At 31.7% G+C, this 88,723-nt stretch carries 83 protein-coding genes, 1 tRNA gene and 1 pseudogene (1 of these 85 running past the window's edge); 36 read left to right on the top strand and 49 right to left on the bottom strand.

The genetic code is table 11. The features are described from left to right. On the bottom strand, positions 1 to 1,177 hold the 5' portion of the coding sequence (locus tag BM024_RS07405; protein ID WP_090678831.1) for an FUSC family protein. 1,076 nt of this gene lie to the left of the window's left edge; 1,177 of the gene's 2,253 nt are visible here — the first part of the coding sequence; its start codon is at positions 1,175 to 1,177; the stop codon falls past the left edge of the window. 156 nt (positions 1,178 to 1,333) lie between these two features. Here BM024_RS07405 and def point away from each other — a divergent pair, with 156 nt between their 5' ends. From def to BM024_RS07425, 4 genes are all read left to right on the top strand, one after another. After that, positions 1,334 to 1,921, top strand: coding sequence for a peptide deformylase (gene def / locus BM024_RS07410; protein WP_090678832.1), 588 nt, complete (start codon positions 1,334 to 1,336; stop codon positions 1,919 to 1,921). A gap of 58 nt (positions 1,922 to 1,979) precedes the next feature. Beyond that, positions 1,980 to 2,402, top strand: a complete 423-nt coding sequence (locus tag BM024_RS07415) for a DUF5606 family protein (RefSeq protein WP_090678833.1) — start codon at positions 1,980 to 1,982, stop codon at positions 2,400 to 2,402. 45 nt (positions 2,403 to 2,447) lie between these two features. Continuing rightward, complete coding sequence (gene mazG, locus BM024_RS07420) at positions 2,448 to 3,224, top strand: nucleoside triphosphate pyrophosphohydrolase (protein WP_090678834.1); 777 nt, start codon at positions 2,448 to 2,450, stop codon at positions 3,222 to 3,224. Positions 3,225 to 3,300: 76 nt separating this feature from the next. Next, on the top strand, positions 3,301 to 5,355 hold the full coding sequence (locus BM024_RS07425) for a S8/S53 family peptidase (protein WP_090678835.1): 2,055 nt from the start codon (positions 3,301 to 3,303) through the stop codon (positions 5,353 to 5,355). A 203-nt stretch (positions 5,356 to 5,558) separates the two neighbouring features. On the opposite strand, the gene BM024_RS07430 is transcribed toward BM024_RS07425, so the two are convergent. The 3 genes from BM024_RS07430 to BM024_RS07440 all read right to left on the bottom strand — a co-directional run bounded on the left by BM024_RS07430 (position 5,559) and on the right by BM024_RS07440 (position 7,931). Continuing rightward, positions 5,559 to 6,401 carry an OmpA/MotB family protein gene (locus BM024_RS07430; protein WP_090678836.1) on the bottom strand — a complete coding sequence of 281 codons (843 nt, stop codon included), beginning with the start codon at positions 6,399 to 6,401 and terminating at the stop codon, positions 5,559 to 5,561. 80 nt (positions 6,402 to 6,481) lie between these two features. Further along, a complete protein-coding gene (locus BM024_RS07435; protein WP_090678837.1) occupies positions 6,482 to 7,492 on the bottom strand; it encodes a glycosyltransferase family 2 protein in 1,011 nt (336 codons plus the stop codon). Next, the gene (locus BM024_RS07440; protein WP_090678838.1) at positions 7,482 to 7,931 is read right to left on the bottom strand and encodes a type I restriction enzyme HsdR N-terminal domain-containing protein; all 450 of its coding nucleotides are present in this window, start codon (positions 7,929 to 7,931) and stop codon (positions 7,482 to 7,484) included. The genes BM024_RS07435 and BM024_RS07440 overlap by 11 nt, the downstream gene beginning before the upstream one ends. Before the next feature lie 55 nt (positions 7,932 to 7,986). On the opposite strand from BM024_RS07440, the gene holA reads away from it, so the two are divergent. Further along, positions 7,987 to 8,991, top strand: a complete 1,005-nt coding sequence (holA, locus tag BM024_RS07445) for a DNA polymerase III subunit delta (protein ID WP_090678839.1) — start codon at positions 7,987 to 7,989, stop codon at positions 8,989 to 8,991. A 159-nt stretch (positions 8,992 to 9,150) separates the two neighbouring features. Here holA and BM024_RS07450 read toward each other — a convergent pair whose 3' ends face one another. Then, the gene (locus BM024_RS07450) at positions 9,151 to 9,363 is read right to left on the bottom strand and encodes a hypothetical protein (protein ID WP_090678840.1); all 213 of its coding nucleotides are present in this window, start codon (positions 9,361 to 9,363) and stop codon (positions 9,151 to 9,153) included. 240 nt (positions 9,364 to 9,603) lie between these two features. Between BM024_RS07450 and ettA the strand changes: the two genes are divergently transcribed. After that, on the top strand, positions 9,604 to 11,292 hold the full coding sequence (gene ettA, locus BM024_RS07455) for an energy-dependent translational throttle protein EttA (protein ID WP_090678841.1): 1,689 nt from the start codon (positions 9,604 to 9,606) through the stop codon (positions 11,290 to 11,292). Between the two features lie 131 nt (positions 11,293 to 11,423). On the opposite strand, the gene gltS is transcribed toward ettA, so the two are convergent. Next, a complete protein-coding gene (gene gltS / locus BM024_RS07460) occupies positions 11,424 to 12,641 on the bottom strand; it encodes a sodium/glutamate symporter (RefSeq protein WP_090678842.1) in 1,218 nt (405 codons plus the stop codon). 262 nt (positions 12,642 to 12,903) lie between these two features. On the opposite strand from gltS, the gene guaA reads away from it, so the two are divergent. From guaA to acs, 9 genes are all read left to right on the top strand, one after another. After that, positions 12,904 to 14,430: a glutamine-hydrolyzing GMP synthase gene (guaA, locus tag BM024_RS07465; protein WP_090678843.1), complete on the top strand. Its 1,527-nt coding sequence runs from the start codon at positions 12,904 to 12,906 to the stop codon at positions 14,428 to 14,430. A 67-nt stretch (positions 14,431 to 14,497) separates the two neighbouring features. Further along, positions 14,498 to 16,480 carry a LysM peptidoglycan-binding domain-containing protein gene (locus tag BM024_RS07470; RefSeq protein ID WP_090678844.1) on the top strand — a complete coding sequence of 661 codons (1,983 nt, stop codon included), beginning with the start codon at positions 14,498 to 14,500 and terminating at the stop codon, positions 16,478 to 16,480. Next, positions 16,481 to 16,882: an OsmC family protein gene (locus tag BM024_RS07475; protein WP_090678845.1), complete on the top strand. Its 402-nt coding sequence runs from the start codon at positions 16,481 to 16,483 to the stop codon at positions 16,880 to 16,882. Between the two features lie 8 nt (positions 16,883 to 16,890). Continuing rightward, the gene (locus tag BM024_RS07480; RefSeq protein WP_090678981.1) at positions 16,891 to 17,118 is read left to right on the top strand and encodes a DUF3820 family protein; all 228 of its coding nucleotides are present in this window, start codon (positions 16,891 to 16,893) and stop codon (positions 17,116 to 17,118) included. 103 nt (positions 17,119 to 17,221) lie between these two features. Next, a complete protein-coding gene (locus BM024_RS07485) occupies positions 17,222 to 18,832 on the top strand; it encodes a CTP synthase (RefSeq protein WP_090678846.1) in 1,611 nt (536 codons plus the stop codon). A gap of 69 nt (positions 18,833 to 18,901) precedes the next feature. Further along, entirely contained in the window at positions 18,902 to 20,815 is a 1,914-nt protein-coding gene (gene yidC, locus BM024_RS07490) for a membrane protein insertase YidC (RefSeq protein ID WP_090678847.1), read from the top strand. Positions 20,816 to 21,134: 319 nt separating this feature from the next. After that, the gene (gene mnmA, locus BM024_RS07495; RefSeq protein WP_090678848.1) at positions 21,135 to 22,343 is read left to right on the top strand and encodes a tRNA 2-thiouridine(34) synthase MnmA; all 1,209 of its coding nucleotides are present in this window, start codon (positions 21,135 to 21,137) and stop codon (positions 22,341 to 22,343) included. A 4-nt stretch (positions 22,344 to 22,347) separates the two neighbouring features. Then, complete coding sequence (locus BM024_RS07500; RefSeq protein WP_090678849.1) at positions 22,348 to 23,289, top strand: NAD(P)H-dependent flavin oxidoreductase; 942 nt, start codon at positions 22,348 to 22,350, stop codon at positions 23,287 to 23,289. Positions 23,290 to 23,395: 106 nt separating this feature from the next. Next, on the top strand, positions 23,396 to 25,303 hold the full coding sequence (gene acs / locus BM024_RS07505) for an acetate--CoA ligase (RefSeq protein ID WP_090678850.1): 1,908 nt from the start codon (positions 23,396 to 23,398) through the stop codon (positions 25,301 to 25,303). 49 nt (positions 25,304 to 25,352) lie between these two features. On the opposite strand, the gene BM024_RS07510 is transcribed toward acs, so the two are convergent. Then, positions 25,353 to 26,228 (bottom strand): DMT family transporter, encoded by an 876-nt coding sequence (locus BM024_RS07510; RefSeq protein ID WP_090678851.1) that lies wholly within the window; start codon positions 26,226 to 26,228, stop codon positions 25,353 to 25,355. 188 nt (positions 26,229 to 26,416) lie between these two features. Between BM024_RS07510 and BM024_RS07515 the strand changes: the two genes are divergently transcribed. From BM024_RS07515 to BM024_RS07535, 5 genes are all read left to right on the top strand, one after another. Then, positions 26,417 to 26,782: a hypothetical protein gene (locus BM024_RS07515; RefSeq protein WP_090678852.1), complete on the top strand. Its 366-nt coding sequence runs from the start codon at positions 26,417 to 26,419 to the stop codon at positions 26,780 to 26,782. Between the two features lie 86 nt (positions 26,783 to 26,868). Beyond that, positions 26,869 to 27,147, top strand: a complete 279-nt coding sequence (locus BM024_RS07520; RefSeq protein WP_090678853.1) for a DUF3817 domain-containing protein — start codon at positions 26,869 to 26,871, stop codon at positions 27,145 to 27,147. Positions 27,148 to 27,375: 228 nt separating this feature from the next. Then, positions 27,376 to 28,617 (top strand): OmpA family protein, encoded by a 1,242-nt coding sequence (locus tag BM024_RS07525; RefSeq protein ID WP_090678855.1) that lies wholly within the window; start codon positions 27,376 to 27,378, stop codon positions 28,615 to 28,617. Between the two features lie 79 nt (positions 28,618 to 28,696). Beyond that, positions 28,697 to 30,676 (top strand): excinuclease ABC subunit UvrB, encoded by a 1,980-nt coding sequence (uvrB, locus tag BM024_RS07530; protein WP_090678856.1) that lies wholly within the window; start codon positions 28,697 to 28,699, stop codon positions 30,674 to 30,676. A gap of 36 nt (positions 30,677 to 30,712) precedes the next feature. Continuing rightward, a complete protein-coding gene (locus BM024_RS07535) occupies positions 30,713 to 31,144 on the top strand; it encodes a DUF1456 family protein (RefSeq protein ID WP_090678857.1) in 432 nt (143 codons plus the stop codon). A 78-nt stretch (positions 31,145 to 31,222) separates the two neighbouring features. On the opposite strand, the gene sucC is transcribed toward BM024_RS07535, so the two are convergent. From sucC to BM024_RS07550, 3 genes are all read right to left on the bottom strand, one after another. After that, the gene (sucC, locus tag BM024_RS07540) at positions 31,223 to 32,416 is read right to left on the bottom strand and encodes an ADP-forming succinate--CoA ligase subunit beta (protein WP_090678859.1); all 1,194 of its coding nucleotides are present in this window, start codon (positions 32,414 to 32,416) and stop codon (positions 31,223 to 31,225) included. Between the two features lie 140 nt (positions 32,417 to 32,556). Then, positions 32,557 to 33,177, bottom strand: a complete 621-nt coding sequence (locus tag BM024_RS07545) for an L-threonylcarbamoyladenylate synthase (protein WP_090678860.1) — start codon at positions 33,175 to 33,177, stop codon at positions 32,557 to 32,559. Positions 33,178 to 33,207: 30 nt separating this feature from the next. After that, positions 33,208 to 35,529 (bottom strand): ATP-dependent helicase, encoded by a 2,322-nt coding sequence (locus tag BM024_RS07550; protein WP_090678862.1) that lies wholly within the window; start codon positions 35,527 to 35,529, stop codon positions 33,208 to 33,210. 125 nt (positions 35,530 to 35,654) lie between these two features. Between BM024_RS07550 and BM024_RS07555 the strand changes: the two genes are divergently transcribed. The 3 genes from BM024_RS07555 to BM024_RS07565 all read left to right on the top strand — a co-directional run bounded on the left by BM024_RS07555 (position 35,655) and on the right by BM024_RS07565 (position 37,846). Further along, on the top strand, positions 35,655 to 36,179 hold the full coding sequence (locus BM024_RS07555) for a DUF7935 family protein (protein WP_090678864.1): 525 nt from the start codon (positions 35,655 to 35,657) through the stop codon (positions 36,177 to 36,179). A gap of 71 nt (positions 36,180 to 36,250) precedes the next feature. Next, positions 36,251 to 37,033 carry a copper resistance protein NlpE N-terminal domain-containing protein gene (locus BM024_RS07560; RefSeq protein ID WP_177190182.1) on the top strand — a complete coding sequence of 261 codons (783 nt, stop codon included), beginning with the start codon at positions 36,251 to 36,253 and terminating at the stop codon, positions 37,031 to 37,033. A 6-nt stretch (positions 37,034 to 37,039) separates the two neighbouring features. Continuing rightward, positions 37,040 to 37,846: a DUF4197 domain-containing protein gene (locus tag BM024_RS07565; RefSeq protein ID WP_090678868.1), complete on the top strand. Its 807-nt coding sequence runs from the start codon at positions 37,040 to 37,042 to the stop codon at positions 37,844 to 37,846. A 179-nt stretch (positions 37,847 to 38,025) separates the two neighbouring features. Here BM024_RS07565 and BM024_RS07570 read toward each other — a convergent pair whose 3' ends face one another. The 7 genes from BM024_RS07570 to ytxJ all read right to left on the bottom strand — a co-directional run bounded on the left by BM024_RS07570 (position 38,026) and on the right by ytxJ (position 45,540). After that, a complete protein-coding gene (locus tag BM024_RS07570; protein WP_090678870.1) occupies positions 38,026 to 38,823 on the bottom strand; it encodes an ABC transporter substrate-binding protein in 798 nt (265 codons plus the stop codon). Positions 38,824 to 38,825: 2 nt separating this feature from the next. Then, a complete protein-coding gene (pyrF, locus tag BM024_RS07575; RefSeq protein ID WP_090678872.1) occupies positions 38,826 to 39,641 on the bottom strand; it encodes an orotidine-5'-phosphate decarboxylase in 816 nt (271 codons plus the stop codon). Between the two features lie 74 nt (positions 39,642 to 39,715). Next, on the bottom strand, positions 39,716 to 40,789 hold the full coding sequence (prfA, locus tag BM024_RS07580) for a peptide chain release factor 1 (protein ID WP_090678874.1): 1,074 nt from the start codon (positions 40,787 to 40,789) through the stop codon (positions 39,716 to 39,718). A gap of 90 nt (positions 40,790 to 40,879) precedes the next feature. Then, positions 40,880 to 41,491: a YceI family protein gene (locus BM024_RS07585; RefSeq protein WP_090678875.1), complete on the bottom strand. Its 612-nt coding sequence runs from the start codon at positions 41,489 to 41,491 to the stop codon at positions 40,880 to 40,882. Between the two features lie 87 nt (positions 41,492 to 41,578). Further along, positions 41,579 to 43,045 (bottom strand): aminoacyl-histidine dipeptidase, encoded by a 1,467-nt coding sequence (locus BM024_RS07590; RefSeq protein ID WP_090678878.1) that lies wholly within the window; start codon positions 43,043 to 43,045, stop codon positions 41,579 to 41,581. A 177-nt stretch (positions 43,046 to 43,222) separates the two neighbouring features. After that, positions 43,223 to 45,007 (bottom strand): hypothetical protein, encoded by a 1,785-nt coding sequence (locus BM024_RS07595; protein ID WP_090678880.1) that lies wholly within the window; start codon positions 45,005 to 45,007, stop codon positions 43,223 to 43,225. A gap of 197 nt (positions 45,008 to 45,204) precedes the next feature. Further along, positions 45,205 to 45,540: a bacillithiol system redox-active protein YtxJ gene (ytxJ, locus tag BM024_RS07600; protein WP_090678882.1), complete on the bottom strand. Its 336-nt coding sequence runs from the start codon at positions 45,538 to 45,540 to the stop codon at positions 45,205 to 45,207. A gap of 141 nt (positions 45,541 to 45,681) precedes the next feature. Between ytxJ and clpB the strand changes: the two genes are divergently transcribed. Continuing rightward, complete coding sequence (gene clpB, locus BM024_RS07605; RefSeq protein ID WP_090678884.1) at positions 45,682 to 48,270, top strand: ATP-dependent chaperone ClpB; 2,589 nt, start codon at positions 45,682 to 45,684, stop codon at positions 48,268 to 48,270. A gap of 102 nt (positions 48,271 to 48,372) precedes the next feature. On the opposite strand, the gene BM024_RS07610 is transcribed toward clpB, so the two are convergent. The 3 genes from BM024_RS07610 to BM024_RS07620 form a co-directional block, all read right to left on the bottom strand. Then, complete coding sequence (locus BM024_RS07610; protein ID WP_090678886.1) at positions 48,373 to 49,377, bottom strand: OmpA family protein; 1,005 nt, start codon at positions 49,375 to 49,377, stop codon at positions 48,373 to 48,375. A gap of 193 nt (positions 49,378 to 49,570) precedes the next feature. Then, a complete protein-coding gene (locus tag BM024_RS07615; protein ID WP_090678888.1) occupies positions 49,571 to 50,182 on the bottom strand; it encodes a hypothetical protein in 612 nt (203 codons plus the stop codon). A gap of 158 nt (positions 50,183 to 50,340) precedes the next feature. Beyond that, positions 50,341 to 51,321 (bottom strand): deoxyhypusine synthase family protein, encoded by a 981-nt coding sequence (locus BM024_RS07620; RefSeq protein WP_090678892.1) that lies wholly within the window; start codon positions 51,319 to 51,321, stop codon positions 50,341 to 50,343. A gap of 1,247 nt (positions 51,322 to 52,568) precedes the next feature. On the opposite strand from BM024_RS07620, the gene BM024_RS07625 reads away from it, so the two are divergent. Beyond that, positions 52,569 to 52,766 (top strand): PLDc N-terminal domain-containing protein, encoded by a 198-nt coding sequence (locus BM024_RS07625; RefSeq protein WP_090678895.1) that lies wholly within the window; start codon positions 52,569 to 52,571, stop codon positions 52,764 to 52,766. Between the two features lie 150 nt (positions 52,767 to 52,916). After that, complete coding sequence (locus tag BM024_RS07630) at positions 52,917 to 53,135, top strand: putative signal transducing protein (protein ID WP_090678898.1); 219 nt, start codon at positions 52,917 to 52,919, stop codon at positions 53,133 to 53,135. A 67-nt stretch (positions 53,136 to 53,202) separates the two neighbouring features. Here the strand turns inward: BM024_RS07630 and BM024_RS07635 are convergent, their stop codons facing one another. Together BM024_RS07635 and BM024_RS07640 are read right to left on the bottom strand one after the other, a co-directional pair. Next, the gene (locus BM024_RS07635; RefSeq protein ID WP_090678899.1) at positions 53,203 to 53,610 is read right to left on the bottom strand and encodes a DoxX family protein; all 408 of its coding nucleotides are present in this window, start codon (positions 53,608 to 53,610) and stop codon (positions 53,203 to 53,205) included. 100 nt (positions 53,611 to 53,710) lie between these two features. Then, positions 53,711 to 54,421 (bottom strand): SDR family oxidoreductase, encoded by a 711-nt coding sequence (locus BM024_RS07640; protein WP_090678901.1) that lies wholly within the window; start codon positions 54,419 to 54,421, stop codon positions 53,711 to 53,713. 246 nt (positions 54,422 to 54,667) lie between these two features. Between BM024_RS07640 and BM024_RS07645 the strand changes: the two genes are divergently transcribed. After that, positions 54,668 to 56,860 carry a S9 family peptidase gene (locus BM024_RS07645; protein WP_090678903.1) on the top strand — a complete coding sequence of 731 codons (2,193 nt, stop codon included), beginning with the start codon at positions 54,668 to 54,670 and terminating at the stop codon, positions 56,858 to 56,860. 72 nt (positions 56,861 to 56,932) lie between these two features. Here BM024_RS07645 and fsa read toward each other — a convergent pair whose 3' ends face one another. Further along, complete coding sequence (gene fsa, locus BM024_RS07650) at positions 56,933 to 57,589, bottom strand: fructose-6-phosphate aldolase (protein WP_090678905.1); 657 nt, start codon at positions 57,587 to 57,589, stop codon at positions 56,933 to 56,935. A gap of 120 nt (positions 57,590 to 57,709) precedes the next feature. Then, the gene (locus BM024_RS07655; RefSeq protein WP_090678906.1) at positions 57,710 to 58,519 is read right to left on the bottom strand and encodes an SDR family oxidoreductase; all 810 of its coding nucleotides are present in this window, start codon (positions 58,517 to 58,519) and stop codon (positions 57,710 to 57,712) included. Between the two features lie 103 nt (positions 58,520 to 58,622). On the opposite strand from BM024_RS07655, the gene BM024_RS07660 reads away from it, so the two are divergent. After that, positions 58,623 to 59,642, top strand: a complete 1,020-nt coding sequence (locus tag BM024_RS07660) for a M28 family metallopeptidase (RefSeq protein WP_090678908.1) — start codon at positions 58,623 to 58,625, stop codon at positions 59,640 to 59,642. Positions 59,643 to 59,961: 319 nt separating this feature from the next. On the opposite strand, the gene BM024_RS07670 is transcribed toward BM024_RS07660, so the two are convergent. Then, complete coding sequence (locus BM024_RS07670) at positions 59,962 to 60,630, bottom strand: lipocalin-like domain-containing protein (RefSeq protein WP_090678912.1); 669 nt, start codon at positions 60,628 to 60,630, stop codon at positions 59,962 to 59,964. A 187-nt stretch (positions 60,631 to 60,817) separates the two neighbouring features. Between BM024_RS07670 and BM024_RS07675 the strand changes: the two genes are divergently transcribed. Continuing rightward, the gene (locus tag BM024_RS07675) at positions 60,818 to 61,438 is read left to right on the top strand and encodes a hypothetical protein (RefSeq protein WP_090678915.1); all 621 of its coding nucleotides are present in this window, start codon (positions 60,818 to 60,820) and stop codon (positions 61,436 to 61,438) included. An 81-nt stretch (positions 61,439 to 61,519) separates the two neighbouring features. Here BM024_RS07675 and BM024_RS07680 read toward each other — a convergent pair whose 3' ends face one another. The 5 genes and pseudogenes from BM024_RS07680 to aroB all read right to left on the bottom strand — a co-directional run bounded on the left by BM024_RS07680 (position 61,520) and on the right by aroB (position 66,757). After that, positions 61,520 to 62,203, bottom strand: a complete 684-nt coding sequence (locus BM024_RS07680; RefSeq protein WP_090678918.1) for a TetR/AcrR family transcriptional regulator — start codon at positions 62,201 to 62,203, stop codon at positions 61,520 to 61,522. 375 nt (positions 62,204 to 62,578) lie between these two features. After that, a pseudogene (locus tag BM024_RS07685) lies at positions 62,579 to 62,872 on the bottom strand (hypothetical protein); the annotation flags it as partial. A 92-nt stretch (positions 62,873 to 62,964) separates the two neighbouring features. Next, positions 62,965 to 63,939, bottom strand: a complete 975-nt coding sequence (locus BM024_RS07690; RefSeq protein ID WP_090678924.1) for a deoxyhypusine synthase family protein — start codon at positions 63,937 to 63,939, stop codon at positions 62,965 to 62,967. 49 nt (positions 63,940 to 63,988) lie between these two features. Then, positions 63,989 to 65,386, bottom strand: coding sequence for a type III PLP-dependent enzyme domain-containing protein (locus BM024_RS07695; protein WP_090678926.1), 1,398 nt, complete (start codon positions 65,384 to 65,386; stop codon positions 63,989 to 63,991). 303 nt (positions 65,387 to 65,689) lie between these two features. Next, positions 65,690 to 66,757 carry a 3-dehydroquinate synthase gene (aroB, locus tag BM024_RS07700; RefSeq protein ID WP_090678929.1) on the bottom strand — a complete coding sequence of 356 codons (1,068 nt, stop codon included), beginning with the start codon at positions 66,755 to 66,757 and terminating at the stop codon, positions 65,690 to 65,692. An 87-nt stretch (positions 66,758 to 66,844) separates the two neighbouring features. Here aroB and BM024_RS07705 point away from each other — a divergent pair, with 87 nt between their 5' ends. Further along, the gene (locus BM024_RS07705) at positions 66,845 to 68,017 is read left to right on the top strand and encodes a proline dehydrogenase family protein (RefSeq protein WP_090678931.1); all 1,173 of its coding nucleotides are present in this window, start codon (positions 66,845 to 66,847) and stop codon (positions 68,015 to 68,017) included. A gap of 54 nt (positions 68,018 to 68,071) precedes the next feature. Here BM024_RS07705 and BM024_RS07710 read toward each other — a convergent pair whose 3' ends face one another. The 7 genes from BM024_RS07710 to BM024_RS07740 all read right to left on the bottom strand — a co-directional run bounded on the left by BM024_RS07710 (position 68,072) and on the right by BM024_RS07740 (position 76,312). After that, positions 68,072 to 68,767: a uracil-DNA glycosylase gene (locus tag BM024_RS07710; RefSeq protein WP_090678933.1), complete on the bottom strand. Its 696-nt coding sequence runs from the start codon at positions 68,765 to 68,767 to the stop codon at positions 68,072 to 68,074. 14 nt (positions 68,768 to 68,781) lie between these two features. Then, positions 68,782 to 69,846, bottom strand: coding sequence for a chorismate synthase (gene aroC, locus BM024_RS07715; protein ID WP_090678935.1), 1,065 nt, complete (start codon positions 69,844 to 69,846; stop codon positions 68,782 to 68,784). Positions 69,847 to 69,949: 103 nt separating this feature from the next. Beyond that, positions 69,950 to 71,461, bottom strand: a complete 1,512-nt coding sequence (locus tag BM024_RS07720) for a malate:quinone oxidoreductase (protein WP_090678938.1) — start codon at positions 71,459 to 71,461, stop codon at positions 69,950 to 69,952. Between the two features lie 61 nt (positions 71,462 to 71,522). After that, on the bottom strand, positions 71,523 to 71,933 hold the full coding sequence (gene ruvX, locus BM024_RS07725; RefSeq protein ID WP_090678940.1) for a Holliday junction resolvase RuvX: 411 nt from the start codon (positions 71,931 to 71,933) through the stop codon (positions 71,523 to 71,525). A 1-nt stretch (position 71,934) separates the two neighbouring features. Beyond that, complete coding sequence (locus BM024_RS07730) at positions 71,935 to 73,107, bottom strand: AIR synthase related protein (RefSeq protein ID WP_090678943.1); 1,173 nt, start codon at positions 73,105 to 73,107, stop codon at positions 71,935 to 71,937. Between the two features lie 148 nt (positions 73,108 to 73,255). Then, positions 73,256 to 74,380 (bottom strand): cysteine desulfurase family protein, encoded by a 1,125-nt coding sequence (locus BM024_RS07735; protein ID WP_090678944.1) that lies wholly within the window; start codon positions 74,378 to 74,380, stop codon positions 73,256 to 73,258. A 156-nt stretch (positions 74,381 to 74,536) separates the two neighbouring features. Next, positions 74,537 to 76,312: an MFS transporter gene (locus BM024_RS07740; protein ID WP_090678946.1), complete on the bottom strand. Its 1,776-nt coding sequence runs from the start codon at positions 76,310 to 76,312 to the stop codon at positions 74,537 to 74,539. Positions 76,313 to 76,427: 115 nt separating this feature from the next. Between BM024_RS07740 and BM024_RS07745 the strand changes: the two genes are divergently transcribed. Beyond that, complete coding sequence (locus BM024_RS07745; RefSeq protein WP_090678948.1) at positions 76,428 to 77,450, top strand: hypothetical protein; 1,023 nt, start codon at positions 76,428 to 76,430, stop codon at positions 77,448 to 77,450. 32 nt (positions 77,451 to 77,482) lie between these two features. Here BM024_RS07745 and BM024_RS07750 read toward each other — a convergent pair whose 3' ends face one another. The 7 genes from BM024_RS07750 to pyrR all read right to left on the bottom strand — a co-directional run bounded on the left by BM024_RS07750 (position 77,483) and on the right by pyrR (position 81,877). Then, a complete protein-coding gene (locus BM024_RS07750; protein ID WP_090678951.1) occupies positions 77,483 to 78,049 on the bottom strand; it encodes a Smr/MutS family protein in 567 nt (188 codons plus the stop codon). Beyond that, the gene (locus BM024_RS07755; RefSeq protein WP_090678953.1) at positions 78,033 to 78,269 is read right to left on the bottom strand and encodes a hypothetical protein; all 237 of its coding nucleotides are present in this window, start codon (positions 78,267 to 78,269) and stop codon (positions 78,033 to 78,035) included. The genes BM024_RS07750 and BM024_RS07755 overlap by 17 nt, the downstream gene beginning before the upstream one ends. A gap of 72 nt (positions 78,270 to 78,341) precedes the next feature. Further along, positions 78,342 to 78,974 carry a pyridoxamine 5'-phosphate oxidase gene (pdxH, locus tag BM024_RS07760; protein ID WP_090678956.1) on the bottom strand — a complete coding sequence of 211 codons (633 nt, stop codon included), beginning with the start codon at positions 78,972 to 78,974 and terminating at the stop codon, positions 78,342 to 78,344. A gap of 14 nt (positions 78,975 to 78,988) precedes the next feature. Further along, positions 78,989 to 79,894: a ribonuclease Z gene (locus BM024_RS07765; RefSeq protein ID WP_090678958.1), complete on the bottom strand. Its 906-nt coding sequence runs from the start codon at positions 79,892 to 79,894 to the stop codon at positions 78,989 to 78,991. A 109-nt stretch (positions 79,895 to 80,003) separates the two neighbouring features. Further along, a complete protein-coding gene (locus BM024_RS07770; RefSeq protein ID WP_090678960.1) occupies positions 80,004 to 80,339 on the bottom strand; it encodes a ribonuclease Z in 336 nt (111 codons plus the stop codon). A 29-nt stretch (positions 80,340 to 80,368) separates the two neighbouring features. Then, complete coding sequence (locus BM024_RS07775) at positions 80,369 to 81,295, bottom strand: aspartate carbamoyltransferase catalytic subunit (protein WP_090678962.1); 927 nt, start codon at positions 81,293 to 81,295, stop codon at positions 80,369 to 80,371. 24 nt (positions 81,296 to 81,319) lie between these two features. Further along, complete coding sequence (gene pyrR, locus BM024_RS07780; protein ID WP_090678964.1) at positions 81,320 to 81,877, bottom strand: bifunctional pyr operon transcriptional regulator/uracil phosphoribosyltransferase PyrR; 558 nt, start codon at positions 81,875 to 81,877, stop codon at positions 81,320 to 81,322. Positions 81,878 to 82,032: 155 nt separating this feature from the next. On the opposite strand from pyrR, the gene BM024_RS13710 reads away from it, so the two are divergent. Further along, complete coding sequence (locus BM024_RS13710) at positions 82,033 to 82,707, top strand: DUF4377 domain-containing protein (protein ID WP_177190183.1); 675 nt, start codon at positions 82,033 to 82,035, stop codon at positions 82,705 to 82,707. An 85-nt stretch (positions 82,708 to 82,792) separates the two neighbouring features. Here the strand turns inward: BM024_RS13710 and BM024_RS07790 are convergent, their stop codons facing one another. After that, positions 82,793 to 83,407, bottom strand: a complete 615-nt coding sequence (locus BM024_RS07790) for a DUF417 family protein (RefSeq protein ID WP_090678967.1) — start codon at positions 83,405 to 83,407, stop codon at positions 82,793 to 82,795. 72 nt (positions 83,408 to 83,479) lie between these two features. Further along, entirely contained in the window at positions 83,480 to 84,307 is an 828-nt protein-coding gene (locus tag BM024_RS07795) for a helix-turn-helix domain-containing protein (protein ID WP_245753874.1), read from the bottom strand. A gap of 286 nt (positions 84,308 to 84,593) precedes the next feature. On the opposite strand from BM024_RS07795, the gene BM024_RS07800 reads away from it, so the two are divergent. The 3 genes from BM024_RS07800 (at position 84,594) to BM024_RS13790 (ending at position 85,687) form a co-directional block, all read left to right on the top strand. Beyond that, positions 84,594 to 85,133, top strand: a complete 540-nt coding sequence (locus BM024_RS07800; protein ID WP_090678969.1) for an NADPH-dependent FMN reductase — start codon at positions 84,594 to 84,596, stop codon at positions 85,131 to 85,133. A gap of 62 nt (positions 85,134 to 85,195) precedes the next feature. Beyond that, positions 85,196 to 85,268: transfer RNA gene (locus BM024_RS07805), tRNA-Ala, on the top strand. Between the two features lie 197 nt (positions 85,269 to 85,465). After that, positions 85,466 to 85,687, top strand: a complete 222-nt coding sequence (locus tag BM024_RS13790) for a hypothetical protein (RefSeq protein WP_090678970.1) — start codon at positions 85,466 to 85,468, stop codon at positions 85,685 to 85,687. Positions 85,688 to 85,816: 129 nt separating this feature from the next. Here the strand turns inward: BM024_RS13790 and BM024_RS07815 are convergent, their stop codons facing one another. From BM024_RS07815 to BM024_RS07825, 3 genes are read right to left on the bottom strand one after another with little or no spacing between them, the layout of a single operon-like run. Beyond that, positions 85,817 to 86,008, bottom strand: coding sequence for a cold-shock protein (locus BM024_RS07815; RefSeq protein WP_090678972.1), 192 nt, complete (start codon positions 86,006 to 86,008; stop codon positions 85,817 to 85,819). Between the two features lie 20 nt (positions 86,009 to 86,028). After that, positions 86,029 to 86,454, bottom strand: coding sequence for a cold-shock protein (locus tag BM024_RS07820; protein ID WP_090678973.1), 426 nt, complete (start codon positions 86,452 to 86,454; stop codon positions 86,029 to 86,031). A 30-nt stretch (positions 86,455 to 86,484) separates the two neighbouring features. Beyond that, the gene (locus tag BM024_RS07825) at positions 86,485 to 87,597 is read right to left on the bottom strand and encodes a DEAD/DEAH box helicase (RefSeq protein WP_090678976.1); all 1,113 of its coding nucleotides are present in this window, start codon (positions 87,595 to 87,597) and stop codon (positions 86,485 to 86,487) included. Positions 87,598 to 88,435: 838 nt separating this feature from the next. Here BM024_RS07825 and BM024_RS07830 point away from each other — a divergent pair. Continuing rightward, on the top strand, positions 88,436 to 88,723 hold a 288-nt coding region (locus BM024_RS07830), incomplete at its 3' end, for a hypothetical protein (RefSeq protein WP_394333274.1).

Here is an 88,723-nt window from a genome sequence, read left to right on the forward strand (position 1 = left end):
AGATAATAGATGAAAAATTAAAGTTTTCCTTTAATGTTGACCACCTATAGTGTTGTGGTGTAAGGAATTTCTCTAAGTCTTTGAATTGTTCTTCAATATTAGCATCAAAAACTTTATCTAGTAAAACACGTTCTAAACCTTTAATTTTCTCTATTTGACTTTCGGCATAATGTATAACATTCGAAAATTGTAAAACGGCTTCAATTCTAGTTGGTGCATTTGTTGTTTGTTCGAAATCTTTTAATTTGCTTTTAAGTTCTTCTAATGCTTTAGTCAAGTTTGAGGGAGTACGATACTTATCACCCATATTAAGGGTAGTACCGATATTATAAATGGTTTCTGAAAATTGAAATGCAAGTTGCTGATAACATTGTATAATATCTTCATGACCTTTAAATAATTCATGTAATCTTTGGTGATCAAAGTTTGTTGAAACTGCCATTTCTTGAATTTCAACTAATTCAGAAAAGGCTACTAGTAATTTTCTATTATTAGCGGAGTTTCCAGTGTTAGCTTTGTTCTTTATTAGATATTCCCTAAGATTTTGATGAATCTCATTTAATTTGATCTGAATGTTTAATTGTTTTTCAACGATTTTTTGTGTGTTTGCATTTTTAGACCATAATTCAGCTCTATATTTCAAATATTTTGAAGTTAGTTCTAAACAATCAGAGGTTTGTAAAATGGCATATCTTCTAGGTCTTATTAATTGAAAGATAACAGAGACTAATGTATATAACAAACCACCTAGTAGCAGCATTAAACAATGTGTTAATATTCCTTCTTCATCATAATTATGTGCAAATGCTAAACAGACAGCTAGCAATCCTGTAAATGAAAGCATATTTGCTCTATGTCCATATACTGCAATCATGCTCAAGGAGAAGATAATTCCAATAAAAATGGGATAGAATGTCCAATGTCCAAGGGTAATTGAAAGTAAAAACGTTATAAAAGGTATTGCAATTGCTCCAGTTAATAACCCTACTATTTTGTCTTTAAAACTACTTGGAATGTCTACAGGAGAGGTTAATAAAGCTCCCATGGCAATTGTAAAAGCCAATGTAAATTCTTTATAAGGCAATAGTATTAAAAAAGGTATTACTGATGATATTGTAATCTTTAACGAATCGGATAGATGCGAATTGTCGGTGAATTTTCTTGCTTGTTTTAGCATTCTTAGATTTAAAAAGTATAGACTATTTTACACAGCAATATACAGCAATTTAAATACCAAATAAAATCAAAAACTATATTTATTTCTCTTTTTTTAGTAGTTTTGCTCCGATTTCCATTATTTGTATGGAAGTGAATTATTTAAAAAGAAGGAATTATGATTTTACCGATAGTAGGCTATGGGGACGCAGTTTTAAGAAAAGTAGGAGAAGACATTTCTAATGACTACCCGAATTTGAATGAGGTTATAAAGAATATGTTTGAAACTATGGATAATGCTAGTGGTGTTGGTTTAGCGGCACCTCAAGTTGGATTACCAATTAGATTATTTGTAGTCGATGGAAAACCTTTTGCAGACTATGATGACATTAGTAAAGAAGAGGCAGAATTTTTAAATACATTTAGACAAGTATTTATCAATGCTGTTATAATAAAAGAAGAGGGTGAAGAATGGGCTTTTAACGAAGGGTGTTTGAGTATTCCAGATGTTAATGAGGATGTTTACAGAAAAGAGCGTATCACTATAGAGTATTTAGATGAAAACTTTTCTAAAAAAGTTGAGCAGTTTGATGGGTTAGCCGCAAGGGTTATTCAACATGAATATGACCACATTGAGGGAATTCTATTTACTGATAAGATTTCTAGTTTAAAAAAGAAGTTAAACGCAAGACGTTTGAATAATATTTTGGAGGGAAAAATTGCACCTCATTATAAAATGAAGTTTGCTAATAAAAAAGGCAGATAATTAATTGGAATTTAATTGCAAATTTAGATATTTGCTATTCTTATAAAAAAAAGTAAAAATGAGTTTAGATAAAGTTTTATCGATTTCAGGGAAACCAGGGTTATATGAATTGAAAGTTCAAACTAGAACTGGTTTTATTGCAGAATCAATGGTAGATGGTAAAAGAAGTACTATAGGATTAAAACACAATGTAAGTTTGTTGTCTGAGATTTCTATGTATACATATGGAGGAGAAGTTAAACTTTTTGATGTATTCAAATCTATTGCTACTAAAGAGAATAATGGTCAAGCGATCTCTCATAAAGAAGATAATTCAGTTTTAGTTGAATATTTCAGAGAAATCATGCCTGAGTTTGATGAAGAGCGAGTGTATGTGTCAGACATTAAGAAAGTTTTGACTTGGTACAATATCCTACAAAATAAAGGAATGTTCACTGAAGATACTTTTAAGGAAGTTGAAGTTTCTGAAGAAGCAAAATAAAAATAAAAAGCCCGCTAGACGGGCTTTTTTTATATAGATATATTTATGAATACAAGAGAAGAACAATTAAAGTCCTTAGATAGATTGCTTACAATCATGGATGAGCTAAGAGAAAAATGTCCATGGGATAAAAAGCAAACTTTTGAATCGCTTAAGCATTTGACTATAGAAGAAGTATATGAATTAGGAGATGCTATTTCAGAAAATGATTGCAATGAAGTAAAAAAAGAGTTAGGAGATTTATTGCTACATATTTTTTTCTATTCAAAAATAGGTAGTGAGACTTATAATTTTGACATTGGTGATGTGGCAAATGCTATTTCAGATAAACTTATTTTTAGACATCCTCATATTTACGGTGATACAGAAGTTTCAAGTGTTGATGAAGTATTAAACAACTGGGAGAAATTAAAACTGAAAGAGGGAAATACATCAGTGTTAGGAGGAGTTCCAAAATCATTACCAGCCATGATTAAATCATTTCGAATTCAAGATAAAGCTAAAGGAGTGGGATTTGATTGGGCTTCAAAAAAGGAGGTTTGGGAGAAAGTAGAAGAGGAGATAGGAGAATTTAAGGCGGAAGAAGAGTCGGGAGATCTTGATAAAATGGAGCAGGAGTTCGGAGATGTCTTGTTTTCCATGATAAATTACGCAAGATTTTTAGGAATTAATCCAGAGACAGCTTTAGAGAGAACTAACAAGAAATTTATTAATAGGTTTCAGTTTATTGAAGAAAAAGCCAAAGAAAATGAAAAATTAATTCATAATTTAAGTTTAAATGAGATGGAGTTCTTTTGGAATTTGTCAAAAGATAAGTTTTAGTCTCTGTTAATTTTTGTTGAAAGTTTTAGTTTTTCAGATATTGAGTTAACTTTACTCCTGAAAAAAAATATCTAAAATGACAATTCAGAAAAAAATAATGTTCCCTTTTATATTTGGGATATGTGCTTCTATGTTTGCACAAGATGCAAATGTTAGGCAAAAAATTACTAGGAATTACGATTTAGCTAACACCAATTCTCTTGTAGAAAAACTGACACTTAGCGCTAATTCTTCAAAAGAATTAGCCCTTAAAATAGCAAAGGAAAAAAACCTACCAATATCAGGAATTTCAAATGAAGGAAGGTTTTTTGAGCTACAAGGTGTCTTCCCAAATGGAGATCTTAAATATTTCACTACTTATAATGCTGGGAGTAGAGCTACGGCACGAGTTAATTCAATTTCAACGGGAGGGGAATTCAAACTTAATCTGAATGGTGAAAACATGATTATTGGTATTCTTGAGGGTACTGTAGCACTAGAAACACACCAAGAGTTTACAGATGATAATGGGGTTACTCGAGTGAAGAAAGGTGAAAATTTCCCTCCACTTCAAAATTTCCCTCAAAATCAATTGGAAAACTATTTGTTTCAAAAAGCTCATGCTACTCATACTACAGGAACATTAATTGCAAAAGGACTTAATCCTAAAGCAAAAGGAATAGCTCCAAAAGCAAGTGTAAATATGTTTAATTGGAATGGTGATGTAGCAAAAATGACTACACAAGCTAGTAAAGGTTTACTAGTCTCGAATCATTCTTATGGAATCAATATAGTAGTGCCTGATGGTAAAGGAGGATATGTATTGGTCGTAGCACCTGGGAATTTTGGATTGTATGAGGAAGAAGCAATTGCTTATGATAAATTAATATATAATCATAAATACTACCAGCCAGTCATGGCAGCAGGTAACGATAGAGGATGGGCTAAAGCAGCTAATCCTAGTAAAAAGGGTAATGATATGTTACTAGGTAAAACTGTAGCAAAAAACACTGTGGTAGTTGCAGCGGTAGAAGAAGTGTTAAATTATACTTCGGCTAGTGATGTGATTATGTCCGATTTTAGTAATTTTGGTCCAGCAGACGATTTTAGAATTAAGCCAGATATTTCTGCTAAAGGAGTAAAGGTGTTGTCTGCATTATATGAATTTCCAAAACCACCAAACTCAATTTATTCAGAACCTTTGAATAATCTTTATGTTGAAAATGAAGGAACATCTATGGCTGCTCCTGTAGTTACTGGTGTTTTTGCTCTATGGCAACAATGGGCTATAGAAAACTCTAAAGATGGTGTTCCATTTAAATCTGCAACATTAAGAGCTATGATGGCTCACACTGCAGATGAAGCAGGAAATACACCAGGTCCAGATCATATGTTTGGATGGGGATTGCTTAATGCTCAAAGAGGAGTAGAAGTAATGTTGAATTCTAAAATAGAAGGTGCTTCTGTTATAGAAGAAAATATTTTAAATAACAATGCCAAGTATGATAAAACAATATCGGTTAATGGAGAAGTTAGCAAAATCAATGTTACTATAGCGTGGACAGATCCAGCGGGGACTTTTCATATGAGTAATTTTGAAAGTGAAAATAACGTTATTCCAGCAATTGTTAATGATTTAGATGTGGTTGTAACAAAAGCCGGAGAGGAATTCTTACCATGGAAATTGAAAAAAGATTTTAATGATTTAAGAGCGATTAAAGAAAATAATGATGTTGATAATATTGAGAAAATAGAAATAGATAACGTTACTGCTGGTGAATATACAGTATCTGTATCACACAAAGGAAGCTTGACTTTCGATATGCAAGAATACAGTTTAATTGTTTCTCTAATTAAAGAAGACGGAACTTTATTATCTACAGATAATAATCAATTAACTACAGTAGATACTTTTAAAATTTGGCCAAATCCGGTGAATGAGGTTTTAAATATTACTATTCCAGAATCTAATGGTTTTGAAAAAGTATCTTACGCTATTTATGACATTACTGGTAAATTGTTATCTAGAGGTCATGAGCAAAATAATACTTCTATTGAAGTCCCTGTTTCTGAATTATCTAAAGGAGTTTACTTTATAGAAATTCAATCTAATGGATTAAAATCTTCTACACAGAAATTTATAAAGAACTAATTATAGGAGAACAATACTTTTTATACATTAAAGACCTTATTAAATTTTATTTAATAAGGTCTTTTTTTGTTCTATTCTACAGAAATCCTTTTTAAGTTTTCATTTTACTAACAAAAAATCTATTTGGCTTAATAAGATTAAAGCAATAAAAAAACGCGAACCAACTGGTTCGCGTTTTTTTATTTAGAGCGATAAGTAAAAGTCTATTTACCTTCGTTTGCAAGATTTTTCATTTCCTTTTCAATCATATCATAGAATTGATCAATTTTAGGAAGTATAACAATTCTTGTTCTTCTGTTTCTAGCTTTGTTTTCAACAGAAGTATTGTCAACTAAAGGAATATATTCACTTCTACCAGCAGCAATTAATTGCTTAGGATTAACACCTAAATCTTTTTGTAATAGACGAACAATTGAAGTTGCGCGCTTGACACTTAGATCCCAGTTGTCTTCCATCATTGAAGTTTTAATAGGCACATTATCAGTGTGTCCTTCAACCATACATTCGAAATCTGGTTTACTATTGATGATTTTCGCAACTTTAGCTAAGATTCCTTTTGCTTTGTCACTTACCTGATAACTACCTGATTTGAATAGTAATTTATCTGCAATGGAGATAAACACCACACCTTTTTCAACATTTACTTCAATGTCTGGATCATCAAAACCTACTTCTTTTTTAATGCTTTTTACTAAAGCTAAAGTAACTGAGTCTTTTTTAGTGATTGCATCTTGTAAACGAGAAATTTTTAAATCTTTTTCCTTTAAGCTTTCAAGAGATTTCTCTAAGTTATCAGCACCTTTAGAAGACAACATGGTTAAGTTACCCATATTGTCAATCAAGTCAGAGTTGTTCTTTTTAAGGAATTCAATTTGATTGGCTAAAGCATTCTTCTCAGCTAATGTAGAATTTAATTTAACTGTACAAGTGTTTAATAAATCTTGTACTTCTTTATTCTTAGATTCTAATGCTGCAATTTTTTTCTTAGTCCCACAAGAACTCAGTAAAATTGCTAAAACTGATAAACCTAAAACGACTTTTTTCATAATTAATGAATTGATTAAATGTGAATGCTAAATTATTAATTTTTATTTTATATCTCTATGTTAATTTTACTTGTTAATAGTTAAATTAAATCATCGAAATTTTTTCTTTTTTTTATAAAATACTGATTAATTATACTTGTATTGCGATAGTAATCAGCATGTTGTTTTGTTAATCTTTCGGGTTTTGAAATAAGTAGTCTTTTGTAAAATGCGAAATGAGCTCGTATTATAGCGAAACAATGAGTAGGTTGACCACTAAGTAACATTCTAACCCCTGCTATTCCATCTAAACAAAGTCTAGCAAATATCGTACTAAACAAAACTTTTTTCGGGAGATTTTTATATAGCATCAGGAGTGAATTTCTAAAATTCAAATATGTTTTCTGCGGAGATCCATATTTTAAGGTTGCTCCTCCTATATGGTAAACTGTTGAATTTCCACAATATTGAACTTTATAATTCTTGTTGAAAGCTCTCCAACAAAGATCTATTTCTTCCTGATGAGCAAAAAAAGTCTCATCGAAACCATTTAATTTCCAATATACGTCTTTTCGTATAAAAAAACAAGCTCCAGAGGCCCAGAAAATAGGTTTGCTATCATTGTATTGACCAGAATCAGTCTCAATCGTATCAAATATTCTACCTCTACAATATGGAAAACCATACTTATCTATAAATCCGCCTGCTGCTCCTGCATACTCAAATTTATTCCTATGCTTATAATCTAATATTTTGGGCTGAATTATTGATATTTCATTATTGTTTTCAAAGGTATCTAATATTGGTTCTAACCATTCTTCAGTAACTTCGATATCAGAATTTAATAAGCAATAATAGGGTTCTTCTATACTTTTTAAAGCAATATTATAACCTTTCGCATAACCATAATTTTCATCGTTGATGATTATTTTGATATCTGGGAATTTGTTTTTAATTATACTAATTGAATTATCTGTAGACGAATTGTCTGCTACATAAATAGTGGCTAAAGATGAATATTTAATAATAGTAGGTATAAATTTCTCAAGTAGTTCTTGACCGTTCCAATTTAATATTACTATTGCTATTTTAGCTAGAGGGTTAGAGTTCATCGTAATTAGGTAGTTTTTTTAAGAAAATGTAGTTCTGCTGTTCGTAATCCATTTTACATGGGTAGTGTTCTAATCCATTTGTTATAAAAAGCAGGTCTGCTTGTAGTTCTAAATTGTATCTCGCAATTTGATTGAAAGTCTCTTGGGTTATTTTAATTTGAGGAGCTTTACATTCAATTAGTAAATGAATTGATCCATTTGGCTTAAAAACAACAACATCATATCTTTTTACCAAATCGTTGATTTTAATTACTTTTTCAACATTTATTAAGGAAATTGGAAAGTTTTTTGAATATATCAAATCATGAACAACATGTTGACGGACCCATTCTTCGGGAGTCAGTAGAATAAACTTTTTGCGAACAACATCAAAAATAGCAAGTTTATTTTCACTATTTTTGAATCGAAATTTAAAATTGGGGAAATTCAATCTTTGCATAGATACAAATGTATTTCTTCTAAAGCTACCGAACAATTTAATGTAATAGAATATTTTGGATGAAGTAATCACAATTACCAAAAATATTAAAGCTGGAAACATATCTCCAGTTTATTTTTTTATGGGAGAAGAAGCATATTATATTGATAAGCTCTCGGAATTTATTGATGATACTATTTTAACTGAGGACGAAAAAAGTTTTAATCAGATGGTACTCTATGGAAGAGATGTTACCATGCAAGAAATACTCTCAAATGCCAAAAGATTTCCTCTAATGGCTGAAAAACAAGTTATTATTGTAAAGGAAGCTCAAGAGCTATCAAGGTCAATAGATCAATTAGAGTCTTATTTGGAAAATCCTCAACCTTCAACTGTATTAGTGTTTTGTTATAAGTACAAAACTTTAGATAAGCGAAAAAAGGTGTACAAATTATTGCAGAAAAACTCAGTTCTTTTTGAAAGTAAAAAACTTAGAGAATATCAAATTGAGCCTTGGTTAAAGAGAGTTATAGCTGGCAAAGGATATCAGATTGAGCCTAAAGCTTCAGCAATGCTAGTGGAGTTTCTAGGTACTGATTTAGCTAAAATTTCTAATGAAATTGATAAGTTAAGTATAATTCTACCAAAAAATAGTTTGATTACAGCAGATGTTATTGAGAAAAATATTGGAATTAGTAAGGATTTTAATAATTTCGAATTGATTAAAGCTATTGTCGATAGAAACTCTATAAGTGCTTATAAAATAGTTAAACATTTTTCTTTAAATCCAAAAAACAATCCTTTGGTTTTGACTTTAGGTTTGGTTTATTCTTATTTTTCAAAGCTTTTATTATATCATGGACTAAAGGATAAATCACCTAATAATGCAATTAAAGTATTAAAGGTGAGCCAATATGCTTTAAAAGATTATGACATAGGAAAGAAGAATTATCCCATGAGAAAGGTTAGTCAAATTATTTCCATACTAAAAGATGTTGATTTAAAAGCAAAAGGAGTAGGGGCTCAAAATATTAGTCAAGGCGATTTACTAAAAGAGATGTTAGTAAAGATATTTAATTAAAAAAATGAAGCAATAAACTTTAATGATTCTGTAGTGCTAAATAATTTGATGTATAGTTTTAATTATGTTTAAGCATTATTTACTCTCATTAAATGAGAAAAGGTTTTTATAGATAAGTACTATCTGCAAAACTTAAACGTTTTGCAGATAGTTTCAAATTTAAATTTTTTCGAAATTTATTGTATCACTATACAATCTAACTCCTCCATCTTTTAGAGTGATTAATAAATTATGATTGTCAGTCCAAGTGGCTGTTTCTACTGCTTCTCCAATTTGCATTTCTTCAGTAGGTCCGTTTTTAAAAATTAAAAGGACTTTATTTCCTTTAATTTGAATGCTTGTTTCTCGCTGTATAATTATTGTGAATTTCATAATATAATTTTTATTGTGAATTTATAGAAAAATGAGTTAATACGGCAATCAAATCTTGTTTTTTTATATAAAATCATATTCGAACTAGAATTAATGATTTTTACTTTTGCTTAGATTTTTATTTTAAATGATTGATGCTGCAATATTTAAAATGATAATTGCAAACACTTTATTGTATTTTGTAATTCATTAATTAAGCGTATTTTTGAGTTTTGTAATAGAATAAATTTTAATATAAATATGTCAGACGATAAGAAGGTTATCTTTTCGATGTCAAAGGTTAGTAAAACCTATTCATCGACCAATAAGCAAGTACTTAAAGATATCTATTTAAGTTTTTTTTATGGGGCTAAAATTGGAATTCTGGGGTTAAATGGATCGGGTAAATCTTCCCTATTAAAAATTATTGCAGGTGTTGATAAGAATTATCAAGGAGATGTAGTTTTTGCACCTGGATATACTGTAGGGTACCTTGAACAAGAACCTCAATTAGATGAGAGTAAAACAGTGATTGAAATTGTTCGTGAAGGAGCTGCTGAGATAGTTGCTGTTTTAGATGAGTTCAATCAAATCAATGATATGTTTGGTTTGCCAGAGGTTTATGAAGATGCTGATAAAATGCAAAAGTTGATGGATCGTCAAGCTGTATTGCAAGATAAAATCGATGCTGCAGACGGATGGGAACTAGATACAAAATTAAACATTGCAATGGATGCTTTACGTACTCCAGAGCCAGATACTCCAATTAGTGTGCTTTCTGGTGGAGAACGCAGAAGGGTAGCACTTTGTCGCTTGTTATTGCAACAACCAGATGTTTTGTTATTAGATGAGCCGACTAACCACTTAGATGCAGAGTCTGTTCTTTGGTTAGAACAACATTTACAGCAATATCAAGGAACTGTTATTGCAGTTACCCACGATCGATATTTCTTAGATAATGTTGCTGGATGGATATTAGAGTTAGATAGAGGAGAAGGGATTCCATGGAAAGGAAATTACTCATCTTGGTTAGATCAAAAGTCTAAACGTATGGCTTTAGAAGAGAAAGTTGCTTCTAAACGTAGAAAGAACTTAGAGCGTGAATTGGATTGGGTAAGACAAGGAGCAAAAGGGCGTCAAACAAAACAAAAGGCAAGGCTTCAGAATTACGATAAGATGCTGAATGAAGATCAGAAACAATTGGATGAAAATTTAGAAATTTACATTCCTAATGGTCCGCGTTTAGGAACTAATGTAATTGAAGCTAAAAATGTTTCTAAAGCATTTGGTGATAAATTACTTTATGAAGATTTGAATTTTAAATTGCCACAAGCTGGTATTGTTGGTATTATTGGACCAAATGGTGCCGGTAAATCAACAATATTTAGGATGATAATGGGAGAGGAGACTCCGGATAGTGGTTCTTTTGATATTGGAGAGACTGTAAAGATTTCTTATGTAGATCAATCTCATAAAGATATAGATCCAGAAAAATCAATTTGGGAAAACTTTTGTGATGGTCAAGAGTTGATTATGATGGGTGGAAGACAGGTGAACTCTAGAGCTTACTTAAGTAGATTTAACTTTGCAGGATCTGATCAAAACAAGAAAGTTTCTACATTATCAGGTGGAGAGCGTAATAGACTTCACTTAGCTATGACTTTGAAGGAAGAAGGTAACGTATTGTTATTAGATGAGCCTACAAATGATTTGGATGTGAATACTCTTCGTGCTTTGGAAGAAGGATTAGATAATTTTGCGGGTTGTGCTGTGATTATTTCGCATGACCGTTGGTTCTTAGACCGTGTGTGTACTCATATATTAGCTTTTGAAGGAGATTCTCAGGTATATGCTTTTGAGGGTTCATTCTCTGAATATGAAGAGAATCGTAAAAAACGTTTAGGAGATACAGCTCCAAAGAGAATTAAGTATAAAAAACTGGTTAGATAATTTAATCGAGTATATGAAATTAAAGGATTGCTTTTTTCGTTATTAAAAAGCAATCTTTTTGTATTGTTGTTTGCAACAAAAAAAGTCCCAATGTACATTGGGACTTTTTTTTGAATTATAATAATCATTGATTAAGAGAAAAATGTTATAAAGACATTTAAAATCAAAGCATTTAAAATATCAATAAAAAAAGCACCAACCATTGGGATAATTAAAAAAGCTTTTTGAGATGGTCCAAATCTGTTTGTTACGGCCTGAATATTTGCAACAGCAGTAGAAGTAGCTCCTAATCCGAAACCGCAGTGACCTGCACTTAAAACTATAGCATCATAGTCTTTCCCCATAAATCTATAGGTAACATTAGCAGCAAATAAGAGCATCATGACTACTTGGACAAGTAAAATTACTAATACTGGTAAAGCTAAATCTACAATTAACCAGAGTTTTAATGACATTAAAGCACAAGCTAAAAATATTGATAATCCAACATTACCTAAAATATCAATTGGCTCATTGTGTATTTTTCTTTTAAACAGATAGGTTGCTCCGTTCCTTATTATTACTCCCACAAACAAACACCAAACAAAAGTAGGTAGTTTGAAGCTATATTGTGAGTTCCAGTCTGATAACCATTGACCTATTACAAGACAAATAGCTAACATGCTAATTGTACCTAGGATAGATTTATATGAAACAGTTTCTTCCAATACTCCTTTTTTAGTAGATGGAGTTTCTTGTTCTTCTGCTTGAATGTTATTTTGAGTTGCTTCACTTATTTCTTTATAATTATTCTTTTTCAATAAGCGATAAGCCAGTGGTCCCCCAATAGTTCCTCCAAATATAAGTCCAAAAGTAGCACAGGCCATTCCTATTTCTTTTGCACCTGGTAATGGGTTATTTCCAGCCATAAAATCATCTGCCCATGCTCCTGCAGTACCATGACCTCCAGTTAAGGTTATAGAACCCGCCATTAATCCTAATCTAGGGTCTAAATCCATAATTTTAGCCATAGCTAATCCTACAAAGTCTTGGCAAACTATAAAAACAGCTGCAATAAGTAGGAATATGATTAATGATTTTCCGCCTTTTGCTAAATCCGAAAAATCTGCATTTAATCCTATGGAAGAAAAGAATATAAACATCATCCCTTGTTGAAGGCCAGCATTGAAAGAGAATTCTATTTTAAAAACAGCATGTGCTATCCAACATAAAACTGCTATTAAAAAGCCACCAACTACAGGTTCTGGAATATTGTATTTTTTAAAAAAGCTTATATTATTAACTAAAAAAGCTCCTAAAACCAGTACTAGACAAGCTAGTGCAAGAGTTTCAAATAGGTCAAAATTCATGTATATAAATGTGTTTTATATGAAAAGTAGTAAATGTATTTAGGCAAATATAAAAAAAGCTTTATTAAGATATGAGACATTTTAGATACTTGTCTAATATATCATATATTTGCAGTTGCGTTTTTTTGCTATTTTATATAGTTGAAGTCGCATTATATATAGGAATCACATTAAAAACAATGAGGTGTTGATTTTGTGATTAAATCTTTTAAAAATATTGATATCTACTTTTAGGATCAATTAGAAATACATATTTTTGCATATGCAACACAACGTACTTATTTTAGATTTTGGCTCGCAATACACTCAGTTAATTGCGAGAAGAGTTCGAGAATTGAATATATTCTGCGAAATACTACCTTTTAATGATTTGCCTTCTGATTTGACAGAATACAAAGCTGTAATTCTTTCAGGAAGTCCATATTCTGTTCGTTCAGAAGAGGCTTTACATCCAGATTTGGGCGCAATTAAAGGAAAAATGCCTTTATTAGCTGTTTGTTATGGCGCTCAATATTTAGCTCATTTCTTTGGAGGTGAAGTAGCTCCATCTGATACAAGGGAATATGGAAGAGCAAATTTGAATATGGTTCAAAAAGATCCATTGTTTGAATCTATTCCTGAAAACAGTCAAGTTTGGATGAGTCATAGTGACACAATTAAAGTACTTCCAACGAATGGTGTTCTTTTGGCAAGTACTAAAGATGTTAAAAACGCCGCTTACAAAATTGATGGTGAATTAACATATGCTATTCAATTTCACCCAGAAGTATATCATTCTACAGATGGAGCGCAATTATTAAAAAACTTTTTAGTTACTATAGCGGGTGTAGAACAAAGTTTTACCCCAAGTGCTTTTGTTGAAGAGACAATAGCTGATTTAAAATCAAAAATCGGAAATGAGAAAGTAGTTTTAGGACTTTCTGGTGGTGTTGACTCTACAGTAGCCGCTGTTTTATTACACAGAGCGATTGGAACTCAATTACATTGTATTTTTGTAAACAATGGTCTTTTAAGAAAAAATGAATTCCAAAATGTATTGAAGCAATATGAAGGAATGGGGCTTAATGTAAAAGGGGTGGATGCTTCTGACCGTTTTTTAGATGCTTTAAAAGGAATTGATGATCCTGAACAAAAAAGAAAAGCTATTGGACATTCTTTTATTGAGGTGTTTGATGACGAGTCAAAATTGATTACTGATGCTACTTGGTTAGGTCAGGGAACTATTTACCCTGATGTAATAGAATCTATTTCTGTTAAGGGGCCCTCTGCTACGATAAAGTCACATCATAATGTTGGAGGTTTGCCTGAATATATGAAATTGAAGATTGTAGAACCTTTGCGTATGCTTTTCAAAGATGAAGTTCGTAGAGTAGGTGCTTCAATGGGAATCGATCCTGAACTTTTAGGAAGACATCCTTTTCCAGGTCCTGGACTATCAATAAGAATCTTAGGGGATATTACAAAAGAAAAGGTAACTTTACTACAAGAAGTAGATGCTGTTTTTATAGATGGATTAAAAGAGTTTGGCTTGTATGACAAAGTTTGGCAAGCTGGTGCAATTTTACTTCCAATTAATAGCGTTGGTGTTATGGGGGATGAGCGTACTTATGAAAAAGTTGTTGCTTTAAGAGCAGTTGCATCTACAGATGGAATGACAGCAGATTGGGTACATTTACCATATGAGTTTCTAATGGAAATTTCAAATAGAATCATAAACAGAGTGAAAGGTGTAAATAGAGTAGTTTACGATATTAGTTCTAAACCACCTGCCACTATAGAATGGGAATAATTTTAATCGAACTAAGTCGTTACAATAGTGTTGTAGCGACTTATTCGCTTATATAAAGACTATAGTTATGAAAAAGAAAGTTATTGCATGTTTTACAGCCTTTATTGTAGCTAGTTCATGGGGAGTGTTTGCTCAGGAATCAGGCTATATTAAACACAGAGTTAATAGAGGAGAAACGGTAAGTAAAATTGCTAGGGAATACGGACTCTCAGTTACAGAATTAATAGAACATAATCCTGAAGCTAAAAATGGAATAAGAGAAAATGAATTTGTCTTGATTCCAAATAAAGAGCCACAACCTATTGTAAAGGACTCTAAGAAAGTTATGGAAACTCCTCCAATAAAAACTCATGTAGTTGAAGTAAAAGAGACTATTTATAGTTTGACTAGAAAGTTTAAAATATCAGTTCAAGATATTTATAAATGGAATCCTGGTTTAAAGGAAAATGGATTAAAAGTTGGTGAAACAATTTATATTTCTGAAGACCCTTCTATAACTGCACTTCAGGATAAATTTAAGGAAAAGAATGAATCCTCTAAAGAGTTTAATAAACTAGATTATATTTATAAAATTGTTGAGCCTAAAGAAACTCTTTATGGTATTGCTAATGAGTATAATACAACCGTTCAAAACTTAATAATTCTTAATCCTGAGTTAGGAAAAAGAGAACTCAAAATTGGAGAAAAGATTAAAGTACCTTCTGTTTTTAAGAAAGGTATAGGTAAGATGGAAGAGGATCAGATTAAAGATATTTTAAAAGGAGGTACTACGAAAATAAAGGTTGAACCTAAAGAGACTATATATAGTATTACTAAAGATTATGGTATTTCAGCTGAAGAGTTACTTAAACTAAATCCTGATTTAAGGTTTGGACTTAAAACAGGTATGGAATTAAATGTTCCAAAAACAGGCATAGAGTCTTATGATGCAAAAAAGAACTTAAATTATGAAACAGTATTTTCTAATAAGCATTCAGCAGTGATTTCAAATTTAGAAAAAAGTATTGTTAAGACTAACTCTAAAGAAATTGCTTTTCTCTTACCTTTTAATGTTGATAACCTTGGAAGCGATATAGAAAGAAAGCTCAAGACAGATTCATTTCTTAACATGACTTTGGATTTTTATGCAGGTTCATTGCTTGCTATAGAAGAGGCCAATAAACTTGGATTACCTTTGAATGTAAAAGTTTACGATTCAAATGAAAGTAAGAATAATTCATCTGTTGCGTCAATTGTATCTAAAGAGGAATTTCAGGATGTTGATGTTGTTATAGGTCCCTTTTTTCAGAATAACATAAACTTGCTTACTCAAAAATTAAAAAATACAGACATTGTAATGGTTTCGCCATTGTCTAATGAAAAAGCAATTACTGAAAGTAGTAATGTAATTCAAACAATGCCGCATTCTGATGTTTTAAAGAGTACTCTTCTTGATTATTTTATTTCACAAAAGTCAAACATTACTGTTATTGTAGATGATAAGAAAAGTTCCACTAAGAACTTTTTACAAAAAGAGTATCCTAACGTTAGAGTTTTAAATAGTAGTGCGGCAAAGACAATTGGGAATTACTTAGTTGCCAATACTAAGAATGTTTTTATACTTGATTCAAATAGTATAGAAACTGCATTAGAAACAACAAATCAACTTTTAAACAAAAAGGATTTATTTGATATTCAATTAGCTGCATTTGAAAAAAATGATGTGTTTGATTATAGTGAAATTACTATTGAAAAATTAGTTGCTTTAAAATTGACATATCCGTCTGTTACAAGAGAAAATGAAACTGAAGCAGGGTCGCTATTTGCAAAGAATTATAAAGCAAAGAATAATATTTATCCAAGTCGTTATGCTACTAGGGGGTATGATGTTACTATGGATGTTATTCTTCGAATGTTTCAAAAGGATGGTTTTCTGGCAAGCATGAATTCAAATTCTCAGCAGATTGAAAATAAATTTATTTATGTGACTAATTCTAATGGAGTAATTAGAAATACAGGGGTTTATTTATTACAATACGGTGAAGATTTAACTATTAATGTTATACAATAAATGTTATCAAAAGTCACATACTTAGGTGATCTGCGCACTAGTTCAGTTCACATTCAGTCAGGAGAAGTTATATTAACCGATGCTCCTATAGATAATCATGGTAAAGGTCAAGCTTTCTCTCCAACTGATATGGTAACTAATTCTACTGCTTCTTGCATGTTTACTATTATGGCAATCAAAGCTAATGAAATGGAGTTAAATCTTGAAGGTTCTACAGCTGAAGTTTTCAAGGAAATGAAGTCTAATCCTAGAATGATTTCTAAAATAACTATTCGATTCTCTATGAGTATTATTGTAGATCAAAAACAACAAATTATTTTAGAAAGAGTTGCACTAACTTGTCCAGTTTATTTAAGCTTACATCCTGATATTGTTAAGGATATTGATTTTCAATGGAAGTAAAACTTAATATGATTCAGGATCAGAAATATTTAGTTGAATTGGCGCATACTAAAATGCCTTTTGGTAAATATCAAGGTTACTACCTTGTTGATTTACCAGAGTATTATATTGTTTGGTATAACAATAAAGGATTTCCAAAAGGCAAATTAGGTGAACAATTACAACTTATTTATGAAATTAAAAGTAATGGTTTAGAACCATTAATACGAAATATCAGAAAAAACTTTCAGAAATAGTAAATCCATTTTTAAGGGTTTTAAAGATTTATATTAGAACTATCGGGCTTAAATTCGTACTTTTGCCCAGTTTTATTTTTAACTACACAACAATAACAACGTAATGAAACAAACGAAATATATTTTTGTAACTGGTGGTGTTACTTCTTCATTAGGGAAGGGGATTATTGCGGCTTCTTTAGCTAAATTATTGCAAGCTAGAGGGTATTCAACTACTATACAGAAGTTTGACCCTTATATTAATGTCGATCCAGGTACTTTAAATCCTTATGAACACGGAGAATGTTTTGTAACAAATGATGGTGCAGAGACTGACTTAGATTTAGGGCATTATGAACGATTTTTAAATGTACCTACATCTCAAGCAAACAATGTTACGACTGGTAGAGTATATCTTTCGGTTATTGAAAAGGAGAGGCGTGGAGAGTTTCTTGGAAAAACTGTACAAGTAGTTCCTCATATTACAAATGAGATTAAGGAACGTATGCAGTTATTAGGCAAAACTGGAGATTACGATATTGTTATTACTGAAATAGGTGGTACTGTAGGTGATATCGAATCTCTTCCTTATATTGAATCAGTACGTCAATTACTTTGGGAATTAGGTGAAAATAATGCAATAGTAATTCATTTAACCCTAGTACCATATCTTGCAGCGGCTGGTGAGTTAAAAACAAAGCCGACTCAACATTCTGTTAAGACATTAATGGAAAGTGGTATTAAAGCAGATATTCTAGTATGTCGTACCGAACATGAACTTTCTAGTGATATTCGTCAAAAATTAGCCGCATTTTGTAATGTAAAACCAGATGCCGTTATCCAATCTATTGATGCATCAACTATCTATGAAGTACCAAATTTAATGCTAGAAGAAGGTTTAGATAAGGTTACTTTAAGGAAACTTGATTTACCTGAAAAGATGTCTCCTGATTTGAAAAAATGGAATGATTTCTTACATAAATTGAAAAACCCAATACATGCTGTAAATGTTGGACTGGTTGGTAAATATGTAGAATTACAAGATTCTTATAAATCAATTTTAGAAGCATTAATACATGGTGGTGCTGAAAATGCTACTAAAGTTAATATCATAAGTATTCAATCGGATTCAATTAATTCAAAAAATGTTGCTTCAACTTTACAAAATTTAGATGCAATTCTTGTTGCTCCTGGTTTTGGTTCTAGAGGTATTGAAGGAAAAATTGAAACAGTTAAATATGCTAGAGAAAATAAAGTACCATTCTTTGGTATCTGCTTAGGAATGCAGATGGCTGCAATTGAATTTGCAAGAAATGTCTTGAAAATGGAGAATGCAAATACAACTGAAGTAAATGATAGTACTAAATTCCCGGTTATCACTTTTATGGAAGACCAACGTACTATTACTGATAAAGGAGGTACAATGCGATTAGGAGGATGGGACTGTGAGATTAGTTCAAATTCAAAAGCATTTGATGTTTATCAATCTAATTTAATTAATGAGAGACATAGACATAGATATGAATTTAATAATATTTATTTGAATGACTTTGAAAAAGCTGGTATGATAGCATCTGGAAAAAACCCAGAAACAGGTTTAGTAGAAATTTTCGAATTGAAAGAGCATCCATTCTTTGTTGGAGTTCAATTTCATCCTGAATACAAAAGTACCGTTGCTACACCACATCCACTTTTCGTTAGCTTTATAAAAGCAGCAGTAGAAAATAAAAAATAGGTGAGAAATAGGTCAGTTAATCTCTCATGGGGTTTTCAACAATTAATTGAAAAATTTACAATATAAGTAATGGAAGGAAAAAAACTAGATCGTAACAGTATTATTGGATTTGTAGTCATTGCTGGTCTATTAATTTGGATGATGTTAAACAACATTAACAAAGAAAAAGAATCAATGGCAAATGATTCTGAAAAGAGTCAAAAAGAACAAGTAGATACTGCACGAGCAAATACGATTGAAACTGCTATTGTTGATCATTTAGAAGGAAATGATTCAATTAGTGAAGTTAAATTGAAAGAATCGCTTGGAGCTTTTGCATACAGTGGTTTATTACCAAGTGCAGAAGGTGGGAATACAGAGCTAAAAAATGAAGTATTAACTCTTTCTATATCCAATAAAGGAGGAGTTATTGAGAGTTTAGTAGTTAATGATTTTAAAAGATTTTCAAGTAAATCTGACGAAATTGTTCAACTGATTAAAGATAGAAATGCTCAGTTTAATTTAGAGTTACACACAACTGATAATAGGGTTTTAAATACAAAAGATTTGTATTTTGAGCCAGAATTAATAAAAGAGGGTGAGAACCAAGTGTTGGCTATGCGCTTAAAAGCTTCGGCTAACCAATTTTTAGAATTTCGTTATGTAATCAAACCAAATGATTATATGTTGGATTTCTCAATTCGCTCACAAGGTTTAAGCAAAATAGTTGATTTGTCAAAAAATCCTCAACTAGATTGGGCAATGAAAACCTATCGCAATGAAATGAGTGTTTCATACGAAAATCGTTATACTCTCATTGCATATGAGTATGAAAATGGTAAAGATAACAGTCTTAGCCCTGCTAGTAAATTAGATGATAAATCGGTTAAAGATGTAAGTTATATTGCTTTCAAACAACATTTCTTTACATCAATTCTTTTAACTGATACTCCATTCACTACTGCTGAGTTGAAATCAGAGAACTTGATTAAAGATGAAGAAGTTGATACTGTTTTTACAAAACAGTTTACGGCTGTATTGCCACTTGAATATAAAAATGGGGAATTAAATTATGATATGAATTGGTATTTCGGACCTTCTGATTATAAAATTCTTAAATCATATGAAAGAAATCTTGATAAAGTTGTTCCATTAGGATGGGGGATTTTTGGATGGGTTAATAGATACTTGTTTATTCCAGCCTATTCGTTCATTAGTTCATTCTCTTTTATTACTCATGGTATAGCTATTATTATCTTTACAATCTTAGTTAGACTTGCAATGTCACCAATTACATATAAGTCTTATTTATCTCAAGCTAAGATGAAGGTAATTCGTCCTGAAATTAATGAGTTAAACGATAAGTTTAAGAATGATCCAATGAAGAAGCAACAGGAAACAATGAAATTGTATTCTAAAGCTGGCGTAAACCCAATGGCAGGATGTATTCCAGCCGTATTACAAATACCTATTTTCTACTCATTGTTTCAATTCTTTCCTTCAGCATTTGAGTTGAGACAGAAAAGTTTTTTATGGGCAGATGACTTATCATCTTATGATGCTGTAATACAACTTCCGTTTACTATACCTTTTTATGGTAACCATATTAGTTTGTTTCCACTATTAGCATCAATTGCCATTTTCTTTTATATGAAAATGACTACAGGTGATCAACAAATGGCAGCACCACAACAAGAGGGTATGCCTGATATGGGAAAATTAATGAAGATTATGATCTACATTTCTCCAGTGATGATGTTGTTCTTCTTTAATAACTATGCTTCAGGATTGAGTTTGTATTATTTTGTTTCAAATTTAATTACTATTGGAATTATGTATGTGATTAAAAATCATATTATAAAAGAAGGTAAGATTAAGGCTATTATAGAAGAAAATAAAACAAAACAAAAACCAAAAGGTAGATTCCAAAGGAAAATGCAAGAGATGATGGAACAAGCTCAAGAGCAACAACGCTTAAAAGAGCAACAAAAGAAGAAAAAATAATTAATTGAAACTCCTCCTAATCGAGGAGTTTTTTTTTCATATATAATAAAATCATTGTAATTCTTTTTAAAAATTCTCAATATTAAGATTAATTATAATTCTCTCAAGTACTACTTTTAAATTAGTAGAAATTTTAAAGAAAGTATTGATATAACAAGTAGTTAATGTGGTCTGTGAAATTGAGATATTCTCTAAATTAATATAGTAGTTTCATTCTTTCTATTCTATATTAATTTAATATTAAAGCTTTCTAAATAGCATCCATATAGAATTTTTAAAGTTGTATTTTTGCTTTTTTATTTTCATTAGCAAAATTATTATGAAAAGAGTTGTTGTAGGGCTTTCTGGGGGTGTTGATTCCAGTGTTGCCGCATACTTATTGAAAGAACAAGGTTATGAAGTTATCGGCTTATTTATGAAGAACTGGCATGATGACTCAGTTACTATATCCAACGAATGTCCTTGGTTAGAGGACAGCAATGATGCATTAATGGTTGCCGAAAAATTAGGTATTCCATTTCAAACAGTTGATTTAAGTGAACAATACAAGGATAGAATAGTCGATTACATGTTTAAAGAATATGAACATGGTCGTACGCCAAATCCCGATGTATTGTGCAATCGTGAGATTAAGTTTGATGTTTTTATGAAGATAGCCCTTGAATTAGGTGCTGACTTTGTTGCAACTGGACATTATTGTAGAAAAGAAGAGGAATTAATTTCGACTGAAGAAGAATCAGAAAAAACTATATATAAACTATTAGCTGGAGTTGACCCCGGTAAAGATCAATCTTATTTTTTATGTCAGCTTTCACAAGAACAATTAGCTAAATCTTTATTTCCAATTGGACATTTATTGAAATCCGAAGTAAGAGAAATTGCTTCTAATATGGGATTGATTACCGCAGGTAAGAAAGATTCACAAGGGCTTTGTTTTATAGGTAAAGTTAGACTTCCTGAATTCTTACAGCAACAATTGAAAGCTAAGGAAGGTTCTATCTATGAAATTCCAAGTACTCACGATATTTTCTCTTCTAAAAGATCTGTTTTTAATTCTATTGAAGAACAATTGAAAGAAGAGGCTCGTTCGCTTGTATATACCAAAGAAATGGGGAAAATGGTCGGGAAACATCAAGGCGCACATTATTTTACTATAGGTCAGAGAAAAGGACTAAATGTCGGAGGTACCGCTGAGCCACTTTTTATAATTAGCACTGATGTTAAAGATAATATCATTTATACAGGACAAGGTAATGAACATCCGGGTCTTTTTCAAAAAAGTTTATATGTTAAAAATGAAGAGGTTCATTGGATTCGCACTGATTTAGCTTTGAAAGTAGGTGAGCATATGCCTATATTAGCAAGAATTAGATATCGTCAACCTTTGCAACAAGCTACACTTTATCAGTTGAGTGATGGAATGTATGTTCAGTTTAATGAACCCCAATCCGCAATAACTGAAGGTCAGTTTGTTTCTTGGCATTTAGATGATGAACTAATTGGTTCAGGTGTAATTTCAAAACTTTAATTTAATGAATAATAGAATAACTTCACTCTTTGGTATTGAATTTCCAATTATCCAAGGTGGAATGATATGGAATAGTGGTTACAAATTAGCTAGTGCAGTTAGTAATGCTGGTGGGCTTGGTTTAATAGGAGCTGGATCTATGTATCCAGAGATTCTTAGAGAACATATTCAAAAATGTAAAAAAGCAACATCAAAACCATTTGGGGTAAATGTCCCTATGCTTTATCCTAACATACAGGAGATAATAGATATTATTATTGAAGAGAATGTAAAGATTGTGTTTACATCAGCAGGAAACCCTAAAACTTGGACTCCATTTTTACAGGAAAAGGGTATTACGGTTGTTCATGTTGTAAGTTCTTCAAAATTTGCTTTAAAAGCACAAGAAGCCGGTGTAGATGCAATAGTCGCTGAGGGATTTGAAGCAGGTGGGCATAATGGTAGAGAAGAAACAACAACTTTGACTTTGATTCCTATGGTTAAAGAAAAAATAAACATTCCCTTAATCGCTGCAGGAGGAATTGCAACTGGTAGGGGGATGTTAGCTGCTATGATTTTAGGAGCGGATGGGGTGCAAATGGGAACGCGATTTGCGGCTTCATTAGAAAGTTCAGCCCATATCAATTTTAAAAATTTACTACTTGAGACTGGAGAAGGAGATACTGTTTTAACATTAAAAGAATTAGCACCAGTTAGACTTATCAAAAATGAGTTTTATGATGGACTAATGGAATTATATAGAACTAATCCAACAGTTGAAGAGCTAAATACTTATTTAGGACGAGCTAGAGCAAAAAGAGGAATGTTTGAAGGAGATCTAAAAGATGGTGAGCTCGAAATAGGACAAATAATTGGCTTAATTAATAAAATAGACTCTGTAGATGAAATTATTAGAGTTATAGTCGAAGAGTTTAAAATAGCTCAAAAGGAATCCTTTTCTTTTTAATTTATTAATTTTATTTAATATAATATCATTAAAATGAAACCTAATATTTTGTTTAGGTTCATTTTAACCATTACATTTAGTACATAATTAAAAATCCTATTGTAAAATGAGCTACTATAAAATAGAGAATTTAGAACAATATTTTAAGCATTATAAGAAGTCTGTTCGAGAACCTCGTAAATTTTGGGGTAAAATAGCTGAAGAAAATTTTGTTTGGTATCAAGGCTGGGATAAAGTTTTTGATTTCAATATGGAAGAGTCTAAATTTGAATGGTTTTTGAATGGTAAATTAAATATTGTTAAAAACTGCATAGATAGGCATTTAGCGAAGAGAGGAGATAAAACAGCAATTATTTTCGAACCAAATAATCCCGACGAACCAGCTTTAGAAATTAGTTATAACGAGCTTTATAACCGAGTTTGTAAAATGGCTAATGTTCTTAAAGAGCAGGGAGTTAAGAAAGGGGATAGGGTATGCATATATTTACCAATGATTCCTGAATTAGCAATTAGTATGCTAGCCTGCGCTAGAATTGGTGCAGTACATAGTGTAATATTTGCAGGTTTTTCATCTTCAGCAGTTTCAAATCGTATCAACGATGCAGGATGTAATTGTGTTATTACATCTGATGGAGGATTTAGAGGATCTAGAGTAATAGAAATAAAATCAATTATTGACGAAGCATTAGAGTCATGTAATACCGTTGAGACTGTTTTAGTTGTTAATAGAACTAATTCTGTTGTAAATATGATGGAAGGCAGAGACAAGTGGTTAGAACCACTTTTGAATCAAGCAATACCAAATAATGTAGCACAAGTGATGGATGCAGAAGATCCATTATTTATTTTATATACTTCAGGATCTACTGGTCAACCTAAAGGTATGGTACATACAACCGCTGGATATATGGTGCAAACCGGATATACTTTTAAAAATGTTTTTGACTATCAAGAAAACGACATTTTTTGGTGTACTGCAGATATTGGATGGATTACTGGTCATTCTTACATACTTTACGGTCCATTATTAAACGGTGGAACTACAGTTCTCTTTGAAGGTGTTCCTTCATTTCCAAATCCTGGACGTTTTTGGGATGTAATTGACAAGTTTAAAGTAAATCAATTTTACACAGCACCAACAGCATTGCGCTCTTTGATGGCAGAAGATTATAAATTCGTAAATTCTCATGACCTATCAAGTTTGAGAGTCATAGGATCGGTAGGAGAACCAATAAATGAAGAAGCTTGGCATTGGTATAACGACCATGTTGGAAAGAAAAAATGTCCAATAGTGGATACGTGGTGGCAAACTGAAACAGGATGTATTTTAATCTCTCCATTGCCTTTCATTACTCCAACTAAGCCTACTTATGCAACTTTACCACTTCCAGGTATACAACCTGTATTGATGGACGATAAAAGAAATGAAATTTTAGACAATCAAGTAGACGGAAGTCTTTGTATAAAATTCCCGTGGCCTGCAATGGCTAGGACTATCTGGAATAACCATGATAGATATAAAGAAACATATTTTTCTCAGTTTCCTGGTAAGTATTTTACTGGAGATAGAGCTCTAAGAGATGAAGTTGGTTATTATAGAATTACAGGTAGAGAAGATGATGTTGTTATCGTTTCTGGACATAATTTAGGAACAGCTCCAATTGAAGATGCAATCAACGAACATCCAGCAATTGCAGAAAGTGCCGTAGTTGGATTTAAACATCCAATAAAAGGAAATGATTTATATGGATATATTACTTTAAAGATGCAGGGAGAGTATAGAGACCGTGAAAATCTGAAAAAAGAAATAAATGAGCATATTTCAAGTCATATAGGTCCAATTGCAAAGCTAGGTAAAATACAATTTGTAGAAAGTTTACCCAAAACGAGGTCAGGTAAAATTATGCGTAGAATTTTAAGATCCATTGCTAATGGAGAAACAAAAGAATTTGGTGATATATCAACTTTAATTAATCCAGAAGTTTTAGATAGTATAATAAAGAATAAAGAGTAAAAAAAAGCATCCAACCAGTTGGATGCTTTTTTTTTAAATATTATAGATCTTACAAATTGCAAAATTGAGAGATTAGGATAATTAAAACTGCAATGACTGATAGAAGAATACCAATGACATTTTTTAATTGAAGCTTTTCTTTAAATATGAAGTATCCGACTAAAGTACCTAATATAATCACTCCAAAATTCATACCTGCAAATACTGTAGTAGGACTATCACTAAACACTCTATGAGCTTTTAAATAAAAAAAGATATTTAAAAAATTAAATAAACCTAAAGGAATTCCAAATAGTAATGAAGTATAACTTAATTTTTTATTCTTAAATATTAAGTAAAAAAGATTGATAAAAATTGATACAATTGCTGCTCCAATGAAGATATAAAACATTGAGGTAGTGTATGGTATTGATGAATATAAAGCTAATTGCTTAAATAATATGTCAATTACACCAAATCCAATAAAGACTGAGATAGGAAATAACCAATCAGAATAGTCACTAATATTTTGTTTTGATTTATTCTTGTTACTTAGGATTAGGTATATAGAAATAAATCCAATTATGATTCCACAATACTTTAGTATGGATATTTTCTCATTAAAAATTGTAATAGCAGCGATTATTGGAAGAAATAATGATAAACGTTGAGCAATATCTGTCCGAATAATACCAACTTGCTGAACTGATTTAAAGAGAAAAAGAAAAATTGTAGGTAGTAGAACTATTAATGCGGCAATAGTTAGATATGGGATTTTTTTAGGACTGGAATAAGTATCAATATCAAATAATAGAAATGACAAGATTATAGAAACTAGATAATTGACAGTAATCATTTGAAAAATATCAGTATTATATTTTTTAGATATTTTTATTAGTATTCCTACAAAAACACTAAAGAAGACGCTTAAAATAAGATATAACATTATTTAATAAATTTAGAATGCAAAGTTACACAAAGAATAAGAAGTAGATTCAATATTTCTATTTTACATAATAAGCATTATAAGAAGAAGAATATGTAAAAAAACAGAGAATTAATTGACTTATAATCTTTCAAAAGCTTACTTTTGTAGCCTTAAATAAGAATTAATTTAATATAAACAATTTCATTGTGGAAAACCCTAATGCTCAAAAATTAATTAAGAAAGTTCAATCTGATTTAATTACTAATGGACTTATTGTAGAGGATATTGTAGCTGATTTAAAAAAACTGAGAGAATACGCTCTTTTAGAAGAAAAACCAGTTCTAGTTAAAGCCATACGATTAACGTATGAACATATTCAAAATAACAATGGATTCTTAATAGAAATTCCTTCTGATGAACCTGTTGAAGAAACAGAAGATAATTTGAATGTAGTAGAACCTACGAATGATTTAGAGAGTTTAAATTATATTCTATCCTTATTTAAGGACATTGAAAACAAACATAATTTAGCTGACTTAAAGGAATACAATTCTAAACTTCAGGATTTTTAATATTTCATAATGGCATCATATTGAGTTCGGTATTTTACCGGACTTTTTTATACTAAAAAGAATCTCATCATTTAAATATTTTAATTATGCTTAAATTTTTTAAAATTATTGCTTTTTTAGAAGGGGTTTCACTCCTACTCTTATTATTTGTAGCCATGCCTATGAAATATTTTTTCAGCAGACCAGAATTGGTAAGTTCTGTTGGAATGGCTCATGGTGTATTATTTATAGTCTATATAGTTTTAGCAACTGTATTGTTTATGGATAAAAGATGGGATTTAAAAACTTATGCTTTTATCTGCTTAGCTTCTATAATTCCATTTGGCACATTTATTGTAGAGAACAAGTTTCTAAAAGAAGCCTAATTTTTTAAGAAACATTAAATAGTCCAAATATTGTAAACCATTTGTAAATTTAAAGTTTCTTTTTCTAAGGGATTTATAATAAAAACTGATTTTCGTCTAGTTTTTTTTAATAAAACCAAAAACTAAGAAGTATCTTTTAGTAATTTACATTTTTTTATTATATTTGCAATAGTAACACAATGTCCTTTTTTATATATTTAAAGAGGAAGAACTTTAAAAAAAAGAAATATGAAAAAAATTGCATTACCATTAATCGCTACAGTATTAGCAATCGGTACAGCTACAGCACAAGATAAACCATATAATAAATGGTCTATTGATTTGAATGCTGGTATTACTAAACCAACTAATCCATTTTCTGATGGATATTATACAAAAGATTTCAATTTTATTCATGCTGATGGTGGGGTTCGTTATATGTTTAATAACAAATTCGGACTTAAAGCTGACTTTGGTTTCGACAAATTTGAAAACGATGATGACAGCAATACTTTTGAAACAAAATATTACAGAACTAGTTTACAAGGAGTTGTTAACTTAGGTAGAGTTCTTAATTTTGAAGAGTGGACTAAAGCTTTGAACTTACAAGCTCATGCTGGTGCAGGATATTCTTGGATGACAAATGAGAAATTTAGTGATAAAGACCAAATGGGTCACTTTATCTTAGGTTTAACAGGACAAGTTAAGTTATCAGAAAGAGTTGCTTTAAATGCTGACTTTACAATGATTAACAATGTTAGACAAGACAAAACTTGGGACGGTGCTTCAGATGTGAGTTCTAGAGGATTTGACGGAACTATGTATAATGCTACATTAGGTTTATCTTTCTACTTAGGTGGAAATGATAAGCATGCTGACTGGTATTTCGGAGACGCAGTAACTAATAAATTAGCTGAATTAGACAGTAGATTAACTGATGTTGAAAACAAAATGGTTGATTCAGATAATGATGGAGTTGCTGACTATTTAGATCAAGAGCCAAACACTCCTGCTGGAGCAATGGTTGATACTAAAGGTAGATCTATTGACAAAAACAACAACGGTATTCCTGATAGTTTCGAAACTTATTTAGAAGAGAAATACGGAAACTTAAATAAAGATGTTGTTATGAATGTTGATGACAGCGCTTTAGTTAAAGAATTAATTAACAAAGGATACGTTGCTGTTTATTTTGATTTTGACAAATCTCAACCTACAACAATTGATGGTATTAACTTTATCGTTACTTATTTAAGAAGTAATCCAGCAGCTTCTGTTGAAGTAATTGGATATGCAGATGCAGTTGGTAATGCTAACTACAATAAGCAATTATCTGAGAAACGTGCTAATAACGTTAAAGATATATTAGTTAAAACAGGTGTTTCTGCTTCTAAAATTTCAGTTACTGGAAATGGAGTTGATTCAACAATTGATAAAGGTTCTAATTCTGCACGTAAAGTAGCAAGAAGAGTTATTTTCAAAGTAAAATAAACTTTAGAAAATTACAATTTAAAAGCGCAAGTTTATCTTGCGCTTTTTTTCGTTTTATATAATTCTAAAAACAGATCTTATGGACTTTAAAGTAGTAGCTGATTATAAACCTACAGGAGATCAGCCCGAAGCTATTAAGAAATTAAGCCAAAGTTTATTGGATAATGAAAAATTCCAAACTCTATTGGGTGTTACAGGTTCAGGTAAAACTTTTACAGTTGCAAATGTTATTCAAGAGGTTCAAAAACCAACTTTAGTCCTAGCACATAATAAAACATTAGCAGCACAACTTTATTCTGAGTTTAAGAGCTTTTTTCCAAATAATGCGGTTGAATACTTTGTTTCATACTATGATTATTATCAACCAGAAGCTTTTTTACCAGTAACCGGGACTTATATAGAAAAAGATCTCGCTATCAATGAAGAACTTGAAAGAATGCGTTTGAGTACGACATCTTCTTTACTTTCAGGACGTAGAGATATATTAGTTGTCGCTTCTGTTTCTTGCTTGTATGGTATTGGAAATCCAGTCGAATTTCAAAAAAATGTTATTGCACTAGAGATTGACCAACAAATTAGTAGAACACAATTATTACATAGTTTAGTACAAAGTTTATATGCAAGAACGGAAGCTGATTTTACTCCTGGTACTTTCAGAATAAAAGGTGATACTGTAGATGTATTTCCTAGTTACTCCGAACAACCATTCAGAATTCATTTTTTTGGAGATGAAATTGAAGACATGGAGGTTTTTGATCCTGTCACTCTACAAGTTTTAGAAAAATATAAACAACTTACTATATATCCGGCAAATATGTTTGTTACCTCACCAGATGTTTTACAAGGTGCTATTTGGGAGATTCAACAAGATTTAGTAAAACAAGTAGATTATTTTAAAGAGATAGGAAAACATTTAGAAGCCAAAAGATTAGAGGAACGCACTAATTTTGATTTAGAAATGATACGGGAATTAGGATATTGCTCAGGGATTGAAAATTACTCTAGATATTTAGATGGACGTGCTCCTGGAACAAGACCCTTTTGTTTACTAGATTATTTTCCTAAAGATTATCTAATGGTAGTTGATGAGAGTCATGTAACTCTTTCACAAGTACATGCGATGTTTGGTGGAGACAGGTCAAGGAAAGAGAATCTAGTTGAATATGGCTTTAGATTACCGGCAGCTATGGATAACAGACCTTTAAAATTTGAAGAGTTTGAAGCTATGCAAAATCAAGTCATTTATGTTTCTGCTACTCCAGCGGATTATGAATTGGAAAAGTCAGAAGGTGTTGTGGTAGAACAATTAATTAGACCAACTGGATTACTTGATCCGGAAATTGAAGTTCGTCCTACCGAAAATCAAATAGATGATTTAATAGAAGAAATACACCTAAGAATTGAGAAGGATGAGAGAATATTGGTCACTACCTTAACAAAGAGAATGGCTGAAGAATTAGCAAAGTATTTTGCTAAAATTGGTATTAGATGTCGATATATTCATTCTGATATAGATACACTTGAACGTGTTGAGATCATGCAAGACTTACGTAAAGGCTTGTTCGATGTTTTAATCGGAGTCAATCTTTTAAGAGAAGGATTAGATTTACCAGAAGTTTCCTTAGTAGCTATACTAGATGCTGATAAAGAAGGTTTTTTAAGGAGCCACAGGTCGCTTACTCAAACAGTTGGTCGAGCGGCACGTAATGTTAATGGTAAAGCGATAATGTATGGAGATAAAATCACAAACAGTATGCAAAAAACTATTGATGAAACAGCATATAGAAGAGAAAAACAAATAAATTACAACACTACTCATAACTTAGTACCTACCGCACTTAATAAAAAAATATCGAGTGAGTTGGTAAAAGACAATTATGAAATTGAGCGAAAAGCTATGTTAGCAGCTGAAACTCTTGTAAAATACGATACTAAATCTGATATAGAAAAAGCTATTAGAGATAAACGTAAAGCGATGGAGTTAGCAGCTAAAGAGTTAGATTTTATAATGGCAGCAAAACTTAGAGATGAAATTAAAGCATTAAAAGAGAGGTTGTAATTTTTTATTTGGTACTTTTGATAAAAAATAAAAAACATGACAAATAACGATATATTTAAGAAGTTACGTGTAGCTCTTCAGCTGAGAGATGATCAAATAGTGGAAATACTAGAACTTGTTGACTTTAGAATTTCAAAAGGAGAAGTTGGAAATTTCTTCAGAGCTGAAGATCATCCGAAATATATGGAATGTGGAGATCAGATACTAAGGAATTTTTTAAACGGATTAGTTATTTATCTTCGTGGTACAAAAGAAAATCCTAAAAATCCAATGGATATTTTGGAAAGTAATAAAAAGGCAATAGAAAAAACCTCTAAGCCCAAACCTATTTCTTCTGAGAAAAAAACAACATATTCAGAAGTAAAGAAAACGAGTAAACCTAAGAGCTCAAAGCCTGCGGAAAAACGTAGTAAGCCTGAAAATCCATTTGCAGGAATTAAATTCAATAATGGGAAAAAGAAGAAATAGTTTTCTTTTATTTATATAACAAAAAAGCCTGAGTCTTAGACTCAGGCTTTTTTGTTATATATGTGATAATCTTCTTAATTAAGACAAAGCAGCTTTTACTTGATCAGCAGCTTCTTGGAACTCAACTGCAGAAAGAATTGGCATTCCAGATTTATCGATAAGATCTTTAGCTAATTCAGCATTAGTACCTTGAAGACGAACAATAATAGGAACATTGATATCATCTCCCATATTTGAGTAAGCATCAACTACACCTTGGGCAACACGGTCACAACGAACGATACCACCAAAGATATTAATTAAAATTGCTTTAACATTAGGATCTTTTAATATAATACGGAAAGCAGTTTCAACTCTTTTCGCATCTGCTGTTCCACCAACGTCTAAGAAGTTAGCAGGTTCAAAACCAGCATACTTAATAAGATCCATAGTAGCCATAGCTAAACCTGCACCATTAACCATACATCCAACTGTACCGTCTAAGTCAACATAGTTTAACCCAGCTTTATTAGCTTCAACTTCAATAGGTCTTTCTTCAGAAAAATCACGGAATTCAGCATATTCTTTTTGTCTGTATAAAGCGTTGTCGTCGATAGTAACTTTAGCATCAACAGCTAAAATCATATTATCCGAAGTTTTTAATACAGGGTTAATTTCAAACATAGAAGAATCACTTCCGATATATGCTCTATAAAGTGCATCTACGAACTTAACCATCTCTTTGAATGCATTACCAGATAATCCTAAATTAAAAGCAATTCTACGAGCTTGGAATCCTTGTAGTCCAACAGAAGGGTCGATTTCTTCTTTGAAAATTAAATGTGGAGTCTTTTCAGCAACTTCTTCAATATCCATTCCACCTTCAGTAGAATACATAATCATGTTACGTCCTTTAGCTCTATCTAATAAAACAGACATATAAAACTCAGAAGTTTCACTCTCACCTGGGTAGTAAACATCTTCAGCAACCAATACTCGATTTACTTTTTTACCTTCAGGCGGAGTTTGTGGAGTAATAAGATCCATTCCAATGATCTTTCCAGCTATTTCTTTAACTTCATCCAAGTTCTTAGCTAGTTTAACACCTCCACCTTTACCTCTACCACCAGCGTGGATTTGAGCTTTAATTACGAACCAACTTGTACCAGTTTCTTCTGTAAGTTGTTTTGCTTTTTCTACTGCTTCTTCTGCATTGTTAGCAACTAAACCACGTTGTACTCTTACTCCGTAGCTTGCTAATATTTGTTTACCTTGAAATTCGTGTAAATTCATAGTGTGATACGTTTAGCTTTTTTTATTATAAACAGCTACAAAAATAGCAATTCATAACTGAAAACCCTAATTATTTTAATCTTAAGTGCAAGTATGACATACTATCAAAGTCTTTTCAACCGTTTTTTTATTTCTTATACCTAAAATATATCTAAACTCCCCTTACCTTCTCTTAAAACCTCTGGCTCATCACCCGATAAATCAATAACTGTTGAAGCATAATTGTCTCCATAACCTCCATCAATGACTACATCTACCCTGTTCTGCCATTTTTCAAATATCAATTCCGGATCTGTAGTATATTCTAAAACTTCATCTTCATCATATATAGAGGTAGAAACAATTGGATTACCCAATTTCTTAACAATAGCTAATGCAATGGAGTTATCAGGTACACGAATACCTACAGTCTTTTTGTTTTTAAATTCTTTAGGTAAATTATTATTACCTGGTAATATAAAAGTATAAGGACCAGGAAGACATTTTTTTAAAATTTTAAAAGTAGAAGTATCAATCTGTTTTATATACCCTGATATATCACTAATGTCATGACAGACGAAGGAAAAATTTGCTTTATCTAACTTAATCCCTTTTATTTTTGCAATTTTCTCTAATGCCTTTGAATTAGTAATATCACAACCAAGACCATAAACTGTATCAGTAGGATATATTACCAACCCCCCATCTTTCAAGATTTTAACTATACGCTCAATCTCTTTTTCGTTAGGATTTTCAGGGTAAATTTTAATAAATTGTGCCATAGTAAATATCTTTAAAAATTACGTTATAAATTAAGGTAAAACTTCGAGTTTCGCAAATCTAAGAAGTAGTTTTTTTATGCCTCCAACTGTAAAGCGGATTTCAGCTTTCTTATCAGCTCCTGCTCCCTCTAAATTGAGAATTTCTCCTTTACCAAAGCGTTCATGCATTACTATCTGCCCCACTGAAAGACCGTAATCAGAAGTTGAATTACCTCCAGAAGTAGTAACAGCTTTCAATTTCCTAATATTAAGATTTGGAGTAGCATTATCTTTTAAATATGCTGGGGGTGTTCCAGCTACAGGTTTTTGAAGACGTAATTTAGATTTGTCTACATCACCGAAGATATCACTATTAATCTGTGGTTTATATTTATAGTTTGAATCAGGTGGGGTTAAATATTCTAAATATTGATCATCGATTTCCTCAATAAAACGAGAAGGTTCGCTGTCAACTAATTTTCCCCAACGATAGCGTGACTGTGCGTATGTTAAATAAGCTTGATGTTCGGCACGAGTTAAAGCAACATAAAACAACCTGCGTTCTTCTTCAAGTTCACTACGTGTGTTCATACTCATTGCACTAGGAAAAAGATCTTCTTCCATACCTACGCAAAATACCGTAGGAAATTCTAAACCTTTTGCTAAATGAATAGTCATAAGAGCTACTCTATCGTCATCTCCAGTATCGTTATCCAGATCTGTAGCTAAAGCCACATCTTCCAAAAATTCAGATAATGCACCTCTAGCACCATCAACCTGTTGCTGACCTTCGGTAAAGTCTTTAATACCATTTAAAAGTTCCTCTATATTTTCCATTCGGGCAATACCTTCTGGAGAAGCATCCTTTCTAAGTTCCTGAACCAAACCTGTTTTTTTGGTTACATGCTCAGTCATTTGATAGGCATCTTGAGTTTGATCTAATACTTGAAAACTTCTAATCATCGTAACAAAATCTGTCAATTTGTTACGTGTACCTGCAGTAATTTTTAAATCAATCTTATCAATATGTTCCATAATTTCAAAAATGGAACGCTTGTAATGATTTGCGGCAATTGTAAGTTTATCAAGTGTAGTGTTACCAATTCCCCTAGCAGGATAATTAATAACACGAACAAGAGCTTCCTCATCCTTTGGATTAATAATTAAACGTAAATAATATAAAACATCTTTTATTTCTTTCCTTTGATAGAATGATAGGCCTCCGTAAATCCTATATGGAATATCTCGTTTTCTCAAAGCATCTTCCATAGCCCTGGACTGAGCATTTGTACGATATAAAATTGCAAATTCACTATTCATTTTTTGGTTGTACATTTTCTCTTCAAAAATAGTACTCGCAACAAACCTACCCTCTTCACCATCTGTGAGTGAACGATGTACTTTTATTTTAGGACCAAAATCATTAGCAGTCCAAACAACTTTGTCTAACTTAACTTTATTCTTATCAATAATAGTATTAGCAGCTTCTACTATATTCTTAGTAGAACGATAATTTTGTTCTAAACGATATGTTTGTACATTTTCATAATCCTTTTGAAAATTCAAAATATTATTGATGTTTGCCCCACGGAAAGCATAAATACTTTGAGCATCATCTCCAACAACGCAAATATTTTGAAAGCGATCAGATAAAGCTCTAACAATTAAATACTGAGAGTGATTAGTATCCTGATACTCATCTACGAGAATATAACGAAATCTATCTTGATATTTCATTAGAACTTCTGGAAAACGCGTTAAGAGTTCGTTCGTTTTTAAAAGTAAATCATCAAAATCCATTGCTCCAGATTTAAAGCACCTTTCAACATAATTTTGATAGATTTCCCCCATACGCGGTTTTTTACTCATAGCATCAGCCTCCTGAAGTTCAGGATTCTCGAAGTAAGCTTTAACTGTTATTAAGCTATTTTTAAAATTAGATATTCTACTTAAAACCTGTTTAGGTTTATAAACATCTCTATCCAATTGCATCTCTTTAATAATTTGACTTATTAAACGAGCACTATCTTGAGAGTCATAAATAGTAAAGTTACTAGGATAGCCTAATTTGTCAGCTTCAGCACGAAGAATTTTAGCAAAAACAGAGTGAAAAGTCCCCATCCACAAGTTCTTAGCCTCAGAATTACCAACAATTTGAGCAATCCTACTCTTCATCTCCCTAGCAGCTTTGTTTGTAAAGGTTAGAGATAAAATATTAAAAGCATCCACCCCTTGATGCATTAAATAAGCAATACGAAGAGTCAACACACGAGTCTTCCCAGAGCCTGCTCCAGCAATAACAATCATAGGTCCATCTTTCTGTAACACAGGTGCTCTTTGAGCCTCATTCAACTGATTAATATAATTCTCCATCATAACTTTATCCAAAAAAGTCAAAATTACTATACTTAGTAGTTTATAACAAGCTTTTAGTCTTAATAAAAAGGATTTGATACTCTAAGATTTTATCCTTTATTTTACATTAAATTAAATCACCCATGAAACTAGATTTTATCCTGCAATTAGCTGCATATACAATACCAGCATTAGTAACAGCAGCTATTTCCTATATTTATTTTTCTGAGCTATTGAAAAGACAATCAAAAAAAGATGCTTTTTTACTACATCAAAAAGGACAGATAGATATATTGCCTATAAAATTACAAGCCTATGAAAGATTTACTATTTTATTAGAACGAATAGATTTAAGTAAAATAGTATTGCGAGTGGCTCCAATTTCGAATGATAAAACTGCTTATCAAGTATTGTTAATTCAACACATAGAACAAGAATTTGAATACAACTTATCACAACAAATATACATATCAAAAGAACTTTGGAATATACTTTCAAATATTAAAAACAGTATTATTTTACAAATACAATCAACAGCATCGATTAATACTATATCAGATGCTGATTCATTGAGAAAAAACTTAATAAACTATAAAGTTGATAGCACGACATCTGTAGAAGTTGGCCTACTAGCAATAAAAGAAGAGGTGAATTTCTATACAAAATAAAACTTTTTTTATAGATTTAGTACTATAAATAAAAAGCATCTCCAAATTTGAAAAAGAAAAAAGTAATGAAAATGAATTATAGAAACTTATTTGTAGCACCCTTTGTAGTATTATTGGGACTCACGTCATGCAAAAAAAATGATGAAAATAAAGTACCAATCGAAATTCAACCAGAAGTTTTAAACGCCTTATTTAATAATAAGTATCAAGGAGTTTTACCATGTGGTGATTGTTCAGGTATTGAAACTATTATTGCATTAAGGGCGGACAGTACATTAAGTAAATTAGTTTTTTATAAAGATAAAGACTCATATCCAAAAAACTTTGATGGAACATGGAAATTGAAAGACTCAGTCTTCGAAGTTAATTTTAATGGAGATAAAGAGTTTTATAAAATTAAATCAGACAGTCTAATTGCTCGCGTAGGATCCGATCTTAAGGAAGTGAAGGGTAAGTTAGCAGAGGACTATTTATTAGCTTTAAAACAGCCATTAAAGTGGGATGAAGTAGCAGGTACTTATATATCAGGTGACACTTTAAGTGAGTCATACAAAAAGTTTGAATTACAAGAAGTTAAGAAAAATGATTTTAGATTGATGTATACATCAATAACTGCTTCAGATACCTGTACATTTAAAGCACGAGGAATCATAGATAAAATGGCTGATGAAATAATTTTTCCTATGAAAACTATTGAAAAAGACTTAGAAGGAGATTTAAAAATATATTTTACAGAAGATTTTGCACATTTTAAATTGAATGACCTTGTTGATATTCCAGCACAACAATTCTGTGATAGTATTTCAATAAATTTAAATGGCAATTTTAAACAACAATCTAAATCAGAACAATAAACAATTATGAAGAAGAAATTTCTCAGAATAAGTTTAATTGCTTTTTTAAGCATTTCTACAACTCAAATTAGCCACGCCCAAAACTTAGAAGGTTTACTAAATTTAAATCAAGATAAAGCTACAACAGCTTTAAAAGAGGCTTTGGAAAATGGAATCAATAAACAAGTCGTTAAGCTGACAGCACAAGACGGTTTTTACAAAAATGAACTAGTTAAAATACTTTTACCAGAAGAAGCTCAAAAAATTGATAAAACGTTGAGAAGTGTAGGTATGGGGAAAATTGCTGACCAAGGTTTATTAGTTTTAAACAGAGCAGCAGAAGAAGCAGTTAAAGAAGCAACTCCAATTTTTATTGATGCAGTAAAAAATATTACATTTACAGATGCTAAAAACATTCTTTTAGATGGAGGTCATGCGGCAACCGATTATTTACAAGAAGCGACAAAAAAGAGTTTGTATTCTAAGTTTGCACCTGTAATTCAAAATTCTTTTGAAAAAGTTGGGGCGGACAAAGTATGGAATACAATATTTACATCATACAATTCATTGCCATTAGTAAGCCCAGTTAACCTTGATATAACTGATTATGCAACACAACAGACAATGGCTGGTGTGTTTAAAATGATAGCAGTAGAAGAAGAAAACATTAGATCTAACTTTGGTGGTTCTAGAAATACTGAAATTTTAAAAGATGTATTTGGTTCCTTAGATAAAACTAAAAAAGAAGAGAGTAAAAGTCCTTCACAAAATAATTTAGAAGAAAAAGGTGCCAAAGTAAAGGAAAAACTTAAAAGTTTAAATTTATTTAAATAGATAACACTTAATAACAGATATATAACAACAACTTAACTGCTTCTGATTTAAATAATTTCGATATTTGCAAAATAGTTAATGAATTTTAATTCATAAAAAGTTAGAGTTAGTTATTAAAAAAGCCGATTAGACCCGTAATCTAATCGGCTTTTTAATTTTAAATAAACTACAAGTTCCTCCTATAATCTACTGTGTATAATTTTAAAATACTCAAATGCTTTAACAACACGGGTTCCATACCATGAAAACATTTCCCCATCAACAAAAATTGTTTTTCCATGATGCGTATGTCTTCCTATCTCAAAAGCATGTTCTTCTTTAAAAGGATATGGTTCGGACGATAGAAAAACTAATTCTGGATCACCATCAAGTTTAATTCTGTTAATAATGATTTCTGGATAGCGCTCTTCCCTATTAGCATAAATATTGGAGAATTTATTTATTTTCAACAATTCATTGATAAAAGTATTATTTCCGGCAACCATAAAAGGATTCCTCCAAATAAAATAAGCAACATCATAAACAGGTTTGTCTTTTACAAAATTCATAAAATCCTTCTGAGCGAACTTAATTTTATCAATCCATTTCTTAGCATCTGTTCTTCTGTTAAACAATACCCCAAAATCATTTATCATTTGATTATTGTCATCTAGAGAGACAATATCAGTAACCCATATGGGACAAATCCCTTTTAGTTCTTCGAAGATTTCAAAAGTATTCTCTTCTTTATTAGCAATAATAATATCAGGTTGCAAAGCCTTTATTTTATCAATATGAACCTGTTTAGTCCCCCCTATTACTTCTTTGATTTCTTTTAAATAAAAAGGATGAACACAAAATTTAGTAACCCCTACAATTTGCTCTTCTAAGCCCAAATCACATAGTAATTCTGTCTGTGAGGGAACTAATGAAACTATTCTTTTGGGAGTGTTTTCAAAAATATGCTCCTGACCTATTTGGTCTATCAATTTAATCATTCTTATTTTTTTAAAATAGCAGCCATTTCATTTTGCAATTCTTTTGCTTTAAAACGTGCTTTATCGGCAAAGTCTATTCCGTTAGAAGCATATATAATACCTCTAGATGAATTAATTAACAGACCAACACTCTCATTCATCCCGTACTCACAAACGGCGCGCAAATCACCTCCTTGTGCACCAACACCAGGGACTAATAAAAAACTATTAGGTACTATCTTACGAATTTCAGCAAAATACTCAGCTTTAGTAGCTCCAACTACATACATTAAATTCTCGGAATTCCTCCATTGTTGGGATTTCTCTAAGACAACTTTGTATAATTCCTTACCATCCACAGATTGCGTTTGAAAATCAAATGCACCTTCATTAGAAGTAAGTGCAAGTAGAATGGTGTGCTTGTTTTTAAATTCAAGAAAAGGCTCTACGCTATCTTTACCCATATAAGGAGCAACAGTTACGCTATCAAATTGCAAGTCTTCAAAAAAAGCTTTGGCATACATAGTTGCTGTATTTCCAATATCTCCTCTTTTCGCATCAGCAATAGTATAAATTTCAGGATAATTCTCGTTCAAATATGCAATTGTCTTTTGAAGAGAAACCCACCCTTTAACCCCATGTGCCTCATAAAAAGCAATATTTGGCTTATAGGAAACAGCTAAATCATGAGTAGCGTCAATAATAGCTTTATTAAATTCAAAAATAGGGTCTTCAGTTTCTAATAAAAAACTTGGGATTTTTTCCAAATCTACATCTAAACCAATACAAAGAAAAGATTGCTTTTTACGGATTTGTTCTACTAATTGTTGTGTTGTCATGTATCTAATTAAGTATCTAAAAAAAACCACACAATACTAGGGCAAAGTGTGGTTTTAAGTTGATGTTTTATTTATTAAAAAACGTCGCTTTCTTGTAGTTTTTCAGTATTGCTAACCAATTGAAGTTCTTCGATTACTTTCTGAATATTTCCATTCATTACCCCATCAAGGTCATAAAGCGTTAAGCCAATTCTGTGATCTGTAACACGCCCTTGCGGATAGTTATAAGTACGAATCTTTGCAGAACGGTCACCACTACTAACTTGAGAATTTCGCTTTTTAGCATCTTCCTCTTGTTTTTTAGCTAATTCCATCTCATAAAGACGAGAACGCAAAACAGTTAATGCTTTATCCTTATTTTTATGTTGAGACTTTTCATCCTGACATTGAGCAACCAATCCAGTTGGTGTATGTGTCATACGAACAGCAGATTTAGTTGTGTTTACAGACTGACCTCCAGGACCAGAAGAACAGAAATAATCGATACGAACATCGTTCATGTCAATTTGTACATCAAACTCCTCAGCCTCTGGTAAAACCATTACTGTCGCAGCAGAAGTATGGACACGTCCTTGAGTTTCTGTTTGAGGAACACGTTGAACACGGTGAACACCAGCTTCAAATTTAAGAGTTCCGTAAACATCATCACCAGTTACTTCAAAAATAACCTCTTTAAATCCTCCAGAAGTCCCTTCATTAGCATCGACTAAAGAAGTTCTCCATCCTCTTGATTCACAGTACTTAGTGTACATTCTGTATAGATCTCCAGCAAAAATACTTGCTTCATCACCACCAGTACCTGCACGAATCTCAACCATTACGTTTTTAGCATCCTCAGGATCTTTAGGAATCAATAAAAACTTTATCTCTTCTTCTAGTTGTGGTAAACGTGATTTAGCTTCAGACAACTGCAATGCAGCCATCTCAACCATTTCAGCATCACTACCATCAGCAATTATTTCATTAGCCTCTTGAATGTTTCCTTTTAAGCTAATATACTCATCACGCTTTTCAACCAGCTGTTTTAAGTCTTTATATTCTTTATTTAATTGAACATAGCGCTTTTGATCAGCAATCACATCTGGTTGAATAATCAAATCAGAGATTTCGTCAAAGCGTTGTTTTATAATTTGTAATCTATCTAGCATCTTGTCAAAAGATAATATATTTCTAAGGTTGCAAAGGTATAAAAAAAAGAGGAACTGTTTATAAGTTCCTCTTTTAAATACTGCGAATTATTATTTTTCAATAGTAACCTCAAATTCTACATCCGTCCAGGATTTACCTTCATGTAAATCTTTACAGATTTCATGCAAGGATTGGAAAGCTGGTTCAGCATTAAAATCTGCTATAATATCTATACTTCCTTTAATTACAACGATATTACCATTTAATTCATAAGTAAGTTCCTTTGATTTCTCAATACCATTCATAAAGATAGAGGTAACTACCTTACCATCTTTGAATTCATGAAAAGTACCGTGAATATCTCCTGTCATTTTTTCAAAGAAATATCCACTTAATTTACTATCTCTTCCAGGGTCATTAGAATTAACACTAGTTGTTTTAATTTCAAATGTAGCTCCATTTAAAGCATCTGTAACTAATGCTGCATCAGGATGAGCATACGTTAAAGAAACTTCATCAAATGAACCTTTTACACCAACCTTTGCAGGAGTTTTAAAAGCTGTCCAAACAACTTTATGTTTAACAACCTCTTTCTCTACTTCTTTTGGAGCTTCTTGTTCCTCAGTAGTAATTGTAACATCTTCAATTGTTTTTGTTTCTTTTTGTCCGCATGATACTGCAAAAGCTCCTATTAAAGCTAATGCTAAAAACGTTTTTTTCATAATCTTTGAATTTATAGTTTTTGTAATCTAGTTGTAATTTAAAATTATCTAACAAATGAGTTCTATAGCTACCCTACCGTCATTTATTTAATTTTTTGAAGGTATATTTTTCAAAATCTCTAAAACAAAAGGCCAATATTTTTGAACTGATTTAATGCTAACGCGTTCAACAGGTGAATGCGCTCCTCTGATTGTTGGTCCAAAAGAAATCATATCCATATCTGGATAATTAGTCCCTAAAATACCACATTCTAAACCAGCGTGACAAGCTACAACACTTGGTTCAGATTTATTCTGTTCTTTATAAATAGCAACTAATACATCCAAAATTTCTGATTTAGGATTCGGACTCCAACCAGGATAAGACCCGCTAAATTCAACTTCACATCCCATTAATTCAAACGCTGATCTTAATGAATTAGCTAAATCAAACTTTGATGTTTCTACAGAAGAACGAGTCAAACATTTAATTGCTAATTTACCATCAGCTACTTCTACTTTTGCAATATTATTAGAAGTTTCAACCAAATCAGCAAAATCAGCACTCATTCTGTAAACACCATTATGTGCAGTGTACATAGCTCTTACAAAAAAGTATTGAGCCATAGGAGGCATTACATTTTTAGGTGTTTCATCAATTTTTTCAATTACAACTTCTAAATTAGGCTCAGTTGTTTGAAATTCATTTTTAATGTCATTGATAATTTGTTGCATATCAAATTCAAAAGCTTCATCGTAAATAGAAGCGATAATTACTTTAGCAACACTTTCTCTAGGAATAGCATTTCGCAAACTACCTCCATTAATAGAAGCGATTTGTAAACCAAAAGAATCATATCCATCAAATAATAGACGATTCATTATTTTATTAGCATTACCTAGACCTTTATGAATATCCATTCCTGAGTGTCCACCATTAAGTCCTTTTACAGTAATTTGGTATCCTATAGATCCCTCTGGTGTTAATTCTTCATCATACTCAGCAGTTGCTGTTACATCTACACCACCAGCACAACCTATATCAATTTCATCATCTTCCTCTGTATCCAAGTTTAATAAGATTTGCCCCTCTAGAACTCCACCTTTTAGTCCCATAGCCCCAGTCATTCCTGTTTCTTCATCTATGGTAAAAAGAGCTTCTAAAGCTGGGTGAGCAATATCCTTACTCTCAAGAATAGCCATTATAGTAGCAACTCCAATACCGTTATCAGCACCTAAAGTAGTTCCTCTAGCACGAACCCAATCCTCATCTACATACATATCAATCCCTTGAGTATCGAAATCAAAAATAGTATCGTTATTTTTTTGATGTACCATATCTAAGTGAGATTGTAAAACAACAATCTTGCGATTTTCCATCCCAGCAGTAGCAGGTTTTTTAATAATCACATTTCCAACTTCGTCTTTTATAGTTTCAAGTCCTAATTCTTGACCAAAGCGAATCATAAATTCAATAACACGTTCCTCTTTTTTAGATGGTCTCGGTACTGCATTTAAATCAGCAAATTTATTCCAAAGTGCCTTAGGCTCTAAGTTTCTAATTTCGTTGTTCATGTTTAAAAAGCTTCTAATAATTTAGTTGAACGTCAAAGTTAAACATAAAAAGAAGCAAAAATTAAAGAATTCTCTATAAATTTTGAACTAAAAGACCTTATACTTCCTTTTTTACAAACCTCACAAAACAGAAACAGCTTAGAATTTCACACTCTAAGCTGTTTGTATCTTTAAAAATTAATTGCTTAATTCCATTTTAATTCTTTCCAATTCCTTTAAAATCTTTGAATTGTCTTTTTGAAAATAGTTAGATGTGTTTTCAAACAAGTTTTTGTAATAATCAATACCGTTTAGAATATTGTTTTTTAATTTCTCCAATTTCTTCTTTGCAATAACACTAGAGTCTGCCGTAATTGCACTAAGTTCCTTTTTAAAGTGTTCTCGATACATTTCCAATTCTTTTATTAAAAAATTAGGACGGTTCTCGTGTTTCATAACATTCTCCTTACCATAGATATGTTGAATCATTTTTTCTAATGATACTTCTTTATCAAAATAAGCCATGTTTGGACCAGGACAAACTACAACTCCTTGTGCCTCTCCTTTGATTGGTAAGTTTTGCTCCATCAAAGAAGCATTAGCTAGACCAATACACAAACACGATTTTTCTGTAATAGATTCTATTTTAGAAATATAATCATCATCACTTAAAGTTGATTTTATATCTTTAAGAGCTTTGATTTCTTTCGTCTGATACTTCTTAGAAGCTGTACACCATCCTTCAATAGAATGTGTTTTGTCAAGAGCTAAGTATTTTCTAGGACATGAACTACCATACTTTTCATTTGCATTGCGAAGTTTATTGATAGCTTCATTGGTCGTTCCTCTAACAGTATTGAATGGAATGCCCAAAGGAGATATACTACTTAAATAGAGGTCTTTTTCCTTTGCGTCTGCTAAAAGCTTACGAGTTTGAACATCAACAGAAGTTGCCTCAGGAACCAATAAAAATGGACTACCCCACCCTACAGAATCTACTTCGTAGGTGTCTAATAAAAATTGATGTTCCTCAGCAGTACCTATTCCGCCTTGAACAGTGATTTTTAATTCTAATGGTTCTTCTGGAGTGTAACGTTGTTTTTCTTCTAGCGCATTACAAAGTAATTTATGAGTTGTTGCGATTAACTCTTGTCTTTGGTTTTTAAATTCAGCCATAATTGGGCCTAATAAAAATCCATCAGTAGCAAAAGCATGTCCACCACAATTTAAGCCAGATTCAACACGATATTCAGACACCCATATTCCTTTTTTAGCCAAGAAACTACCTTGAATAAGAGCAGATCTATAGTCACTCACCTTTAAAACAATTTTCTTATCTAAAGCTTTGTGCTGCTGTGGATAGAAAACATCAAAAGATTCAAAATAGCTAAATAATCTTGGATTCATACCTGCCGACAATATCAAAGAAGATTGAACCTTGCTTTCTGCAAATCCACGTAATGCAGCATGAGCATCACTATAAATAGATGGTAATACTTCTTTTCCGTTATATTGTTCTCTATCGACCTTGGTCATTATATTCACATCAATAGACCCCGGCTTAAAATAACTCTCAAGGACTTCTTTAAAACGTTCAAAACTTAAATTGTCTAAAACATATTGTTCAGCTTGTTCCTTAAGAATAGAACTATCAGGTAAAACATTTAAAAATTCAGTTACTCTTTTTTTACTGTCTAGAAGTTCTTTTTTAAAGTTAGAGAACTTTTCTTTTACTATAGTATCAACCGTATCTAGGTAAGCTGTAATTCGTTTGGCTCTGAAATCCTCTACTTTTCTACCGATCTCTTTATAAGGTAACTCAAATTTTTCACTATAAAGCTTATTCAATCTTTCAATTAGCTCATCATCCATTACAGAAATAACCGAGGAAATTCCAAGATGGGCAACTCTAATTGGACTATCAATCGTATAAGCTAAGCCCATTACTGGAATATGAAAAGTATGTATTGGGGTTGTTTTCATATATTTATTTGTTTTAATAAAACAACAAACATATAGAATCCCAAAACTAAAAAGCCTGACAAAAATCAGGTTTTAAAAAAATGTTTATTTTTTTATGCGATAAATATAAAGTGGTTATTTAAATAAATTATTTACTCCAAATCTAATTAATCTAACTGATAATCAACGTAATTAGATATTAAATAGTTAACTTTATACTATTCTAGAACGATTTTAGACGCAAGAGTACCATCAATATTTTCATGTGTAGAGCTATGAATAACTTTACTATTGGAAACGATCAATAATTGAGGGGATTGATGCTGTATTTCTAATTGTTGCGCAATATCATTGGATATAGAGCGATAGTTTATTAAATCGAGTAGATAAGATTTAGTGTTGTTTTGAGCGAATTCACTTTCAAAATTTCGTAGAGCCATTTTGCTAATAAAGCAGCGCGTACTGTGTTTAAAAATAACTATAGGAGATTCAGAAGAACTTTGGATTGCGTTTTGAAGTTGTTCTTCATTTTCTAAAGGAAGCCAATTTATCATGTTTTTCAGCAAAAATACATCATATATCAGACAAATTGTCGTTTTTTTAAGATTAAAATATTGTTAAAAATGCCAAATTGACGTATTTTTAACAATGGAATATAAATTGTAAATAGTCTAGTAACCAAAAATAAATTGAATATGAACACTAATAATTTTACAATCAAATCACAAGAGGCCTTACAGCAAGCACAGGTAATAGTGCAATCGTTGGGCCAACAACAAATTGAAAATGAGCATATTTTCAAGGGAATACTAGATGTAGATGAAAACGTAAGCCCATTCATACTTAAGAAGCTTAACGTGAATGTTGAACTTTTTAAACAAATGCTAGATGCTACTATTCAAAGTTTTCCTAAAGTTTCGGGAGCACAAATAGGATTGTCTCGTGAGGCAGCAACAGCTATTAGTGAAGCACAGGCTATTGCACAAAAAAACAATGATGAGTATGTATCTATAGAATACTTAATCTTAGCCATTTTTAAATCTAAAAGCAGAGTAGCACAAATATTAAAAGACCAAGGAGTTACTCAAAAAGACTTAGAGGTTGCTATTGATGAATTAAGAGGTGGTGAACGAGTTACATCAGCTTCAGCAGAAGAGACATACAATTCCTTAAACAAATATGCTAAGAACTTAAATCAATACGTAAAAGACGGAAAGCTTGACCCAGTTATAGGAAGAGATGAGGAAATACGAAGAGTATTGCAAATACTTTCTCGTAGAACTAAGAACAACCCAATGTTAGTTGGAGAACCTGGGGTCGGTAAAACAGCTATTGCAGAAGGATTAGCCCACCGTATAGTACAAGGAGATGTTCCTGAAAATCTTAAAGACAAGCTAGTTTTCTCTTTGGACATGGGAGCTTTAATAGCAGGTGCTAAATACAAGGGGGAATTTGAAGAACGTCTTAAATCAGTTGTGAAGGAAGTTACTAATGCTGAAGGTACAATTATACTTTTTATAGATGAAATACACACATTAGTTGGTGCTGGAGGTGGTGAAGGTGCTATGGACGCGGCTAATATATTAAAACCAGCTTTAGCAAGAGGAGAGCTTCGAGCTATAGGTGCAACAACTTTAGATGAGTATCAAAAATACTTTGAAAAGGACAAGGCATTAGAAAGACGTTTCCAAAAAGTGATGGTTGACGAACCGGACACAGAAAGTGCCATCTCAATACTTCGAGGAATCAAAGAGAAATATGAAACACACCATAAAGTTCGAATCAAAGACGATGCAATCATTGCGGCAGTTGAACTTTCTCAAAGATATATTACAAACAGATATCTTCCAGATAAGGCAATTGACTTAATGGATGAGGCAGCTGCTAAATTGCGAATGGAAATAAATTCTAAACCAGAGGAACTTGATGTTTTAGATAGAAAAATCATGCAACTTGAGATTGAAATAGAGGCAATCAAAAGAGAAAATGATGAACAAAAACTGAAAGCATTGGGATTAGAATTAGCAAATATAAAAGAAGACAGAAATGCCATCTTTAGTAAATGGAATGCTGAAAAAGAAGTAGTAGACAAAGTACAGAGTATCAAACAAGAGATTGAAGACTATAAACTAGAAGCAGAACGAGCAGAACGCGATGGAGATTATGGGAAAGTTGCAGAGCTTCGCTATGGTAAAATTAAAGATTCGCAAGAAGAATTAGAAAAACTTCAATTACAATTAGCAGAAAAACAAGAAGGAACTTCTTTAATCAAAGAAGAGGTTACTAGCGAAGATATTGCGGAGATTGTAGCAAGATGGACTGGTGTACCTGTAACTAAAATGTTGCAAAGTGAACGAGAAAAACTGCTTCATTTAGAAGATGAATTACACCATCGAGTTGTAGGACAAGAAGAAGCAATCGAAGCGATCAGTGATGCGGTTCGAAGAAGTAGAGCTGGATTACAAGATCCTAAAAAACCAATTGGTTCATTCTTGTTCTTAGGAACTACTGGAGTTGGTAAAACAGAATTGGCAAAAGCATTAGCAACTTATATGTTTGATGATGAAAATGCGATGACTCGTATCGATATGAGTGAATATTCTGAACGTCACAGTGTGAGTAGATTGGTTGGTGCACCTCCAGGATATGTAGGTTATGATGAAGGAGGACAGTTGACAGAGGCAGTTCGTAGAAAACCATACTCTGTAGTGCTTTTGGATGAAATTGAGAAAGCACATCCTGATACTTTTAATATCCTTTTACAAGTATTGGATGAAGGACGATTAACGGATAACAAAGGTCGATTAGCTGATTTTAAAAACACTATTATCATTATGACTTCGAATATGGGAAGCGCTATCATACAGGAGAAATTTGACGAAGCTGATGGTGATATAGAAAAAGCATCAGAATCAGCAAAAGACGAGGTATTACAAGTGTTAAAACAAACTGTAAGACCGGAATTCATAAACCGTATAGATGAGATTGTGATGTTCACTCCGTTGTCTAAAAAGAACATATTAGATATTGTAGATATTCAATTAAATGGCATCATTAAAATGTTGCGAACTCAAAACATCATTATGGATGCTACTGAAGAAGCAAAACAGTATCTAGCAGAAAAAGGATTTGATCCACATTATGGAGCAAGACCAGTGAAACGAGTTATTCAAAAAGAGGTGCTGAACAAACTTTCTAAAGAAATACTATCTGGAAATGTAACAGCAGAAAGTATCATACTTTTGGATTGTTTTGATAATGAGTTGGTTTTTAGAAACAAATAATTATTATTACTCTTGAAAGAAGTTTCTAGATGAAAAGTATTGATACTCAAAAGAAAATGGCTACACAATTTTGTGTAGCCATTTTCTTTTGAGCATTACCGTTTAACTAATTTTTATGAGCTCAACACGTCTATTCTTTGCTTTATTTTCTTCGCTATCGTTAGCCACTAAAGGTCTTTCAGCTCCAAAACCTTTAGCTACAAGTCTTGTTTTTTCAATACCCTTAGAAATTAATTCACTCATCACTGATTCTGCTCTATCAGTTGAAAGATTCTTGTTGTGAGCTGCATCTCCACTATTATCAGTATGTCCTTCAATAACTATTTTTAAACTAGGATCACTCTTCAGAACTTTTGTAATTTCATCAACAGCTTCCCTTCCTTCAAATGTCAAATTGGATTTGTCAATCTCAAAATTAATATATAGAATAGATTTCCCCTTCTCAGAGAGATCTTTTAGAATCTCATCAGAAGATAACTTAGTAATAGTTTGTTTTAAAGGTTCTTCTAAAAGAATATTTAATTTTCCTGAAGCATTATTTGCAGAATATTGAATATAAATATTACCTTTTGTTTTTGACCGAATTACATAAAATTTTATTTTTTCCCCAAAATATCCAATATCACCCTCATCACCTTTATTAGGATCTTGTTTGTTATACCTCTCGTATTCTTCTTTGGATATTTCTCCATCGAAAACCTTTACAGCTCCGATAGAAACAAGATAATCTTCAAGACTTTTTTCAAAATAGCGTTGTGAAAACTCTTCGTTCTGGTCAGCACTTACATTTATTTTATACAGTTTTCCTTCTACAGCTGTCATAACACCATCAATTGGAAAAAAACAAACGTCAAACTTCTTTTGTAAGGGCTTGTTTTGAGCTACTAGCCCCTTGGGTAAATTAAAGTATGGAAAATCACCTAAATCAGCCTCAGAAAATGAAATACTATCTATATTAAATTGTCTGATAGTATTATTGACAGGATTAGGCAGATCATCTTGATAAGTTTGCTCCATCTTATTTTCTGGAGTTTCCAGTTGTTTCGGAGTTTGATTACACGCTAGAGCCATTATAGATCCAACAAGTACTAGAATTGTTTTTTTCATCTTAAATAGTTATTGTAAATACAATCCTAAAATTCTTTATAAAAGTTTTTAAAACCAAATTATTTTATAATAAAAAATCAAGTTAATATTAAAACAGATTGAATCTATGATTTATCCCCTAATAAAAAAGGTGCGTGTTTCAAACACGCACCTTTATATTTAAAATCAATAAAATGATATTACTTAATCAAAATTATTTTTTAATTAATCCCGAAATACCCTTGAGTAAATCATTGTCAACAGTAATATATCCTGGGTAGTAAATGTCCTTTCCTGCAATTCTTACAGAAGGTTTAATTTTTAAAACGATTAGACCGTTTCCTTTACGTGTAAGTATATCGCTTAATAGTTTTTCAGCTCCCTTTTTCTCATCCGTAACACCAAATAGATTTGCCTTAAATGCTAGAGGAACCACTTTACTTTGTCCATTAGCTAGACTCAGGCTTTCATTTACACTACCTTCAAAGAAGGGTTTACCTTGTATTTCTAATAAATATTTAAAAGGTCCCATTGGAACAGCTTCTCCTGTTGGATTACTCACTTTCATATTTACAACAGCTTCTAGGGATAAATCTTTTCTCAACAACCCTAAAGCAACACTGGATAAAGATGATAATGACAAACCTTCAAAATTATTTCCGATAGCCATACCCCCTGCTTTCAAATCATGGACTGATTCTACTTCATAAGTGTACTTTTTTAGCATATCTGCTTGCGCCTTTGGATTCAATGAACTACATGCTGTTAACAACAGTGAAGCAAAAGCTATAAAAGATACAATCTTAATTTGTTTCCATTTATTCATGATGTCAATTTTTTATAATGCAAATATAACTGATTGTAAATTCTTTCAATAAAAATAGCTTTATGAAGTAATCAAAATACGATAAAAAAACAACGAAACTAACTTGAATAAAAGTTTAGAACTTCACTGATTCTAATAAAAAATCAAAACATCCTAAATTAATAACCTAAAACCCATGAAAAAATCAAAGGTGCTACTATTGTTGCATCAGATTCAATCACATAACTAGGGGTATCTACGTCTAATTTGCCCCAGGTAATTTTTTCATTGGGAATACACCCAGAATAAGATCCGTAGGAAGTTGTTGAATCAGTTATCTGGCAATAATAACGCCATTTAAGTATGTTTACTTTCTCTAAATCTTGTTCTAACATAGGTGCAACACACATAGCAAAATCACCTGCAATCCCACCCCCTATTTGAAAAAATCCAATACCTTGACCAATAGCATTTCTTTCATAGAAATCAGCCAACCAAACCATATACTCTATACCGCTTTTCACAGTCGAAGCATGAAGCTCTTTTTTAATTACATAGGAAGCAAAAATATTTCCCATTGTAGAATCTTCCCATCCTGGAACAACAATAGGTAAATTACATTCAGCAGCAGCCAACATCCAAGAGTTTTTTGGGTCAATTTCATATTCATCTTCTAATAAACCACTCAACAGTAGCTTATACATATATTCATGTGGAAAATAGCGTTCATTCAAGCTTTCTGCATCTTTCCATATTTTCTCGATGTGACATTGAATTTTTCTAAAGGCTTCCTCTTCTGGAATACAAGTGTCAGTAACACGATTGAATTTTTTACTGAGTAATTCTAATTCATCTTGAGGTGTTAAATCACGATAATTTGGAATTCTTTTATAATGTGAATGAGCTACAAGATTCATAATATCTTCTTCTAGATTAGCACCAGTACAACTGATAATGTCAACTTTTCCTTTGCGAATCATTTCTGCTAAAGAAATTCCTAATTCAGCTGTACTCATTGCACCAGCGAGGGAAATCAACATTTTACCCCCCGATAACAAATGAGCTTCATACCCTTTAGCAGCATCCACTAGAGTAGCCGCATTAAAATGCAAGTAATTTTTTTCGATAAATTGAGAAACTTTTCCTTTTTTCTGTTCCATGTAAATTTGCTTTTATTGTATCTATTTCAAATTAAAAATCTGTTTCTTAAAAAGTCATTAAATAGTTTCAATATTAACATAGAAAAATTTTATGAGTTCCTAAAAAACAGAAAGTAAAACTATTGAGATTAAATAAGAGCAAAATTATCCTATGATAATTAGTTCCTGAATTTTAAAAAAAGAAAAAAAGTAGTAAATATTGTGTTTATTCTAAAAAAACAATCCGTATAACCTTTTTCTCCACCTATGTATAAAATTTCTTTTATCGGTTTATTCATAACTGCATTTCATTCAAATCGTTTAGGCAAATCTGGATTCGCAAGAAAAAGAGGAAACTAAAACTTATATAAATCAGCATGAAAAGACTTGCAAAACATTATGACATTGAACTATAACTTTGACAAAAGTGCCATCTCAAGGATTTGTCATCCGTGAGTTCTCCTGTCTGAACTATAATTTATATTTAGGAGACAGAAACTTGGAAACACGAGTATTACGAACTGATGAAGTAAAATGAAGAATGAGTGAACCAACTCTAGTGGGTTTCCTTTACCTATCCTTTCTATCGCAAAACTAGAGGAAAATATAAAGCACGTTTTGTATTGTGATTATTTTGATATCATTTGATATATAATGATTTAAAATATTTTATAAATAGCTATATATCAGTGCTTAATAATATTATAAAAGTGCTTTGTTCGGGAGCGCTTCGGGGATTTCTAGTGTTTACTTGGGCTAGAGGCCCGTTTACCGAACAAGACCCGAACAAGACCCGAACAAGACCCGAAGGAAACTCAAATAAAACCTGAGATTTTGTGTTTTTTATCACCTAATCTTGTGGATTTAGTATCTAAGTTCGATTTAAGAAATAAGTGCTGCTATAAGCATAAACATAACCATAAAGGATATCAATAGCCTTTTTAAGAGGGTTTTATAAAAAAAATAACCTCTTTGTTTAAAAGAGTTATTAGAGGAGCTTAGAGGTAGGAAAATTATCTGAACTATGTTTTATATTAGGAGACAGGAGTCTGAAAAGAAAAATGAGTCAAGACTCGAAGTACTCATTCCATTTATTCCAATCCTTAATTAGAATTCTACACATAATTTTTACTATCCTATGTTAAAATAGAACAAGCTAACGCTATCAGATGATCCCAAAAAAGAGAATCTAAATGTAATCAACTTCGTTATCGTCAAAGTTTTTTATATTTTTGCACGAAAAAGCGATTAACATATAAATCTATAGCATGAGCTACTTCCTTTTCTTTTGGCAATTTTTTTTGCTTTTTCTACTTATTTTAATTCCTTATTCTCTTTTTAAACTTGGTTATTCCAACCTTGATAATAATCAAAAACTTATATGGTGTTTAATCATATTATTGATTCCTTTTTTTGGAGGTCTTGCTTATCTTTTAGTAATGAGAAACAAAAAGATTATTAAATAATAACCTCATTCGATACTCGAAATTAATTAGATACTAATAAATCTATTTAAAGCATAATTAGGATATAGGATAACGATTGTTTTTACTGAAAATAGAACCTAGTTTATATAAATTTGATTAACTTTATAATATCTCAAAAATGATAATGCTATGAATCACGTAAAATTATTTGTCGGTAGTGAAGTTCTTACACTTGCAGTCAAAGACATATTAGAACAAAATAATATTGAATTCATTGAAAGAAATGATGTTAAGTCTTCTTTAGCTGTTGGTATAGGTACCGCAGATAAAGCAGTACATATATTCGTAGATCCCAAAGACCTTGAATATGCAAAACATTTGTTAGAGAAAAACGATATTCACGAATAAGGAAAAAGGGTTGTAATTATAAAAATTACAACCCTTTTTTGATTAACATACCTAGTGTCAAAACTTATTATTTTAAAAGAGAAGTTCTCCCTTTATAAACACTATACTTTCCAGATCCCAATAGCATAATACATATTGCGCCCATCAAAAAGAAGACATTAGCTTCTATTTTCAAAGCTCCTACCTCACTAAACTGAAACAAATTCCAACCATATAATAAATAAAGAGACATTAACATAGTAAAAGCTATCAACAAACTTGAAAGCTTAGTTGCTATACCTAAAATAATCGCTAACGGGGCTACAACTTCTGCAATCGGAACACCTACCCACATCCACTTTGGTAAACCTGCTGTTTCTAATTGTTGTATTATAAAATCATGGCCATGTATTAGTTTATGTATGCCGTGAAAAATCATCAATCCACCAACAGTGAATCTCAATAATAACTTTCCTATGTCTTGGTTTTTCTTCATGAATAGCATTTTTTATTAGTTGTGAAAATTTGAATTAGTTAAACTATAAGAATAAGTGAATCATAATAAATATTTAAAAATCAATATTTTGAAATATAATTTAAGCTGTTTTAGTAGGTCTAATTTCAATTTTACTAGGAAGTGCATTCGGATTCATTTGTAAAACTGATACAATCAACTCACCTATATCCTCTGGTTGTATTTTCCACTTATCTTTTTGCTCATCCGGTGTGTGTTCATTAAAATGTGAAGTGACAGAACCTGGTAATATAGTAGTTACTTTAACATCTTTCTGACGTAAATCCAACATTGCGGCTTGTGTAAAACCAACCACTCCAAATTTAGAAGCATTATATCCTGCTCCATTTTCAAAGAAATTAATACCTGCCAAGCTTGCAATACTGATATAGTATCCCTTATTCTGTTTAAGTTGTTCCACTGTAGCTTTAAGGGTATGAAATGCTCCAGTAAGATTTGTATCAATCATTGCATTCCAATCTTCTAAAGACATTTCATCTATGGGTGCGAATTTCCCCAAACCTGCATTAGCGATAACTACATCTATTTTTCCGAATTTAGATATAATTTCACGAACAGCTCTTTGTTCATCTTCAAAGTTTCTAACATCAGATTGAATACCCAAAACTCGACTTTCATCACCAAGATCACGAGCTACAGCTACAGTTTCAACAGCATTTCTACCTGAAATAGCCACATTTAGCCCTTGATCTAATAAGCATTTTGCTATTCCTTTTCCAATTCCTTTTGTACCTCCTGTTATATAGACAGTAAGCCCACTAATATTTTTCATATATATTCAATTTAACACACGTTTTAAATAAGAAACTTCAACGTGATAATTTACAACTATTTCATTAATAACTAATGAAATTACAATTTTTAGGTCAACTATTATACTTTAATACAGTTTGTTACAATATAAAAATCACATTTTGCACCACAATATAAAGAAACTAATTGTCTGTAGAAAGGCTTTTTAATAATTGTAGAATCTTTTTCAAATCATTAAATTAGCCTCTTTAATAAAAACAAACCAATGAAAAGAATAAGTATAATAGCTTTTGTCTTAATGGGAAACTTGATGTTTGCACAACGAGATCTCACTATACAAGAAGCAACCATGGGGCAATATCGCTCATTTTATCCAAAATCAATATTCAATGCGCAATGGCAATCTAATGATAAAATTACGCATTTAAATAGTGAATACACCGCATTAACTTCAAGAAAATCAAAAGACAATTGGGCTCCTAAAGAGTTAATTAGCCTTGAGGATTTAAAAACAGCAATTAAAACTAGATTACCAAAGGCTTCTTTAGACGTAACTCGATTTCCAAATTATACTTGGAAAAATGATCATATCTTATCTTTTCAAATCTCAAATAAATCACAAACTTATTTTTTAGACTATGATATAAATTCTAAAGCTATTATACGCGATATGAATATCGATGTAAATGCAGAAGATCCTATCGTTTCTAGAAATCAAGATTATATAGCATGGTTAAAAGACAATAACATTGTTGTGACCAACTCTAAGGGGCAAAATATTGACATAACTCAAGACAATACTATTGATTTTTTAAATGGTAGTAAAGATACCCATCGCAATGAATTTGGTATTAATCAAGGAATGTGGTGGAGTCCAAAACAGGATCAACTTCTATATTACAGAAAAGATCAAAGCATGGTTAGTGATTATCCTTTAGTAGATTATAGTACAAGGGTAGCTACAGTGAAAAACATTAAGTATCCTATGGCTGGAATGGCCAATGAACAGGTAACTCTTGTAATTCACGATATAAATACTGGAAAGAAAGTTACACTTCAAACAGGTGAACCTTTAGATCAATTTCTAACTATGGTCACTTGGGATCCTACTGGAAACTATGTATATGTTGGAGTTTTAAACAGAGGTCAAAATCACCTAAAGCTAAATAAATACAATGCAGCAACAGGAGCTTTTGAAAGCACCTTATTAGAAGAAGAAGCTAATACATATACCGAACCTTCTGAAGGACTATTGTTTAATCCTAAGAACGATAAAGAATTTGTTTATATGACCGAATTGGAAGGATATAGACAGGCTTATCTTTACAATACAGATGGTAAACTTTTAAAGAAATTAGGTTTTAAAGATGTGGTGGTAACCGATATGCTAGGTTTTGATACAGACGCTAAGCATATCTATTATATAGGTACAGACAATAATGGTTTAGACCGTATGTTATATAAAGTAAACTTAAAAAAAGCTACTACTGAAAAAATCACTACAGCTTCTGGAACTCACAATATAGTTTTAAATCCTTCAAAATCTATATTCTTAGACCAATTTAGCAATGTTGAAACACCTAATAAGACAAGTATTGTAGAAGTAAATTCAAAAGAAAAAAGCGTATCGATTTCTGAGGCTGAAAACCCTTATGAAGATATTATCGATATGCCTAAAATGGAATTACTTACTATAACAGCAGCAGACGGAAAAACACCTCTTAATGCACGTATAATATATCCGACTAATTTTGATGAAAATAAAAAGTATCCTGTTATGCTTTACGTATACGGTGGTCCTCATGCACAGTTAATTCAGAACAATTGGTTAGGAGGTTCTTCCCTATTCTTTCAATATATGGCTCAAAAAGGGTATATTGTATTTACAGTAGATAACAGAGGAAGTGCCTATAGAGGAAAAGATTTTGAACATATAATTCATCGCCAGTTAGGTCAAGTTGAAATGGCAGACCAATTAAAAGGTATTGACTATTTGAAATCTCAAAATTTTGTTGACTCCGGTAAGATTGGTGTATATGGATGGAGTTTTGGAGGTTTTATGACTACTACTTTATCTATACATCATCCTGAAATTTTTAAAGTTGGTGTAGCAGGTGGTCCTGTAATGGATTGGAAGTACTATGAAATCATGTATGGAGAACGTTATATGGATACTCCTCAAGAAAATCCTGAAGGCTATACTAAAACAAGTCTTGTGAATAAAGCAGTTGAATTAGAAAATCCACTACTAATCATTCACGGAGCACAAGATCCAGTTGTAGTTCAACAACACTCAATGGCATTTGTTGAAGCTTGCATAAAAGCAGGAAAACAAGTTGATTATTTTTTATACCCTACTCACGAACACAACGTAATAGGAACAGACAGAATACATTTAAATCAGAAAATTGCAGACTATTTCTTTCTACATTTAGCACCTGCTAGAGAAAGTAATTAATTTTAATACTGCTATAAAACATAAAGGGAGCCTCAATGAGGCTCCCTTTATTGTATGAATAATACCTGTAATTTATTGATTTGCTTTCGCATAGTCAGCTAAGAATTGAGCCAAACCACTATCTGTTAAAGGGTGTTTTAATAAACCAGTTATAGCAGAAAGAGGTCCTGTCATAACATCTGCACCAATTTTAGCACAATTAACAATGTGCATAGTATGACGAACAGATGCAGCTAATATCTCAGTAGTAAATCCATAGTTATCATAGATTTGACGAATTTCCTGAATCAAAATCAATCCATCTGTAGAAATATCATCTAAACGCCCAATAAAAGGAGAAACATAAGAAGCTCCAGCTTTAGCAGCTAATAAAGCTTGTCCAGCAGAGAAAACTAATGTTACGTTTGTTTTAATCCCTTTAGAAGAAAAGTATTTACATGCTTTAATTCCATCTTTTGTCATAGGTAATTTAACCACAATTTGTTTGTGTAAGGCAGCTAAAGCTTCTCCTTCTTTTACCATTCCTTCATAATCAGTAGCAATAACTTCTGCACTAACATCTCCATCCACTAATGAACAGATTGTTTTATAATGATTTAAAATGTTTTCAGAACCAGAAATACCTTCTTTAGCCATTAATGATGGATTAGTAGTAACTCCGTCTAATACCCCTAAAGATTCTGCCTCCTTAATTTGCTCTAAATTAGCTGTGTCAATAAAAAATTTCATAGTTATACGTTATTATGTTGTTTTGTTTTCAAAAATACAATTTATATATCACTTACACTCCGTTTTCATTTTTGAAATACAGTTGAAAAACTACTCTAAAATGAAAGTGTTTTCAAACGCTTAAGCTTTTATCTTGTAATGATTCATCAAAATTTTCTCATACATCTTACTTGGTAAAACCTTTTTCAATACCAAAGAAAACTTTTGCATGGCTGGTCCCACTTTATAACGAACCGCCGGTTTAGGTGTCTCAATGATTCTTAAAATAGCCGTTGCCATTTCTTGTGGATCACCACCAGTGTCAACATGCTCATCCATCATATCTAAAGACATCTGATAAACTTCTTTATATGGAGAATTTGATAAAACAGGAGCGTGATAACGTCCAGAAGCAATGTTGGTAGCGAAATCCCCAGGCGCTACGTTTGTAACCTCAATACCAAAAGCCTTAACTTCCATGCGCAAGGCTTCTGTTATCATCTCTAAAGCACTTTTAGAAGATGAATAAATTCCACGGTACGGTAAACCCATATAACCTGCTATGGATGTTATATTAATGATTAAACCACTGTGTTGTTTACGCATTGTCGGTAAGACTGCTTTAATTACATCAATAGGTCCAAAAAGATTAACTTTAAAATGATTCTCTATTTCGATGGATGGTATTTCTTCAATAGGTCCTGTTATTCCAACTCCTGCATTATTAATTAGAATATCTAATCTCCCTTCTTTCTTAACAATCTCCATTATAGCAGTTTCAATCGAAGATGTATCGCGAACATCTATTTGAACTAGAGGGAATTTGGAATTTAAAATTCTTTTAGGCTCTCTACTGCTTCCATAAACTATATAACCATTACTGCTTAAAAACTCTCCTATAGATTTTCCTATTCCTGATGAACCACCCGTAATTAAAACTACCTTCTTCATTATTTTGATTTTATAGCAAAGATAGTATTATGTATCTTAAATTTTAAATAGATGTATTTGAAAAGATGTTTTCATATATTTATCGTTTTAATTGACTCTCATAATGAAAACTAAAATATCTCTTCTACTTTCAATTACTTTTTTTACAGCTTTTACTTCATGCAGTAGCTCCCAAAACAATATTACTACTGAAACGACTTCTTCTTTTGTAGTATATAAAGATTCCTTAAAGAAACATGTTTACACCTTAGCTTCTAATGCTCATGAAGGTCGTAGAACTGGTGAAGTTGGTCAAAAAAATGCAGCGAACTACATAGTTAAGCATTATGAGAAATTGGATATAAATTACCCAAAAGGAGCTAATAGTTATTTCCAATATGTACCAGCTGAATTTATGAAATCTAATTATGGTGCTAACTTAAAAGACAGCGAAAATATATGGGCATTTATTCAAGGTAGTGATGATTCTAATGAAGTTTTAGTTATTTCTGCACATTATGACCATATGGGAATTATGAATGGACAAACATATTATGGAGCAGATGATAACGCCTCTGGTACTGCGGGAGTTATGGAAATAGCCAGGCTTTTTAAAGAAGCCGTCGATAAAGGTCAGAGACCTAAAAAATCTGTTTTATTCTTACATGTCACAGGAGAGGAATTTGGTTTACACGGTTCGAGATTTTACGTAGAGAATCCAATAATCCCGTTAGAAAACACAATCGCCAATCTTAATATTGATATGATTGGAAGGAAAAGCTATGAATATAAAGGAGATAAGGATTATATATTTTTAGTGGGTTCTAATAGGTTAAGTACAGACTTACATAACATTTCAGAAGCCGTGAATAAAGAAACCGTCCAATTGGATTTAGATTATACTTTTAATGATTTAAATCATCCAGAACGTATTTATTATCGTTCCGACCATTATAACTTTGTTAAAAATGGAATTCCAGCAATTTTCTATTATAATGGAGCTCACCAAGATTATCATCAACCAACAGATACTCCAGATAAAATAGATTACGATTTGTTGCAAAAAAGAGCTCAGTTAGTTTTTAATACTGCTTGGAATTTAGTTAATAGAGATAAAAGACCAAAAATAGATGTTTCAGAATGAAATATTTAAAGCGATACGATCAGACCATATTTTTTTTTAGCTTTATTAATCTATTACTATGGTCTATAAAGGCTTTCTATATTAATAAAGAAAATGCTCCTGAAGCTATAGTTGAACTTGGAGCATTTTTATTTGTACCAATGGTATTAATATTATTTCTTTTACCGACTTTAATTGTAATTAGAACTTTTAGAAAAAGGGTTTCTATTGTCTCCTACCCCTTTTTATCACTCTTAATGTGTGTAATAACACTTGCAATTATTTTCTATTATAATTGATTATTTAATTAAATTAATCTCGGTTTTTAATGCTATCAATACTATTCCTTAGAATTTAGTCTATTAATTTTAACCACTTCATATACTCCATCATAAGAAGCGCCAAAACCTTCAGTAGTTGGACCTAAATCTTTAATCTCCAACTCAACTTCTACTGGTTTTCCATTTTTAATTCCTTTGGTTTCTTCATCATACTTTTGATATAAGATTCCTGTTTTATCAACAATCCAATATGATTTAGAATCACCAACAGCCGTAAATGATCGAGTTTCATCACCAATAACTAAAATCCCTTTTACCTTACTAATTTTATCTTTAATAACAGGCTCTTCAAATTTGTGGTCATTGTTTATATGATTCTCATTTGCTCTAGAATAGGTATAAGTATTACTACCCTTCTTTAACATTAAGCTATCTTTAGTTATTTTATTAATAGATAAAGTGTCTGTAAATGCAATAGTCTGATGATTTCCAATACTTTTTCCGGAAAGCAATAATAAATCTCCTTCTTGTTTCCATTGCTCATATTGAATAGTCGCCATATTTATAGAAGAAGCTACTCCATCATTTTTAAGAACAAATCCTTGATATTGGCCCGACATTCCTGGTATAGGCTCAACCCATTCTCCCTGTAATGTGGATTCACTTTGACAACCTACAAGACTAGTAATAAATATTGAAACTAAGGCTAAACTCCATATATTTTTCATTTCTTACAATATTATGTAATACTAATATTACTGTTAAACCAAACATATATTGCAAGAAGCGTGCAAACTTTACTTATAAAGTAAAAAACAATTAATCCAATCAAATACTACACACAATAGTATTGATTCAATAGTTGTAATAGAACAAATAATCATTTATATTAGCTACAAAGACAATACTTTAGCTATGAAAAAGAAAAGAGAATGGATTCGTATAGGTATAATTATATTAGCTGTGGTATTTATAATATCTACAGTTACATTTGAGATTTTTGAATTCCCTACTTTGGTAACCCAATTTATTGGAGCTTTATTGGGAGTTGTAATTACTGCTATAATTACTGTTTTATTATTACAAGGACAATCACGTACGGAAGAAAACCTAGAGAAAAAATTAAAGGTATTTGAGAAAAAGCAAGAAATTTATTTCAACTTTCTAGAGAAGCTAAATACAATTCTACAAAATGAAGATACGCAACGATTCACTCCAAGTAAAAAGCAATTTCAAAATGAAGAATTAAACTTACAAGATTTACTTTTTGAGTTCGGTTATCTAAAAATGCATACCACAAATGAAACTTTCTCAGAAATATTGGTTTATGTAAGCAATCTTATAGAAGAAAATAATAAACTAAAGTTTTTAGAAACTGCCTCAATGGACGACTACAATCAATACTATCAAGTCTTAGCAAATAATTATTTTAGTATTGTAACTCTTTTGAAAAAAGAATTGTACGCAAAAGAACTACCCCATTTTAATACTGAAACTATAAACACTATTATAAATAATTCTTTGAAAGGATATTAATTAGTCATTCTTATTTATAAGCACAAAAAAAGGGGTGACAATAATTGTTCCCCTTACTCCGCTGATTGATATTCAGTTTTATTATTTTTTACTGTATTTGTCAAAAACAAATGCAATCATTTCATCAAGTGTTTCTTTAACAATCTGAGAGCCTTCTTCTGTATTTACGTCAATTCCACAAATAGTACTTCCATTTGAAGATGCATGAATTGTAAGATAGTAAATACCACCTAAGATCATTGCAAATGAACTTCTCATCTTAGCCTCGTTACCAACAAAATCCTTCTCTAAAATATTGAATAACTCTTCTCCTACACGCTCTCTGTCATCAGCAACAGTTCTAAGCAATTCAGAATTTTCAGCCATCTCCCAGTGAATAATCTTTTGCAATCCTGGATCTTCCATTAAAGTTACAAATTGATCTTGTAATAAATCTGTAATTTGCTCTTTATTAATAGTACCAGAACTCTCTAAGATATCTGCAATTTTATTTTTAGATTCAACCTTCCAGAATTCCTTTTTATCTATATATGCTTTTATAAGAGTTTCGAAATTTCCGAAATAATTGTAAATATTCTTACGGTCTAAACCAGATGCTTTTCCAACATTAGCCAAAGTCAATCCAGCATAACCTCTTTTCTCTAGAACAGAACCAACAGTATTGATCAATCTATCTTGAGTTCTTGCCTTATCCCTTAATGGTCCAGAATAAACTTTTCTAGGTTTTGATTCTTTCTTTTCAGAATCTTTTTTCATGTTAGACATAATGTATAGGTTGTTTAATTACTAAATACGTTTTGCGACAGTGCAATATCTAATTTTTTATTAATATATTCAAATACATTTAAATCTTTATCTTAAAGATATTTACTAAATGTTACTTGAAAATTAATTCTTGATTAATATCCATCAAATAAAATACAATTTACATTGTTATATGTATTAAAGTATCCCATTTCAGACTCTCATAAAAAATGTTGAACTATGTTTTCTCAATATTTTTACTACTTTAAATATTATTATTAAAAATAAAAATATTTTTTAAAAGTATCGCATAAAACAGAGAAAAAGACTTTGAAGATAAAAAAGGGCTAGTCTTTATAACTAGCCCTTTTTAGGTATTCTTTTATAAAAAGATTAATCATCATCTTCTGTTAGCTCTAAGTCTTTTAAAGCGTCTAATGAGTCATCTGAAGGGTCTACCAAATCATCTTCTTCATCATCGAAGTTTTCAATTCTGTCAGCTAGTTTCATACTTACTTTAACTAGATATATAGTATCTTCTGTACGAACTTCAACTGCTTCGATCGTTTCGTTTTTAATATTCTTAAAACGAATAATATCTGAGTCATCGTAACCATCAGGAAATTTTTCAACTAATAGCGTCAAAATTTCATTTGTTAATTTTGCGTAATCAACAATAATTCTTTTCATTCTTTTCTGCTTTATTTCGGCGTCAAATGTAATACCCTAAATGTAAATATCAAATAAAAAAATTCATTTATTTACAAGGTATATATTAATGATTACATATCAAGTATATAAGCAAAAACCAAAGGTGCTACAATCGTTGCGTCTGATTCAATAACGAATTTAGGAGTATCAACATCTAACTTACCCCAAGTGATTTTCTCATTAGGAACTGCTCCTGAATAAGATCCATAAGAAGTTGTAGAATCTGAAATTTGACAGAAATATGCCCAGAAAGGAACATCTGTCCACTCTAAATCTTGGTACATCATAGGTACTACACAGATTGGGAAATCTCCTGAAATACCTCCAGCAATTTGGAAGAATCCAACACCTTTTCCTTCTGAATTAGCTCTATACCACTCCGTTAAGTAAATCATATATTCAATACCTGTCTTAACAGTATGAACATTTAATTTACCTTTAATTACATTAGAAGTAAAGATATTTCCACAAGTTGAATCTTCCCATCCTGGACAAACTATTGGAAGGTTTTTCTCTGCCGCTGCAACAATCCAAGAGTTTTTAGGGTCAATCTCATAGTATTGCTCTAATACTCCAGAATTAACAACTTGATATAAAAATTCATGTGGAAAGTAACGTTCACCTTTTGCTTCTGCTGCATGCCAAACATCTTCTAGATGTTTTTGTAAACGACGGAAAGCCTCTTCTTCCGGTATACAAGTATCAGTTACACGATTATAGTGGCTGTCAAGTAATTCTCTCTCTTGCTCAGGTGTAAGGTCACGATAGTTTGGAATTCTTTTGTAGTGAGAATGCGCTACTAAGTTCATTACGTCCTCCTCAAGATTAGCTCCTGTACATGAAATAATATGTACTTTGTCCTGACGAATCATTTCTGCTAAAGAAAGTCCTAATTCAGCTGTACTCATAGCACCTCCCATAGAGATAAGCATTTTACCTCCATCAGTTAAGTGTGCTTCGTATCCTTTTGCAGCATCTACTAATGATGCAGCATTAAAGTGTCTGTAATGATGTTCAATAAACTGACTAATTGGTCCTTTACTCATTTTTATTTTTTTTTATAAATTATATTAACGGTCTATTTATTTCAATAGATTATTTACCATATCCAAGAATGTCTAAAACATCCTCTGCTGTTTGTTGTTCTGAGAAAATTTCCGTAGCTAAAATACCATTCTCGTCTCTATCTATCAATATATGCTTTGGTTGAGGAATTAAGCAGTGGTGTAAGCCACCAAATCCACCAATACTCTCTTGATAAGCACCTGTATTAAAGAATCCAATATACAAAGGTTTATCCTTATTGTATTTTGGTAAGTAAATAGCATTTAGATTTTGCTCTGAGTTATAGTAATCATCACTATCACATGTTAACCCTCCTAAAAGTATACGCTCATAAGAATCATTCCATCGATTAATAGGTAACATAATGAACTTCTTATTGATAGCCCATGAGTCAGGTAATGTTGTAATGAATGAAGAATCAATCATATTCCATTTCTCACGATCATTCTGTTGCTTTTGATATAAAATTTGATAAATCGCTCCACCACTTTCTCCTACTGTAAAAGATCCAAACTCTGTATAAATATGTGGTACGTCAACATCTGCTTCTTCACACGCAATTTTGATTTGATTGATTATTTCATCAACCATATATTGATAATCATATTCAAAAGCTAAAGAGTTTTTAATAGGAAACCCTCCACCAATATTTAAACTATCTAAACTCGGACATTCCTTTTTTAAAGAAATATAAACCTTTAAACATTTTAAAAGCTCATTCCAATAATATGATGTATCTCTAATTCCTGTGTTGATAAAGAAGTGCAGCATTTTAAGTTCAACCCCTTCATTACTTTCTATTTGCTTTCTAAAGAAAGGTACGATATTCTTATATCCTATCCCCAAACGAGAAGTATAGAATTCGAATTTAGGCTCCTCTTCAGAAGCAATACGAATACCAATTTTAAATTTCCCTTCAATTTTCTCCTGCAAAAGTTCAAGTTCCTCATAATTATCAATAATAGGAACAGTGTTTTCATGCCCATTATTAATTAAACGAGCAATATTATCAATATACTGAGCTCGTTTAAATCCATTACAGATAACATGAGTATCCTTAGTGATTTTACCAGACTCAATAAGTTTTTCTACAATATTTACATCAAATGCCGACGAAGTTTCAACATGTATATTGTTGTTAAAAGCCTCATCTAAAACATATTTAAAATGAGAACTTTTGGTGCAATAGCAATAATAGTAATTTCCCTTATAATGATTTTTTTCCATAGCATTACGGAACCATCCTTTGGCTCTGTTTATGTTTTCGGAAATTTTAGGTAAATAAGTAAACTTCAGAGGAGATCCATATTTCTCCACTAACCCTAATAAGTCAATGTTATGAAATTGTAGATTGTCTTTGTTTAGTTTAAACTCTTCTTGAGGAAAATAAAAAGTTTGATTGATTAAGTCAGAATATTTAGTATTCATTTTTTTGATACCAATTATAAAATTAATAAATAAAGTTTAAAAAAGAAACGAATGTAAATCGGTTTTTCAAACTCTTATATTAGCGTATATTATTGGAAGCTTTAAATTATAGCGAATGAGGTTGTAAAACTCTCTACTTGCTTTAATGATTCCAAATATAAAATTTGCCCTTTGATTTTTATCAAAACGCCTAAAATTTCTATTGGACCGACCCTTTTTTAGTCTGTAATTTCTTATCACTTTCACGTTGACAAATGTAAAAAATTAAACGAATGAAAAAGCTAATTAATTCTTAATAAAAAATCATCTTAAATAATCTTCAAATGCATCGTCTATAAGCTGCCCATCAACATGTTGATTTAGCTCAAAACCACCTATACCCTTTAACAATACAAATTGAACGATATTTTTAATAGATTTCTTGTCATGTTTTAACCATTCCTTCACTCCATTAATATCTTCTGCGCTTAATATAACTTTAGGGAATATACTCAAAATAACTGACTTTATATCTTTATAAATATTTTCGTCAATACTTCCTTTTCTCCATGATAAATAACTTTCTAGAATTATTCCTATAGCAACTGCTTCTCCATGTAAAAGCAATTCTTTATCATTGTTGTATAAAAAATAACTTTCTAATCCATGACCTAAAGTGTGTCCAAAATTCAAACATTTTCGAATTCCTTTCTCCTCAGGATCTTGAGTTACTATTTCATTTTTGATAAATACAGAATGATAAATCAATGATTCTAAATCATTAAAGTCAATATTAGCTGTATCCTTTAAGACATTCCAGTAATTCACATCATAAATTAAGGCGTGCTTTAGCATTTCTGCATAACCAGCACGGAGTTCTCTCGATTCTAAAGTTTCTAGATATTCAGCATCAATTACTACCATTTTGGGAGAAGTAAAAGTACCAATTTGATTCTTGATCCCGTCTAAATCAATACCCGTTTTTCCCCCAATAGAAGCATCTACCATCCCCAATAAAGAAGTAGGTATCTGAATGTGATCTATTCCTCGTTTAAAAGTTGAAGCAATAAACCCTCCTAAGTCGGTAATTACACCTCCTCCTACGTTGATAATAACACTCTTTCTATCTGCTCCAAGCTCTGTTAGTACTTGCCAAATGGATATACATGTTTCAATCGTTTTGCTTGATTCTCCATTATCAACTTCAATAATCTCAAATGGAATTTGAGTTGGCAAATGAGCTAAGAATCTGGGCACACAATATTCATGACAATTAGAATCTGTTATTATAAATATTTTAGAATAGTCCTTCTCTCTAAGAAAATTTCCTAAAAGATTATAAGCTTCTATACCAAATAACACATCATAAGTATCGGTTGTGATCTTTTTCATAATAGTAGTATTACCTTGGCAAATAACGTTATTTTTTATCATACTTTGAACGTTTTGAATTATCTTTGCGCTATATTTTAATACAACATGGATAAGATATTTAACAACACTGAAGTAGCTTTTGCTCTCAAAAATGACCTAGAACTAAAAAGAGCACACTTTCTTTTTAAAATGATAAGCAAACCTTCCCTAGTTAAAATGGGAACAGCACTTGCCAACTTTGCAATCAGCACACATCTTCCAGTAACAGGATTAATACGCTCAACCGTATTTGATCATTTTTGTGGAGGAATTAGCGAAGATGATTGTTTAACTGTTGTCGATAAAATGTATACAAAAGGCGTATCGTCTGTTTTGGATTATTCAGTTGAAGGAAAAGAAACAGAAGATCAATTCGATGCTGCTTTAAACATGACTTTAAAAACTATTGAGATGGCAAAGGCACGTCCTAATGCTATCCCCTTTGCTGTTTTTAAACCCACAGGTTTTGGGCGATTTGAAATGTTCGATAAAAAGGGAGAAAACAGACCCTTTACTGATAAAGAACAACAAGAATGGAATAGAATATTAGAACGTTTTGATATAGCATGTAAATATGCTCATGATCAAGACGTTTTTTTATTGGTGGATGCAGAACATAGTTGGATGCAAGATGCTGCTGACGAAATTGTTCTTGACATGATGAGAAAATACAATAAAGAAAAAGCTATTATTTACAATACAGCTCAACTTTACCGTTGGGATCGTTTAGAATATCTTAAAGATCTTCAAAAACTAGCAAAAGAAGAAGGGTTTCACGTTGGAATGAAAGTCGTTCGCGGTGCTTATATGGAAATCGAAAGAGAACGTGCCGCACAAAAAGGATATAAATCACCTATTTGCGTCGATAAAGAAGCTACAGACGTAAACTATGATGCTGCGATTACATTTATGATTGAAAATATAGATGTAATGGCTTTATTTGCTGGTACTCACAATGAGAAGAGCACTTATATGGCAATGGATTTAATGGAAAAACACGGTATTGAACATACTGATAAAAGACTTTTCTTTGGTCAACTTTATGGGATGAGTGATAACATTAGCTATAACCTTGCTGAAAGAAAGTATAACGTAGCTAAATATTTACCTTTTGGTCCCGTTAGAGATGTTATGCCCTACTTAATTCGCAGAGCAGAAGAAAATACATCTGTAGCAGGTCAAACTAGTAGAGAGCTAGGTTTAATTGAAACAGAAATTAAAAGAAGAAAACGAAAGTAAAAATTCGTGTTTTGAAACAAAAAACGCCTTCATTAATTAAGTGAAGGCGTTTTTTTATAGATTAAATAAATCCTGAGTTTTAATACTCCAATCAATCGGTTTATTCCCGTTATTTACTAAGTATTCATTGGTTAATGAAAAAGGTTTACTTCCGAAAAAACCTCTGTATACCGAAAAAGGAGAAGGATGAGCTGATTCAATTACAAGATGCTTTGTTCTATCGATATGTTGCCCTTTCTTTTGAGCATACGCTCCCCATAATATAAAAACTATATGTTGCTTATTATCAGATAGCTCTTTTATTACAACATCTGTGAAAGCTTCCCAACCTTTATTTTGATGAGAGCCTGGTTTTTTAGCTTGAACAGTAAGAGTAGCATTTAACAATAATACTCCTTGTTTTGCCCAAGACTCAAGATTACCAGAAGACTGATTATAAATATCTAAATCAGATTGTAATTCTTTAAAAATATTCTTTAAACTAGGAGGTAATTTTTGACCCTCCTTTACTGAAAAAGAAAGTCCATTTGCTTGATTCTCTCCATGATAAGGATCTTGACCTAATATAACTACTTTTGTATCTTTAAAAGAAGTCAACATAAAGGCATTAAATACTTTATCCCTAGGTGGAAAAATATGATTTGAATTGTATTCCGATTCGACAAAATTCATTAAATCCTTGAAATAATCTTCATTTACTTCAGTCTCAAAGAAAGTCCACCAATCTGTATTATTTAAATCTGTTAGCATCTTTGTATTATTTACTAAAGTTTTCTTGACTGCTGTAATAAAAACATATCCGTCAATACAATTGCCGCCATAGCTTCTACAATTGGAACAGCCCTAGGTACTACACAGGCATCATGTCTACCTTTACCCTGAACAACAACTACTTCGTTAGATGTATTAATAGATTCCTGATCTCTCATTAAAGTAGCAACTGGTTTAAAAGCCACTTTAAAAACAATGTCCATTCCATTGCTAATTCCTCCAACGATACCTCCCGCATAATTTGTTACAGTATTTCCTCCAGGTAAAATAATATCATTGTGTTGACTACCTAACAATTCAGTACCCTCAAAACCACTTCCAAAAGAAATTCCTTTAACAGCATTAATTGAAAGCATAGCTTTAGCCAATTCGGCATCTAACTTATCAAAAACGGGTTCTCCTAAACCTTTTGGTATATTCTGAATCACACAAGTAATTATTCCACCGATGGAATCACCTTGTTTTCTAACTTCCTTAATATAGTTCTCCATTTCTTTTCCTAATTCCAAATCAGGACAACGAACTGCATTTTTTTCTATATTATCAAAATCCAATTCATTATAAGGTTTTGTTACCTTTAAAGCACCAACTGAAGAAACATAGGCACGAATAGAACACTCTTTCAAAATCTGTTTAGCAATTGCACCTGCAACTACCCTACATACAGTTTCTCGAGCTGAGCTTCTACCCCCACCCCTATAATCTCTTATATTGTACTTTTCTTGATAAACATAATCTGCGTGACTAGGTCTAAAAACATCCTTTACATGATCGTAATCCTTGGATTTTGAATCTTCATTCTTGATTATAAAACCAATAGGAGTTCCAGTAGTTCTTCCTTCAAAAATTCCAGATAAAAACTGAACTTCATCACTTTCTTTTCGCTGTGTTACAATAGAAGATTGCCCAGGACGCCTTCTATCTAATTCATATTGTATAGCATCTATATCCAATGTAATATTAGCAGGACAACCGTCGATAACTCCTCCCAAGGCAACTCCGTGCGATTCCCCAAAAGTGGTAAGTTTAAAAATAGTACCTATAGAACTTCCTGCCATAGTTAAAAGAATTAGAATTATAAAGTAAGCAACAGAAAAGAGTTACTGTTTAGTATACCAATATAAAAAAAGGAGTTGTAATTTTAAAACAACTCCTTTAGTATTAATTATTGAAAGGATATAACTTCAAAGTTTTAGAAGTTTCTTCTCGAACTTTTACAGCTAATTCCGGATTGTCATTTAATTGAATCCCGAAAGAAGGAATCATCTCTTTAAATTTCGTTTTCCATTCAAGAGAATTAAACTCTTCAGGAAAACATTTTTCTAAAAGGTGTATCATAATTGGAGCAGCTGTTGATGCACCAGGAGAAGCACCTAATAAAGCAGCTATAGAACCATCTGCAGAACTTACTACCTCAGTACCAAACTGCAATACTCCTTTACCATCTTTGCCTTTCTTTATAACTTGTACGCGTTGTCCCGCAATTTCAATTTCCCAATCATCCATGTCGGCATCAGGAAAATACTCTTTTAAAGACTCAACTTTTGATTTTTTAGATTTTAGAACCTCAGAAATTAAATAGTGTGTCAATGACATATTTCTCATTCCAGCTCCTAACATTGTAAAAATGTTGTCACACTTTAAAGATTTAAACAAATCTAATAAAGATCCTGTTTTTAGAAATTTGGTAGAAAACCCAGCATAAGGACCAAACAACAAAGCGCGTTTACCATCTATAAATCGAGTGTCTAAATGGGGAACTGACATAGGCGGTGCTCCAACAGAAGCTTTTCCATAAACCTTAGCCATGTGCTTATTAATAATCTCTTCATTTGTACATCTCAACCATTGTCCACCAACAGGAAAACCACCAAAACCTTCACTTTCAGGAATATTTGCTTTTTGAAGAAGCAAAATAGATCCACCACCTGCACCAATAAAAACAAATGGAGCTTTTATAGTTGCTTTAGCATTTGTTTTAATATTTTTTGTTGACACATTCCATGTCGTTTTATCAGATCTTTTTATATCTACCACCTCAGTAGAAAACCTGCTTGTTACACCGTCTAATGACTTTAGATAATCAAACATTTTTCTTGTTAGATTTCCAAAATTAACATCCGTCCCTTCTTTCATAGAAGTAGCAGCATATGCATCTTCTAATGCTTCTCTAGAACGGCCTTTCATTAATAGAGGAGCCCAATTTTTAATGGTAGTAACATCATCTGAAAATTCCATTCCTTTAAATAAAGGATGTTTTATCATTTCTTCATAACGTTTCTTTAAAAAGCTAACATTATCTTTTCCCCATACGAAACTCATGTGAGGAATAGAATGAATAAAATCTTCAGGATTATTTAATATCTTTTTTGAAACTAGATAAGACCAAAATTGTCTAGATACTTCAAACTGTTCAACGATATCGACTGCTTTAGAGGCATCAACAGTACCGTCTTCCATTTCAGGAGTATAATTCAACTCACAGAATGCAGCATGTCCAGTTCCTGCATTATTCCATGCATCTGAACTTTCAACTGCCGCTTTATCAAGGCGTTCAAGAATTTCAATTTTCAAATTCGGCTTCAGTTCTTTCAAAAGGAGACCTAATGTAGCACTCATTATACCAGCACCAATCAGAACAACATCAGCCTCTAAATTTTCTTTACTTGACATTTATATTTAATTGTTTTGACAAAAATAATAATTACCATTGTTAGCTAAACTATATTAGCTTTTAAAGTTTATTTAAATAATCTTGCAAAATAATAGTTGCAGCAATTTCATCTACAAGAGCTTTATTTTGTCGCTGCTTTTTCTTTAATCCACTATCGATCATTGTTTGAAAAGCCATTTTTGAAGTAAACCTTTCATCCATACGCTCTACAGGCATTTCTGGAAATTCAATTCTGAACTTTTTAATAAATTCATTTAATATAGGAACAACTTCCGAAGGCTCGTTATTAAGTCTTTTAGGTTCACCAATAACAACTCTTTCTACATTTTCCTTAGCAAAATAATCTTTTAAAAAAGGTAGTAGTACTTTAGTTTCAACTGTAGTCAGACCGGAAGCTATTATTTGCAACTCATCAGTAATTGCAATACCCGTTCGTTTTTTTCCAAAATCAATAGAGAGAATACGAGCCATCTTAATAAACGAATGTACCGTATTCAGAAGAAATCGTAAGTATCTTTTCAGAAGAAGCTTCTACTCTACCTACAATCTGAGCGTTTACATTAAACGATTTTGATATAGAGATTATTTCTTCAGCAACTGATGGATTCACATATAATTCCATGCGGTGTCCACAATTGAAAACTTGATACATTTCTCTCCAATCTGTATTTGATTGTTCTTGAATTAATTTGAACAAAGGTGGAATTGGAAATAAATTATCTTTTATAACGTGCAACTCATCCACAAAGTGCAATATCTTGGTTTGAGCTCCACCACTACAGTGAATCATACCGTGAATATCTTTAGAATCAAATTTTGAAAGAATTTCTTTTATAATTGGAGCGTACGTTCTTGTTGGAGACAAAACTAACTTTCCAGCATCGATAGGTGACTTTTCAACTGTATCTAATAATCCAATTTTACCAGAATAAACCAATTCTTCAGGAACAGATGCGTCAAAACTTTCTGGGTATTTACTAGCCAAACCATGTTCGAAAACGTCATGACGAGCAGAAGTTAATCCATTACTTCCCATCCCTCCATTGTACATTTTCTCGTAAGAAGCTTGTCCAAAAGATTCCAATCCAACAATTACATCACCTGGTTGAATAGCAGCATTGTCAATAACATCACTTCTTTTCATCCTAGCAGTAACAGTAGAATCTACAATAATAGTTCTAACTAAATCCCCAACATCAGCTGTTTCACCACCTGTTGAATGAATCGTTACACCATATCCACGTAATTCCTCAATTAGTTCTTCTGTCCCATTTATAATAGCAGATAAAACTTCACCAGGAATTACATTTTTATTTCTACCAATAGTAGAAGATAATAAAATATTATCCGTAGCACCTACACACAATAAATCATCAATATTCATGATTAAAGCATCCTGAGCAATACCTTTCCAAACAGATAAATCACCTGTTTCCTTCCAATACATATAAGCTAAAGAAGATTTAGTACCTGCACCATCTGCATGCATGATCAAACAATAATCTTCATCACCTGTTAAATGATCCGGAATTATCTTGCAGAATGCTTTTGGAAAAAGACCTTTATCAATGTTCTTAATAGCATTATGTACATCTTCCTTTTCAGCTGAAACTCCTCGTAATGCGTATCTATTATTTGAATTCATAATGTGTGTGTTGTTTGTGCAAATTTAATGCTAATGTGTTTGTAAAGCAATAAAAAAAAGTAAAACACTTATTTTTTAGATATTTAACTTTAAATTATAGAAACTAAAAAATCTACCTTTAAAAAGGTAGATTTTAATCTAATATTTGTTAGACAGTTTGTAAAACTTCAATCAAGCGATCTATATCTTCTGTCGTAGTTTCGTGACTAAATGATACACGAATATTTGGTTTAGCCAAATCCGTATCACATAAGAACTCAGACAATACATGAGATGCCTTTTGGCTCCCAGATTGACAAGCACTTCCACGCGAAACAGCAATTCCTTGTATATCTAATTGAAATAATAACATTGCTGCTTTCTCTGAAGAGATAGGAAGTAAAATATTTAAAATATTATAAAACCCTATACCATTACCATTGAAGTGTACATCAGAAAAAATGTCTGTGAATTTTGATTTGCAATATTCTTTAATAGCGGTAATGTGCTTGCGCTCTTCGTCTAAGTTACTATAAGACAATTCTAATGCTTTAGCCATACCAACTACTTGATGAGGAGCTTCTGTTCCTGCACGCATTCCTTTTTCTTGTTCTCCTCCGAAAATCATAGGTTTAAGGATATTCTTTTTGCGTATAAATGCAAAACCTATTCCCTTTGGTCCATGAAATTTATGAGCACTAGCAACAATAAAATCAATAGGTAAAACACTTAAATCAATTTCAGTTTTTCCAATTGACTGTACTGTATCACAATGAAATAATGCATTATGAGCTTGGCAAAGATCACTTACCTTTTTCAAATCCATTTCAGTACCTACTTCATTATTAACATGCATTAAACTAACCAACGTTGGAATATCTTGTTGCAACAATTCCTCCAAATGTTTATAGTCAAAAGAACTGTCTGGAAGTATATTAATATAATCTACTTGAATTCCATACTCTTTTTGCATTTGCTTAACCGTATATAAAACCGCATGATGCTCCATTTTAGAAGTAATGATTCTCTTTACTCCTAAATCACGTACAGAAGAACGAATAATCCAGTTATTAGCTTCAGTTCCACAAGAAGTAAAAATTATTTCAGATGAAGAAGCATTGAATTGTTTAGCTATATTTTTTCTAGCAGCTTCAATAAGAGCTCTAGAACGTCTTCCTATAGCATAGGTAGATGAAGGATTACCAAATTCTTCACGCAATACTTTAATCATTTCATCAGCAACCTCTGGACGTACAGACGTGGTTGCGGCATTATCAAGATAAACTTGTTTCATTTTTATTATTATAGTTTTATGCAAAAAAATAGCTGATTTCCATTTAATTGCTATGTCAGACGACTAAGTTAGTTAATGTGGCGCAAATTTACTAAATGCAAAAGGAATTAAGCAAATGCAACACCTCTTTTATCTTTAATTAAAGCTAAAAATCAATTAATCTATTCTATCAATAACAATATTCTGTTTCAAAAGTACTTTTTTCACTATAATCGCAAAAACCAGTAAGTAAATGAAGCACAATAAAACTATAAAATAGGAATTGTGTATCCCTAAAATATCTGCAACCTTACCTTGAAGAGGAGGCAGAATACCAGCACCTAAAATCATCATAATTAAAAAAGAAGATCCTTGTGCTGTATATTTCCCCAAACCTATAATAGCTAAATTAAATATAGCTGGCCACATTATACTACACGCCAAACCTCCAGCCAAAAATGCATAGATTGCAATCATTCCGTCCGTTAGCAATCCGACTACTATAGATAAAATACCAAAAACACTAAACAATAAAAGAGTTCTAGCAGCTTTGTCTTTACTTAAAAATGAAAAGAAAACCTGAAGTAGTACACAACCACTATAATAGTATAGTGGTTCCATGTTATTTCCTGCTAAGCTATTCACCCCAATTACAACTAAAAAAGCAATCATTGGAACTAAGATTAACGCCAAAGTTCTTTGTCTTTGAGACAAATTAAAAACACTTACAGCCCCAGCCCATCTACCTATCATCAAACTCCCCCAATACATTGAAATATAAGGTGCAATTTCAGAAGAATGCATCCCCCCGAACTCCTCTAATTTTAACAACTCTCCTAAATTACTCCCAATTCCAACCTCTGCCCCGGTATACATAAGAATAGCAACCATACCCAAAACCAATTGTGGATATTGCATAGCCCCCCATCCACTGCTATTTTTAGAACTTTTATTATAGGCATAAAACAAACATCCTAAAACAGATATCAATCCTAATCCTAACCAAATCATACGTTGATATTCAATCGGGTCTTTCAACTCCTTAATTTGAGTTTTTAAATCCTCTAGTTCTTGACTTTCACTTAAATGTACTATTTCATTACTATCTAAAGCATTTTCTGTCAAAACAGATCTATTTAGTTTTTGTTCTAAAGCCACAACTTCAAGAGCAGCATCACTTGAATATGTTTTAAAAACAGACCCAAAAGAAATTATTAAAAGAGCTGTCATAACCAATAATGTAATGATTGCCTTTTTGGGTTTCTCCATTGCTTCCCTCTCTATCCCTGCTGGTACATTTTTTGAAAAATAAAACAATGCAGCAGCTATTATAAATAAAATACCCACACCTCCATATAATAAGCTCATTTTCCCTAAACTCAAATGTTGAATCTGTTCATCATTAATTGCTTGTGTAGTTCCAAACAGTAAAAAAGCAACAATCAATGGTCCAATTGTGGTACCAAACGAATTAACTCCACCAGCCAAATTCACTCGACTTGCACCTGTTTTAGGGTTACCCAGTAATATTGCTAAAGGATTAGCAGCAATTTGTTGTAATGAAAACCCTAAAGCAACCACAAATAATCCAACTAGAAGAGCTACATAAATCCCCTCTTGAACAGCCCAAATCATAACTCCAGCACCTAAAGCCGAAAATAAAAGTCCAAAAACAATACTCTTTTTAAACCCCCAATTAGACACTAAGTCAAAACCTTTATAGGAGCTAAAGAGAAAAAGAAACAAAGATCCAAAGTAATACGCAGTATAAAACGCAAAGTCAATTAACTGTGATTGAAATTGATCCAAATGGAAAAAATTCTTACAGAATGGTATAAAAACACTATTACCCGCAGCAAAGAAACCCCAAAAGAAAAATACAACTACTAGTGTGTATAATGCAGGATAATTAGTTTTAGTTGTCACGTTAGAACTTTCAGAAGTCGAATCCATTTTAACATTTATTTAAAGAGTTTCAAATATAAGAATTTAGGCAATAAATAATGAGATATAGCAATATCTAATGATAAAAAGCTATTTTTGTAGCAAATCAAACGATTTCAATTCTATGAAAAAGCTTTATACTATCGCACTCCTTTCATTTTTAGCATTTCAATCATGCAATGATGGAGATGTTGTTTATGAAAACCTTGAATTCGGCAATAGTTCAGTTGAAAAATGTAGCGATAAAAATTTCTATTACAAAACATCAGATAATGAAATCATTATACTCGATATAGAAGCCGATAGTCTTCTTAAGATAGACCTTCATGTTGAACAAGCCGTTGGAGATCGTTCAAATGTTATTTATAGAAAATACAGTGATAAAGTTACAGGAAAAGTTATATGTGATGTCTTACCACCAGCCTATCCCAATACAGTATCTGAATTAAAAGCTCAGAATGGTGGAAAAATAATCATGGATAAACTGATAACTACCAATCCGAATGAGGAGAACAAATCAGTTTCCGTTAGCTATAGCTACACTTTCAACTTCATGAATATTAAGTTCACTAATGAAGATTCAACTGAAGAACTTAAATTCGATAAATTGAATTTCGGTAGTTATAAAAGTGCAAATTCTCCGACCTTCAATTTTAATTTCACTACCAATGTAGGTGAAGTTAAAGACCAACCGAAAGAAGCTTTTATGTGTACTCAAAAAAACACACTAGTTGCAATAAATAATGGAGGAACCTTATTGCTATCTATGCCTTCGGACTATAAATTACCTAAAAACGAAGGAATTGAAGAAATTGCACTAAACAACAGTCCAATAGCTCTAACATATAGACAATACAAAAATAATGGTGCTTTAAATGCGGAAGATATTTGCAGTACTGATGGAACTATTACATCAACCAACAATCGTCTATTAGAACAATGGTTATCAAATAAAACTGGTAGTATAATAATTACAACTAGAAAAACAGAACCAAAAGATGAAAATGAAGTTGCGAAATGGCATTATACAATATCGATTAAAAATGCGAGTTTTAAAAAGTACATAAATAGTGATAATCCAACAGAAGCATCTTTTCAGTTTAATGAATTTATTTATGGATATTACATTGGAGATGAAGTAGAATAAAAAGAACTTATATATATAAAACAAAATCCCAACTAACGGTTGGGATTTTGTTTTATATATATTTGAGTAGCTCCAATACCATATTTCTGATAATTCGCATCTTCATAAACCACCTCTGCATATCTTCCAAATAAATACTCTAATTCTGATTTTAATATACCTTCTCCTACTCCGTGTATAAATACTATACGTTGGATTCTATTTTGAATTGCAAACTCCAATTGACCTCTAGCTGTATCTAATTGAAGATTCAATATCTCATATTTTTCCAACCTTGAAAAACTCTTTACTAATTTTTCAATATGTAAATCTACCTCAAGTATAAATTCATCTTTTTTAGATTTCTTCTCTTTAATAAAAGACCGTTTTACAGGTTCTTTTTTATCATGTAAAGCACTATCAATAGCACCCCTTGTTGTAGCTTTTCCTAAATCTACCGAATCATTTGGAACTTTTAATAATTCAACTGTTCTATATGTCAATTCAAAACCATCAATCGTTTCAATAATCACATCTGATTTGTTTACTTCTAAAACTATTCCTTCTGTATCTTCATCTAATACAAGAACTCGATCGCCCTTCTTAAATTCGCTCATCATTCTTAACTTTATTACTACTTTCAAAAGTATTGTTTTTATCAATTACTTCTGAATTACTTGTTTCACTTTGATTTATTTTTTGACTTAAACGCATCATAGCATAGAAAAACAATAAAACACCTATGACTTGAACCCAAATCCTGGGAGTTTCTTTAGTTTGCTCAATAAATGCCCAAACTATAAAAGCTAGAGTAATCACAATCCAAATTGTCTTTTTCATAAAATATTTTTGTAAAAATATAAAACTTATTTTGTTCTTGATGTCTCACCTTAACAACAGAGTAAGAAAATATTATGGAGCTAAACGCTCAATCTTCCAATCCATCTTGTCTATTAAACTATATCGAATGCGGTCATGCAAACGATTAGGCCTACCTTGCCAAAACTCTATTGAAATGGGCTCTATGCAATATCCCCCCCAATTTACTGGCTTTTCAACCACAATATTATCCAAGTCTTTTAATCGCTTTTCTAGCTCTTCGTAATTTTTAACCACCTGACTTTGAGGAGAAGCAATAGCTCCTTTTCTACTTCCTTCCGGACGACTATCAAAATAGTTAATTGACTGTTGTTCAGAAACCTTATATGCTTGCCCCTTAACTATTACTTGACGCTCTAAAGAAGGCCAGAAGAATGAGATACAAACATTGGGATTGGCCTCTATTGCTTTACCTTTTTCTGAATCGTAATTGGTATAGAAAACAAAACCATATTCGTCATAGCTCTTCAAAAGAACTACTCGAGATTTTGGAAACCCATCTAAACCAATAGTAGAAACTGTCATTGCATTAACTTCTTCCACTCCTCCAAATGATTCTACTTCATAGAACCATTTTTTAAACTGCATCATCGGGTCTTGTTCAACTTCTGACTCTAATAAAACCCCTCTTTCGTAGGTTTTTCTATAATTATTTAAATCTGTCATATTATTATATTCTACTATAAATCAAACTCTTTTCCATCTTCTGCTAATTCAATAGTGTGGAATATTGTTGAAGCTTCCTTTCTAAAATTATCAATATTATCATAGCGAGTTGAATAATGCCCTAGAATTAACTTACCTACATTCGCTTTACTAGCAATTAAAGCTGCTTCTTTTGCTGTACTGTGTTTTGTACGTTCTGTCAAATGTGATTCTGAATCTAGAAATGTACTTTCATGATAAAGGACACTAACATCTTTGATGATTGGAATTACAGATTCATTATAAACCGTATCTGAACAGAAGGCATAGCTCTTAATTGGTTCAGGATTGTATGTTACCGTTTCGTTTCTAACTACTGTTCCATCATCTAAAATAACATCGCCACCATTTTTTAGTTTTTGGTAATAACAACGATCAATTCCTAAATCTTCTATTAAACCAATATTCAATTTTCGAGCCCCTGGCTTTTCATTAAACAAGTAACCGTTAGTATAAACTCTATGCTCTAAAGGAATTGTTCTTACCACTACTCGTTCATCTTCAAAAACAACTTCACTTTCAGTACTTTCAAGTTCATGAAAATAAAGTGCATATCCAGTATAAGACTTCGAAAGCCTTAGTTGTAATAAAATCACTTCTTTTATTCCTTTAGGTCCGTAGACATGCAAATCATGTTGACGATTTAAAAGCATAAAAGTTGAAATCAAACCTATCAGTCCGTAAAAATGATCTCCATGTAAATGAGAAATAAATATGTGATTGATTTTAGCAAACTTAATCTTCTTTTTTCTCAATTGGACCTGAGTACCTTCGCCACAATCGATTAAAAACATATGTCCGTTAATTTCAAGTACCTGAGAAGTAGGGTTTGTTATAGATCTAGGTGTAGCGGCATAACAGCCCAGTATAGTAAGTTTCAATTATATATCTTTTTGGGTATCTAGATGGGAAGTTACAAAAAATGAAGTTGCTAGCAATAAAAAAGGCTTAAAATAAATTAAGCCTTTTTTATTATATCGTAATTAAGTTTTAAAAACCCAAATCTCGTTGAATTTCGTCCATCTCAATAATATCATGTGCTTCTAAAAGTGTTGGAACAACAACCAACTCTTCATCAAATTCATTAAAATCAATGTTTTCAACAACTATTACAAAAGATTTGTTTTCTTCAGCTTGTGACAATGCAAGTTCTTCGAACAACAATAAATCATCACCTTGGTCGTCAATATCTTCATCTGATAAATCGACAATAATATTAAACTTTTTATAACTGTTATATTGGGCATTAATCTTCTCTATAAATTCTAAGAGAGTCCCCTCACTTTTCTTTATAATTAGCGTATGTCCCTTTTCCTTAACTTTCATAAATAATACTAATTTGTCTGCTAATATAATTATTTAATCTTAGAGGCCAAAAGATAAGTAACAGCCATACGAACAGCCACTCCATTCTCAACCTGATCTAATATTACTGATTGATTAGAATCTGCCACATCAGAGGTGATCTCAACCCCTCTATTGATAGGTCCTGGATGCATCACTATAATTTCCTTATCCAAAGAATCTAACAATGCTTTATCTAAACCGTATTGTTGTGCATACTCACGAGTAGAAGGAAAATAATTAAAATCCAAACGCTCATTTTGAACTCGAAGCATATTGGCAACATCACACCATTCAAGAGCTTGTCTTAAATTTGATTCTACTTTTACACCTAAGCTTTCAATATATTTAGGAATTAAAGTATTTGGACCGCATACTCGAACTTCTGCTCCTTGCATTTGTAAAGCAAAAATATTGGAAAGTGCCACACGAGAGTGCAAAATATCACCAACAATCACTACTTTTTTACCTGCAACACTACCTAGTCTTTCACGGATAGAATAACTATCCAACAAAGCTTGAGTAGGATGTTCATGAGCACCATCACCGGCATTAATAATACTAGCCTTTACATTTCTTGATAAAAAATGGGCTGCACCAGGATTGCTATGACGCATCACAACCATATCCACTTTCATGGAGAGTATGTTATTTACAGTATCTATCAAAGTCTCTCCCTTTTTAACAGAAGATTGAGCTGCCGAGAAACTTATAACATCTGCCGATAAGCGTTTCTGAGCCAATTCAAAAGACAATTTAGTTCTAGTACTATTTTCAAAAAAGATATTTGCAATGGTAATATCACGAAGAGATGGTACTTTCTTAATAGGTCTATTGATAACTTCTTTAAAGTGATCCGCTGTTTCAAAAATTAACTCTATATCCTGTGGTGTGATATATTTAATTCCCAAGAGATGATTTACACTTAATTCTTTCATTGTATGATGTTAATTCGCGTGATATTAAATACTTTCCTGTAGTTCATTCTTAACTAAGTAAACACAATCTTCTACCCCTTCCGACTCCCATGTTACTAGTACTCTTTCATTGTTGATTGCATCAACCTGACGTCCTCTATAATCCGGTTGTATAGGTAAATGACGACTAAACCTACGATCAATTAAAACAAGTAATTCTACTTCTTCAGGTCTTCCAAAAGATTGAATAGCAGTAAGTGCAGATCGAATACTTCTACCTGTATATAAAACGTCATCAATAAAAATGACTTTTTTATTCTCAACTAAAAAATCTATTTGAGTTTTATTTGCTTCTAATGGCTTGTCACTTCTTCTAAAATCATCTCTAAAGAACGTAATGTCTAAAAAACCTAATGGCACATTAGCAATACCATATTTATTAGATAAAATAGATTGTATGCGTTCAGCAAGAAACTTACCGCGTGGTTGAATACCAATTAATAGGGTATTAGAAAAATCCAAATGTTTTTCAATTAATTGACAAGCTAAACGATGTAGAATGATATCAATCTCTTTCGCTGTTAGTAATACTTTGGCATCCATAGTAAAGAGTTGTGTTTGGGCCGTAAAATTACAATTAATTATTGTTTTTAGATAATTATACCGCAGTATTTATCCCATATACCCTATTAGAAAAAGAATACCATTCATTTTCTAGTTTGGCAAGTTATTTGACATATGATACAAAAAGAATTATTATGAAAAATCTATATCTAGTATTTGTTACAAGCTTATCCATTTTGAGCTCACAAGCCCAAGAAATTAAAAGAATGTTTGTAAAGGAGAACACAGTCTCTTGTGTTGGAGTAGCCCCGATGCAATGTTTGCAAATTAAGTATGAAGACCAAAATCAGTGGAGTAATTTTTATAGCAATATAAAAGGTTTTGATTATGAACCTGGTTATCGTTATGAGCTAATGGTAAAAGAAACAGCAATCCCATTAAATCAAGTTCCAGCAGATGCCTCTTCTATAAACTATGAATTAGAAGCTTTGATTTCTAAAGTCAAAACTGAAAGTGCTCAACAATCCATATTAGATTATATCACTAAGAACAATTGGAAACTAATACAAATGAACGGTAAGAACGATAGGGATTACCAACAATCAATCCGTTTAAATTTTGATACTTTCAAAATATCAGGTAATGCTGGATGCAACGGTTTTGGAGGTTCTTATGCATACAATGCCGATGAACAAATTATTGCATTTCCAAACTTTTTTCATACTGAAATGGCTTGTAATAATTTAGACCTTGAAAATGAGTTTTTTAACACAATACAAAATAAAGTCTTTAGATTTGACGTAGCTGACCAAACTTTAAACTTTTATCAAAATGATAGACTTGTGTTGATGTTTGGAGTGTCAAATTAATTATAGTCTAAATATAATATTAAAAGGCTTGATTTCAAATTTGAAACCAAGCCTTTTTTAATTGTATAATTTACAAGTTTTTATACTATTTTTTTCTAAACTCTTTAATCAGTCTTTGTGCGCAATTAGAAGCAACGATAAGACCTCCAGCCATCATGATGATATCTTTAATAACCAACCTACCAGCTCCAGATAAATAAGGGAATCCATATTGAGGTGTTGGAAAATCACCTCCTAAATTAGGAACATAAACCTCTGGGGTTGTAATCAAAAAAGACAAAGTAACTAGAGACATGCCAAAAGTGAGTATCCCACCCCATAATCCTATATTAGGGTACCATATACCTAATAAAACAGTAAAACCAATTAACACTATGACAGTTCCCAATCCGTAGGAAAACAAATATGTACCATTACTTTCGTGCCATTCAATGTTCTTTTGAACCGTTTTGCCCTCAGGATTTTTGTATAACGTATAAGCATCCACTTCATCACCATTGTCATTACTAACCTTCTCTCCAGAATGGGTATAAAAAAAGCTCATAAAAGGACTATTAGCAACAAATGGAACTATGCCATCTGCCTCATACTGATAGGCTTTTAAACCGCCAATCCAAGCCATTACTATAAATATAGAAATACGCATAAAATGAATAAAATATTCTTGACTAGAAGCTAAACATTCAATAACTCTTTTCATTTAAACTTATTATTAAATTAATATTCAAATGTAACCTATTGAACTACTATCAAGAATGGACAAAAAAGACTTTTACCTAGATTTTTTTGCTACAATTGATATACCTACATCTTCTCTAAATTTTTTAGGTGAAACACATACTTCTTTTTTGAAATATCTACTAAAATAGAATTCATCTTCAAAACAAAGTTCCATCGCTATTTCCTTAATTGGTTTATAAGTTAAATGCAATAATTTCTTCGCCTCTAATACAACGCGCTCTTGAATAAGCTTTGTAGGTGGTTTACCAAAATGTTTTTTAATCTTTTTGCTAAACGTCTCATTAGTCAATCCAAACTTAGAAGCGTAAAAAGCAACTTCCCTACTTTCTAAAAAAGACGATTCCAACAAAGTTTGAAAACCATTAATTGAATCATCCGTTAACACATCTTCTTTGGTCCAACTTGGATGGAGTTGTTTTTCTTTACTGCTTAAGGCAAGAATAAGTTGCAAATAAGTTTTAATAATTGAAATATCTAAATCAGAATGTGATAAATCGTTCATTTTATCGACAGTACTAACTATTTCTTCAAAAACCTCCTCACTTATTGAAATGAAGGGATTGTGATAGATGGAATTAAACAAAATACCGTTACAAGCCACCTCTTTTTTATGGTATTCAATACAATAAAAATCGCCGTGAAAACGCAATTGAGTACATAGAGTATCAGATGAATTATGCCATTGCAATAACTGATAAGGAGATAGAAAAATTAAACTTTTACCAGTACAATTATATTCAGTAAAATCAATAGAAAAAGAAGCATCACCCTCGACTATTAAAATATAGTAATACGGAGCATTGCGTTCCTTTAATGAAGAAACAGGTTTATTCAAATCAATTTTAATCAAGTCTTTCAAAATAATTATTTTTAGTGTATTCAGAACTCAAAACAGTCTGTTGTAAAAATACTTAGCTCAACTACAAATGCAAGTCAAAGAAACGTAACCCTTCAAATACAATTACTTTATAAATTGACTTTCAATTCAAATTTACTATAAATCCCTTAACAAAGAAAGTAACAGCCATTGTATCTCTTGTCTTTAATAGCTCATCCTATACTATTTTTATAGAACTATACTAAATAAGATTGATAAAGTACTAATTAAAGATTATTTTTACGGGTTTAAAATAGAATCATCTACAATGAAAGCACTTATATTTAATGGTTCATTAGACGAAGAAGCGTTTAGAACATCTAGAAGAATTGCACAATATTATGCTGACCAGTTTTCAGCTTTAAATATAGAAGTACAACAAGTACATCTCTCCGATTATCAAATCCCTATTTTTCATCCCCGAAATACAGAACCAACACCACAAAGTGTATTGGATTTTGTAGAAGCCTTTGTGACAAGTGATGTCCAAATTTGGTTAACACCATTATATCATGGAGGAATGGCAGGAGTAATGAAGAACGCATTAGACTGGTTAGAACTAACATCATCAAATAAACCTGCGTATTTAACCAATAAAGTAGTTGGGTTAGGATGTTGGTCTGGAGGAAATCAAGCCATGCAAGGAGTACAAGCGATGGATAACGTTGCAAAAGCCCTTAGAGCTTGGACACTACCATATCAAATATCAATGAATAGTTCGGACATGTATGAGAACAACGAATTAGCTAATTTCTATAAATCAAAAATCAGTCTAATGGTTGATCTTTTAGTAGAAAGTCAGAAATAAGTAAGTTGCAGTCAATTAAATAGCAAACATCATTATTATTGCTATATTTGTACTGCATTTATGGGGGTGTAGCTCAGTTGGTAGAGCGTTTGGCTGGCAGTCAAAAGGTCGTGGGTTCGAGACCCATCTCCTCCACTTTTTAGTAAACATTAGGCTTTTCAAAAAGCTACAAAACCACATAAAACCTATGATTTTTAATAAATTATAGGTTTTTTCTTTTTTAGTACTCCCCTACTGCTACAGAAAAGTTTGGTTCTAATTATTTCAAGACATCCTGAATACTTAGGTCTTTTTGAAAGCTAGCTTTAGCAAATGGGCCTTCTGCTATAAAAATGTGTCTTGATAAAGCAGATGTTGAGATCAAAGATTTAAAAAAAATAATCATTCACCAAGATAATGAAAAGATGGATGAAGAAATTTTAAAGAGATTTTATAAACTTTATGATCACCCTATTCCAGATCATATTATGCCTATGGTGATTAGTACATTAGGTTATAGTTCTGTAGCTTACTATCTATGGTCTTACACAATGAATTGGAAAATCATAGATTAGAACTAGGTGATGTTTTACTCTTAGCATTAGCAGAAGCTGGGATGAATATAAATTCGACCTTGTATAAAATTTAAACAAAAAAAAGGCATGTAAAAAAATTACATGCCTTTGATATATAAACCTTTTGGGTTATTTTTTTCTAACATTAACAGCCATAAGACCTTTTTGTCCGCGCTCAATGTCGAAAGTTACGTCATCGTTCTCACGTATGTCTTCCAATAATCCTGAATTGTGAACAAATATGTCTTCATCACCATTTGTTTGAGAAATAAAACCAAATCCTTTAGTTTCATTGAAAAATTTTACTGTACCTTCTTGCATTCTTATTATTATTTAATTTATTATTTTTTTAAATCAACTGCTTGGTAACCCTTTGCACCCAATTCTTTTCTATATGTTACTTTATTGTTTTTTTCAAAAGTTTGGGTAAGTTGACCTATATGAAAAAAAACACTTTCACCTGTTTCATCTTCTGTAATAAAACCAAAACCTTTATCACTAATGTAATTTACAATTCCACTGAAATCATCGTTATGACGTGCTGCAGATTCTTGTGCTTTTTTAGCTTTTGCTAAGTCAGCATCTCTATTCTGAAGATGTTGAGGAACAGTTGTAAAATGTCCATTCACGTCTACATAAACAATCATATCTTCAAGATTTTTGCCCTTATTGTTGTTCTCTTTACGATCCTCTCTTCTAAGTTGCTTATCTTTTAATTTTTGTATTTTTTTCTTGGTATTCTCTTTTTTAGTAAAAGATTCCGCCATATTTTATCTTATTTGATTATTAATTAAACTTTATTGTCTGGCAACAGTCATTTTAAAGCCAATTAGTTTTTGTATACTTTGTAATTCTTTTTTTTCTTCGCGATCACAAAATGAAATCGCTGTTCCATGATATCCAGCACGTCCTGTTCGACCTATTCTGTGAACATATGTTTCAGGTACATGTGGTAATTCATAATTAACGACATGTGGTAATTCATTAATATCAATACCTCTAGCAGCAATATCTGTAGCTATAAGTACTCGTATTTTAGAACTTTTAAAGTCATCCAATGCACGTTGTCTAGCATTTTGCGATTTATTACCATGTATTGCAGCTGCATGAATTCCAGACAATAATAAGCTTTTAACTAATTTGTCGGCACCATGTTTAGTTCTTGCAAAAACTAATGAACGATTAATCTTCTTATCATCAAGAATTTGAACAAGCAAATTAAATTTCTCATTCTTCTCTACAAAATAAACGGACTGTTTTACAGTTTCTGCTGTTGAGGATACTGGCGTTACGTTAATTTCTATGGGCTCTTTAAGAATTGACTGAGAAAATTTTCTTATTTCTTGCGGCATTGTTGCCGAGAAAAAAAGTGTTTGCTTTTTTACGGGTACTTTTGTTAGTATCTTTTTTACATCATTTACAAATCCCATATCTAACATACGATCAGCCTCATCAAGTACCAGTATTTCAATATGTGCTAAATCAATGTAACCTTGAGAGATTAAATCCAATAAGCGTCCAGGTGTAGCAATCAATATGTCAATACCTGCATTTAGTGCCTTTACTTGTTTACCTTGAGGAACACCTCCAAAAATAGCTAAGTGTTTGATATTTAAATGTTGTCCATATGTTTTAAAGTTTTCACTTATCTGTACGGCTAATTCTCTAGTTGGTGTCAATACCAGCGAACGAATTCCTTTGCTTTTAATCTTTTGGTTATCTAGTAATTGTAATATTGGGATAGCAAATGAAGCTGTTTTACCTGTACCTGTTTGTGCACATCCTATAAGATCGTGCCCATTAAGTATATGTGGTATCGATTGATATTGTATTTCTGTGGCCTTTGTATATCCAGCTGTTTGAACAGCCTTCATAATAGAAGGTATAATATTTAATTGTTTAAAATCCATGATTATTTGTACCGGAAAAACCGATGTTATTTACAATTTCCGTCCTGTATACAAGCGGTAAAGTAATTGTTATTGTATAGTAGAAAGTTTTAAATTGTAAACATGTATAAAAATTTAAAACATATCAATTAATAAGCCATCGTAATGATGTCTTATAATTTTACAAATCCTAATTACGCACGCACTGTACTATGAATGAATATTCTAAATAACGTTTCAAAATGCATGTAAGAAACATTAATTAGTACCTAAATAGGTCTGTAATGATTTTATTATGATTTTTTCTTATTGTGAAATGTTGTATCTAACTTTGTGCTGGTTATTAATGCACAATAGATTTGCCAATGAAATCTCATTTTAAAAATAAAATGGCAAGTGAGGAAGGTCTAGACTGAGAGAGGAAAATTGTTAATTTACTTTTATCAGAAAAGGCGAATACTAAAAGCCCTAAATAAATTCTTTGCAAAGATATTCGTTTTTTTTAAACTTCCTATTTATTTTAATATTTTTTTATTAAAATATTAAATAATTAGTATCTGGTCTATAGTTTTTCCAAATGCCCAATTAAGCGATTTATATTAATTTAGATTTTTCTGCAAATTTTAGTGATATTGACCACCTCATGCCAATTTAACTCCAATTTAAAATGACCATTTAATTTCGGTTGAAATTGACCACTGGACATGCTAACTTAGCTTCATGCTCAAAATTAATTCCACCCCACCCCCACTTCCTAAATACCTCTGCCATAAATCGCCAAACTTCCTTTAAAACCCTATTTAAAGTCCACTCAACCTGACCCGTCCTGAAATAGCTGTACAGTTCAAAACAAGAAAAAATGGAAAAATCAGGACAAAAAACCAGTCAACGTTACCATCTAAAATTCATAGAAAAAGTGGTCCAGGAAGTTGAGTTTGGAGCTACACAAATTTCAGTAATAAATAAATATAATTTAAATAAAACCACGGTCAATGGTTGGATGCAAAAATACGGTAGTCAAGAGTTTTTTAATACTCGACAAGCTCGTAGATATTCAACTAATCTAAAGCGGAAAGTACTTTTGAGTATTAAAGAAGGAAAGATGAGTATTCAGGAAGCTAAGGTGGCTTATGAAATCACAAGTGTT

Origin of the sequence: Myroides guanonis, from assembly GCF_900114085.1 — a bacterium.
Taxonomy (GTDB): Bacteria; Bacteroidota; Bacteroidia; order Flavobacteriales; family Flavobacteriaceae; genus Flavobacterium; species Flavobacterium guanonis.

Coding starts and splice junctions, on each gene's coding strand:
- BM024_RS07675 (WP_090678915.1), top strand. CDS start 60,818: ATGAAAAAGAAAAGAGAATGGATTCGTATAGGTATAATTATATTAGCT.
- BM024_RS07735 (WP_090678944.1), bottom strand. CDS start 74,380: ATGAAACAAGTTTATCTTGATAATGCCGCAACCACGTCTGTACGTCCA.
- BM024_RS07695 (WP_090678926.1), bottom strand. CDS start 65,386: ATGAATACTAAATATTCTGACTTAATCAATCAAACTTTTTATTTTCCT.
- BM024_RS07570 (WP_090678870.1), bottom strand. CDS start 38,823: ATGATTAAATTGATAGACCAAATAGGTCAGGAGCATATTTTTGAAAAC.
- BM024_RS07790 (WP_090678967.1), bottom strand. CDS start 83,407: ATGAAAAGAGTTATTGAATGTTTAGCTTCTAGTCAAGAATATTTTATT.
- BM024_RS07525 (WP_090678855.1), top strand. CDS start 27,376: ATGAAAAAAATTGCATTACCATTAATCGCTACAGTATTAGCAATCGGT.
- pyrF (WP_090678872.1), bottom strand. CDS start 39,641: ATGACAACACAACAATTAGTAGAACAAATCCGTAAAAAGCAATCTTTT.
- BM024_RS07545 (WP_090678860.1), bottom strand. CDS start 33,177: ATGGCACAATTTATTAAAATTTACCCTGAAAATCCTAACGAAAAAGAG.
- BM024_RS07475 (WP_090678845.1), top strand. CDS start 16,481: ATGTTATCAAAAGTCACATACTTAGGTGATCTGCGCACTAGTTCAGTT.
- BM024_RS07535 (WP_090678857.1), top strand. CDS start 30,713: ATGACAAATAACGATATATTTAAGAAGTTACGTGTAGCTCTTCAGCTG.
- yidC (WP_090678847.1), top strand. CDS start 18,902: ATGGAAGGAAAAAAACTAGATCGTAACAGTATTATTGGATTTGTAGTC.
- BM024_RS07705 (WP_090678931.1), top strand. CDS start 66,845: ATGGATAAGATATTTAACAACACTGAAGTAGCTTTTGCTCTCAAAAAT.
- BM024_RS07610 (WP_090678886.1), bottom strand. CDS start 49,377: ATGAAAAAAACAATTCTAGTACTTGTTGGATCTATAATGGCTCTAGCG.
- BM024_RS07435 (WP_090678837.1), bottom strand. CDS start 7,492: ATGAACTCTAACCCTCTAGCTAAAATAGCAATAGTAATATTAAATTGG.
- BM024_RS07680 (WP_090678918.1), bottom strand. CDS start 62,203: ATGTCTAACATGAAAAAAGATTCTGAAAAGAAAGAATCAAAACCTAGA.
- BM024_RS07415 (WP_090678833.1), top strand. CDS start 1,980: ATGAGTTTAGATAAAGTTTTATCGATTTCAGGGAAACCAGGGTTATAT.
- BM024_RS07615 (WP_090678888.1), bottom strand. CDS start 50,182: ATGAATAAATGGAAACAAATTAAGATTGTATCTTTTATAGCTTTTGCT.
- BM024_RS07510 (WP_090678851.1), bottom strand. CDS start 26,228: ATGTTATATCTTATTTTAAGCGTCTTCTTTAGTGTTTTTGTAGGAATA.
- BM024_RS07625 (WP_090678895.1), top strand. CDS start 52,569: ATGAGCTACTTCCTTTTCTTTTGGCAATTTTTTTTGCTTTTTCTACTT.
- pdxH (WP_090678956.1), bottom strand. CDS start 78,974: ATGACAGATTTAAATAATTATAGAAAAACCTACGAAAGAGGGGTTTTA.
- BM024_RS07750 (WP_090678951.1), bottom strand. CDS start 78,049: ATGATGAGCGAATTTAAGAAGGGCGATCGAGTTCTTGTATTAGATGAA.
- BM024_RS07655 (WP_090678906.1), bottom strand. CDS start 58,519: ATGAAGAAGGTAGTTTTAATTACGGGTGGTTCATCAGGAATAGGAAAA.
- fsa (WP_090678905.1), bottom strand. CDS start 57,589: ATGAAATTTTTTATTGACACAGCTAATTTAGAGCAAATTAAGGAGGCA.
- def (WP_090678832.1), top strand. CDS start 1,334: ATGATTTTACCGATAGTAGGCTATGGGGACGCAGTTTTAAGAAAAGTA.
- BM024_RS07815 (WP_090678972.1), bottom strand. CDS start 86,008: ATGCAAGAAGGTACAGTAAAATTTTTCAATGAAACTAAAGGATTTGGT.
- BM024_RS13790 (WP_090678970.1), top strand. CDS start 85,466: ATGTGTCTTGATAAAGCAGATGTTGAGATCAAAGATTTAAAAAAAATA.
- BM024_RS07585 (WP_090678875.1), bottom strand. CDS start 41,491: ATGAAAAAAACGTTTTTAGCATTAGCTTTAATAGGAGCTTTTGCAGTA.
- BM024_RS07630 (WP_090678898.1), top strand. CDS start 52,917: ATGAATCACGTAAAATTATTTGTCGGTAGTGAAGTTCTTACACTTGCA.
- BM024_RS07430 (WP_090678836.1), bottom strand. CDS start 6,401: ATGAAAAAAGTCGTTTTAGGTTTATCAGTTTTAGCAATTTTACTGAGT.
- BM024_RS07825 (WP_090678976.1), bottom strand. CDS start 87,597: ATGGATTTTAAACAATTAAATATTATACCTTCTATTATGAAGGCTGTT.
- BM024_RS07620 (WP_090678892.1), bottom strand. CDS start 51,321: ATGGAACAGAAAAAAGGAAAAGTTTCTCAATTTATCGAAAAAAATTAC.
- prfA (WP_090678874.1), bottom strand. CDS start 40,789: ATGCTAGATAGATTACAAATTATAAAACAACGCTTTGACGAAATCTCT.
- BM024_RS07755 (WP_090678953.1), bottom strand. CDS start 78,269: ATGAAAAAGACAATTTGGATTGTGATTACTCTAGCTTTTATAGTTTGG.
- BM024_RS07520 (WP_090678853.1), top strand. CDS start 26,869: ATGCTTAAATTTTTTAAAATTATTGCTTTTTTAGAAGGGGTTTCACTC.
- BM024_RS07485 (WP_090678846.1), top strand. CDS start 17,222: ATGAAACAAACGAAATATATTTTTGTAACTGGTGGTGTTACTTCTTCA.
- BM024_RS07635 (WP_090678899.1), bottom strand. CDS start 53,610: ATGAAGAAAAACCAAGACATAGGAAAGTTATTATTGAGATTCACTGTT.
- BM024_RS07670 (WP_090678912.1), bottom strand. CDS start 60,630: ATGAAAAATATATGGAGTTTAGCCTTAGTTTCAATATTTATTACTAGT.
- BM024_RS07745 (WP_090678948.1), top strand. CDS start 76,428: ATGAAAAAGCTTTATACTATCGCACTCCTTTCATTTTTAGCATTTCAA.
- acs (WP_090678850.1), top strand. CDS start 23,396: ATGAGCTACTATAAAATAGAGAATTTAGAACAATATTTTAAGCATTAT.
- BM024_RS07560 (WP_177190182.1), top strand. CDS start 36,251: ATGAATTATAGAAACTTATTTGTAGCACCCTTTGTAGTATTATTGGGA.
- BM024_RS07740 (WP_090678946.1), bottom strand. CDS start 76,312: ATGGATTCGACTTCTGAAAGTTCTAACGTGACAACTAAAACTAATTAT.
- BM024_RS07730 (WP_090678943.1), bottom strand. CDS start 73,107: ATGAATTCAAATAATAGATACGCATTACGAGGAGTTTCAGCTGAAAAG.
- ettA (WP_090678841.1), top strand. CDS start 9,604: ATGTCAGACGATAAGAAGGTTATCTTTTCGATGTCAAAGGTTAGTAAA.
- BM024_RS07500 (WP_090678849.1), top strand. CDS start 22,348: ATGAATAATAGAATAACTTCACTCTTTGGTATTGAATTTCCAATTATC.
- pyrR (WP_090678964.1), bottom strand. CDS start 81,877: ATGGATGCCAAAGTATTACTAACAGCGAAAGAGATTGATATCATTCTA.
- aroC (WP_090678935.1), bottom strand. CDS start 69,846: ATGGCAGGAAGTTCTATAGGTACTATTTTTAAACTTACCACTTTTGGG.
- ytxJ (WP_090678882.1), bottom strand. CDS start 45,540: ATGATAAATTGGCTTCCTTTAGAAAATGAAGAACAACTTCAAAACGCA.
- BM024_RS07800 (WP_090678969.1), top strand. CDS start 84,594: ATGAAAGCACTTATATTTAATGGTTCATTAGACGAAGAAGCGTTTAGA.
- gltS (WP_090678842.1), bottom strand. CDS start 12,641: ATGAATTTTGACCTATTTGAAACTCTTGCACTAGCTTGTCTAGTACTG.
- guaA (WP_090678843.1), top strand. CDS start 12,904: ATGCAACACAACGTACTTATTTTAGATTTTGGCTCGCAATACACTCAG.
- BM024_RS07425 (WP_090678835.1), top strand. CDS start 3,301: ATGACAATTCAGAAAAAAATAATGTTCCCTTTTATATTTGGGATATGT.
- BM024_RS07550 (WP_090678862.1), bottom strand. CDS start 35,529: ATGGAGAATTATATTAATCAGTTGAATGAGGCTCAAAGAGCACCTGTG.
- BM024_RS07660 (WP_090678908.1), top strand. CDS start 58,623: ATGAAAACTAAAATATCTCTTCTACTTTCAATTACTTTTTTTACAGCT.
- BM024_RS07775 (WP_090678962.1), bottom strand. CDS start 81,295: ATGAAAGAATTAAGTGTAAATCATCTCTTGGGAATTAAATATATCACA.
- mnmA (WP_090678848.1), top strand. CDS start 21,135: ATGAAAAGAGTTGTTGTAGGGCTTTCTGGGGGTGTTGATTCCAGTGTT.
- BM024_RS07770 (WP_090678960.1), bottom strand. CDS start 80,339: ATGAAAGTTAAGGAAAAGGGACATACGCTAATTATAAAGAAAAGTGAG.
- ruvX (WP_090678940.1), bottom strand. CDS start 71,933: ATGGCTCGTATTCTCTCTATTGATTTTGGAAAAAAACGAACGGGTATT.
- BM024_RS07440 (WP_090678838.1), bottom strand. CDS start 7,931: ATGCAAAGATTGAATTTCCCCAATTTTAAATTTCGATTCAAAAATAGT.
- BM024_RS07565 (WP_090678868.1), top strand. CDS start 37,040: ATGAAGAAGAAATTTCTCAGAATAAGTTTAATTGCTTTTTTAAGCATT.
- uvrB (WP_090678856.1), top strand. CDS start 28,697: ATGGACTTTAAAGTAGTAGCTGATTATAAACCTACAGGAGATCAGCCC.
- BM024_RS07480 (WP_090678981.1), top strand. CDS start 16,891: ATGATTCAGGATCAGAAATATTTAGTTGAATTGGCGCATACTAAAATG.
- aroB (WP_090678929.1), bottom strand. CDS start 66,757: ATGAAAAAGATCACAACCGATACTTATGATGTGTTATTTGGTATAGAA.
- BM024_RS07720 (WP_090678938.1), bottom strand. CDS start 71,461: ATGTCAAGTAAAGAAAATTTAGAGGCTGATGTTGTTCTGATTGGTGCT.
- mazG (WP_090678834.1), top strand. CDS start 2,448: ATGAATACAAGAGAAGAACAATTAAAGTCCTTAGATAGATTGCTTACA.
- BM024_RS07645 (WP_090678903.1), top strand. CDS start 54,668: ATGAAAAGAATAAGTATAATAGCTTTTGTCTTAATGGGAAACTTGATG.
- BM024_RS07470 (WP_090678844.1), top strand. CDS start 14,498: ATGAAAAAGAAAGTTATTGCATGTTTTACAGCCTTTATTGTAGCTAGT.
- BM024_RS07590 (WP_090678878.1), bottom strand. CDS start 43,045: ATGAACAACGAAATTAGAAACTTAGAGCCTAAGGCACTTTGGAATAAA.
- BM024_RS07450 (WP_090678840.1), bottom strand. CDS start 9,363: ATGAAATTCACAATAATTATACAGCGAGAAACAAGCATTCAAATTAAA.
- sucC (WP_090678859.1), bottom strand. CDS start 32,416: ATGAATTTACACGAATTTCAAGGTAAACAAATATTAGCAAGCTACGGA.
- BM024_RS07595 (WP_090678880.1), bottom strand. CDS start 45,007: ATGAAAACAACCCCAATACATACTTTTCATATTCCAGTAATGGGCTTA.
- BM024_RS07640 (WP_090678901.1), bottom strand. CDS start 54,421: ATGAAAAATATTAGTGGGCTTACTGTCTATATAACAGGAGGTACAAAA.
- BM024_RS13710 (WP_177190183.1), top strand. CDS start 82,033: ATGAAAAATCTATATCTAGTATTTGTTACAAGCTTATCCATTTTGAGC.
- clpB (WP_090678884.1), top strand. CDS start 45,682: ATGAACACTAATAATTTTACAATCAAATCACAAGAGGCCTTACAGCAA.
- BM024_RS07555 (WP_090678864.1), top strand. CDS start 35,655: ATGAAACTAGATTTTATCCTGCAATTAGCTGCATATACAATACCAGCA.
- BM024_RS07710 (WP_090678933.1), bottom strand. CDS start 68,767: ATGCTAACAGATTTAAATAATACAGATTGGTGGACTTTCTTTGAGACT.
- BM024_RS07690 (WP_090678924.1), bottom strand. CDS start 63,939: ATGAGTAAAGGACCAATTAGTCAGTTTATTGAACATCATTACAGACAC.
- BM024_RS07820 (WP_090678973.1), bottom strand. CDS start 86,454: ATGGCGGAATCTTTTACTAAAAAAGAGAATACCAAGAAAAAAATACAA.